The 99,266-nt window shown below is 51.3% G+C and carries 89 protein-coding genes and 6 tRNA genes; 36 read left to right on the top strand and 59 right to left on the bottom strand.

Annotated elements, in window-relative coordinates; translation table 11 throughout:
- Positions 1 to 204 precede the first annotated feature (204 nt).
- Positions 205 to 669 carry a hypothetical protein gene (locus BUA40_RS10160; RefSeq protein WP_143149767.1) on the top strand — a complete coding sequence of 155 codons (465 nt, stop codon included), beginning with the start codon at positions 205 to 207 and terminating at the stop codon, positions 667 to 669.
- A 23-nt stretch (positions 670 to 692) separates the two neighbouring features.
- On the opposite strand, the gene BUA40_RS10155 is transcribed toward BUA40_RS10160, so the two are convergent.
- Positions 693 to 3,125, bottom strand: coding sequence for a hypothetical protein (locus tag BUA40_RS10155; protein WP_072800529.1), 2,433 nt, complete (start codon positions 3,123 to 3,125; stop codon positions 693 to 695).
- Positions 3,126 to 3,303: 178 nt separating this feature from the next.
- On the opposite strand from BUA40_RS10155, the gene BUA40_RS10150 reads away from it, so the two are divergent.
- Positions 3,304 to 4,098 carry an Rpn family recombination-promoting nuclease/putative transposase gene (locus tag BUA40_RS10150; protein WP_178299603.1) on the top strand — a complete coding sequence of 265 codons (795 nt, stop codon included), beginning with the start codon at positions 3,304 to 3,306 and terminating at the stop codon, positions 4,096 to 4,098.
- 226 nt (positions 4,099 to 4,324) lie between these two features.
- On the opposite strand, the gene BUA40_RS10145 is transcribed toward BUA40_RS10150, so the two are convergent.
- Positions 4,325 to 4,397: transfer RNA gene (locus BUA40_RS10145), tRNA-Gly, on the bottom strand.
- Positions 4,398 to 4,491: 94 nt separating this feature from the next.
- Positions 4,492 to 5,511: a UDP-glucose 4-epimerase GalE gene (gene galE / locus BUA40_RS10140; protein ID WP_072800526.1), complete on the bottom strand. Its 1,020-nt coding sequence runs from the start codon at positions 5,509 to 5,511 to the stop codon at positions 4,492 to 4,494.
- A gap of 128 nt (positions 5,512 to 5,639) precedes the next feature.
- Between galE and BUA40_RS10135 the strand changes: the two genes are divergently transcribed.
- The gene (locus tag BUA40_RS10135) at positions 5,640 to 5,972 is read left to right on the top strand and encodes an ArsR/SmtB family transcription factor (RefSeq protein WP_072800525.1); all 333 of its coding nucleotides are present in this window, start codon (positions 5,640 to 5,642) and stop codon (positions 5,970 to 5,972) included.
- Complete coding sequence (locus BUA40_RS10130; protein ID WP_083585363.1) at positions 5,973 to 7,478, top strand: SO_0444 family Cu/Zn efflux transporter; 1,506 nt, start codon at positions 5,973 to 5,975, stop codon at positions 7,476 to 7,478.
- A 26-nt stretch (positions 7,479 to 7,504) separates the two neighbouring features.
- Here the strand turns inward: BUA40_RS10130 and ispD are convergent, their stop codons facing one another.
- Genes ispD through BUA40_RS10115 form a run of 3 tightly spaced genes read right to left on the bottom strand, consistent with a single transcriptional unit; the run spans position 7,505 to position 11,225 of the window.
- Complete coding sequence (ispD, locus tag BUA40_RS10125; RefSeq protein ID WP_072800524.1) at positions 7,505 to 8,209, bottom strand: 2-C-methyl-D-erythritol 4-phosphate cytidylyltransferase; 705 nt, start codon at positions 8,207 to 8,209, stop codon at positions 7,505 to 7,507.
- Positions 8,210 to 8,212: 3 nt separating this feature from the next.
- On the bottom strand, positions 8,213 to 9,763 hold the full coding sequence (locus BUA40_RS10120) for an FISUMP domain-containing protein (RefSeq protein WP_083585362.1): 1,551 nt from the start codon (positions 9,761 to 9,763) through the stop codon (positions 8,213 to 8,215).
- 22 nt (positions 9,764 to 9,785) lie between these two features.
- On the bottom strand, positions 9,786 to 11,225 hold the full coding sequence (locus BUA40_RS10115) for an alanine/glycine:cation symporter family protein (protein ID WP_072800521.1): 1,440 nt from the start codon (positions 11,223 to 11,225) through the stop codon (positions 9,786 to 9,788).
- Positions 11,226 to 11,383: 158 nt separating this feature from the next.
- Between BUA40_RS10115 and gltX the strand changes: the two genes are divergently transcribed.
- The 4 genes from gltX (at position 11,384) to queA (ending at position 16,234) form a co-directional block, all read left to right on the top strand.
- Positions 11,384 to 12,859 carry a glutamate--tRNA ligase gene (gene gltX / locus BUA40_RS10110; protein WP_072800520.1) on the top strand — a complete coding sequence of 492 codons (1,476 nt, stop codon included), beginning with the start codon at positions 11,384 to 11,386 and terminating at the stop codon, positions 12,857 to 12,859.
- A 200-nt stretch (positions 12,860 to 13,059) separates the two neighbouring features.
- Complete coding sequence (locus tag BUA40_RS10105) at positions 13,060 to 14,184, top strand: BON domain-containing protein (RefSeq protein WP_178299601.1); 1,125 nt, start codon at positions 13,060 to 13,062, stop codon at positions 14,182 to 14,184.
- 9 nt (positions 14,185 to 14,193) lie between these two features.
- Complete coding sequence (locus BUA40_RS10100) at positions 14,194 to 15,186, top strand: helix-turn-helix transcriptional regulator (protein ID WP_072800517.1); 993 nt, start codon at positions 14,194 to 14,196, stop codon at positions 15,184 to 15,186.
- Position 15,187: 1 nt separating this feature from the next.
- Positions 15,188 to 16,234, top strand: a complete 1,047-nt coding sequence (queA, locus tag BUA40_RS10095) for a tRNA preQ1(34) S-adenosylmethionine ribosyltransferase-isomerase QueA (protein WP_072800515.1) — start codon at positions 15,188 to 15,190, stop codon at positions 16,232 to 16,234.
- On the opposite strand, the gene BUA40_RS10090 is transcribed toward queA, so the two are convergent.
- The 4 genes from BUA40_RS10090 to BUA40_RS10080 all read right to left on the bottom strand — a co-directional run bounded on the left by BUA40_RS10090 (position 16,231) and on the right by BUA40_RS10080 (position 18,833).
- Entirely contained in the window at positions 16,231 to 17,346 is a 1,116-nt protein-coding gene (locus tag BUA40_RS10090) for a phosphotransferase (protein WP_072800551.1), read from the bottom strand. The genes queA and BUA40_RS10090 overlap by 4 nt on opposite strands.
- A 20-nt stretch (positions 17,347 to 17,366) precedes the next feature.
- Positions 17,367 to 17,717, bottom strand: coding sequence for a hypothetical protein (locus BUA40_RS10085; RefSeq protein WP_072800514.1), 351 nt, complete (start codon positions 17,715 to 17,717; stop codon positions 17,367 to 17,369).
- A gap of 17 nt (positions 17,718 to 17,734) precedes the next feature.
- Positions 17,735 to 17,866, bottom strand: coding sequence for a hypothetical protein (locus BUA40_RS14805; protein WP_255369282.1), 132 nt, complete (start codon positions 17,864 to 17,866; stop codon positions 17,735 to 17,737).
- Positions 17,867 to 18,044: 178 nt separating this feature from the next.
- Positions 18,045 to 18,833: a nitrilase-related carbon-nitrogen hydrolase gene (locus tag BUA40_RS10080; RefSeq protein WP_072800511.1), complete on the bottom strand. Its 789-nt coding sequence runs from the start codon at positions 18,831 to 18,833 to the stop codon at positions 18,045 to 18,047.
- A gap of 72 nt (positions 18,834 to 18,905) precedes the next feature.
- Here BUA40_RS10080 and BUA40_RS10075 point away from each other — a divergent pair, with 72 nt between their 5' ends.
- Genes BUA40_RS10075 through BUA40_RS10065 form a run of 3 tightly spaced genes read left to right on the top strand, consistent with a single transcriptional unit; the run spans position 18,906 to position 23,427 of the window.
- The gene (locus BUA40_RS10075; RefSeq protein ID WP_072800510.1) at positions 18,906 to 21,266 is read left to right on the top strand and encodes a peptidase associated/transthyretin-like domain-containing protein; all 2,361 of its coding nucleotides are present in this window, start codon (positions 18,906 to 18,908) and stop codon (positions 21,264 to 21,266) included.
- A 58-nt stretch (positions 21,267 to 21,324) separates the two neighbouring features.
- Positions 21,325 to 22,047, top strand: coding sequence for a M15 family metallopeptidase (locus tag BUA40_RS10070; protein WP_143149766.1), 723 nt, complete (start codon positions 21,325 to 21,327; stop codon positions 22,045 to 22,047).
- Between the two features lie 42 nt (positions 22,048 to 22,089).
- Positions 22,090 to 23,427, top strand: coding sequence for a hypothetical protein (locus BUA40_RS10065; protein ID WP_072800509.1), 1,338 nt, complete (start codon positions 22,090 to 22,092; stop codon positions 23,425 to 23,427).
- Positions 23,428 to 23,429: 2 nt separating this feature from the next.
- Here BUA40_RS10065 and priA read toward each other — a convergent pair whose 3' ends face one another.
- On the bottom strand, positions 23,430 to 25,493 hold the full coding sequence (gene priA, locus BUA40_RS10060) for a replication restart helicase PriA (RefSeq protein WP_072800508.1): 2,064 nt from the start codon (positions 25,491 to 25,493) through the stop codon (positions 23,430 to 23,432).
- A gap of 127 nt (positions 25,494 to 25,620) precedes the next feature.
- On the opposite strand from priA, the gene BUA40_RS10055 reads away from it, so the two are divergent.
- The gene (locus BUA40_RS10055; RefSeq protein ID WP_072800507.1) at positions 25,621 to 28,515 is read left to right on the top strand and encodes a DUF349 domain-containing protein; all 2,895 of its coding nucleotides are present in this window, start codon (positions 25,621 to 25,623) and stop codon (positions 28,513 to 28,515) included.
- Positions 28,516 to 28,578: 63 nt separating this feature from the next.
- The gene (locus BUA40_RS10050; protein WP_255369281.1) at positions 28,579 to 29,538 is read left to right on the top strand and encodes an L-threonylcarbamoyladenylate synthase; all 960 of its coding nucleotides are present in this window, start codon (positions 28,579 to 28,581) and stop codon (positions 29,536 to 29,538) included.
- On the opposite strand, the gene gmk is transcribed toward BUA40_RS10050, so the two are convergent.
- The 4 genes from gmk to BUA40_RS14580 all read right to left on the bottom strand — a co-directional run bounded on the left by gmk (position 29,535) and on the right by BUA40_RS14580 (position 34,842).
- Complete coding sequence (gene gmk, locus BUA40_RS10045; RefSeq protein WP_072800505.1) at positions 29,535 to 30,098, bottom strand: guanylate kinase; 564 nt, start codon at positions 30,096 to 30,098, stop codon at positions 29,535 to 29,537. The genes BUA40_RS10050 and gmk overlap by 4 nt on opposite strands.
- 143 nt (positions 30,099 to 30,241) lie before the next feature.
- Positions 30,242 to 31,156, bottom strand: coding sequence for a glycosyltransferase family 2 protein (locus tag BUA40_RS10040; protein WP_072800504.1), 915 nt, complete (start codon positions 31,154 to 31,156; stop codon positions 30,242 to 30,244).
- Positions 31,157 to 31,163: 7 nt separating this feature from the next.
- Positions 31,164 to 33,713, bottom strand: coding sequence for an NPCBM/NEW2 domain-containing protein (locus BUA40_RS10035; protein WP_072800547.1), 2,550 nt, complete (start codon positions 33,711 to 33,713; stop codon positions 31,164 to 31,166).
- A 79-nt stretch (positions 33,714 to 33,792) separates the two neighbouring features.
- Positions 33,793 to 34,842 carry a hypothetical protein gene (locus BUA40_RS14580; RefSeq protein WP_072800503.1) on the bottom strand — a complete coding sequence of 350 codons (1,050 nt, stop codon included), beginning with the start codon at positions 34,840 to 34,842 and terminating at the stop codon, positions 33,793 to 33,795.
- A 221-nt stretch (positions 34,843 to 35,063) separates the two neighbouring features.
- Here BUA40_RS14580 and BUA40_RS10025 point away from each other — a divergent pair, with 221 nt between their 5' ends.
- The 3 genes from BUA40_RS10025 to BUA40_RS10015 all read left to right on the top strand — a co-directional run bounded on the left by BUA40_RS10025 (position 35,064) and on the right by BUA40_RS10015 (position 38,696).
- Complete coding sequence (locus BUA40_RS10025; protein ID WP_072800502.1) at positions 35,064 to 37,136, top strand: transketolase family protein; 2,073 nt, start codon at positions 35,064 to 35,066, stop codon at positions 37,134 to 37,136.
- Between the two features lie 8 nt (positions 37,137 to 37,144).
- A complete protein-coding gene (nrdR, locus tag BUA40_RS10020; protein WP_072800501.1) occupies positions 37,145 to 37,588 on the top strand; it encodes a transcriptional regulator NrdR in 444 nt (147 codons plus the stop codon).
- Between the two features lie 154 nt (positions 37,589 to 37,742).
- Positions 37,743 to 38,696, top strand: coding sequence for a class I SAM-dependent rRNA methyltransferase (locus BUA40_RS10015; RefSeq protein ID WP_072800500.1), 954 nt, complete (start codon positions 37,743 to 37,745; stop codon positions 38,694 to 38,696).
- A gap of 16 nt (positions 38,697 to 38,712) precedes the next feature.
- Here the strand turns inward: BUA40_RS10015 and BUA40_RS10010 are convergent, their stop codons facing one another.
- The 7 genes from BUA40_RS10010 to BUA40_RS09980 form a co-directional block, all read right to left on the bottom strand.
- Complete coding sequence (locus BUA40_RS10010; protein ID WP_072800499.1) at positions 38,713 to 39,348, bottom strand: CatB-related O-acetyltransferase; 636 nt, start codon at positions 39,346 to 39,348, stop codon at positions 38,713 to 38,715.
- A gap of 7 nt (positions 39,349 to 39,355) precedes the next feature.
- Positions 39,356 to 40,306: a uracil-DNA glycosylase family protein gene (locus BUA40_RS10005; RefSeq protein ID WP_072800498.1), complete on the bottom strand. Its 951-nt coding sequence runs from the start codon at positions 40,304 to 40,306 to the stop codon at positions 39,356 to 39,358.
- Entirely contained in the window at positions 40,299 to 41,606 is a 1,308-nt protein-coding gene (locus tag BUA40_RS10000) for a bifunctional phosphopantothenoylcysteine decarboxylase/phosphopantothenate synthase (RefSeq protein ID WP_072800546.1), read from the bottom strand. The genes BUA40_RS10005 and BUA40_RS10000 overlap by 8 nt, the downstream gene beginning before the upstream one ends.
- A gap of 77 nt (positions 41,607 to 41,683) precedes the next feature.
- The gene (gene rpsA, locus BUA40_RS09995) at positions 41,684 to 43,450 is read right to left on the bottom strand and encodes a 30S ribosomal protein S1 (protein ID WP_072800497.1); all 1,767 of its coding nucleotides are present in this window, start codon (positions 43,448 to 43,450) and stop codon (positions 41,684 to 41,686) included.
- A 35-nt stretch (positions 43,451 to 43,485) separates the two neighbouring features.
- A complete protein-coding gene (gene cmk, locus BUA40_RS09990; RefSeq protein ID WP_072800496.1) occupies positions 43,486 to 44,154 on the bottom strand; it encodes a (d)CMP kinase in 669 nt (222 codons plus the stop codon).
- A 36-nt stretch (positions 44,155 to 44,190) separates the two neighbouring features.
- Positions 44,191 to 44,670, bottom strand: a complete 480-nt coding sequence (locus tag BUA40_RS09985) for a hypothetical protein (protein WP_143149765.1) — start codon at positions 44,668 to 44,670, stop codon at positions 44,191 to 44,193.
- Between the two features lie 8 nt (positions 44,671 to 44,678).
- Positions 44,679 to 45,290: a hypothetical protein gene (locus tag BUA40_RS09980; RefSeq protein WP_072800494.1), complete on the bottom strand. Its 612-nt coding sequence runs from the start codon at positions 45,288 to 45,290 to the stop codon at positions 44,679 to 44,681.
- Between the two features lie 88 nt (positions 45,291 to 45,378).
- Here BUA40_RS09980 and BUA40_RS09975 point away from each other — a divergent pair, with 88 nt between their 5' ends.
- Positions 45,379 to 46,578, top strand: coding sequence for a TraB/GumN family protein (locus BUA40_RS09975; RefSeq protein ID WP_255369280.1), 1,200 nt, complete (start codon positions 45,379 to 45,381; stop codon positions 46,576 to 46,578).
- Here BUA40_RS09975 and BUA40_RS09970 read toward each other — a convergent pair.
- The 8 genes from BUA40_RS09970 to BUA40_RS09935 form a co-directional block, all read right to left on the bottom strand.
- Positions 46,566 to 47,219, bottom strand: coding sequence for an HAD family hydrolase (locus BUA40_RS09970; RefSeq protein WP_072800493.1), 654 nt, complete (start codon positions 47,217 to 47,219; stop codon positions 46,566 to 46,568). The genes BUA40_RS09975 and BUA40_RS09970 overlap by 13 nt on opposite strands.
- Positions 47,220 to 47,300: 81 nt before the next feature.
- Positions 47,301 to 48,227: a cysteine synthase A gene (gene cysK / locus BUA40_RS09965; RefSeq protein WP_072800492.1), complete on the bottom strand. Its 927-nt coding sequence runs from the start codon at positions 48,225 to 48,227 to the stop codon at positions 47,301 to 47,303.
- A gap of 41 nt (positions 48,228 to 48,268) precedes the next feature.
- Positions 48,269 to 49,429 carry an iron-containing alcohol dehydrogenase gene (locus BUA40_RS09960; RefSeq protein WP_072800491.1) on the bottom strand — a complete coding sequence of 387 codons (1,161 nt, stop codon included), beginning with the start codon at positions 49,427 to 49,429 and terminating at the stop codon, positions 48,269 to 48,271.
- Between the two features lie 105 nt (positions 49,430 to 49,534).
- A complete protein-coding gene (locus BUA40_RS09955; protein ID WP_072800490.1) occupies positions 49,535 to 50,818 on the bottom strand; it encodes an O-acetylhomoserine aminocarboxypropyltransferase/cysteine synthase family protein in 1,284 nt (427 codons plus the stop codon).
- 347 nt (positions 50,819 to 51,165) lie between these two features.
- The gene (locus tag BUA40_RS09950; RefSeq protein ID WP_072800489.1) at positions 51,166 to 51,624 is read right to left on the bottom strand and encodes an RrF2 family transcriptional regulator; all 459 of its coding nucleotides are present in this window, start codon (positions 51,622 to 51,624) and stop codon (positions 51,166 to 51,168) included.
- A 44-nt stretch (positions 51,625 to 51,668) separates the two neighbouring features.
- A complete protein-coding gene (locus BUA40_RS09945; RefSeq protein WP_072800488.1) occupies positions 51,669 to 52,940 on the bottom strand; it encodes a M16 family metallopeptidase in 1,272 nt (423 codons plus the stop codon).
- A 142-nt stretch (positions 52,941 to 53,082) separates the two neighbouring features.
- Positions 53,083 to 53,949, bottom strand: a complete 867-nt coding sequence (locus BUA40_RS09940; RefSeq protein WP_072800487.1) for a nuclease-related domain-containing protein — start codon at positions 53,947 to 53,949, stop codon at positions 53,083 to 53,085.
- Positions 53,950 to 54,001: 52 nt separating this feature from the next.
- On the bottom strand, positions 54,002 to 56,341 hold the full coding sequence (locus BUA40_RS09935; RefSeq protein WP_072800486.1) for a DEAD/DEAH box helicase: 2,340 nt from the start codon (positions 56,339 to 56,341) through the stop codon (positions 54,002 to 54,004).
- 246 nt (positions 56,342 to 56,587) lie between these two features.
- Here BUA40_RS09935 and BUA40_RS09930 point away from each other — a divergent pair.
- A tRNA-Ser gene (locus BUA40_RS09930) sits at positions 56,588 to 56,672 on the top strand.
- A 275-nt stretch (positions 56,673 to 56,947) separates the two neighbouring features.
- Here the strand turns inward: BUA40_RS09930 and BUA40_RS09925 are convergent.
- The 3 genes from BUA40_RS09925 to BUA40_RS09915 form a co-directional block, all read right to left on the bottom strand.
- The gene (locus tag BUA40_RS09925) at positions 56,948 to 57,325 is read right to left on the bottom strand and encodes a hypothetical protein (RefSeq protein WP_143149764.1); all 378 of its coding nucleotides are present in this window, start codon (positions 57,323 to 57,325) and stop codon (positions 56,948 to 56,950) included.
- Positions 57,326 to 57,542: 217 nt separating this feature from the next.
- Positions 57,543 to 57,615, bottom strand: a tRNA-Glu gene (locus BUA40_RS09920).
- Between the two features lie 89 nt (positions 57,616 to 57,704).
- A tRNA-Glu gene (locus BUA40_RS09915) sits at positions 57,705 to 57,777 on the bottom strand.
- Positions 57,778 to 57,852: 75 nt separating this feature from the next.
- Here BUA40_RS09915 and BUA40_RS09910 point away from each other — a divergent pair.
- The 11 genes from BUA40_RS09910 (at position 57,853) to BUA40_RS09860 (ending at position 71,529) form a co-directional block, all read left to right on the top strand.
- Positions 57,853 to 59,424: an ATP-binding cassette domain-containing protein gene (locus BUA40_RS09910; protein WP_072800484.1), complete on the top strand. Its 1,572-nt coding sequence runs from the start codon at positions 57,853 to 57,855 to the stop codon at positions 59,422 to 59,424.
- An 11-nt stretch (positions 59,425 to 59,435) separates the two neighbouring features.
- Complete coding sequence (locus BUA40_RS09905; RefSeq protein ID WP_255369279.1) at positions 59,436 to 60,155, top strand: methyltransferase family protein; 720 nt, start codon at positions 59,436 to 59,438, stop codon at positions 60,153 to 60,155.
- On the top strand, positions 60,146 to 61,336 hold the full coding sequence (locus BUA40_RS09900) for a glycosyltransferase N-terminal domain-containing protein (protein WP_072800483.1): 1,191 nt from the start codon (positions 60,146 to 60,148) through the stop codon (positions 61,334 to 61,336). The genes BUA40_RS09905 and BUA40_RS09900 overlap by 10 nt, the downstream gene beginning before the upstream one ends.
- The gene (ispH, locus tag BUA40_RS09895; RefSeq protein ID WP_072800482.1) at positions 61,333 to 62,265 is read left to right on the top strand and encodes a 4-hydroxy-3-methylbut-2-enyl diphosphate reductase; all 933 of its coding nucleotides are present in this window, start codon (positions 61,333 to 61,335) and stop codon (positions 62,263 to 62,265) included. Before BUA40_RS09900 ends, ispH begins: the two co-directional genes overlap by 4 nt.
- A gap of 69 nt (positions 62,266 to 62,334) precedes the next feature.
- Positions 62,335 to 62,556 carry a 50S ribosomal protein L28 gene (gene rpmB / locus BUA40_RS09890; protein WP_014546602.1) on the top strand — a complete coding sequence of 74 codons (222 nt, stop codon included), beginning with the start codon at positions 62,335 to 62,337 and terminating at the stop codon, positions 62,554 to 62,556.
- A gap of 161 nt (positions 62,557 to 62,717) precedes the next feature.
- A complete protein-coding gene (locus BUA40_RS09885) occupies positions 62,718 to 64,157 on the top strand; it encodes a hypothetical protein (RefSeq protein WP_072800481.1) in 1,440 nt (479 codons plus the stop codon).
- Positions 64,157 to 64,867 (top strand): hypothetical protein, encoded by a 711-nt coding sequence (locus BUA40_RS09880; RefSeq protein ID WP_072800480.1) that lies wholly within the window; start codon positions 64,157 to 64,159, stop codon positions 64,865 to 64,867. Before BUA40_RS09885 ends, BUA40_RS09880 begins: the two co-directional genes overlap by 1 nt.
- A gap of 7 nt (positions 64,868 to 64,874) precedes the next feature.
- Positions 64,875 to 66,005 (top strand): SGNH/GDSL hydrolase family protein, encoded by a 1,131-nt coding sequence (locus tag BUA40_RS09875; protein WP_072800479.1) that lies wholly within the window; start codon positions 64,875 to 64,877, stop codon positions 66,003 to 66,005.
- Positions 66,006 to 66,092: 87 nt separating this feature from the next.
- Positions 66,093 to 67,169 carry an efflux RND transporter periplasmic adaptor subunit gene (locus BUA40_RS09870; RefSeq protein WP_255369277.1) on the top strand — a complete coding sequence of 359 codons (1,077 nt, stop codon included), beginning with the start codon at positions 66,093 to 66,095 and terminating at the stop codon, positions 67,167 to 67,169.
- A gap of 7 nt (positions 67,170 to 67,176) precedes the next feature.
- A complete protein-coding gene (locus tag BUA40_RS09865; RefSeq protein ID WP_072800477.1) occupies positions 67,177 to 70,242 on the top strand; it encodes an efflux RND transporter permease subunit in 3,066 nt (1,021 codons plus the stop codon).
- Positions 70,243 to 70,263: 21 nt separating this feature from the next.
- A complete protein-coding gene (locus BUA40_RS09860; protein WP_218588189.1) occupies positions 70,264 to 71,529 on the top strand; it encodes an AAA family ATPase in 1,266 nt (421 codons plus the stop codon).
- Positions 71,530 to 71,532: 3 nt separating this feature from the next.
- Here the strand turns inward: BUA40_RS09860 and BUA40_RS09855 are convergent, their stop codons facing one another.
- The gene (locus BUA40_RS09855) at positions 71,533 to 71,817 is read right to left on the bottom strand and encodes an FtsB family cell division protein (RefSeq protein ID WP_072800476.1); all 285 of its coding nucleotides are present in this window, start codon (positions 71,815 to 71,817) and stop codon (positions 71,533 to 71,535) included.
- A gap of 1 nt (position 71,818) precedes the next feature.
- A complete protein-coding gene (dprA, locus tag BUA40_RS09850; RefSeq protein ID WP_072800475.1) occupies positions 71,819 to 72,733 on the bottom strand; it encodes a DNA-processing protein DprA in 915 nt (304 codons plus the stop codon).
- On the opposite strand from dprA, the gene mazG reads away from it, so the two are divergent.
- Complete coding sequence (gene mazG, locus BUA40_RS09845) at positions 72,732 to 73,538, top strand: nucleoside triphosphate pyrophosphohydrolase (protein WP_072800474.1); 807 nt, start codon at positions 72,732 to 72,734, stop codon at positions 73,536 to 73,538. The genes dprA and mazG overlap by 2 nt on opposite strands.
- Positions 73,539 to 73,972: 434 nt before the next feature.
- Here mazG and fusA read toward each other — a convergent pair whose 3' ends face one another.
- A complete protein-coding gene (gene fusA / locus BUA40_RS09840) occupies positions 73,973 to 76,102 on the bottom strand; it encodes an elongation factor G (protein ID WP_072800473.1) in 2,130 nt (709 codons plus the stop codon).
- Between the two features lie 229 nt (positions 76,103 to 76,331).
- Between fusA and BUA40_RS09835 the strand changes: the two genes are divergently transcribed.
- Positions 76,332 to 76,646 carry a TRL domain-containing protein gene (locus BUA40_RS09835; protein WP_072800472.1) on the top strand — a complete coding sequence of 105 codons (315 nt, stop codon included), beginning with the start codon at positions 76,332 to 76,334 and terminating at the stop codon, positions 76,644 to 76,646.
- A gap of 48 nt (positions 76,647 to 76,694) precedes the next feature.
- Here the strand turns inward: BUA40_RS09835 and BUA40_RS09830 are convergent, their stop codons facing one another.
- The 9 genes from BUA40_RS09830 to purU all read right to left on the bottom strand — a co-directional run bounded on the left by BUA40_RS09830 (position 76,695) and on the right by purU (position 84,043).
- Entirely contained in the window at positions 76,695 to 77,297 is a 603-nt protein-coding gene (locus BUA40_RS09830) for an EcsC family protein (protein WP_072800471.1), read from the bottom strand.
- Between the two features lie 112 nt (positions 77,298 to 77,409).
- Entirely contained in the window at positions 77,410 to 77,745 is a 336-nt protein-coding gene (locus BUA40_RS09825; RefSeq protein ID WP_143149763.1) for a hypothetical protein, read from the bottom strand.
- A 42-nt stretch (positions 77,746 to 77,787) separates the two neighbouring features.
- Positions 77,788 to 78,549, bottom strand: a complete 762-nt coding sequence (map, locus tag BUA40_RS09820; protein ID WP_072800469.1) for a type I methionyl aminopeptidase — start codon at positions 78,547 to 78,549, stop codon at positions 77,788 to 77,790.
- Positions 78,550 to 78,561: 12 nt separating this feature from the next.
- On the bottom strand, positions 78,562 to 79,956 hold the full coding sequence (locus tag BUA40_RS09815; protein WP_072800468.1) for a DEAD/DEAH box helicase: 1,395 nt from the start codon (positions 79,954 to 79,956) through the stop codon (positions 78,562 to 78,564).
- A 23-nt stretch (positions 79,957 to 79,979) separates the two neighbouring features.
- Entirely contained in the window at positions 79,980 to 81,266 is a 1,287-nt protein-coding gene (locus BUA40_RS09810) for a hypothetical protein (protein ID WP_072800467.1), read from the bottom strand.
- Complete coding sequence (locus tag BUA40_RS09805) at positions 81,263 to 81,922, bottom strand: hypothetical protein (protein ID WP_255369276.1); 660 nt, start codon at positions 81,920 to 81,922, stop codon at positions 81,263 to 81,265. Before BUA40_RS09805 ends, BUA40_RS09810 begins: the two co-directional genes overlap by 4 nt.
- 43 nt (positions 81,923 to 81,965) lie before the next feature.
- Positions 81,966 to 82,637, bottom strand: a complete 672-nt coding sequence (pyrE, locus tag BUA40_RS09800) for an orotate phosphoribosyltransferase (RefSeq protein ID WP_072800465.1) — start codon at positions 82,635 to 82,637, stop codon at positions 81,966 to 81,968.
- A gap of 48 nt (positions 82,638 to 82,685) precedes the next feature.
- Positions 82,686 to 83,189 carry a hypothetical protein gene (locus BUA40_RS09795; protein ID WP_072800464.1) on the bottom strand — a complete coding sequence of 168 codons (504 nt, stop codon included), beginning with the start codon at positions 83,187 to 83,189 and terminating at the stop codon, positions 82,686 to 82,688.
- Between the two features lie 8 nt (positions 83,190 to 83,197).
- Positions 83,198 to 84,043 (bottom strand): formyltetrahydrofolate deformylase, encoded by an 846-nt coding sequence (gene purU / locus BUA40_RS09790; protein WP_072800463.1) that lies wholly within the window; start codon positions 84,041 to 84,043, stop codon positions 83,198 to 83,200.
- A 100-nt stretch (positions 84,044 to 84,143) separates the two neighbouring features.
- On the opposite strand from purU, the gene BUA40_RS09785 reads away from it, so the two are divergent.
- Positions 84,144 to 85,259 carry a fibrobacter succinogenes major paralogous domain-containing protein gene (locus BUA40_RS09785; RefSeq protein WP_072800462.1) on the top strand — a complete coding sequence of 372 codons (1,116 nt, stop codon included), beginning with the start codon at positions 84,144 to 84,146 and terminating at the stop codon, positions 85,257 to 85,259.
- Positions 85,260 to 85,417: 158 nt separating this feature from the next.
- Here the strand turns inward: BUA40_RS09785 and argS are convergent, their stop codons facing one another.
- The 12 genes from argS to BUA40_RS09730 all read right to left on the bottom strand — a co-directional run bounded on the left by argS (position 85,418) and on the right by BUA40_RS09730 (position 93,671).
- A complete protein-coding gene (argS, locus tag BUA40_RS09780; protein WP_072800461.1) occupies positions 85,418 to 87,130 on the bottom strand; it encodes an arginine--tRNA ligase in 1,713 nt (570 codons plus the stop codon).
- Positions 87,117 to 87,530, bottom strand: a complete 414-nt coding sequence (gene rsfS, locus BUA40_RS09775) for a ribosome silencing factor (RefSeq protein ID WP_072800460.1) — start codon at positions 87,528 to 87,530, stop codon at positions 87,117 to 87,119. Before rsfS ends, argS begins: the two co-directional genes overlap by 14 nt.
- Positions 87,517 to 87,900 carry a LytR C-terminal domain-containing protein gene (locus BUA40_RS09770; protein WP_255369275.1) on the bottom strand — a complete coding sequence of 128 codons (384 nt, stop codon included), beginning with the start codon at positions 87,898 to 87,900 and terminating at the stop codon, positions 87,517 to 87,519. The genes rsfS and BUA40_RS09770 overlap by 14 nt, the downstream gene beginning before the upstream one ends.
- A gap of 109 nt (positions 87,901 to 88,009) precedes the next feature.
- Entirely contained in the window at positions 88,010 to 88,576 is a 567-nt protein-coding gene (locus BUA40_RS09765) for a hypothetical protein (protein WP_072800537.1), read from the bottom strand.
- A 32-nt stretch (positions 88,577 to 88,608) separates the two neighbouring features.
- On the bottom strand, positions 88,609 to 88,956 hold the full coding sequence (gene panD / locus BUA40_RS09760) for an aspartate 1-decarboxylase (RefSeq protein WP_072800535.1): 348 nt from the start codon (positions 88,954 to 88,956) through the stop codon (positions 88,609 to 88,611).
- Positions 88,957 to 88,963: 7 nt separating this feature from the next.
- Positions 88,964 to 89,719, bottom strand: a complete 756-nt coding sequence (locus BUA40_RS09755; RefSeq protein ID WP_072800458.1) for a hypothetical protein — start codon at positions 89,717 to 89,719, stop codon at positions 88,964 to 88,966.
- Positions 89,720 to 89,741: 22 nt separating this feature from the next.
- A tRNA-Leu gene (locus BUA40_RS09750) sits at positions 89,742 to 89,825 on the bottom strand.
- 79 nt (positions 89,826 to 89,904) lie between these two features.
- Complete coding sequence (locus BUA40_RS09745) at positions 89,905 to 90,792, bottom strand: SPOR domain-containing protein (RefSeq protein WP_072800457.1); 888 nt, start codon at positions 90,790 to 90,792, stop codon at positions 89,905 to 89,907.
- Positions 90,793 to 90,839: 47 nt separating this feature from the next.
- Positions 90,840 to 92,162, bottom strand: coding sequence for a tRNA (N6-isopentenyl adenosine(37)-C2)-methylthiotransferase MiaB (gene miaB / locus BUA40_RS09740; RefSeq protein ID WP_072800456.1), 1,323 nt, complete (start codon positions 92,160 to 92,162; stop codon positions 90,840 to 90,842).
- A 195-nt stretch (positions 92,163 to 92,357) separates the two neighbouring features.
- Positions 92,358 to 93,068: a hypothetical protein gene (locus BUA40_RS09735; protein ID WP_072800455.1), complete on the bottom strand. Its 711-nt coding sequence runs from the start codon at positions 93,066 to 93,068 to the stop codon at positions 92,358 to 92,360.
- Between the two features lie 76 nt (positions 93,069 to 93,144).
- The gene (locus BUA40_RS14800; protein WP_255369274.1) at positions 93,145 to 93,276 is read right to left on the bottom strand and encodes a hypothetical protein; all 132 of its coding nucleotides are present in this window, start codon (positions 93,274 to 93,276) and stop codon (positions 93,145 to 93,147) included.
- A gap of 29 nt (positions 93,277 to 93,305) precedes the next feature.
- On the bottom strand, positions 93,306 to 93,671 hold the full coding sequence (locus BUA40_RS09730) for a type 1 periplasmic-binding domain-containing protein (protein ID WP_072800454.1): 366 nt from the start codon (positions 93,669 to 93,671) through the stop codon (positions 93,306 to 93,308).
- A gap of 92 nt (positions 93,672 to 93,763) precedes the next feature.
- Between BUA40_RS09730 and BUA40_RS09725 the strand changes: the two genes are divergently transcribed.
- The 4 genes from BUA40_RS09725 (at position 93,764) to BUA40_RS09710 (ending at position 95,562) form a co-directional block, all read left to right on the top strand.
- Positions 93,764 to 93,958 carry a hypothetical protein gene (locus BUA40_RS09725; protein WP_072800533.1) on the top strand — a complete coding sequence of 65 codons (195 nt, stop codon included), beginning with the start codon at positions 93,764 to 93,766 and terminating at the stop codon, positions 93,956 to 93,958.
- A gap of 21 nt (positions 93,959 to 93,979) precedes the next feature.
- Positions 93,980 to 94,660, top strand: coding sequence for an HAD family hydrolase (locus BUA40_RS09720; protein WP_143149762.1), 681 nt, complete (start codon positions 93,980 to 93,982; stop codon positions 94,658 to 94,660).
- A gap of 21 nt (positions 94,661 to 94,681) precedes the next feature.
- The gene (locus BUA40_RS09715; protein ID WP_072800452.1) at positions 94,682 to 95,413 is read left to right on the top strand and encodes a hypothetical protein; all 732 of its coding nucleotides are present in this window, start codon (positions 94,682 to 94,684) and stop codon (positions 95,411 to 95,413) included.
- 75 nt (positions 95,414 to 95,488) lie between these two features.
- Positions 95,489 to 95,562: transfer RNA gene (locus BUA40_RS09710), tRNA-Pro, on the top strand.
- A 69-nt stretch (positions 95,563 to 95,631) separates the two neighbouring features.
- Here BUA40_RS09710 and BUA40_RS09705 read toward each other — a convergent pair.
- Together BUA40_RS09705 and BUA40_RS09700 are read right to left on the bottom strand one after the other, a co-directional pair.
- Positions 95,632 to 97,518: a sensor domain-containing diguanylate cyclase gene (locus tag BUA40_RS09705; RefSeq protein WP_083585358.1), complete on the bottom strand. Its 1,887-nt coding sequence runs from the start codon at positions 97,516 to 97,518 to the stop codon at positions 95,632 to 95,634.
- A gap of 22 nt (positions 97,519 to 97,540) precedes the next feature.
- A complete protein-coding gene (locus BUA40_RS09700) occupies positions 97,541 to 99,055 on the bottom strand; it encodes an extracellular solute-binding protein (RefSeq protein ID WP_072800532.1) in 1,515 nt (504 codons plus the stop codon).
- Positions 99,056 to 99,266 lie beyond the last annotated feature (211 nt).

The following is a 99,266-nucleotide window of genomic DNA, read 5'->3' as shown; positions in this document are numbered from 1 at the left end:
AACTGCGTTTAAACGGAATGAGCCCGGTTCAATACCGGACCCATAACTCAATTTTATCCTAACTTTAACCTGTCCAACTTTTTGGGGTCGGTTCACTGCGGGGACACCCCGCAACGCCCCGGCAATTACCGATAAATTTTCAGTTTATTGTTAGATTTTGACAGTTGTTTGAATATATATTATGGGGAAAGTGAGGGTGAAATCATGAAAAAGGTCAAGGATGCCGAAATTAATTTGAGCGATGGCAAAGCTGCCCAAATGCCCTCAACGCGCAAGATTTATGTTCTTTGCACGGTCATACCTTTTCTTCTTTTTTGGGGCGGGATTCTGTCTCCCTTGTGGACGGATAATTTTATTTTATATGTGTTCGCTTTGGCTCCGTACTATTTTTACACTTTTTATTTAAGTAACGATTGGATAGAGGGAAAAAGTTTATTCATGACGAGTGAAGGTTTGTATGCCTCTAAAGTTTGGTGTATTTCAGTGGTAGTTTGTTCAGTGTGCTCGATAGCGTCAATCTTCCTGCTATTTGAATTGTGGAATACATTTTTTTTCAAACCATGTTTGATGCTTGTTTTGAATGCTCCTATGGCTATTGTATGGATTTTGTATTCTAATGTGGCGGATAGGTTTAGGTATGCGCGACCATCTCCGTATTTTATTGCTTAGGAAACCGCCTCTTCCGAAAGTTTTTATTTCAAAAATCCGTATTTATAGACACTCTGTTCAATTTTTTGAGCGAGAGCCTTTTGACGGGTGCGCAGAACCGAGATTAAATCCATGTAGGTGGAGTCTTCTGAACTGCTGTTCATGTGCCCCTTGGCATCGACACCTTGAAAATGCTTGCGGATGTCATAAAAGCTTGCGTCAGGTTTGGAATTCTTTTGTGTGTAGTAGTATTTCCACAGTTCAAGGCCTGCATCATAAACAGCTTGAGCTCCATCAGAAAGATTCAATGAATGCGATTCCATGAATTCTTTCAGGAACTTGTTCATGAAATTACTCTTGAAAGTGCTTTTGCAACCAACTTGTTCGCGAGTAAAAGGAATCCAGTGGTTTGTGGCTAGCGACTGTTTGTCGGTAGCTAGGACTTCGGACGAAATCCTGTTTTGCCCGTGGAAGAGCGTGTAGATCAGGCAGTCCGTCTGGAAGCCAAAATCTTCCTGCCAACCGTCATTCGGATAAAGGAACTGGTCTCTATCATTAAGCCATGTGGCTTCGATGGAGTGACGAACGGCAAGGTAAATTGAAATAGCCTTGAAATTATTTTTGGTTATTGCGGTAACACGCGATTCTCGAACATCACTTTCATTTGGTTTTAAAGTAATATACACGCCACTGTTGTTTTGAAAATCATTGGGAACAAAACATAGCCAACCAATTTTTTCGCCTTCACTATCAAAATTTTCATGCAGCCACTTGTTGATTATTTGTTTGTCAGAAACTGCACAGATTTTCTTTGTTCCTTGAGGAACGCCTGTGCTATCAAATACATCAGAAATAGTTTCGACGAAAGTCTCTTTTTTATCCGTATCCCAAATAAAGAATCCGATTGGAAATTTTCCCGTCACATTATCAAATGTATTTGCAGGAACAACAAAGGATTTTTCAAGTTTTGCTTGAAAGACCTCTCTGTACTTTGCAAAATTGGGAGCGCATAGTGCTTTCAATGTTGCAAATTGTCCCAATTTGCAACATTGTAATTCTTGATAAATTCTTATCAAGAACTGGGCGAAAAGTTCATTGATACTGCGTCCGACCAAATCTAGATATTTTTGACGAGTCCTGGTTTCTGAAAGTCCCTTCCTATTAGCCCCCGTTCCACTAGAAGTCCTTTTATTACTTGCTTCCGCATACGGTGGGTTGATATAAACAACCAGTTTCTTCCGTTTTTCGGGGTCATTGATGATTTGTCTTAATTCATCAGGGCACTTGTCGAATTCGTCATTCAGAAAATCAAACTGAAAGATGTGATTTTCGGGCATGGACCAACCGTTGTTCACACGGTCTGTCATCACATCTATATCCTGCTTGTCCAATGTCGATGCCCATACATTGTCGTAGTTGGTGAGTCCATTCAGCAGGTTGCCCGTTCCGGCGCAACAGTCCCATATACAATAGTCATCTTGCCAGGTTTCTCCGAGCACATCCGCTAAATACTGCTGCGATTTTTCCACCCATATCTGCGGAGTGAAAAAACTGCCCTTGCGTTCGCGGATATCCTGAGGAACCAACAAATCACGTCTTTCAATGATATAATCCCAATATTCCTCTTGTGGGGGTCTCTTATAGATACTCCAAAATTCCTTATACGCCTTTTGTTCGTCTTTGAATTCGACAGAAGAATAGGAAAGGAAACCGTTTTCGTCCAATTTTTTGGCTAGCTCGTACTTTTTTCTTTTCAAGACAACAAAAAGATTGTCCTTGATGGAGCGATTGTCTCTAGAAAGTAAATCCGCCAGGAAAAAATCAGCCGAAATGATTCCTGCCTTGTTGACCTTGGCCCAATCTACATTAATAGAGGGCTTAACCGCAGCTTCCCATTTCTGGAACACGAAGGTAAAATTGTTCTTGGTAACTGAAATTTTTTCGGAGATGTCCTTCGTAATTTTGAAATTGGTACGAATGAATCTTTTTAGCTCTGCAGAGTCGCTCTTGAAACGGAAAAGAATCGATTTCTCTTCAAGCAACTTTTGGCAAAGGTCGTGAAGCTGCTTAAATTCCTTTGTGTCGTGATTGCTCGGGGTTACATTCCAATTAAAATCATTCTGGTAGAAAATTTCCTGTATATCGTGATACTCGATAAACGCAAATTTTTCGGCATCAAAGGCTCCGATGTACTTGGGTGGCAGGTTATGCTCAAAGGAACGCTCCTTACCGATGGTGAGCATCAATTGCACAAAAGATTCGTATATGTCGTGGGTGTTACCCTGTTTCGCCTCTGCCCATAAGATGCTCTTGAGGTCCCCGATATCATCTTCAAAAAGATCGGTGCGCACGCCTTGAGTATTATGTTTCGCTACCACGAAGTCTATGTTTCCGAGTTGTGTGTATTTGTAATCGGCAAAGAAATCCTCACGCACGGCGGATTTCAACTGTTCTTCGCGGAGCTTCAAATAATTCATACTTAGAATATAAGAATTTTTTTTAAGAGATGGTGGAGAATGTTTTCACCTTGGTTTTGTAAAAAGAAATAAACTTTTCGAAAAATCGGCGTTGGAGCCCTGAAAAAAGCGTGTATATATAAAGATAGGGATGGTTCTCTATTCGCGAAAACCGACGCGTTTCGGTTGTAAAATCAAAATGGAAAATAAACGCACGCCGTTTGAACAACTCCCCATTACGGACAGGTTCATGTTTGCCATGGTGTTCAGTCACAAGGAAATCGCCAAGCCCTTTCTTGAAGCCGTTCTCGGCATCAAGATTCACGAACTCAGGGATCCCGAACCCGAAAAGACCGTCGAAGTAAGCCCATTCTACAAGGGAATCCGCTACGATGTCTTTGTAAAGGAATCGGGGCCGGACGGAGAGACTCTCCGCAGTTTCGATATCGAAATGCAAATGGAAGATACCAAGGAAATCCCCAAGCGAACCCGCTATTACCAAGCGATGTGTGATAGCGAAGCTCTGAACAAGGGCGAGGTGTACTACAACCTGAAGGAACTTTATATCGTGTTTTTGTGTCCTGAAGATATTTTCGAACATGGTCGTGCGGTGTACAGGTTCAAGAATCTCGAAATCGACAATCCGAAAATTGAATTGGGAGACCTCTGCTTCAAAAATTTTTATATATTCAGTAAGTACCGGGACATCGCCGAGAAATCAATCAGAGAATATATGGAGTACTTCGCCACAAGAAAGCCGAGTTCTCCAGAAACCGAAAATATAGATCGGTTGGTGAAGTGGTATCAGGCAGACAACGAAACGAGGAAACGCTATATGACTTGGCAACAGGAAATCGACATCGCTGTAGATCTTGAACGCCAGCGTGCTAACAAAGCTGAAGCTCGTGCTAATGAAGTTGAGCGCCTTGCTAAGGCTGAAAAAGCTCGTGCTGACAAGTACGAGAAAATGCTTCGCGAACTTGGTAAGCTGTAGTTTTGTATTTTAGCGGCCAAAGGGACTGTGGTTCGCCAGTCTCCGCTACGCGGCTGGCTTGCCGCCCTACGGGCTCAACACTCACTTCGTTCGCGTTAAGCTCCAAATTCTTTTCACGGGCTTCGCCCAAAAAAGAATTTGGTCGCACCCTCTTCGAGGGTGCCGGGTCCCTTCCCGTGTTATAAAACGAAAAAAGACACCATATAGGTGTCTTTTTTCGTTTTAGAGCGGGAAAAGGGACTCGGACCCTCGACCCCGACCTTGGCAAGGTCGTGCTCTACCAACTGAGCTATTCCCGCGGGGTTGCCCAATTATAGAATAATTGGGCGGAGGTGTCAAGGGGATAGTAATGCAAAAAATGAATTTTTTTGCGGAAAGCGGCTTTTGGGGTCGTTACCCCTTGCGGTAACCGTTGGGGTTGTTCTTTTGCCAGTTCCAGGCGTCGCGGCACATTTCTTCGATGCCGAACTGCGCCTTCCAGCCGAGTTCCTTGTAGGCTTTTTCGGGGTTGCAGTAGCAGGTGGCAATGTCGCCTGCGCGGCGGGGCTTAATGCTGTAGGGTACCTTGATGCCGTTCACCTTTTCGAAGGCGTGCACCACGTCGAGCACGGAGTAGCCGTGGCCTGTTCCCAGGTTGTAAATGGCGAGCCCGCACTTGTTTTCGATTGCCTTGAGGGCGCTCACGTGGCCCGAGGCGAGGTCGCAAACGTGAATGTAGTCGCGTACACCGGTTCCATCGGGGGTGTCGTAGTCGTTGCCGAACACGCCGAGTTCCTTGCGGATGCCCACGGCGGTCTGCGTGATGTAAGGCGTTAAGTTGTTTGGAATGCCGTTCGGGTCTTCGCCGATTTTGCCGCTCGGGTGTGCGCCAATCGGGTTAAAGTAGCGCAGTAGCACCACGTTCCATTCGGGGTCTGCCTTCTGCACGTCGATCAGCACCTGTTCCAGCATCGACTTTGTCTGGCCGTAAGGGTTGGTGATGGCGCCCTTCGGACATTTTTCGGTGATGGGAATTTCTGCGGGATCGCCGTACACGGTGGCCGACGACGAGAAGATGATGTTCTTGCAGCCGTTGTTGCGCATGGCGTTCAGCAGCACGAACGTAGCGTTCATGTTGTTTTCGTAATATTCCAGCGGCTTGGCGACGGATTCGCCTACGGCCTTGAGTCCGGCAAAGTGGATGCAGGCGTCAAAGTGGTTTTCTTTGAAAATCTTGTCCATGGCGGCGGCATCGCGGGCGTCGGCCTTGATAAAGGGAATTTCTTGCCCGACAATTTCGGCGACTCTGCGGAGTGATTCGTCGCAAGAGTTAACGAGGTTGTCGACGGCGACAACGGAATGACCTGCCTTATACAATTCAATAATCGTGTGGCTGCCGATATAACCTGCGCCACCAATAACTGCAATTTTCATTACAAATCCTCAATTTTTGAGCTAAAAATACAAAAATGGGGGCGTTTGGGCGAAATTTTTGAGAAAATGGGGGCGAATTTCGGGTTTTGACCTTGACGAAGTGCCGCAAAAAATGTATATATGAAAATATGAATAATTGTTCATATATTAAAAACGCGAAAAACGAAGTCTCGATGGATGTTCTTTTCGAGCTTTCGGAGTTCTTCAAGTTCTTTGGCGATACCACGCGTATCCGCATTATTCACTTGCTGCTTTCGGGCGAAGTTTCGGTGAATGACATTGCCGAAAAGTTGAACTTGGAACAGTCGGTAGTAAGTCACCAGTTGCGCATTCTGCGTACGGCGAACTTGGTGAAGCCGCGTCGCGACGGTCGCAAGATGTTCTATTCGCTCGACGATGAACATATCGGTTTGATTTTCAATACGGGTCTCACGCATATTCTGCACAAGAAGGGTAAGTAAATGCCTGCGGTTTTAGAAATTCTGGAAAAGTTTGTTTGGCAATTCTTTACGCTGTTTTCAGAGATGGCGCCGTTCCTGCTGCTCGGCTTTTTGCTCGCCGGCATTTTGCATGTGTGGGTGCCGAACCATTTGTATGTGCCGAAAATTTCCAAGCCTACTTTTAAGTCGGTACTTTGGTCGGCGCTGTTTGGCGTGCCACTCCCGATTTGCAGCTGCGGTGTGATTCCGACTTCAATTGCGCTCCGTAAAGAAGGCGCAAGCAAGGGCGCGAGTGTGAGCTTCTTGATTTCGACTCCTGCGACGGGTGTGGATTCAATTTTGGCGACGTACTCGTTGCTGGGCGGACCGTTTGCGATTTTGCGTCCGGTGGCCGCTTTTGTAACGGCGATACTTGGCGGTGTGTTTACGAATTTAGTTACGAAAAATGAGCCGGAAACAGGTGTTGCAGTCATTGGTGAATCGCATGAACATCACCATGAACATGACCACGAACATCATCATGAACACCACGAAGGTTGTGGTTGCGAAGACGATTGTTGTTCTTGCGGCCATGACGATCACGATGAACATGAAAAGAATTCTTTTGCACAGAAGGTGAAAGAAACTTTTGAATATGGCTTTGTGAACATGATTGGCGATGTGAGCAAGTGGCTGATTATCGGACTTTTGCTGGGCGCCTTGATTGCGGCCTTTGTTCCGGATGATTTCTTCTTGTTCTTGCACGAATACCCGCTGCTTTGCATGTTGGTGGTGCTGGTGCTTGCCATGCCCATGTACACTTGTGCGACGGGATCTATTCCGCTGGCTTTGGCTCTTGTTGAAAAGGGTGTTACGCCGGGTGCAGCCTTGGTGCTGTTGATGGCTGGCCCTGCAACGAGTATTGCTAGCATGCTGGTGGTGGGCAAGGCTTTTGGCAAGCGTACTCTCGCGGCATACCTTGTTTCGATTGCATTAGGTGCGATGTTCTTTGGCTTTATTGTCGACACGTTCCTGATGGATACGTTCCTAGCCTCGATGCTCCCGCATGGTTCTGCAGAATGCCACGGTCACGGAGCTCTCGGTGTGTTTGACTACGTTTGCGCAATTGTGTTTGCAGTGCTGATTATTTACGCGAAGTTTGCGCATAAGGGTTGCGGCTGCGGCGGACATTGCAACTGTGGTGAACATGAATGTTGTTGCGAAGATGAAGATCATTGCGAATGCGGAGAACATCATCACGAACATGAACACGGTGAAGGCGAATGCCATTGCCATGAACATGTTCATGAGCATCACCATCATGACGAGCATGTTGTGGAAACTTATCGCGTGAACGGCATGAACTGCAGTCATTGCAAGGTTTGCGTCGAGAAGGCCGTAATGGCTCTAGACGGCGTGATTTCGGCTGAAGCCGATGTCGCAAAAAAGGAACTCCGTGTGGAGTGGCATGACGAAGACGATATAAACGAAACCGCCCTCAAGAAGGCGGTTGACGAAGCCGGCTTTGAGTTCGGCGGGGAAGTATAAAGAATCCCGCGAAGCGGGGTGGCGGTCTATTTGACGCGACTTGCGAAAATCTCGAAGTCTTCGGGAGTCGTAAGCTTGTCGTTCAGGTTGTTGCCCTTGACGATGTAGACGCTTTCGCCGAAGTATTCGAGAATGCTGGCTTCGTCAGTGGGCGTGAAGTTTAAAGGCTCTGCGGCAATGCGCCCGTAGAGCTTTTTCAGTAACGCAATCGAGGCCGCCTGCGGGGTTTGCGCCATCCATACGGTATTGCGGTCGATGGTCTGCTGCACGCAACCGTCTTTTGCAATCTTGATGGTATCGACAGCGGGCTTTGCCACAAGACAACTGCCTTTTTCGACAAGAGTCTTGCAGACATCAAGGATGATTTCTTTACTGATGAAAGGGCGGGCTACATCGTGCACCAACACGAATTCGGCATTGCTGGTGAGTGCATTTACACCGTTTTCGACAGACTGCCAGCGCTCTGCACCACCCACGACAATTTTCATCTTGGTGCGGATGAGTTCGCTTGCGTTGTCGCTGAAAATCTCTTTCTCAAAGTGATCTTTCCAGTCGGCGGGTACGGCCATCACGACTTCGGCGATTTCATCCATCGAAAGGAATGTCTCGAGGCTGTAGCGGTAAACGGGCTTGCCGCCCAAAACCATAAGCTGCTTGGGAATGTTTCCGCCCATGCGCTTGCCGAGTCCCCCGGCGGGGAGCACTGCCGCGAATTTTCCTTTCATATTCATACTTTAGTTTCCTTCGTCTTCTTCACTTTGCTGCGGATAAACCCCGTAATTTCCTTTGCCTAAAACGCAACGTATGTTGGGGTAGTCGCGAGTGCTTGATGAAGCTTTGTAGTAATAGGGTTCAGATTCTTCTCTAGGGGGTTCTACATAGACGGTGGAATCTGAACGGTCTGCTATCATGAGCATCACGTTGGCTGCGGCACCGCCATAGGATTTTCCGCCAAGAATACCGGAACTATAGTAATGATACAAATAACCAGAGGGCATCAGATTGAATCCGAAGGTGTTGTAACCGGCTTGTTTTACGGAACCCCAGCTTTGGGTTGTCATGAGAGCCTTGGAAATAAAAAGACCGTTGGTTTGTTCAAGAATGTAGCTAAACAGGGTTTCCCATTCTTCAAAAGTGGGAATGTGCCAGTCCTTGGGACAAACTCCTTGAATAGGCCATTGCAAGGTGTCTTTAGAGGGGTACCCGGATTGCCCAATTGCCTGTTCCCATCTGTAGTAGCGACCGAGGTATTCGTTCCCGTCACAGGTTCTGTCGTAACACCAACTGCTGTCAATGGCGAATCGTAAATTTTCGGCCATCCAAGTTTGGGTGCCGATTTTTACGGTCTTGTAAATGTTTCCGTCGCGTTCATCAATGATTTCACCATATTCACCTGAATATTCTTTGGAGATGTCGACTATGGTGTACTCGGGGACAGTATAGGTTGATTGAACTTTTATGCTGTCGGGAATCTTCATTTTTTGCGGATAATAGCAATGAACGTATAGGGCGTCAGTGTACCAGTAATAACTGTCAAAATTGCAGTCGCTAGAGTCCTTGCAGAATTTTTTGTATTCTATGTTCTCGTCGCAGTTCTTGTCGACAACCATTGTAGACAGGGGATGTGTTCCCCAGTATAGTTGAACCTTGCCGACGCCTCTGTAATTTTCACCGTGTTCAAAATATCCGCCGTAATATCCTTTGGTGCCATCTGGCGAAATTGTCCATCCTTGAGGGCAGATTTTTTCGGTCGCGATGCAGCTAAAATTTTTAGTTTGGGTAACGTCAAGCCAGGTGTAAAGACGACCGTAGCGCTTGCAATTTTCAGGAAGATCATTGTAGCAGCGACTATCCGGAGTCTCGTAGTTGAGAGGCTGAATCATGTGCAATGTACTGTCGGACCTGAGTTCTATATCGTAGGTTTGCCAGTCACGCTTGTCTAAAAGCTTCATCGACATTAGATTCAAGTGCATTCCGCTGTTTTCGATGATGTACGAAAATTCAGACGTCGATGATGTCGTAGAGCTAGAGGATGTTGTCGAAGAGGATGAACCTGATGTTGATTTCCCGCTAGAGGAACTCTTGCCTTGTGAATCCGAAGAGTTGCCTTTTGAATTCTCCGAGGACGACGAGCCCTTATTTGAAGAACTGGACTTGTTGCCGGAAGAGGATGATGCCGTCTCAGAGGTCTCGTTTTCTGGAGACGAGGCGGTTCCTTCGCCACTACAGGCGAATAGTGCGATTGCAATGGTTGCAATGATTGGTTTAATCAGAAACTTCTTCATGATCTCCTCTAACCTCCCAAATTTAGTCGCCGACTTTACCGTTGTGGAGCTTGTCCAAGAAAATCCTGGTCTCTCGAGCGACAATGCCAGAAAGCAGAATCAGCGCGATCAAGTTCGGGAATGCCATGAGGCCGTTAAAGATGTCGGCGCTGGTCCACACGGCGCTCACCGTGAGGTACGGGCCAATAAAGACGGCGGCCACATACAGCCAACGGAAGGTGAGGATGGCGCCTTTCTTGCCGCGGCCCACGAGGTATTCCAGGCAGCGTTCAGAATAGTAGGCCCAGCCAAGAATCGTCGTGAAGGCAAAGAACACCAGAGCCGTGGTCAGAATGAAGGGGGCTACGCTTGCGCCTGCGGGCAGGTTTTCGAGACCGCGGGTGAAGGCTTCCATAGTAATGTTTACGCCCTGAAGACCGAGTTCCGGAGTCCATGCGCCCGTTACCACAATGGCAAGGCCCGTCATGGAGCAAATAATGATGGTGTCGATAAAGGTGCCGGTCATGCAAACGAGACCCTGGCGAACAGGTTCCTTGGTCTTTGCGGCTGCGGCGGCAATCGGGGCAGAACCGAGGCCTGCTTCGTTACTGAAAATGCCGCGGGCAATACCCTTCTGCATGGCAATGAAAATCGTACCAACCACACCGCCGGTTACAGCGCTCGGGTTGAACGCGGCGCGGATAATCATTTCGATGGCGCCCGAAATCTTGGAGAAGTTGAAACCGAGAATCAGCAAGCAGAATAGAATGTAGAAGATAGCCATGATCGGCACAATGTAGAGCGAAACCTTGGCGATGCGCTTAAGGCCGCCGATAATCACCATGGCGGTAAAGCCTGCGCAGAAAAGGCCTGCGATTGCGGTAGAGATAGAAACGGAGTTTCCGCCGATGTTGACGAATTCGCCAGAGGGGAACACGGTTGCAACTGCCGACGTAATGCCGTTGACCTGCGTGATGGTGCCGATGCCGAGAAGCCCGGCGAGCACACCAAAGACGGCGAACAGAACGGCGAGCCACTTAAAGTTGAGTCCGAAACGTTCATTGATGCCGGTTTCGATGTAGTAGAACGGACCGCCCAGCACTTTACCGTCGGTGTCTACCTTACGGTATTTGACGGCAAGAAGGCCTTCGGCGTATTTGGTGGCCATGCCGAAGAAAGCGGCGACTTCCATCCAGAAAAGAGCGCCCGGGCCGCCGGTGCCGATAGCGGTGGCAACACCTACGATGTTACCCGTGCCGACGGTTGCGGCAAGGGCGGTGCAAAGGGCTGCAAAGCTTGAAACTTCGCCTTCGCCGTGCTTTTCGTTGTGGAGCATGTAACGCAGGGCGTTACCGAGGTTTGTCACCTGAAGCACGCCGAGACGGCTGGTAAGCAGGATACCGACAAACAGGATGACTGCAATGAGCGGGATTCCCCACACGTAGCCGTCAATAGTATCTAAGATGGAATTTAGAGTTTCCATAATTTTCCCATGAAAAGGTGGCTGTTTCAATTAACGGCTTCAAAGATAGAAATATTCAACAGGGGTGCTCTTTAAATTGCTATTTTTTGACACGGAATGTAAAACAGGGTCCGTAACAAATTTCTGTTTGGACCGATTGAATCTATAAAGAGGAATCTATGTGCGAAAATTGCAACTCCGCTAAGTCTCCTGTCCGCGTGCGTTTTGCTCCGAGCCCGACGGGCTACCTGCATGTGGGCGGTGCTCGTACCGCTATCTACAATTACTTTTTTGCCAAACACATGGGCGGTACGTTCTACCTGCGTATCGAAGATACCGACCGTAAGCGTTACAACGAAACTGCATTGCACGACTTGATGCGCGACCTCAAGTGGTTGGGCCTGCAGTGGGACGAAGGTCCGGGCTGCGAAGGCGACTGCGGTCCGTATTTCCAGAGCGAACGCTTGGACATTTACCACCGCGAAATCAAGAAGCTCTTGGATGCTGGCTACGCATACTACTGCTTCTGCTCCGAAGAACGCCTGCAGGAAGTCCGTGCCGAACAGGAAAAGTCTCACGTGCCGGTGACCGGTTACGACCGTCATTGCCGTAACATCAGCCGCGAAGAAGCCGAAGCCCGCATTGCCGCCGGCGAAAAGGCCGTGATTCGCTTCAAGGTTCCGGAAACGGGCGTCACTGAATTCGATGACATGATCCGCGGACACATCAGTTACCAGAACGAACTTTTGGATGACCTGGTGCTCATCAAGCGCGACGGTTATCCGACCTACCACTTTGCAAGCGTCGTGGATGACCACTTGATGGGTACGACCCACGTGCTCCGCGGCGACGAATGGATTAGCTCCACGCCGAAGCACGAACTCTTGTACAAGGCTTTCGGCTGGCAGCCGCCCGTATGGTGCCACTTGCCGGTGATTCTCGACAAGAACGGCGGTAAGCTTTCCAAGCGCAAGGGTGCAGCTTCTGTGGGTGATTTCCGCGACCTCGGCTACCTGCCCGAAACGCTCGTGAACTACCTCGCTCTCCTCGGCTGGAACCCGGGCGACGACCGCGAAGTTATGACCATCAAGGAAATGGTGGACAGCTTCACTCTTGAACGCATCAACCCGAAGTCTGCCAGCTTCGACGAAAAGAAACTCCAGTGGATGAACGGCCAGCACATTCACCTGTGCGACGATGGCATGCTCAAGGGAATCATGAAGGAAGGCCTTGTTGCCAAGGGCATCGACCTTTCCAACGAACCGGAAGCTCGCCTCGATGAAATCGTGAAACAGCTCAAGCCGCGCGCCCACTTTGTGCAGGACTTGGCCGACATGGCCGTGTACTTCTTTGTGGCTCCGACGACCTATGACGAAAAGGGTGCCAAGAAGCACTTTGGTGAAGGTTCCAAGGAAGTGGCAACGCTCGTGCGCGACATGCTCGCCTCCATCGAAGACTTCAAGACTCCGGTCATCGAAAAGGGCTTCTACGACCTCGCCGAACGTTGTGGCCACAAGGTCGGTGAACTCGTCGGTGCTCCGCGTCTCGCCGTGTCTGGCGTTACCGCTGGCCCCGGCCTCTGGGAAATGTTTGAACTGATTGGCAAGGAAGAAGTGCTCCGCCGCATCGACGTGGCTCTCCCGCTCATGAAGTAGATCCATCGACTTCGCTCCTAAGAACCTAACTCAACTACAGAACTAAAGTTCTAAGTTTCGTATAGCTCAGGATGACACACTAGAAAATGCGTTCTCAGTTTCCTCATAGGTTGTATTCTCAAAGGCTCTTTTGCCGCCGTTGCCAAAAGGTGACGGGACACGGCATTTTTGCCCGAGAGGCCTATTCGACCTTTGGGGGAATGGATCCGCATATTCCTCTGCTTTGCTGCTGCGATGCCTGTGGCACCATGTTTGTGGCGTTCTCGAATGAATTTGTTTTTTGCAGTCGAGAATTCGTCAATCAGGATTACGCCAAGATTTATGGCTATAACCGCATAGCGGCGGGCAACTGGATTTTTTTCAAGGAAACCCCGAAACCGGGAATCGTCAAGAGCGTTTTTCAGTCGCCGGACAAGCAGATTTTTGTTGTCAATTATGATGGCGGCCCCGATCAAAGAATCGAACTTCCTAAAGTCGTCATTGATCATGAAGAATCTCCTGAAGGTTACCGCCTGTTGCCCATACAGAGCGCACAGACGCTTTTGGGCGATTATATCTATCACGCTATCCGCGACCAGTTTGGCGTTGCCGTAGGCTTTGTGAATGACGGCGAAAAAGATAAGCTGGTGGTGCTGCTGAAAGACAAGACTTTGGTCTTTATTACGCTTCCGCCCTTGGCTCAAAACGTGTCCAACGAAAAGTTGATGGCTGTTGTGCAGGGCAAGCTGGCCCAGGTTTTTCCGGATCAGTGCTCCAAGGTGACTGTCGAAGTGGCGCAGGGCATTGTTTACTTGAACGGCCTTGTCGATAATCTCTCGATCCAGCGGTCGATGGTGCGGTGCGTGAATGCGCTCCCTAAGGTGCGAGGCTGCGTCGACTTTACTCGCGTCCTGGTGTCGCCTTTTGTGACCGATGCACAGATTGAAAAGTCCGTGTATGAACAAATTGAAGCGCCGGGAACGTACCTGTTCGATTGTAAGCTTAGTGTTGTAGAGGGTAAGGTTCAGCTGGAAGCCTGCTGTTACGAGAATGAACGCCCCAAGGACTTGGAAAACCGTTTGTCAGAAATTCCCGGGGTTCGCGACTTGATTTTGCTGGTGACAGAAGTTTATGAACCCGTGAACGTGGAACTTTGCAAAAAGGTAGAAGCAGAAATTTCGACCAGCACTTTCTTGCGTGGCGCCAACATTAGGGTGTCTTGCAATAACCGTAGATTTTTGATGGAAGGCTCAGTCCAATCCATTTTGCAGAAAGAGCTGGCGTTTGCAACCGTTTTGAAAAATGTCAAGACGACATCTATTGAAAATAGATTAAGAATTGTATAGGAGGTGCCAATGGCTACCGGTTACGAAAAGATCAATGCGATTAAGGGCAAGTTGAAAGTCAAGCAGACGGTGAATGACTTGGCTCGCCTTATGAACTGCGGCCCCCGTACTATTTTCCGTCATTTGGAAGTGATTAACGAAGAAAATTGCGGTCTTCGTAAGTTTAAGGAAAATGGTGAAACCTATTACATTATCCAGACTGAAAAAGAAGCGAATTTCAACCAGGAAGTCGTAAAGCAGCTTGAAAAAATCAAGAAGAATCTGCCGACGAGTTCTGCTCCCGATATCAAGACGGTCAAGCTTCTGGATAAGGTCATCAAGACCATGCAGACCACGAATCCCGAAGATTTCAAGCCCGAGGCGATTTCGACGGACCCGGATTATGTCCTGGATTACGGTCCCTTCAGCGATGACAGGCTGCAGGATACCATGGTCAATCGCGTGCTCAAGGCCATTCATGATGGTTTTTCCATCAAGATTCATTACCGCCCCTCTGGCAAGGGCCATACGGATGCCGATGAGTTTATCAAGGAAGTGAATCCGGTCAAGGTGATTATGCGCGTAGACACGCTTTACCTGGTGGCTGGTGAAATCGATGAAAAGGGAAACCAAATTTTCAAAAATTATGTTTTTGAACGCATCGAAAGTGTGACAGAAACAAATCACGCCATTCCTAAGTTTAATTTTGATGCCAAGTTGCATTACAAGTATGCTTTTGGCAAGTATGCAAGCCAGAGTACACCCGAAGATGTTTCTTTGGAAATCAAGGCGTCTTCGAAGTGGTTGCAGACGCAGTTTGAACGTTCGCATTTCTTCCCTGAAATTTCAAAGCGCTATGACAAGAATAAGAATATGATTGTTGACATGAAGCTGCGCATTACGCCGGATTTTGAAACCTGGCTGATGGGTGTTGCGACTGATGTCCGCATTCTAAAACCTGCCTCGCTTAAGGAAAGCGTGAAGAAGTTACTGAAAAAGGCTCTCGCTGAGATGGATGCCTAAAATGGAATCGCATAATCTTTCTGACTATAATTTTGAATTTCCCAAGGAACTGATTGCCAGCCGCACGGCAGGCAAGGGGAAGACTCGTATTTTGCATTGCCCCAAGGATGGTGGTGAACGACACATTCTGAAGGCTCCTGAAATTGTCGACCTTTTTAAGCCGGGTGATTGCCTGGTCGTGAATAACACTAAGGTGATTCCGGCTCGATTGTACGGCCACACCATGCACGGCGGCGAAGTCGAAACGCTTCTGGTGCAGGCGCTGATTCCTGCCGAAGACGGCTCGGCACGATACGAGGCGCAGGTGCGTCCGGGCAAGGCTTTCAAGATTGGTCGCGAACTCGATATTGCCGGCGTCAAGACGGTTGTCGAAGATATCAAGGAAGACGGCGCTCGCGTGCTGCGCTTTGCTGTAACGCCTGTGGAACTCGAAGCGGTGATGAATCGCGAAGGCCATGTGCCGCTGCCGCCTTACATTGACCGCCCCGATGACGAGGACGACAAGAAGGCTTACCAGACGATTTTTGCGAAGTATTCGGGTGCGGTGGCTGCTCCGACGGCTAGCCTTCACTTTAGCGAAGAAATGCTCGAAGCCTTGAAGGCGAAGGGCGTTTACGTTGCCGAAGTCACGCTGCATGTGGGTCCGGGTACATTCCAGAATATTTCAGTGGAAGACTTTACGCAGCACAAGATGCACGGTGAACATTACGAGCTCACTGCTGAAAACGCCGATATCATCAACAAAGCAAAGCGCGACGGCGGTCGCATTGTAACGGTGGGTACCACGAGTACTCGCGTCATCGAAACGATTGCCGATGCGAACGGTTTCCTGAAACCGCAAAAGGGCGTGACCCATGCGTTCTTCTACCCCGGTTACCGCTACAAGATTGTGGATGGCTTGCTGACCAATTTCCATTGGCCCAAGAGCAGCCTCATCTTGCTGGTGTCCGCATTCTATGGCCGCGAAAACACTCTCGAAGCCTACAAGATGGCGGTCGAAAACAGGATGAAGCTCTTCAGTTACGGTGACGGAATGCTGATTCTTTAGAATCCGTTTTTTAACGCGCGCTCCGGAATCCAGAACCAGTCGGGTCGGAATTCCAGCTCGTAACAAGCTTCGTAGATGGCCTTGCCCAGTACATAGGGCGAGGCCTCTTCTTTTAATTGCGGTACGGAAATGCCGGATTCACGGCTGTAGCCTTGCAAAAAGGCTTCGGCCGTGACTTGCTCGAATTCCTTATCGCCGCGGACGGCGCTGGCATAGGCGAAGCTGCGGAGCATGCCGGCTATGTCGGCGGCGGGGGAGCGGAGCCTACGGCGGAATTCGAGGGTACGGGTCGGTTCGCCTTCAAAGTCCAGCACGATGAACTTGCCGTCCTTATAAAGCATCTGGCCCAGGTGATAATCTCCGTGAATGCGCTGCGGTACGAGGGCGCTCGCATTGTCATTCCGGACTTGCCGTGACCTGATGCTTTCTACGCGAGGAATCAGATTCTCTTTTCCATTCGCCTTCAAAAGTCCGATGAGTTTGTCGTAGGGAACTTCTTCGGCTTGCGGGGCGGTGCCTTCTAAATCCTTGAGCGCCTTGTGCATGGTGGTGGTGGTGCATCCGAGTTCAAATGCTGCTTTCTTGTAGAATTCCGCGTCGACATTCTGGGCGTCGGTGAAAATTTCCCAAGCGTTTGCTGCGTCGGGAATGTGTTCCTCGAGAATCCCGAGGGTGCGCATTTCGCCATCTTTAGTGTAGCTGAAATCACCGTAGAAATTCGGGGCGATTTTTGGGAATCCCGCTGCCTTTTTTTTGCTCAGGTGCTTGAGAATTTCAGCTTCGGGGTGTTCGCCGACTTGTAAACGGCGGTACAGCTTGAAGAAAAATTCTCCCTTGGAGTAGAAAGCCGAATTGCTTTGTTCGGCGTTTAGCGGCTTTGCGTGCAGCAATGTTTCTTTCGGAAATTTTTGACCGAAATATTCGGCGAGTACTGCGCCCATTTTGGACTCGTCTTCGATAACGGCGTAATAATCGCATTCGTCTTTTTCGAAACGGACTTCGACAATCGAAACTTTTGTGCCTCCGCTCGGGAAGGAATCGTATTCTTCGATAGAATGGACCTTGCGGCCTTTGCCCATGAACCAACGCTTGTCAGAAATGCATTCAATCATCGCACGTCTCACATTCCACATCATTTTGCTTTTAATGGCGGAAAATACCCTTGGCTTCTTAACGTAGCTAGAATTTTGAGTTGTGCTTCGAGGGGTTCCTTCAGGAATCCTTCTAGCACAAAGTCGGGAATCCTTTTTTGCGGCTTGAATTCTTTGGGAATATCCTTGTAGTCGCTGAGCTGCCAGTTGACAAGCAACTTAGGCAGAAACTGGTCCCAAGGAAACTTGTCCCCGGGCTTGAGGTAAAAACGCGCCGGCTTCTTGCCGTCTTTGGCTTCCATTAAAAGAGAGCCGTCGCGAAAGCAACTAAAAAGCACAGCCTGCCTTTCCTCGTTGGAGGTGGCTGGCTGTGCTGAAATGACTAACACCATTCGCAATTTGCGAATCCCTATGCAGCGAGTTCCCTTTGGATCTGGGAATACTGATAGCTCGAAATCGAAGTGATCTTGAGAATCAGCTCGCGAGTGATGCCGGCTTTGATAAGAGCCTTGGCGTATTGGAGTCTGCTTGTGTTCGACATATGTTACCTCACACGTTTAGACGTTTTAGTTTCTTACGATAAAGATACAATATATTTCTGACATTTCAATGTCAAAAATAATGCAAAAATTTTCGTATTTTCGGGTATATTGGGCCTAACTTGTTGATAGTTCGTGAATTAGGCTCATTTATAAATTTTGAAGGAAGTGTGATAAAAATTACACTAAAATACCCTTTAAAACGGGGAATTGGGTGCGGTACTCTTCTTGCGGGGCGGATTCGATTCTGGCAGAAACGATGCCTTCTTCTTGGCCTGCAATAGCCATAACATCGCCTTTCGGGTTGACTATCATAGAGTTACCGCCATTCAAGGCGTTGTCGGTGCAGTTGACGGCGGCAATATAAACCTGGTCTTCGATAGCGCGGGCCTGCAACAGGGTTTTCCAATGTGCAATTCTTGCGGCGGGCCAGGCGGCTTGAACGGTAATGAGTCTTGCTCCCGCCTTTACGGCGTCGCGGTAAAGTTCGGGGAATCGCAAGTCAAAGCAAATGGTGGCGGCTGTATTCCAGTTTGCGATTTTGAATAAATTAACTTTTGCGCCGGCGCTGAATTTCCCTTGCTCCATAAAGAATGGCTGACGCTTGTCGTAGCTGGCGTATTCTTGAGGGTTGCTGGGCAAATAGACGCTGCTGTGGTTCAACAGCTGTTTGCCGGGTTCGCTGTTCTTTGCGATACCTGCGCCCATGACGGTGCAGCCGGTGTTGCATGCGAGCTGGTATAAAAAGCTTGCGGTTTCGCCGGAGTCCTTGGTGGAAAAATCTTCGGCAGCGCTTTCGGGGTGCAGGGGCAAATACCCCGTGGCAAACATTTCCGGAAGAATGATTACGCCGGGAACGGGATCGTCCTGATTTTTATGAATCTGGACGGTCAATTCAAGAACCTTGGCAAAGTTTTTGGCTTTGTCGTTGGCGGCGACGTTCATCTGTACCAGGTAGATATCAAGCATACTATATATAAATATAGTTACTCGCTAATAGCCGTTTGATTTTTTACGGTTCATTTTTCTATTTTAAAAAACATGAGAATTCGTTCCCTGCTCCTTTTTGTCCTGTTCTTTGCGACGTTCCTATTTGCTGCGACCCCGACCTTGATTGTGGGTGTGGTGCTGGAATCTGAAACTGATTTGCCCGTCAAGAACGCGGCGATTACTTATGTGTCTGGCAAGAAGTTGGGCGAGACTGATTCCGATGGCCGCTTTGAACTGACGGTGGATTCTAGAAATGCCATCCTGTTGTTCAAGAAAGACGGCTTCGATAGCGTGCAGGTGGAACTGCAAGATTTTGCGGACCTTTACGACATGGTGGTTACCATGCAGACCACCTCCGATGTACGTAACTTGGGTACCAGCACCGTGATTGGTGGCGGTGGTGACAAGGTGCAGTGGAGCTTTGAACGTAAGGTGAATCTGGATAAGCTGGAAGATGCTGCCGGTATGCGTTTCGACGTGACGGAACATTTGAGCCAGATGCCGGGTGTTTCGGGCCAGAAAGATTTTAGCAGCGCTCTTTACTATGAAGGTTCTCGTGCCGGCGACGTGGCTTACCACTTGGGTCGGTTGCGTGTTCCGAACATGCGCCACCTGGATGTAGGCTTCCCCGGAAACCTCTCGGTGGTGAATCCGCATATCTTGAGTGGAATTGAAATTCACGACCATTACGGCGAAGGTCCGATCGGTCAGGGACTTGCGACTTCGGTGCAGTACATTCCCGAACAGACCAAGGGCGAATGGGGTGTCAGGGGGACGGCCGGCATTACGCTGCAAGAAGTCGTAGTCGATGCTCCGTGGCTTTTCTGGGATAGTTTCCGCTTTGCATTCCGCAGGCTTGACGATGAAATGCTCAAGAACCTGGGCGAAAAGTTCTTTACCGAATTCCGCAAGCGTGACGGTGACTGCGTCGACAATTGCAATGTGAAGTCTTCGGACCCCTTCGACTTGTCCGCTTATGATGTGTACGCCCAGTTCAACGGTTCCGACAGCAGCGGTAACACTTGGGCATTGCGTACCTTGTACAGCTCCGACGAATACAGCATTCACCAGGATACGTCTTCTGCGTACGATCAGGTGAACTCCATCGACATTATCGAAGGCAAGCAACAGTATTTGGTGGTGGGCGCCGAATATAACGCCCGCGACGGTATCTCGGGCCATGTAGGCGTGGTCCGCGAAGAACTGGGTGACACGCTCCGCGATACGACTGGTTTCCGCAGCACAGCTGACTCCAAGGATGCAGCGACATTTATCGATGCCTACGACATGACCCACACCACTTTGACGGCTGGCCTTGAAAAGAACCAGAAGGGACATATCTTGGGCGCCAAGTTGAGCAATGCCTTGCTCTATGAACATCACCTTGTAGAACGCAAGTACCAGGATTTCGGTGGTACCGAAAAGGGTGAAATCAATGCCGGTGTTTGGTCGGGCGTGAGCCGCATGAATTGGCAGAGTGATTTCGCTCAGAGGATTCTTTCTGTGGGTGCCATTGCTGACTTGGAAAACGGCAAGGCCGCTCCGACAGCTTCTCTCGACTTCGACCAGAATCTTTCTCGTATCGATACCGCCTACTGGAGACTCGTGGCCAATGCCGCCTACCGTAGCGACTGGAAACCTTATTACGACGATGGTGAACTGAAGGGTCGTCTGGAATCGGGCGTGTCCGGCAAGCTTGGCCTGGGTTACAACTCCAAGTACTTGGTAGCTCAGGGTTCCGGCTTTGGCCGTTACTATCCGGATCCGCTTTTGCCGATGCCCAAGGCTTATGCCCAGTACAACGACGTGACTCCCGTTGACTACGCTTGGGTGGCCGGTGTTTCGGGTACGGTTGAATTGAAGACTTCTCACCATTTCTCCATGGCATCGAACATCAGTTCCGTCTACGGTGAATACGAACTGGATGGCGGCAGCTCTCTGCCTTGGGAAGCCAACTCCCGCTTGGACATCTTGTCTCACTTCCGTTACTACCCGCGCAAGGACTCTATTATCTCGGTGATCGTGACTCACCATGCAGCCCTGCACCGTCCGCTGTACTACTACGAGATCATGCCTTCGGATATCAAGTACCATACCAATGGTTCTCGCCGCCTGAAGGACTTGAACGAGTTTACGGATATGTTCCGTACCGATGCCCGCGTGAACTTGGATTTGGTGGGCAAGAACGCCTTCTTTAGAAGTGCCCGTTTCTATGTGGAAGTGGACAATATCTTTGCAAACCTCGATGTAGATGCCCTGAAGTTCTTGGGTAGCGAAAACGGCCGTGAACGTTCCTGGGTGACTCAAGACAATAACGACGATTCCAACGACGGCTACGACTTAGTTCCCTTCATGGCTAAGGGTATGGGCTTGTACGTGCAATTCGGCGTCGAAGTGCAGCTGGGAATCTAATAGGCCGCTTCGCTTTGTGGTGTGAGCGCGGTCGCGTTGCTCCCTTTGGGCTTTGAAAATGAAAAATGTATTGGCAGCATTTTTTTTGTTGATTGTTTTCGGTTTCGCGCATGAGACTGATTCTCTGTTTGTGCCGCCGAAGCCTGAAAAGCCTCTGCGTTATTGCTCTTCGGTAAAGAAGTGGATTGAATTCGCCACGAACGATTCCAATATGGTTGAAATTACCCGCCTGAAGGGGGTGCGCATGGACTTGCGTTACGCGACCTTCGAGAACGTGACGGGGCATGATTTATACTGTGGCGTGCAGCGCGCCTTTGTGCATAAGGATGCTGCGGCGAAACTCCGCAAGGCCGTAAAGATGATGGAACGCGAAATGCCCGGCTCGACGCTTGTGATTTTTGATGCGTCGCGACCATTGTATGCGCAGGAGGCTTTGCGGAAGACGGTTCGTGGAACGCCCTATTCGGCTTACGTGTCTTCGCCGGCCACGGGCGGGCTCCATAACTTTGGCTTGGCGCTTGACTTAAGCATTACCGATGCCGATGGCAACTTGCTTGACATGGGCACGGACTTTGATTCTTTTGAACGCTGCGCGGGCGAAGTCGGCGAAGCGGAAGCTTTAAAGAGCGGTCGCTTGACGCAACAGCAAGTTGATAACCGCAATAAGCTCCGCAAGATTATGCGCGGGGCGGGCTGGGTCCCGCTCGGCAGCGAATGGTGGCATTTTAACGCCTACCCGAGCAAGTACGTGCGCGAAAACTATCCGAAGTTCCCGCTGTAATATTTACTTTGTTTATTATATTTGGCTTCAAAAGGAGAACAGATGAAGTTTCTTTTGAAGTTTGCCGTTTCCGTAGCCTTGTTTAGCACGATGGCTTTTGCTGCCGAAAAGATGGATGACGAGGCACTCAAGGCGCATGCCATTGAATGTATCGATAGCTTGAACGTGTTTTCGGCGCCCCAGTATGCGGTGCAGAAAATGCTCAAGCCGGTTTTGGGCAAGGATAGCCTTTTCCTGGAACTGGATTCGGTGCGTGTTGCCGAAGTGGATACGCTTTTTAAGCGTTGGGTAGACAAGTGCGGAGATCTTTTTGATCCAGATGTCTACACGCCGGGATTTTTTAAGGCGACTCCGCTCCGCCAGTATGTTGAAGAAGTGGCGCTAAAGCAACAACGTGAACGCACGCAGGCCATAGGAAATGATAGCCTGACGAAATTGCAAAAAGAAGTCGAAGAACGCTCTGCCCGCTATTTGTTTGAATTCTCGACCGGTCATTTGTATCGCTTGTTGATTATGCCGTTTAAAGGACATCGTTTCCAGTACAATGTAGATGGGACAAACCTGTTCTGGAGCGGTAATGGCTTGATTCATGAATTGCGCTATGAAAGTGGTTTTTTCGGGCAAAAGGATTCGTTGCATGTCAAGTCTGGTTACAAGACGATTGAATATAAGGGCCGCGCCGGTAGAAATAATAGAGGCGAAGAAGTTGTCAGAGTCAAAAAGATGAGCGTGCCGAGAAAGGACCTTAAAGATTTCGATGATGAAGACTTGGTTGATGGCGAGTTCACGAATTATGACAACTTGTACTCTCCCGTCTATGTAGGGAGTATTTCGAAAAATTGGGCAATCAAGTTGAGTGGTGGAGTTGGCTTGAATTTCTCTTACTATCCCGACCCCATTATTGACGATATGAATTGGTATAAGGATTCTTCGATGTATGTGGGTGGCTACGCTGGATTCGGAGGTCACTATGATGTGAACCTGGGTCTTGTTCATTGTAGCCCGACGAGTGCCAGGTGCTATGGCTTTGGTGCCGGTTATGGAGATTTGTTGTGGGCCGGAAAAGAGATAGATCGTTATCCTGGTTCAGATCGCCCCATAACCAATTACAGGGGTGATACCTCTTATACCGAGACGGTCAAACATGTCGAAGGCATAAACGTGTATGGAGAATACTATTTCCAAAAAGAAAGTGCGGTTGGCATGCGCGAAAAGGTCAAGATCCCGCTTGATATGGATATGAAGTATCTGGAATCGCGTACGTCGGTTTTCTATGAAAACTATATGGCTTTTGAACTAGGATTGGTGTGGTCGCCGGCCCTGTATGTCCCTGGCTTTTATTTTAGTATCGGCTATGCGTTTACGATAGGGCCGTTCTAGGCCTATTCAATTTCTACTTTGATTTCCACATTTTGCACCCAGGGCTTGGGTGCATTTATTATGGGGTGCAGAACTTTGCGCACGGGGGCGAGGTCTTGTGTCTTGATGTAGAGCTTTGCCCAATGTACGTTTTGCACGACGGGCACGAAGGCGTCCACAGGGCCGAGCACCATGAGATTCTTGTTCGCGCGGAGAAGGGCTTCGAGCCGTTCGACGGTGTGGCGCAACAAGTCTTCGTCGCGGCTACCGCAGCTGATTTCCACGAGCTTGCAGAAAGGCGGGTAGAAGGCGGCGCGCCGGTCTTCCATTTCTTTATTCGCGAAGCCGATGAAGTCATGGTTCACGGCAAACTGCATGATGGGCTCAGACGGTTTGAGCGTCTGAATAAGTACTTGGCCTTCGCCGCCGGCACGACCCGCGCGCCCTGCAGTCTGGCTGAGCAGTTGGAAAAGCCTTTCGGTGGAGCGGAAATCGGGAATGCCAAGCCCGCTATCGGCGCCAACGACCCCGACTAATTGCACACCCGGGAAGTCGTGGCCCTTGGCGACCATCTGCGTTCCAATCAGAATGTTGTATTCGCGGTTGCGGAACGCATCGAGAATCTTTTCAGTGGCACCCACATTTTGCGTTGTGTCGCGGTCCATGCGAATCACCTTTGCATTCGGAATCCATTCGGCGATTTCTTCTTCGAGCATTTCGATGGCGCCGCCCACAAACTCGTAAGTTTCGGCGCCGCAGGCGCTACACGGTGTGTTCACCGGGTAAAGGGCGGCGCAGTAGTGGCACATGAGCGAGCGGTATTGCTTGTGGTATACGAGTGGAATGTGGCAGTGCTTGCAGTAAAGTGTTTCGCCGCATTCAGTGCACACGCGCATCTTCGAAAAACCGCGGCGGTTCATGAGGATAATCGCCTGGTCGCCCTTCTCGATGCAATCGGTCAACGCTTCGCGCAGCGTGGGCGACAGGAGAATGCCCTTTTGCTGGCGCATCTTGCCCATGTCGATGATTTGCACCTTCGGGAGTGGCGCCTGCGTGGCACGTTCCTTGAGCGTGACGATCTTTAAATTTTTCGCCAGCGCATTATAGAATGTTTCGAGGCAAGGTGTGGCGCTTCCGAGAACCACAAGGGCACCGTACTTGTACGCCAAATGGAATGCCATTTCGCGGGTGTGGTAGCGCGGTGCCGGATCCTGCTGCTTGAAGGAAGTGTCGTGCTCTTCGTCGAGAATCACGAGGTCAAAATCAAACGGCGCAAGAATCGCGCTGCGGGTGCCGAGAACTACTTGTACGTCGCCCTTTAAAATCGAGACGTAGCCTTCGCGCTTCTTGGGGGCAGAAAGTGCCGAATGCAAAACCACAATCGGGACTTGCAGAAAATCTTCAAAGCGCTTGAGCGTTTGCGGGGTAAGCCCGATTTCGGGCACGAGGATTAAAACTTTCTTGTTTTGCTTGAGGGCTTCGCGGGCGAGTTCCTGGTAAACTCGGGTCTTGCCCGATCCGGTGACGCCGTGAAGCAATACGCCACGGAAACCGGTCTTGTTCAGTTCTTCGCAAAGCGTGTTGAACGCGTTAGTTTGTTCTAGCGTCAGTGTCGGAGCATTTATTTCGTCTCTCGTCTGTAGGCCCCTTTGGGCCGTTCTCTCGTCTTTCGTCTCTTGTCTACTGTCTACTGCAACTGCCGCGAGATACTTCTCGAAGTCGCTAGGCCAGAACACGAACAGCGCCTTCATGGGCGTACTTATATAATAGCGTGCCGTCCATTCAAGCATCTCCATATAGCGTTCGCTAAAACGATAGCCTGACTGGTGCGGGTAAGCGGGGCGCACGTCAAACTTGGGACGGTCCTGGTGGACTTTGGAAACCACGGCGAGGGCCGGCTTTTTACGGGTGGCAAACTGAACCCATACAATGTCTCCACGCACAAGGGTGACCCCTGCCGGCACGCCGTAGGTGTATACATCGGGGGCCATGGGAATGTACACTTCGCAAAAATCCGTTAACAATTCGGATTTGAGCTTCTGGTGTACCTCTTCGGGGGCAATAAGTTTTGGGATTCGTTTTGTCACGGGCTAAAAGATAGTTAATACCGCAAAAAGCGCCTATTTTACAATCTTTTTTGTTTCAAAAAACTTTTTTTGTTAGATTATAGTATGTAATTCCCCTTTGGGAGTTGCCATACTATTGGAGATCTCTATGAGCTTATTTGACGCCTTTAAACCGAAATGGCAAAATTCCAACCCCGAAAAGCGACTGGAAGCTATCGCTGAATTGGGTGCGGACAACCAGGATGTTCTGGATCGCATTGCCAGTTCCGATACCGATGCTTCTGTAAGGATTGCTGCCGTAAAGAAGTTGAACATCATTTCAACCTTGCGTAAGATTTCGGAAAGCGATTCCGACGAAGAAGTGAAGCGTACCGCTAAGACTCGTTATTTGGAAGAAGTGGTCAAAAAGCTTAAAAACGAGGCTCAACCGAGTGCCGAGGATCTCGCTTATCTGCAAGACGTTAAGGATACGCACTATGCCGAAGATTTGCTCAAGGGTGTGAACACCGCAGGTCTCGTTCGTGCAGAACTCGTAAAGATTTGTACCAAGCAGTCGATCTTGGCCCTTGCCGCTAACCGCGACTTGGACGAAGATATCGCGATGACGGCTGCACGCAAGGTGACCTCCGACTCCTTGCTCCAGGATATCGCAAAGAGCTCCAGACAGCCCGAAGTTCGCAAGGCTGCAAGTGAACGAATCCGCGCAAGAAAAGATGCTGAAGACAACGGTAAGAAGGCGGCCGAACTCTTGGCAAGCAAGCGCGAAGCTCTTGTACAGCAAGCTCATTTCTTGGCAGCGCAGAAGGAACCTCTCTCTGTCAAGTCTCAGTTTGAATCTTTGATGGAAGAAGCCGCTAAGCTTGGCATGGGCGACAAGCAGGCGACGATTGACGAAGTTTATGCAAGCTTCAAGAAGTTCTGCGATGAAGCGGATGCTGCTCGCATCGCTGCCGAAAAGGCCGAAGCCGAAAAGCAGGCGAAGATTGCCGCTTTGACCGCCGGTCTTGAAGAACTTGAATCTCTGATTTCTGAAAACAAGGTGGCCGACAACGCTGAACGCGTGGATGCCATTCTCGCTGAATGTGCCGAAAGCAAGTCCCTGATGGATGCCGCTTGGACCAAGCGCTACAACAATGCAACCTTCAAGGTGCAGGATTTGCGCAAGGTTAAAGAAGTCGTCGTGGACGTGCCCGAAGCGACCGACGAATCGGTGCGACCGGAACTGCTGGAACGCCTTAAGGCATTGGCTGATACCGACGCTAACGATATGACCAAGAAGCATTTGCACGCCATTGTCCGCGAATGGGAAAAGCTTCCGCTGTTGGAAGGCGAAGACCCGATGTTGCAGTCTTACAATGCGCTCCGCAATACGCTCTCTAACAAGATTTCTGCATACGAAGAAGATTCCCAGAAGCGCTTCGAAGAAAATTCCGCAAAGCTCAAGGCTATTATCGAAAAGGTAAAGGCTCTCGACGAAAACGAAGACTTCCGCGACTTGAACAAGAAGGTTCGCGAATTCTACCAGCAGTGGAAAGAAATCGTGGGCGAAAACAAGTTCAAGTACCATGACTTGTGGCAGGAATACAAGGCTGCTACTGCTCGCTTCCAGGAAATGCAGCAGTGGGAAAACTGGCATAACGAAAAGGACCGCGACGACTTGCTCCTTGAAATGGATGCATTGACCAAGGAAGAAGGTAGTCAGGCCGTTCTTGCCAAGCTCAAGGATATTACGAACCGCTGGAAAGAAATCGGACCTATCTCTGCCGCCAAGCTGCAGGAATACCGCGATCACTTCCAGAGCAACTACGAAAAGATCAAGGAAAACTGCGCCGCCTTCATTGAAGAGATGACTGCAGAACGCCAGAAGAACTTGGCCGCCAAGGAAGTCCTTTGTGCCAAGATCGAAGAACTTGTCAAGAACACGGAAATGTTCTGGAAGGACAAGTACAAGGCCATGCAGGAAATCCAGGAACAGTGGAAGGCCATTGGCATGGTGCCCAAGGAAAACGTGGCTGCCCTTACCGAACGTTTCAAGGCGGCAACGGCTGCCTACTATGCACAGCACAAGGAAAACCTGAAGGCCGAAGACAAAAACCGCGAAGCCAACTACGAAAAGAAGGTGGCGCTTTGCATGGAAGCCGAAGCCCTCAAGGAATCCAACGACTGGAACGCTACTCCGAACAAATTAAAACAACTCCAGGAATCTTGGAAGGCTGTGGGTCCTGTGCCCAAGAGCAAGTCCGACGAAATCTGGAACCGTTTCCGTACCGCTTGCGATAGCTTCTTCGAAAAGAAGCGAGCTCACTTCGAAGAAATGGATGCTTCGAAGCAGAAGAATCTGGATGCCAAGAACGCTCTGTGCGAAAAGCTGGAAGCCATGGAAGCTGCCGGTCAGGGTACGCTTGACGAACTCAAGGCAATGGAAGCTGAATGGAAGGCTATCGGCATGGTTCCGAAGGAAGCTATTGAAACCATCAGCAACCGCTACAACACGGTTTACAACAAGATTCTTGAACGCCTCGCTCACGCTGATTCGACCTTGGCTCAGGGCCTCGACGTGATTAAGGAAAAGAAGAACGCGATGATCGATAAGGTTCGCCAGTTTGCCGAAAGCGCTGGCTCTAACCAGCTTGCAGACGCTGTTCGCGAACTCCAGAAGGAATGGCGCGAACTTGGATTCTGCGGTATCGAAGATATGGACTTGTACAAGAAGTTCCGCGAAGCTTGCGATGACTTCTTTACTCGCCGCCGCGACCAGCTCGACATTCAGGAACAGGCTCGCCAGAACAACTTGCAGAAGAAGCTGTTGCTTTGCGAACAGGCCGAAGACTTGCTGACGGACTTGAACGAACAGACTGTCGGTGCCTCGATGAACAAGGTGAAGCACCTGCGTCGTTTGTGGAAGGAAGTGGGTGCCGTGCCTCGCGAACATTCCGAAAAGACCTGGCAGCGCTTCAACACTGCTTGCGACAAGGTGTTTGCCTTTGGTCGCAAGGACAAGGAAGAAGCCCCGGCTGCAGAAGCTGCTCCGGCAGAAGCTTAGCTTAAGGCAAAATGAAATTAAGGGATGGCGCTTGCGCCATCCTTTTTTTATTTTTGGTCTATCATGCAATTTCCTCCTTGGACAAGTATTGACGATGCCGCGCGCCTGCTCCACGATGGACAGGTGGTTGCGATTCCGACCGAGACTGTTTACGGCCTTGCGGGTAATGCTTATTTGCCGTCGGCCCTGGCGCAGATTTTTGCGATCAAGGAACGTCCGACTTTTGATCCGCTGATTGTTCACATTTGCGAAATTTCGCAGTTGGCTGACATTGCCGAAAATATTCCCGAGGCGGCGTATGCGTTGGCGAAGGCCTATTGGCCGGGCCCGATGACCATGATTCTACCCAAGAAGGAATGTATTCCGGATTTGTGCACGAGCGGGCTCCCGTCGGTAGCGGTGAGGTTCCCGTCGCACCCGGTGGCGCAAGAAATTATCTGGAAGGCGGGCGTGCCGCTCGCTGCCCCTAGCGCGAACTTGTTCAAGCATGTGAGCCCGACGACGGCCGAACATGTCGCGGCACAGCTGGCCGACCGTGGCTTGGCTGGCATTGTCGATGGCGGCCCCTGCAACGTGGGCGTAGAAAGTACGATTGTCTCTTTAGTGGGCGAGCCGACGGTGCTTCGACCGGGTGCGATTACGCCCGAGATGATTGCAAAAGTCATCGGTGACGTGAAGATTAAGGAATCTACCTCTAAGCCGGGGCAAGCTATGCTAGCGCCGGGGCAGTGCGATACGCACTACCGCCCGCAGGTTCCGCTGCTCTATGGTGAAATTCCTGCTGGCTTTACGCTTCCGGAACACTGCGTGCGGATTGCCTTCGGCAATCACCCCGGCGTGATTCCTGCGACGTTGAATCTGTCGGAATCGGGCAATATGCTAGAGGCGACAGCCAAGCTGTACGCCTACATGCACGACTTGGACGATCCCAAGTACGACTTGATTCTGGTAGACCCGATTCCGAATGTCGGCGTCGGCATGGCCTTGAATGATCGCCTCAAAAGAGCGAGCATCAAGGTTTAGTCTTTTTTCTTCAGGATGTTTCTGAGTTCTTCTGCGGCGCGCTGCAAGTCGTCGTTGATGATGACGTATTCGTACTTGCCCTTTGTCTTTGCAAATTCCATTTCTTTCTTGGCGTTTGCAAGGCGGAGCTGAATCACTTCTTCGCTGTCGGTACCGCGTCCGCGAAGACGCTTTTCAAGTTCTTCTTCGCTCGGCGGCAAAATCAGAATGCCCGTAGCGTCGGGGTAGACCTTGTCAAAATTCACTTTACCGAAAACGTCGAGGTCGAACAACACGCGGTTGCCTTCGGCGAGAGTATGCTCGACAAAGCTCTTGGGCGTACCGTAGTAATTGCCGTGGACTTCGTTCCATTCGATCAAGCCATCTTCCTTGATGAGCTTTTCGAATTCTTCTTTCGTCTTGAAGAAATAATGGACTCCGTCGACTTCGCCTTCGCGCGGTTTGCGGGTGGTTGCCGAAATAGAATACTTGATGTCCGGAAAATCCTTGATGACCAAATCCTTGAGGGTGGTCTTGCCTGCGCCGCTAGCGGCACTCATCACAAAAAGTTTGTTCTTCATATCGTAGCTTTGAGTTCGCTCGCGTGGCTCGCTTTGAGGTTTGAGTTCGCTCACGTTCGTTCGCTCTGAGGTTTAAGTTAGGCGGCCATACCGCATTTATTATTGCTCAAAGGGCCTTTGGGCCCGTGCTCGTTGCTCACTGCTCATTCCTTCTTGTCTTCTATGTAAAGCGGACGCTGTTTGACTTCGTCGTAAATGCGACCGATGTATTCACCCATAATGCCAATGGAAATCAGCTGCACGCCGCCGAAGAATACGATGGCGGTCATGAGCGATGCCCAGCCGGGAACCGTCGTGGCGGGGCTGAGGAATTTTTCCAGAATGGACCAAATGAGAACGGCCAGGCCGACAATCGTTGCAAACAAACCAGCGTAGAAACTAATCTTGAGCGGTGCGGAACTGAATCCGGTAATGCCGTCGAGGGCGAGACGCACCATCTTCTTGAGCGGATACTTGGAGGTACCTGCGGTACGTTCGTCGCGGTCGTACTTGACGCCAATCTTCTTGAAACCGACCCAGCAAACGAGCCCGCGCAAGAAGCGGCTACGTTCGGGCAGGTTCGTGAGCTGATTCACCACGCAGCGGTCCATGAGGCGGAAGTCGCCGGTGTCAGGCGGAATGTCGATGCTCGTGAGTTTGCCGATCAGGCGGTAGAAGCAGAAGGCGGTAAAGCGCTTGAAAATGGTCTCGCCTTTGCGCTTGTTACGCTGGGCGTAAACGACCTGGTAACCTTCGCGCCACTTTTCGAGCATTTCGTGAATCAGGCTCGGCGGGTCTTGCAAGTCGCCGTCGATGATCACCACGGCATCGCCGGTAGAGTGGTCGAGGCCTGCGCTGAAGGCGGCCTGGTGACCGAAATTGCGGCTGAAGTTGATAATCTTGTTGTTCGGGTTGCTGGGCAACAGCGATTCTACGATTTCGCGTGTTTTGTCCTTGGAACCGTCGTTCACAAAGATGAGTTCGTGTTCGATTTCCTTGAGTTCTTCTTCTAGAACGCGGTAGGTTTCGGCGACGATTTCTTCTTCGTTATAAACAGGAATGATTACAGATAACAGCATAATCTACCTAGGGAATAAGCGCGGGGTTGATGATATCGACGTGGTCGCAGTCCATGTCTTCAAGAGAATAGGTCTTGATGGTAAGGGTTTGCTTGTTTTCGACGCTGACTTCGGCAGTTTTCAACTTGCCGAGACTAAAGCGGCCACTGTCGAAAAGGACGGCATCGTCGGCAACGATTTGCAACTGGACTCCGTCGCTGCAGAGGGATTCTTCGTCGAGACCAAAACCCATTTTGAAAATCTTGAATTTGCCTTCGAGATTGAAGGTGGTTTCGGAAGAGGCGTGCGTACCGAAGCCTTCGCTGTAGAACCTGCCACCCACCTTGAAGGTGTTACCTTCGAGCGAGGTGTTCTTATGGAGCTTGCCCCAAGCCTGCTTGTGGCTTGCGTAGGGGAATTCCACCAGAGGAACGGCGCCTGTAGCCTTGTTGAAGTAGAACTTGGAAATGTCGGCCATAAGCTTGCCGTTTTCGCGGTTCTGTACGATGTATTGCACTTGGTTGTAGCCGGGCAGCAAGCGGTCTTCGGCGACGCTTCCGCTGAAACTCCCGTTGGCGTAGGGGGAGTGGGCCAAGGTGTCTCCGTTAAAGAGAATGGTGTAGTCCCACTGGTTTGCTACAGCGGCGGTTTCGTTCAAGTTGAATCGATAGAAGAGAGACTGCTTGGTGGAATCCTCCGAGAAACTCTGCAATTCGGGGTCGCTTATGGCGATGATGTTTTTCGGATTGAATTCCTTGCGGCCGTTGAACTTGGCGATTTGTACCCAGTAGTTGTTAGTTATCAGGATGTTCTTGACGCCTTCCAGATCCATGTCGCGTTCAAACACGTCGCAGGTGGTGGCGATGCGGTGTTCCACGGCCTTTTTGTGGTAGGTGTGGCTATCCCAGCAGTCGAGACCGCGAATGTAGTAGACTTCGCCTTGGTACTTGTCGACGAGTCCCTTGAGCTCGGCTGAACTCATTTGGCGGGCACGGTCGTAATGGATCGAAGAAATTCCGTAGCCGACAAAATGCCATGGGCGACCGTAAATGAACATCCTTTCCTTTTTAGGTTGTTCCTTGAGCCAACTCAGAATTTCGTATTCTTCGATGGTCAAGTGGTTACGGTTGTACATGATGTTCTTGTTGAAGTCTTCTTTGTAGTGGAAAGTCCAACCGGTAAAAATTAAAGCAACGGCCGTGACTACGGTTATGGCGGTCTGCTTGGAATTCTGTCCGCCTATGGATTCAATCAGCTTTTCTACCAGGTGGACCACGGGGAGCGATGCTACGAACGCCATGGAAGGCAACATCACCAGGCTGTAGCGCTGGTTAATCTGGATGCTGAAATCGCCAGAGACGTTTTCAAGAATCATGTAGGTCTGAATATGGTACAGAAGCAGGAAGGCGAGAACTTTGAGGTAGAAGAAATCCTTTTTCTTGGCGCCCCAAATGGCACGCACTAATAGGTAGAGGGCGCCAGCCGCAAATAGGTAGTTGAAATAGGTCAGGAAGGGATTTTCGAGTTCGCCGTTCTTGGTAAGCGGCTTGGTCATTTCTTGCCAGTTGCGGGCGAGGTCTTCAAAGAAGTGGCCGTGGGCTTCAAATTCACCGCCCTGGAAACCGAATCCTTGGAAGTAGCTGATGGTCAAAAGTGCGGGGACCGAAAACAGCGAAAGGGTGGCAAAGAAAACCGGAGTCTTGGCGCTCTTGCTGTCCAAAAGTTTGGGGAGCGCGAACAAGATGAAAGCGAACAGGCAGAAGGCGGTTTCTTGGCGGGTCTGCGCAAAGAATGCCAGCGAAAGTGCGAGAAGCGCCCAGTGCTTGACTGTGTTACGGTCGAATGCCCACTTGAAAATCAGGAGCGAAAGGGCGGAAAGGAAAATGTAGAGAGGTTCCACCGACATGGCGCGGAACTGGAAAAGCACCGTGGGTTGCAATGCCGTGAGCAACGCTGCAAAGAAAGCGAGGAGCGGCTGCCTAGTCCAGGCGACAATAGCAAGGAACATCAGGAGCATGGCCAGCGGGAGCATCAATAGCTCCATATGGAAAATCCAGTGCAGGTCATTGCCCAGGAGAGGCATGCCCAGCAAGTACAGGAACGCGAGCCCCTTGGTCTTGAAACTGTTGGAGGTCGCGACGCAGTTCAGCTTGCCGTCTTCGAAAAAGCCCTGGTTGCAAGTGCCCGTTTCATGGTTGTAGTACATGTTCTGGGCGACAGACATGAATACGCTTTCGTCGCTTTGCACGCGGTGGCGAGCTTCGATTTGGGTGGCCGCAAAAATAGTGATGATGACCGTGAAGATGAGCATCAAGAGGGAAATCTTCTTTTCGGGGAGAATTCCCTTGAGCCATTCCCTAAAATCTTTATTCAGTAGGCCAAAAAGGACGATGGCGGCGACCAGCTGCACCAAGAAAAGGGGCAGAGGCAAGTAGAGGTCTAAATTCTTGATGGTCTCTTTGTGGCCGATATTGGGGCCGAGATAAATAAGGAACGGAATAGCGAGGGCGACAACAAGGCCTACGATAGTTCCCGGATGCGCGAGGTTCTTCAAAAGACCGGTAATGAAAGCTTTCATTTTATAAATATAAATAATGAAGGCGCCCAAGGGCGCCTAGTTCGTTTGGAATTATTCCGATTTCATTTTTGTGTGAGCATTACTTCTTCTTTTTGCTCTTTTTGCTGGACTTCTTCGAAGATTTCTTGGAAGACTTCTTGGAGGCCTTCTTGCTGGACTTCTTGGAAGACTTCTTTGCTGCGGGCTTGGGTTCCGGTTCCGGGGCCGGTTCGGCTTCCGGTTCGGGTTCCGGTTCCGCAGCGGGTTCAGCTTCCGGTTCTGCAGCAGCTTCTTCGGCAGCGGGTTCTTCTGCTACAGGTTCCGTAGATTCGGTAGGTTCGCTGGCGGTGGTGTCTTCGGAAGGTGTTTCTTCGGAAGCGCCGTAACCGTAATCGGTTGTTTCGCTTGTGGTCGAAGAGTCGGATTCAGAGGAATCGTATGCGCCACCGGAATAGTCGAAGCTGGAGGTTTCCTGGGATGCTTCCTGCTTTTCTTCGGCGGGTTCGGTCGAGAAGGCGGATGCGTCGTAAGCGGGTTCTTCGGACTTCTTCTGATCGTTATCGTTGCCGCCGATATTGAAGCCCACGGAGAGCACCAGGGCTACGCGTCCGGAAGAGACGCGGTATTTGGTGTCGAGGCTCTTGAAGGATTTAAGGACGGAGGTGTAGTCGTAGACGACTTCAAAGCCGATATTGTAGGGGAAAATGGCGCCGATACCGCCGGCGACGTTAAAGTTAAGCGGCTTTTCCCACCAGTTGCCGTTGGTGGCCAGCGGCAACAAGGTACCTGCCCTTGCGACTACGTAAGGCGAAACGGGATATTTGCCCTTGAGGGGGTCGTAGGTAATAACGCCCCAAAGAGGGAGCATTGCCGGCGTGATGATGGTGTCGCCCTTCTGCTGGGCGGATTTAACGCCAATGCCAAAACCGTAGCGGATAGGAATTTCGGGGGTGAACAAAACTTCGGAACCGCCCATGAATTCGATGTCGGAATTCATCTTTTTGTCAGATGTTTTTCCGGCGCGATCTGTATTGATATTGACTTTAGTGGGGAAAAGCAATTCGTGGAAGGGGCGGATTTCAAGGGAGTTGGCCGTTCCAACGAGACCCGCCAAGGCGATGAAACAAGCTTTGTAAATATTTTTTAGCATTTTAAGATACCTTTGTTTTTCCTGTCCCAAAAATAGTTATTAAATAGCCTTTTATTCCTGGAGTTTTGGTAAAACATTTTTCACTCATTTCTGTTAATTATAAGGAGATTATAAGGTGTTTTCTGCCGGCCTGCCTTGTGAGGGTGGTAAAAAAAAACTAAATTTGGGTCGCTTATTTTATGGGCGGCTCATCGCCCTAATTATAAAGAGAGGTTAAAAAAGTGGAAGATAGGCTGGTTACGAAAGCGGCTGACAACGTTCGAATCCTTTCCGCTGCCATGGTGCAGAAGGCAAAGTCCGGTCACCCGGGTGGAGCCATGGGTGCCGCAGACGCAATTTCCCTTCTTTTCGCAGAATTTCTGCGATTCGACCCTGAAAATCCGTATTGGGAAGCCCGCGACCGCTTCTTTATGGACCCCGGTCATATGTCCGCTCTTCTTTATGGTGAACTTGCCCTGCTGGGTAAGCTCAACATGGATGACCTCAAGAATTTCCGCCAGCTGGGTTCCCGCACTCCGGGTCACCCCGAAGTCGAAGTCGCCCTCGGCATCGAAAACTCCTCGGGCCCGCTCGGTATCGGTCATGCCGTAGCTCTCGGTAACGCTATTGCCGAACGCTTCATGGTTGAACGCTTTGGCGATATTCTGCAGCACAAGGTGGTCTGCCTCGTGTCTGACGGCGGTCTCGAAGAAGAAATCGCCTACGGCGTGGGCCGCATTGCCGGTCACCTGAAGCTTTCTAACCTCATTTTCTTCTACGACGCCAACCAGGTGCAGCTCTCTTGCAAGGTTGAAGACGTGATGAGCCACGACTTCAAGAAGCAGTACGAATCCTGGGGCTTCCGCGTGATTGACGTGGCCGACGGTCACGACATCGCTGAACTCCGCAAGGCTTTCAAGGCCGCTTGGGCCGAAACTGAAAAGCCGACCATCATCATCGGTCACACCACCATGGCCAAGGGCGCCATCGCCGAAGACGGCAAGTCCTTCGAAGGTGCCGTTTCTACTCACGGCCAGCCGCTCAACGCAGCAGGCGCTTCTACCGATGCAACCGTGAAGAACCTCGGTGGCGATCCGGCCGATGCATTCAAGATTTTTGACGACGTGAAGGCTGGCTTCGAAGCCCGCAAGGAAGAACTCCGCAAGGAAGTCGCCGAATGGAAGAAGGCTAAGGCCGCTTGGGATGCCAAGAACCCGGAAAAGGCTGCTACCCTCAAGGAATGGCTCTCGGGCAAGGCTCCGAAGATCGACCTTTCCAAGCTCGAACTTAAGGAAGGCGTCGCTACCCGCGTGACCTCCGGTACCGTGCTCGGCTACCTCGCCGAAAACGTGAAGAACTGCATCTGCAGCTCCGCTGACCTTTCCAACTCCGACAACACCCAGGCCTTCCTCAACAAGACCGGCATCTTCCGCGCAGGTGACTTCAAGGGCGCCTTCGTCCAGGTGGGCGTTGCCGAACTCACCATGGGCGCCATCTGCTGCGGTATCGCACTGCACGGCGGCCTCTATCCGATTTGTGCTACATTCTTCGTGTTCAGCGACTTCATGAAGCCGGCGATCCGCATGGCTGCCCTCATGAAGCTCCCGGTCAAGTTCATGTACACGCATGACAGCTTCCGCGTGGGCGAAGACGGCCCGACGCACCAGCCGATCGAACACGAAACCCAGATCCGTTTGCTCGAAGGCCTCAAGCGCGAAGACGGCAAGTCCGAAATGCTGGTGCTCCGCCCGGCCGACGCCTTCGAAACCGTGACCGCCTGGGAAATGGCTTTTGAAAACAACGATCGCCCGACCGCGATTATCCTGACCCGCCAGAACGTGAAGACTCTCCCGGGTGACAAACGCTACGAAGCTTCCAAGGCTTGCCGCAAGGGCGCCTACATCGTGAGCGACAACTGCGGTTCCGCACGTCCGGACCTGACCTTCGTGTCTAACGGTTCCGACGTACTCCTGACTCACGACGCCGCCGAAATCCTCCGTGGCGAAGGCCTCAAGGTCCGCGTGGTCTCGATGATTAGCCCGGCCCTCTTCATGGCTCAGGACAAGGCTTACCGCGATTCCATCATCGTTCCTTGGACTCCGGTGTTTGCAAAGTCCAGCGGCCTTCCGCTCCTGTTCGCCCAGGTCGTGGGCGGATTCGGCAAGGTCTCCGGTCTCGAACGCTTTGGCGCCTCTGCTCCGGCTGGCGTGCTCGAAAAGGAATTCGGTTACACTCCGGAAGCTGTCGTGGCTGCCGCGAAGGAATACCTCGTCGAATTCAAGGCAAGCGTCGCTGAATTCAAGAAGTTCAACTAAGGTTTAAGATGATTTGCCCGTTCTGCAAGAAAGATAACGACAAGGTGGTAGACAGCCGCGTGAGCGGTTCGTCCATTCGTCGCCGTCGTGAATGTTGCGAATGTGGCCGTCGCTTTACGACTCGTGAGTACATCGAAGTGCAACCGTTGACCGTCATCAAGCGCAGCGGCGAGCATGAACCTTTCCAGCGCGAAAAGCTTTTGCGCGGAATCATGAACTCCTGCAAAAAGCGCCCTGTGTCGGTGGCTGAAATTGAACAGCTGGCGACCAATGTGGAAAACGCTTTGACTCTCACCGAAAATGCCGAAGTCAGTTACGAACAGATTGGCAACCTGGTGATGCAGGAACTCAAGAAACTCGATGCCGTCGCCTACGTGCGCTTTGCCTCGATTTACCGCGAATTCAAGGAAGTCGGCGAATTCGTGGACCAGATCAAGAGCATGGACAAATAGCGCTGCGCGCTATGAGTTTTGAGCGCGTTCGTAAACTCACTTTGAGGTCGGTGCTACGCACCATTGAGGATTCAGCTAGGAATAAAAATTTATCTTTCTACTAAAGCCTCGTTCCTCAGGGAGCTGAAGGCGACCGAGCTCATACCTCATACCTATGAAAGATTTAATCAATAATTTAGATGCTGCTTATAAAAAACGAGCTCCTTTGCTTGGGATTACCGAGGCTTTTCGCATTGTGAACGGGGCGCCGGACGGTTTCCCTGGCATGACGCTCGACAAGTTCGGCGACCGTTACCAGATTCAGTTTTTCGGCGATGAACTGCTCCGCGAAAAGCGTGCCGTTGCCGATGCGATTGCGCAGAAGTTTTCTCCCGTTTGCCTTGTGGTAAAGGAACGCCTTTCCCGTTCCGGCAAGTCGCTGGAAAATCCGCCGATGGAAGTGCTGGTGGGCCGCTCCGAAGATTCCACGGGCGTTGTCCGCGAAGGTTCTGCGATGTTCCACATCGATTTGCTCGATACGGTGAATCCGGGGCTGTTCCTGGACATGCGTGCGATTCGCTTGGAGATGGGGGAGCGTGCGGCCGACCGCCGTATGTTGAATCTGTTCAGCTACACCTGCGCCTTCTCGGTGCACGGCCGTCTAGGCGGTGCCGAGATTTCGACGAATGCCGACATCAGTGCAAAGATTCTGGATAAGGGCCGCGAAAACTACGCCCTCAACGGGCTCGAACCTAAGCAGGGTGAATTCTTCAGAGGCAATGCCGTTGAATACGTTCACTGGGCGCAAAAGAAAGGTCTCAAGTTCGATGCCATCGTGCTCGATCCGCCGAGCTTTGCCCGCTTCAAGGGCAAGAACTTCAATGTACGCGAACACCTGATGCCGCTCGTGGCTGATTGCGCTACGCTCTTGAACAAGGGCGGCCTCTTCATGGTGAGTTCCAACTACAGCGAATTCAATTTGTCCGCCTTCTCGCGGAATGCACTTGCAGCGGTTGCGTCCGTTCACCCGAAAGCGAAAACTCTTTGGAATAAGTCGCAGGATATCGACTTTGTCGGCTCCGGCCACACCAAAGATAGCTGCCTAGTGGCGACGCTGATTGAAGTGTAATGATTGAAGCTTCGTTTTAACGCTTCATTAGCCGACAGATTTCGGCTTTAACTTTATCAAGATTGCTATCCGTAAGAATTGGAATCAATTCGTTGATTTCTTCGATGGGTTTGTCCCACCACTTGAATTTGAGCAGAAGTTCCGTCAGGTCTTCATCGAATCGATAGCGGATTGCTTCGGCGGGGTTGCCGACGACAATCGTATAAGGCTCTACATCGCTACCGACGACGCTGTTCGCGCCGATGATGGCGCCGTCACCGATATGTACGCCCGGCAAGATGGTGGCGTTTTGGCCAATCCACACATCATTTCCGATGACTGTGTCGCCCTTGAACGGCATGTCGCTTTTGGCGGGCGGATTCATTTTCCAACCTTCTAGCGTATAGAATGGGAACGTCGAAACCGCATTCATCTGGTGATTGGCGCCGTTCATGACGAATTCCACGCCGGCGGCAATTTGGCAGAACTTTCCGATAATCAGCTTATCGCCGATAAAGTCGTAGTGGTGCGTCACATGGCTTTCGAATTCTGAATCCGCGATATAGGTGAAGTCCCCGACAATAATGTTCGGGTTCTTGATGGTAGGCTTGACGTAGATTTCCTTGTCGTAGCCTGCAATCGGATGCACCGTGTTCGGATTCGGAGTGTTCATGGGGCCTCTACTTGGCGGCGATGGTGAACATGCCGCTGCGCGGGATGTGAACCTTCCAGGTGAGCCATTTCATTTGCTTGTCGTTTACCATGAGGTAGGGGTCTACGAGGGCGACGCTCTTGGTGCCGGCGAAGTCCATGGCGGTGCCGGCGTTGTCGTCAAAATTCTTGCCCTTGCCGAACACCTGATAGAACAGCGGTTGTCCGAAGGTCACCATGATTTCGGGCTGAATGAAGCTGAGTTCCTTCGTGAGCATCTTGCGGAGCGCGGCTTCGAGAAGCGGCGCGAGCGGGCGTTCGGTCGACTTGAAGAAGTACGTGATGCCGATGTCTTTTTGATCGATGTTTAGGCTTGCGAACAGGCGCGAAAGCATCTGTCCGACAGCGGTGCCGAAGAAAACGTCGGTGCTTGTTGTCGAGATGTTTGCAGCTTCAGCCATTTTAATGGCGGGAAGCAGGAAAAGCAATTTCGGCTTGGCGGGACCTGTATAGCGGGCAAGTGCAGCTTCCCTGGCGTACATGGCTTCGCCCTTGATGGCGTCGTAGAATGCATCAAGAGAATCGACAGATTCGAAGGCGGAGGCGGTACGTTTGACGATGCGCTCGGTCGGCATGTTGGCGGCAGAAATCGTGGTTGCCTTGGCATCGACGGCGCCGAAGAGCGAAGGTGCGAATCCGGTGGTGTCCGGAATCGGGGCTTGTGGTGCATCGGCTGGTGCGGCTGCCGAGCTGTTCGGGAATTGTGGCGGCAGGTTGCGCGGCACTGGGCGAGCTGCGGTCGGAGTCGGCGGAACGGGATGCGGGGCAACAGGCGCAGCTGGGCGCGCTGTCGTTGCGGTCGAAATTGCGGGCTTGCGAGTCAACGTCCACGGTTCGTCTAGCAGGAGTTCCGCTTCGCCCAGGTCGATTTGTCCTGAAAGGTAGTTGCGCAGTTCGCTAAAGTCAAATTCGTCAGCCATTCAGGCGCTCCAGGCAAAAGTTCAAAATCGTCTCGGCCAAATCGACCTTCTCGCCCATGGCGAGCTGTGGAACGGGCTTGCCCGTTTCCACCAGGGCGAAGCGTACGCAGTCGCGGCCAAAGCCAGAGTCGGTGGCCACGGGTGCGTTCAAAAGTAAAGCGTCAGCGCCGCTCTTTGCAAGCTTTTCGGCGGCGTGTTCTTCAAAGTGATCGGTCTCAAGTGCGAAACCGACAATCACTTGATCGTCGCGCTTTTGGGCGACGCTGTCTCGCAAAATATTCGGGTTCGGTTCCAGCTCCAGAATCAGCTGGCTGCGGCTATCCTTAATCTTTTCGGTAGCGGCCACTTTCGGGCGGTAGTCGGCGACTGCAGCGCAGTGAACGAGCACGCTTGCATTCTTCATTCGTTCAAGGACGGCGTCATGCATATCGCGGGCACTTCTGATTTTAGTCACGCGAACGCCCTTCGGGAATTCGGCCTCCATCGGGCCTGCGACCACTTCGACTTCGAAGCCGTTGGCGTAGAATACCGAGGCTAGCGCCACGGCGGTCTTGCCGCTGCTGCGATTGCTAATATAGCGCACCGGATCGATCGCTTCTTCGGTGCGGCCTGCGGTCAAGAGAACCTTCTTGCCGAAGCCGGGAAGGCTTGCATCTTGTGTCGGCGGAATATCGACTGCGACAGAAATTGCGGGCGGTTCGCATTGAACCTTTTCGCCTTTTGTCTCTCGTCCCTTCGACAGGCTCAGGGCGGGCTTTTCGTCTCTCGTCTCTAAATACTTCGCAATCTCAGCCGGTTCCATCAGACGGCCCTGCCCCACCTCACCACAGGCGAGTTCACCCGCAGGCGATTCAAGCACGGTCGTGTTTTCGAAACCGCGCAAAATCTCGAGGTTGCGTTTTACCGCAGGGGAGTTGTACATCGCCACATTCATCGCCGGCGCAATCACGCGCGGGCACGTGCAGCTCATAAAGCAAAGGCTCACCGGATCGTCGGCGATACCGCAGGCGAATTTACCGATGACATTTGCTGTCGCGGGTACCACCAAATAAAGGTCTGCCCAACGCGGAAAATCGATATGCTGGAAGGGGCGCGCTTCGACAGCTCCGTTCTTTAGATACACGGGGCATTTGCTCAGGCTTGCAAAAGTCAGCGGAGCCACGAATTCGGTAGCCGCATCGGTCATGCATACGCGCACTTCGGCGCCCTTCTTCTGCAGCAGGCGCAACAGCTCGCAGCTCTTGTACACGGCAATGCCGCCCGAGACTCCGAGCAAGATTTTCTTTCCAGCGAGGTTCATGAAACGAAAAATAGAAAAAAGAAATCCCACGGTTACCCGCGGGATTCCTTAAAGCATTAAGCTTTTGAAGAAGCTAATTAAGCTTCGGCTTCAGCGTCAGCCTTCTTCTTGGTGGCCTTCTTCTTCGGAGCGGCGGCTTCACCAATGGTGGTGCCAGATTCGCCCGGCTTGTGAGAGTCCATCCAAGCCTTGAGCTCAGCGGATTCACGGTTCTTGAAGTAGTCAACCACAGAGAGGAAGATCTTACGGTTGTTCTGATCGATTTCGGTCACAACGGCCGGAACTTCGTCGCCAACCTTGAATGCATCGGCCGGAACCTTGATGTATTCAGCGGTGAGCTTGGAAACCGGGATGAAGCCTTCGATACCGTCAGCGAGTTCAACCACGACGCCGCGGTCGAGCATGCGAACGATCTTGCCCTTCACTTCGGAGTTCACCGGATAGGTGTTGTCGATGGTGTCCCACGGATCTTCGGTGAGGTGCTTCATGGACAGAGAAATGCGGCGCTTTTCCTTATCGACGGCGAGCACGACGCATTCAACCTTGTCACCCTTCTTGACCATTTCGTTCGGGTGAGTGATCTTCTTGGTCCAGGACATGTCGGAAACGTGGATGAGGCCATCAACACCTTCCTTGATTTCGACGAATGCGCCGAAGGAAGCGATGTTGCGGATTTCACCAACCACGCGGGCACCCGGCGGAAGTTCGGTTTCGATAGAATCCCACGGATCGGATTCGAGCTGCTTCATGCCGAGAGAGATACGTTCTGCATCTTCTTCAACCTTGAGCACGACAGCTTCGACTTCCTGACCAACGGTGAGGATCTTGGACGGGTGCTTGACATGCTGAGTCCAGGACATTTCGGAAACGTGGATGAGGCCTTCAACGCCGCTATCCAGTTCAACGAATGCACCGTAATCGGTAATGGAAACAACCTTACCCTTAACGATAGCGCCTTCCGGATAACGTTCGGCGATGTCCTTCCACGGATGCGGCTTAAGCTGCTTCATGCCGAGAGAGATACGTTCCTTCTTGTCGTTGAAGTCGAGAACCATAACTTCGACTTCCTGGCCGAGCTGGAGCAATTCGGTCGGGTGGTTGATGCGCTTGTAGCTCATGTCGGTGATGTGGAGGAGGCCGTCTACGCCGCCGAGGTCAATGAATGCACCGAAGTCGGTGATGTTCTTGACGATACCCTTGCGGACCTGACCCTTCTCGAGAGTTTCGAGCACGTCGCCACGCTGCTTGTTGCGTTCTTCTTCGAGAACGACACGGCGAGACACGACGATGTTGCGGCGAGCCTTGTTGACCTTGATAACCTTGAGGTCGTATTCCTGACCAATGAGGGCGTTGATGTCCGGGATCTGACGGAGGTCGATCTGGGAACCCGGGAGGAAGGCGTCGATGCCGAACAGGTCGACAACCACACCGCCCTTGATACGCTTCGTGAGCGTACCGCGCACGACTTCGTTGTTTTCGAATGCAGCGTGGATGCGATCCCACACGCGAACGAAGTCGGCCTTCTGCTTCGAAAGGATGAGACGGCCGTCTTCATCTTCGAGCTTTTCGACAAACACTTCGATTTCGGAACCGATTTCGAGGGAGTCCGTGTCCTTGAATTCACCACGGTCGATGACACCTTCGGACTTGTAGTTCACGTCGATCAAGACTTCCTGGTCGTTCACCTGGCTAATCTTACCGGTGACGAGCTTGCCCTGTTCGAGGCAATCCATGCCGGCATAAACGTCAGCGTTAGCCTTACGGAAGTCGGGGCTGCATTCGCCCTGAGCGGCGAGGATTTCAGCGAGATCTTCTGCGGTACCGAATTTGAGATTTTGAGACATATTGTTAATTGGGGTTGTGGAACAAAGGATTCAGGCTACGCCACTACACCTACGTAGTCGAGAATCTTTTGCACCTGTTGTTGGATTGAGATGTGTGTAGTGTCAATTTCAATAGCGTCGTCCGCTTTCTTGAGGGGGGCGTTTGCGCGGGAAGAATCCAGGCGGTCGCGTTCGACCAGGTTGTTGAGGACTTCTTCGAGCGTCACCTTTTCTCCCTTTTCAAGGAGTTCCTTGTAGCGGCGTTCGGCGCGGACCTTCACGTCCGTCACCATGAAAAACTTGTACTTCGCATCGGGGAACACGACCGTACCGATATCGCGGCCGTCCAGGATGCAACTCTGCTTCTTGCCGATTTCGCGCTGCTGCTTGGTCATGGCGGCGCGGACCGACGGGAGTGCGCAGTAAATGCTCACGTTGCTCGACACCTTCATGCCGCGGATTTCGCTTTCGCGAGAAACGCCATTGATGAGCACGTGGTTTTCGGAGTCGAACCCGAGTGTGAGGTTGGCGAGCAGTTCGTCCATGGCGGGACCTTCTTCGGCGGGCAAACCTTTTTCAAGGGCTGCAAGAGTCACGGCGCGGTACATGGCGCCTGTATCAAGATAGGTGATGCCGAGGGTCTTTGCCACGATCTTTGCGGTGGTACTCTTACCGGTACCCGAACCGCCATCGAGGGCGATAACAAAATTTTCTGAACTACTCATGAGTGGGGCAAAATTTAGAAACTTGAAGCCCCGTCGTCAATCTGGTAAGTACTTGAAATAGTAGGTAACGCGGTCTTCCATGTCTTCCCGGTACCAGTGTGCCATGGTTAGGCCATCTTTGTAGAGGGTCAGCTCGTCATCGCGTTGGTAGAGACCATAAAAGTTGTAGTAACCACCATAGACCATGTCGTAATCTTCAGAGTATTCCGATTCCAAAAGGTAGAAGGGGTCGCCGTCGACGTTTAGGGAGGCAAGCCCGTCACTGTCGATTCGGAGGCTGACGGTCATTGATGGACTTAGTACTTGGGGGACTTCGCAGTCATAGGCTCCAAAGGCGTCGGCGCGGCAGTCCTGTACGTAGTAGTAATGAAAACGCCTACTGAATCGTGCCCCGTCTGCATCGGGATCCGGGCCCAAGTCGCAGGCGGCAAGGCCCAGTAGCATTGCAAGCAATACTGCAAAAAACGACGCTTTTGGGAGCGCCGTTTTCGCAAAAGATTTAAGAGAGATTCTCATCTGCTCCATTACGGATTTTCGTAATCGCCGCCGTAGAGGGTTTCTTCGGCTTCCTGCGTGCTTTCGTCTTCGTAGGCTTCCGGAGCCTGCAGGTCGCGAGTGCTGCCGTACTTACGCTTTTCTTCGTCGGTCAGCTTGTTGGAGTAAACGATTTCTTCCTGTTCCTGGTTGGCTTCTTCCTCTTCTTCCTGGAGGATCTTCTGACCCTGTTCGATGCGACGCTTCACGCGTTCGTCTTCCATCTGCTTGAGGTTTGTGCCGACCTTGGCCTGTTCTTCGGACATCACGTAGCGGCTATTAGCTTCATCCATGGCGTCCTTGATGCCGACCAAGCGACCGCGACCGTCCACTTCGAGACCGGCCTTGCGGAGCGTCGAAAGCGGGAGACGGCGAGCTGCAGTCTTGTATTCGTCCTTGAATTCGTAACCATCAGAAGTGGCAATGGCGTCAGCTTCACTGGGAGTCACGTATTCAAGTGCTTCTTGCCAGCGGGCACCCTGCACGCAGGAGGTGAAACCCACGAGAGCGTTATCCAGAGCCTCGGGGTCGTTAGACCTAGAACCTGCACAGCCGGTCAGAACCAGCGCTGCCAAAGAAAAATAAGCCAAGAATTTTTTCATAGGATTAAACCTCCGAAAAATATAATTTCCATATAAATATAAACATTTTTTGATAAAGTTACAGAAATTGGCCAAAAATTTTCAATTTATGCGTCATTTCTTGCTATCATTTATGCCGATGAACGAAATTTCCGACATTTGCCGCATAAGAAAAGACGATAGAGAGTTTATTCTAATTGGTACTGCCCATATTTCCCAGGCCTCCAAGGACTTGGTGAGGGCGACTATTGAGGCAGAATCCCCCGATACGGTTTGTGTAGAGTTAGACGAAGGCCGCCTGAATTCCATCAAGGATCCGGACCGCTGGAAAAAGACCGACCTCAAGCAGGTCATCAAGAAAAAACAACTGGCTACATTGATTGCAAACCTGGTGCTTGGGTCTTACCAAAAGCGCATGGGTGCCCAGACGGGGGTCAAGCCGGGCTCCGAACTTAAAGAAGCTGTCGATGTCGCCGCCGAAAAGAATGCCGAACTGGTGCTCGCTGACCGCGACATCAAGATTACCTTGAGGCGTACTTGGGCTTGCACTCCCTGGTACCGCAAACTGAGCCTGCTGGGCGGACTCATTGCAAGCATCTTTGATAAAACCGAAGTCAGCGAAGAAGACTTGGCCAAGATCAAACAGCAAGATGCCTTGAGTGCCATGATGCAGGATTTCGGAAAATCTTTCCCCGAAGTCAAGCAGGTGCTTATCGACGAACGCGACCAGTTTCTCGCAAGCAAAATCAGAAACGCTCCGGGCAAAAAGATTGTGGCGGTCGTCGGTGCCGGTCATATGAACGGTATCGCAAAGATTATCGAAGAAAACCGCGAGCTCCCTAGCGAAGAATCTATCAGCGTCATTCCCAAGAGCGCTCCGATTTGGAAGATTATCGGCTGGGCAATTCCTGTTGCAATCATCGCGAGCATTATTGCCGTGGGCGTGCATACGGGAGCCGAAAAGGCGGGCGAACTCAGCTTGCAGTGGGCGATGCTTACTGGCGGTGGTGCCATGCTCGGTACGATTATCGCGGGCGGTCATCCGCTGACGGTTTTGGTGGCGCTTGTCGCGGCTCCGTTTACGGGACTTACGCCACTGATTGGTGTCGGGTTCTTTACGGCGCTGACGCAGGTCTACATGAGGCCGCCGCGCGTGTCCGAAATGGAAACTTTGACCGATGACATTTGGCAGGTCAAGCGCTGGTGGAAAAACCGCGTGACGCGCGTGATTCTCTGCTTCTTGTGCCCGGGAATCCCTGCGATTATCGGAAAGATCCTCGCTATCTTCAAGATTTATCAGGCGATGTAGTTTAGCGAATCGAAGTATTCGATCCAGTCTACATCGGGTGTGATTTGCACCGCTTGAATGCCGCAATTTTTTGCGGCATTTACGTTATCGATGTTGTCGTCGAGGAAGATTGTGTCCGAGGTTACGTCACCTGACACCTCTGTGCCGCGGACAGCGCCGATGGTCTTGATGACGTGTTCAAAGATTTCGGCGTGGGGCTTTTCGAGGTGCAGGTCCTGGCTTAAAAATACTTGATGAAAAAAATCTTCGCAGCGGTTGCCGCCTGCGTTGAACCAATGGTCCAGGCAGTATTGCCAATGAAGGTCGTTGGTGTTGCTCAGCAGATAAACGTTGGCTTTTTGCTTGAGTGCTTTGATGGCGTTCAGCTTTCGTTCGGGAATGCCGATGCAAATGCTGTTCCAGGCGAGTGCTACTTGTTCGGGAGTTGTGCCTGGATTGCATCTTGCGGCAACGAGTTTGCAGAATTCGTCGGTCGTAAATTGCCCGAGCTGGTAACGGTGCATCAAGTCAGCGGCTTCGCCTACATCAAAGCGGAGTTCGCTTTCGGGGAGCCCGAGTGCTGCAAAACCATTTAGGGCCTTTTGCATATTGATGTCGAGGATGACTCCGCCCAAGTCAAAGATGATGTTCTTGTATGCCATAGGTTACCGTGCGCCGCAAAAATAAAAAAATGGCTTCTAGATTTTTTCTAGAAGCCGTTTTCTATGAACAAAGATGAAATCTTATTCTGCGAAGAGGGCGGTAGAAAGGTAACGGTCGCCGGTATCCGGGAGGAGTGCGACAATCGTCTTGCCCTTGTTTTCGGGGCGCTTCGCGAGTTCCTTGGCAGCCCAGAGAGCGGCACCAGAAGAAATACCCACGAGCACGCCTTCCTTCTTGCCGATTTCGCGGCCGGCTTCGAATGCGGCTTCGTTTTCGACAGCGATCACTTCGTCGTAAACCTTGGTGTTCAAGGTTTCAGGAACGAAGCCTGCGCCGATGCCCTGGATCTTGTGGGCGCCTGCAGTACCCTTGGTAAGCACCGGAGAACTTGCCGGTTCAACAGCGACAACCTTCACGTTCGGATTCTTGGACTTGAGGTATTCACCCACGCCTGTCACCGTACCACCGGTACCGACACCGGCCACAAAAATATCAACTTTACCATCGGTGTCTTCCCAAATTTCAGGACCGGTGGTGGCCTTATGGGCTGCCGGGTTTGCCGGGTTCACGAACTGGCCCGGAATAAAGCTGTTCGGGATTTCCTTGGCGAGTTCATCGGCCTTTTCGATAGCGCCCTTCATGCCCTTGGCGCCTTCGGTCAGCACGAGTTCTGCGCCGTAAGCCTTCATAATCTGGCGGCGTTCCACGCTCATGGTTTCGGGCATCACGATGATGATGCGGTAGCCACGTGCTGCAGCGACAGATGCAAGACCGATACCGGTGTTGCCCGAAGTCGGTTCGATAATCACGGCACCCTTCTTGAGCTTACCGCTCTTTTCTGCTTCGTCAATCATCGCCTTTGCAATACGATCCTTCACGGAACCGGCGGGGTTGAAGTATTCGAGCTTTCCAAGAATCTTGGCTCCGAGGCCTTCTTCGATATGGGTGAGTTCGAGAAGCGGGGTGTGACCAATAAGCTGGTCGGCGGAGGTATAGATTTTAGACATGTTTTTAATCCTTATCTTTGAATTGTTTTTCCTGTTAAAATTTACAAAGCTAATGTCAAAATGTCCTTGATGGCGGTTGCATCCAAAGGCACATAATGCCCGACTTTGCCGTTTCTTACTGCTCTTGCGGCCATGGCGTCAAAATCCTTGTTGTCGATCTTGAGTTCTGTCAGAGTCGTTGCGAGGTGCAGTTTCTTGAAGAACTTCGTGAGTTCTTCAGACAAAATGTAAGCCCTTTCGGTTTCGCTGTAGTTGTAGGAGTCTGCTCCGAAAACTCGGCTTGCCAAAAGTGCGAGGCACCAGGGCTTCTGCTTGGCCATGTACTTTGTCCAAGCGACGGTGACAACGGCCATGCCTTCGCCATGCGTGATGTTGTACTGCGCCGAAAGTTCATGCTCGATTCGGTGAGAACCCCAGTCCGCGCGGCGACCTGCGTCCAGGAATCCGCCATGGGCAACGCTGGCGAGCCACTGGATTTCACCGCGGGCGTTAATGTCCTTGGGATCCTTGAGAAGCTTGTCTGCGTTCACGAGTAACGCGCGAATTGCGCCTTCAATCAGGTAATCTGTGGTATCGGAATTCTTTTCGTCCGAGAAATACCTTTCCAGAAGGTGGGACAACACGTCGGCAATGCCCACGAAAGTCTGGTATGCAGGCAGGCCCACGGTGTATTTCGGATTCATGATGGCAAATTTCGGAATGATTCGGTCGTCTTCAAAACCGAGTTTCCATTCGCCGCTAGAAAGAATTGCCGCATTGGATGTTTCGGAACCGCTCGAAGCCGTCGTGGCAATCACGCCAATGGGCAAAACCTGCTTGGGCGAGACGCCTTTTTCAAAGAAGTCCCATACATCGCCTTCATAAGGAATGCCTAGAGCCACGGCCTTTGCGGTGTCAATTGAACTTCCTCCACCGACAGCCAGAACGAAGTCTACTTGGCTTTCCTTGCCCTGCTTCACGAGTTCGCGAACCAGATTAATAGAGGGGTTCGGCACCACGTTCCCGTTTTCAGAAAAACGAATCCCGAGTTCCGCAACAGCCGTCTTGATCACATCGTAAATGCCGAGCGTCTTGATAAAGTCACCGCTGTATACAAGCTGAAGCGATTTCACGCCATACGCAGCCAAAAGCGATTTTAACTTCTGTTCACTATGTTCGCCAAATACAATTTTTGCTGGATTATAATATTCGAAGTCAATCATTTAATACTCTCCGTTACCGCCTTGGTGGCAATAAAAAGAATCCAGTCCGACGAACGTTTCCTAATGGTGAAAACGCGCTCGGAACTGGAAACTCAATGCAAACAATTAAATTGCGGCGAAACCGTTTTCGAGGTCAGCGATAATGTCTTCGTAGTGTTCCGTACCGATAGACACGCGGATTGTTGCCGGGGTAATTTCGGCTGCGGCCAATTCTTCCGGAGAAAGTTCGGCGTGCGTGGTGGTGTACGGGTGAATCACGAGACTCTTCACGTCGGCAACGTTAGCAAGCAGGCTGAAGATCTTCAGGTTGTCAATGAACTTGAAGGCTTCTTCCTGGCCACCCTTGATGTCGAAGGTGAAAATGGAACCGCCGCCATTCGGGAAGTACTTCTGATAAAGCTTGTGGTCCGGATGGTTCGAAAGACTCGGGTGGCTCACGTGCGTCACCTTCGGGTGCTTGGTGAGGAACTCAATCACCTTCTTGGTATTTTCCACATGGCGATCCAAGCGGAGAGAAAGCGTTTCGACACCCTGCAGCAGGAGGAATGCGTTGAACGGAGAAATTGCAGCACCTTCGTCGCGGAGGAGAATCGTGCGAACGTAGATTACGTAAGCAGCGGCGCCCGTTGCGGTGAAAGGAATACCGTAGCTCGGGTTCACTTCGGTGAACTGCGGGAACTTGCCGGATGCAGCCCAGTTGAACTTGCCGCCGTCCACGATGATACCGCCGAGAGTCGTGCCGTGGCCACCGATAAACTTGGTAGCGGAATGCACCACGATGTCAGCACCGTGTTCAATCGGGCGAATCAGATACGGAGTACCGAAGGTGTTGTCGATTACCAGCGGAATCTTGTTCTTGTGAGCGATTTCGGCGATAGCGTCGATATCCGGAATGTCGGAATGCGGGTTGCCGAGAGTTTCGATAAAGATAAGCTTCGTGTTGTCCTTCACGGCAGCTTCGACAGCCTTCAGATCGTGCGTGTCCACGAAAGTGGTTTCGATACCGAAGTCGCGGAGCGTGTGCTGCAGCAGGTTGAAAGTACCGCCGTAAACAGTGCGCTGGGCAACCACGTGATCACCCTTGCGAGCGAGAGCCGTGATGGCGTAAGTAATGGCAGCGGCACCAGAGGCGACGGCCAGAGCGGCAACGCCACCTTCGAGGGCAGCGATACGTTCTTCGAGCACGCCCTGAGTGGAGTTGTTGATACGGCCATAAACGTTACCGGCATCCTTCAGGGCAAAACGGTCAGCGGCATGCTGTGCGTTATGGAACACGTAGGAAGTGGTCTGGTAGATGGGAACTGCGCGAGAATCGGTTGTGGGATCTGCATGTTCCTGGCCAACGTGAATCTGAAGAGTTTCGAAATGGAGCTTGTTCTGTGTAGTCATTGTATAAATTCCTTTTTGATTGTTGTCCCCGGTGGGACGATTAAATGTTTTGTTTTTTATTTGTTATGCCTGGCTTTTCCAGGATTGTTCAGTTCTGTTACACATTCGACAACTCATAGGCTATCCTACCTTTGCGATTCTTCCTCGCGTGTCATTCCGGATTTGATTCGGAGTGATTTCTTTTTGTTAATGGCTTTGAACGGCTCATCCGTTCGACAGGTGGTAAATTAGAACTTTAATCCCACCGAATCAATAGGAATATGGCTGAGCATGCAAGAAATTTGCTTACATTTTTCTTACTAATAGTTTTAAGCTATAACTAGTATTCAAAAAAAGCGGTTTAAACGCTATAAACCGCAATTCCAGTTCTTTCCGCCAGGAATTTTGCCTTTGGCCTTGGGGCTGTTGCGCAAAAACTGGTCCAGCTTGACTCCGTCCAGGTAATCCTTGATCATGGAGTGTAGTTCTTTCCATACCGGGAGCGTAATACAGATATCGGCTCGTTCGCAGGAGTTTTCCTTTTCGTCTAGACAAGCGACGGGCGATACCGATGTCTCTACAACCGAAAGAATCTGCCATACGCTGCAGTTGGCAGGTTCGCAATTGAGCCTGTAACCGCCGGCCTTGCCGCGGGCGCCCGTAAGCAGTTTGCCGCGAACGAGCGAACCCAAAATACCTTCGAGGTATTTTTCAGAAATTTGCTGACGTTCGGCAAGTTCCTGTAACTTCACGTATTCGTCCTTGCTGTGCTGAGCAAGGTCAATCATGACGCGGAGTGCGTAGCGGCCTTTGGTAGAAATTCTCATAATGATTCAATTATAACAAATACTATGTGCTTAGACCACAGGCTCTAGAAAAAGTCTATATCAAGCGCCGTCTTTTTGCGTCCGGCGGGCTCAATGACGGCTGCCGAGAACTTGGCTGCTGCGAACAGGCGGTTCGTGATGTCGACAACTTCTTCTTCCGGCATGGACTTGATGATCTTTTCGGATTCTTCCATGGTGCGGTATTCGCCCAGGTGCAATACCTGTTCGGCCATGCGGACAACTCGCTTTTCGGGGCTGTCGGCACCCAGGTACATGCCTCCCAAGATGTTTGTCTTGGTGCGTTCGAATTCGCCCTTGTTGAAACCATGCTTCAAGAAGTTGCGAGTCTCGTTCAGCGAAAGGTCAAGCGCCGTTTTCAGCTGGTGCGGCTCGGTAGCAAGGGATACGCCCCAGTCGGTGCAGTCGCAGTAAATGTCGGCGGTAGAATAAACGGAGTAGGCGAGGCCCTTGTCTTCTCGAATCTTCTGGAACAAGCGGCTGGCCATGCCCGCACCCATCGCTACATTGAACAGCGAAAGCGCGCAACGGGTACGCTCGTCTACCAGGGAACGGTCAAAGCTTAAACCCCAGAAAAGGTTCGACTGGGCAATGTCTTGCTTCTGTACGACCTTTACGCTATTGTGGGCCTTGTAAATGTCGATGGGGGTTGTGCCATTTGATTTCTTTTGTGCAAATTTTTCGGCACAAATTTCCACAAGCTCTTCGTGGTTGACTTTGCCCGAGGCGCAAATCAGGAGCGGAATCTCGTTGATGACCTGCTCCTTGTACTTGAGCATTTGCTTGTGGGTAAGTGCCTTGACTTGCTTGATGTTTCCGGTAATGGAATGCGCGATGCCGCAACCCTTAAAGTGAATGGCGTTAAAGACGTCGCCCACGATTTCTTCGGGAATGTCGTCGTAGCTGTGGATTTCTTCGATAATCACACGGCGTTCTTTTTCCATTTCCTTCTTGTCCATGCGCGGGTGCATGAGCATGTCGGCAATCACGTCGATGGCGAGCGGCAAGTGGCTGCGTTCGATTTGAGCGTAGAATCCCGTTTCTTGGCGGGTGGTGTAGGCTTCCAGGTTTCCGCCCTTGTCTTCGATAGCGCGGGCAATTTCAAGGGCGCTGCGGTTTTCGGTTCCCTTGAATACCAAGTGCTCGTAAAAATGGCTCAGGCCAAATTCGTCTTTCGCTTCGTGACGCGATCCGCGCGGCACCCAGACGCCAACCGCAACCGAGTAGGCATGCGGCATGTAGTCCGTTAAAATAGTGATTCCGTTATCAAGAACTGTCTTTTTTACAATCTGTTTCATATAGGTCTCAGCTCGGTCGCCTAGGGCTCCCTTTGAGGGGTGAGGACGGGGCTTTGCCCCTTTGAGTTAAAAATAATCGCGCCTAGGGCGCCTAATGTTTTGCTCAAAGCGTAGCGCGCTCGAAGCGAGTTTACGAGCGACCTCATTGCTCACTCCGTTTACTAGCATATTCCCTGTGCTTCGCCTTCACTTCTTCGCTCACATTCATGCAACCTTGCAATTTATAATAAAAGTCTTCAAGCTGTTGCATAGTGTAAATGGTCTTGCGGCTCGTGATGCGCTTGAGTAGGGCGTCTTGCAGTTCGCTACAATGAACGATGCTCCAGAATTCGTTATCCTTGGGTACCTTTCGCAGTACGCAACGGTCGCTGAATACCACGAACGAAATAAAGTGCGCCTGTTCATGGCGGATTTTCAGAAAATGTTCTAGCGCCAAAATGTGCCCGATGTTTTGACGAATCGGGTTGTGGAATGTATGCTCGGTGCTTGCGTTCAAGTGCTGGTTCCATCGCTCGCTTTCAAGGTCGCCTGCGATTTCGCCCGAAAGGTTCTTGCTTTCGAGTACGTAGATGCCCGACTGGTGCAAAAGTAACGCGTCGATTTCGGTGAAGCCAGTGCGTGCGGGAATGTACAAGTTTCGCATCAGTACATATCGGCGCTTGTCGGTATCGCAGACGCGTGCGGTCAAAGCCATCATGGCCGCTTCGCCAAAAATGCCTCGCGGATCGTTTGCGATGCGCTCGTCGTTGAATTTCGGATCTGGCTTAAAGAAGTTCTCGCTGCGGGTTGGCGCATGCGTGATGCCGTAACCGCCCAATTCAAAAGGCTTGTCCAGTCCGCGAATTCCATCGCTCAGACCCTTGCGGCGTTCCTGCTCGAAATCGCGGAATGTCTTGCGGCGTCCATCGCCATGGTACATTTTCGGATTCTTTTTCGGCGATTTGCCCTTGATCTTAAAAAAGACAAGGGCTAGCAACAGAATGATGCCAATAAGAGTCGAAAAAGTCATGCCGCAAGTATAGTAAAAAAGAGGCTTGCCGGAGCAAACCTCTTGTCTTTACTTAAACTCTTCCGAAACGGCGAGTTTTGCGGAAGGGCTTGTCGCCAAAGCTGCGTTCGTCGTGGTCTTTGTGGAAGCGGTCTTCCTTTTTGCCGAACTTCTTGTCGCCGAACATTTTTTCGCGGCGGGCCTTGCGGTTTTCGAAAGGCTTGTCGTCGAACTTTTTGCTGCGACGGTCTCCATCGCGATGGAAACTACGGCGGTCTTCGCGGCTGGCACGCGGGCGAGTTCCGGGGGCAGGGCCGGTAGGCGGTTCGTCGGTCATCAGGCGGAATCTGGATTCGTTACCGCGAATCGTCATGTCGGCGAGAATGTCGAGAACTTCTTGCGGCATGGTTTCGGGAAGTTCTACGGTGCTGAACTTGTCGAACAGCTTGATGCGTCCGATGTTGGAACTGCTGATATTGCCTTCGCCGGCGATTGCGCCTACGATGTCTCGCGGCGTCACATGGTCGCGGCGGCCAACACCCAGGTAGTAGCGCAGGTAGCCTTCTTCGACGCCGTTTGCGCCTTCGTTGCGTTCCTTGCGGAGTCGGCTCTTTTCTTCGCGGTCAAGACCAAAATTGTCATTGCGTTCGCGGCGTTCGCGAGGAACGTCAAGCGGCTTGAGTTCCGGGAACAGCGGCTGCTTTTTCTGCCAAATCTTGATGACGGCGGCGGCGATGTCTGCGGCGGTCGGCGGTTCTGCACCTTCTGTAGCGCTTTCGGCAACCATGCTTTCCACGAGTTCCTTGAACTTGTCGAGTTCGCCGGTGGTAATGACACTCTTGATTTTGTCCTTGAAGGCGGCGACGCGCTTTGCGCTGATGATTTCGGCGGTGGGCAATTCCATCGTTTCGATCGGCTGGCGGGTTGCCTTTTCAATAATCTTGAGCATCTTCTTTTCACGTGGCGTGATAAAGAGGATGGCGTTTCCGCTGCGGCCTGCGCGGCCTGTACGGCCGATGCGGTGCACGTAAGATTCGGTGTCGTAGGGAATGTCGTAGTTCACCACGTGCGTGATGCGGTCCACGTCGATTCCACGGGCGGCCACGTCGGTGGCGACAACGATGTCGAGCTTGCCCATCTTGAGTCGGTTGATGGTGCGTTCGCGCATGGACTGGGCGAGGTCGCCGTTTAGCGGGGCCACGTTGAAGCCGCGGCTTTCCAGCTTTTCGGCGACTTCGGTCGTGTTCTGCTTGGTGCGCACGAAAATCAGCACGCCGTCAAAGTCTTCGCCTTCGAGCACGCGAGCGAGTGCCTCGATCTTGTGCTCGTTCTTTACGAGCAAGTAACGCTGGCGGATGTTTTCGACGGTTGTCGTCTTGCCTTCGATGCAGGCTTCTTCGTATTCGCCCAAGTGCTGTTCGATAATCTTCTTGACTTCTTTAGGCATGGTGGCGCTAAAGAGGGCGCGCTGAGCGCTTGCCGGGATTTCCTTGAGAATGGTTTCCACATCTTCCATGAATCCCATGTCGAGCATTTCGTCGGCTTCGTCGAGTACGATGGCCTTCACGCCCGAAAGCACGATGGAACCGCGCTTGATGTGGTCAATTAGGCGGCCCGGGGTAGCGACGACGATGTTCGCCTGGCGCTTGAGGGCGCGGAGCTGTACGGCGATGTCCTGACCGCCGTAAACCGGAACCACATGCACCTTGGGCATCTTGGCGGCGTACTGCTGGATGGCTTCGGCCACCTGGATTGCAAGTTCGCGGGTCGGCGTGAGTACCAGCATCGAGGTTTCGTGACCATTAAAGTCGAGCCTCGAAAGCAGCGGAAGCGAGATTGCGGCGGTCTTTCCGGTACCGGTCTGGGCCGTACCGAGTAAGTTTGCTCCCTGCAAAAGGGCGGGAATCGCCTTCGCCTGAATGGGAGAGGGCGTCTCGTAGCCCATGGCCTTGATAGCTTCAAGAACTTCGTCTGCAAGTCCGAGGTCTTCGAAAGTTACGAGGGCTTCGTCGCCCGGTTCCTCGTCAGAATCGTCATCGGATTCTTCCGTCGGTTCTTCCTCTGCGGAGTCCTTTACAGCGGGTTGTTCGTCTTCAACCGGTTCGGCACAGCTCTTTTTAGATTCGGCGTAATCTTCGGCGCTTTCATCTTCTTCGGGCTGTTCGACTTCGCCTTCTTCGAATTCGACCTTCGTGCCGACTTCAATGGCGGACTTTCGACCCTTCTTGAGCACGTCGCCTTCTTCGTCGACGACCACGCCGTTCGGGTTCAGTTCCAGGAACGCGGCTTCATCGGCCTCGTCTTCGTCGGCACCGCCTGCAATAGCGTTCAAAAACGCGTCTGCTTCGCGGGCAATCTTGGATTTAGGGTCAATAGCTTCTTCAGGAATACGTTCTTCAGTATTCTTTGTCATAATGCACCTTCAGGGACCCGTAAACTTCATCTGCGGCCCATGCCGCACTATCGATTGGTTCAGTCTTGAACCTTGAAAAGCCCCGAAGCGCACTCGCGCTTATAAACCTGAAGTTTTTTGGATCCGTTTTTGTTGGATTTGCGGCCAAATGTAGAAATATGGGGACTGATTTCAAAGGGTTGCAAGCTTTTCTTTAGAAATGGGTGTAGACAACCGAAAATTATTTTACTACATTGTGCGAACCTCGGAGAGATGCCAGAGTGGTCGATTGGGCCGGTCTCGAAATCCGGAGTCTGTCACAGGACCGAGGGTTCGAATCCCTCTCTCTCCTGAAATAAAAAGCGAAGCCGCAAGGTTTCGCTTTTTATTTTACTGAAAAAACGGGATGAGAACCCTCGAGAGGGTTCGATTAACTGCGCGAGAGCGAAGCGAACAAAGCGCAGTTAAGGATTACGGCCAACGGCCGTAACCCGAAGGGCTACAAGCGAAATGAGATGAGCTTGTAGTCCCATCCCTCTCTCTCCTGAGAGAGGGAAGACTAATAGGCCGACAAAAAAGCTGTTTGGAACGTCCGTTTCCCCTCGTTATGACAGTTATTTTAGATTTCTACATAGGCCAACCCTTGGTTTTTATTTCTTTCGTTTTGTAATCATATTGGTACCTTGGGCCCCTATTTGTGTGAATCAAAAAAATCATGTCACAGTTGTTATTGTCTTTTGACTTACAATAATGATGGTAAATTACTGTATCTTGAATTACATCCCGCGTAAAGGAACTATAACTGTATTCTATTCGATCAATCCAATAAGGGCCTGCACCCGTAGAATCTTCAGTTGGCTGGCTATTGCCAACAGTACCTTTAGCCCATTTTCCGTCAAAGACCTCAAGGATTTCCTTATAAATCAGGGTATCTATGCACATCGTTGCAATCTTTTGATTGTTCAGACCATCCCTGATACAGTAGTTAAAATAATCGTATTCCAAACAAAAGGCTCCCTCTGCTCGGATTTCGTTACAGAAAGCCTCCGTTCTCTTGTATGTGAGGCATGCGTTCGTTCTGCATTCACCTGTGGCACAGCCACAAAGAAAGCACGCGATTATTAAGTACAGCAGGAACTTCATCAATACCCCAGATTTACATAGTAATGAATGCCATAAATATAAACAAAAAAAGAACCCACCTTTCGGTAGGTTCCTTTTATACCCCCAAGCGGTTTCGAACCGCTGTTGCGGGAATGAAAATCCCGAGTCCTGGGCCACTAGACGATAGGGGCGATTTGTGCGACCAAATATAGGTAACTATTTTTGTTTGTCAAGGGCGGATAACAAAAAAAGGAACCTTTCTTTCGAAAGGTTCCTTTTATACCCCCAAGCGGTTTCGAACCGCTGTTGCGGGAATGAAAATCCCGAGTCCTGGGCCACTAGACGATAGGGGCGTTTAGTAGGGCCAAATATAGGTAACTATTTAATTTTAGTCAAGGGGGCAACAGGAAAAAAGTTAATTTTTCTGCGTGAATTTGCGAAAATGGCTGAAAAAATCCCTGAAAGGCGGTGTAATCCGCTTTTTGCCGCTGGCGCTTTTGGCAAGTGCTGCTGATGCGGCGGTGCTCTGGGGTATTCGCTCCTTTATCGATATCGTAGATGGCAAGGCTGATATTCCGCTTGCGGCCTGGGTCGGGGGAATGGTGGCGCTCGCCATGTTTCGTTTATTGTTCCTGTACGGCAAGTCCAAAGTTTCCGAAGGTTGGCTCTATAAGGTGTCGGCTCGGGTGCAGGCATGGTTCCTGCACAGGCTCCGTGATCTGGCTCCTAAGAATTTCCACACTCCCAAAGGCGAACGTATGGTCGAATCTGCTTACGAGGCCACGGTCGTGCTGCAGAATAACGGGGGAGTCTTCTTTCAGGCGGTGCAGGCGGTGCTTCAACTGCTGGTTTTCTTGCCGGTGCTTTTCTATATCTCTTGGCCGCTTACGACGTTTCTTTTCGTGGTGATTGTGCCACTGGTGGCGGTCCTTCAGCGCAAACTCCATAAGCTTGGCCCCGCCGAAGAATCCCTGTTGCGGTCCCGTTCCGATTTTCGCGGAAATCTGTCGCTGGCCCGTAGGCTTTTTAGGCAGTGGAGCGGCCGCGACGAACGCAAAGAAATCTCGGACGGCCTCTTGAGAGAAGTTCGCGGGCTCCGCGATAACGGATTGAATGCCGCGATCAAGAAGTCCGGCCTTTCGCTTTTGACTGAAACGGTTTCGGTGCTTGCGATGGTTTTTGTATTGGCGTTCTGCGCGCTCCTTATGAATCGCGGCTACATGGATGCGTCTGGCCTGGTGCTGTTTACCTCGGCGGTACTCCTCTGCTACAAGCCAGTCAAGGAATGTGCACGCGTTATGCCGCAGTTCCGCTCGGCGGTCTCGGCAATCAATGTCCTCGAAGAATTTGAACGGCTTGAATTGGCCGGAAAATCTGCTGGCAAGGATTTTGCCGCGGCACCAGATGCGACTTCCGATGCAACCTCCGACGCGGTTTCCATTCGCGGTGGTAAATTCACTTACGAAGGCTCCGAGATCCCTGTGTTTACGGATCTTGCGCTCAATTGGTCCCGCGAAAAGCCGGTTCTTGTCCGTGGCAAAAATGGCGTTGGCAAATCCACCTTGCTTCGCCTGCTTTCGGGACTTGAACGTTGGAATTCAGCCGATGTTTCTACTCCGAGCGACGTCTTCTTTGTGGCCCAGGACCTGGAACTTCCTTCCAAATGGATGCTTTCTCGACTTTTGGAAAAAGGGCGCGGTGCCGAGGCTGCGCAGACTCTCGAGACCTTTATGCGGGTTTCTGGGGCGGCCCCCCTCCTTCAGAAATCGGGCCTTTCGGGCGGTGAACGTGCCCGAGTGGCGCTCCTTTGGGCGCTCGCCTCGGATTGCCGTACCGTGCTTCTGGATGAGCCTTTTGCATCTGTGGCACTGGCGGATCGCGAACCCCTACTTAAAGCGTACCTAAAAACGGCTGAATCGCTTGGCAAATGGACAATTATTGTTAGCCACGATGTACTTTCTCCCGAAGTTGAATGTATATTTAATGTTGCAAAGCTTTAGCGGAGGCGATTATGGATGAACAAATGGAAAAAGAGCAAGAACAGGTGAATCCGATTGAAAATCCTGCTGAACAGAATGTGCCTGCTGATGTAACGGAGTCTAGTACGGTTTCTGCCGAATCGAATGAATCGGGTACGGCGTCACTTGCCGAAGAAGAACCGAAACGCGAGTTCCTGTACCGCTATCGCGGATGGGTCTTGGGAATCCTTTCATTGATCTTGCTGCTATTCGAACCGGCGGACCTTGAACTCATCATGTTCCTTATTTTTATCAATATATTCATCTTGGCTTTCTACCTGCGCGTCAAGGCGCGCCGCGTCATTGGCGAACATACGCGTGGTGACATCCAGGAGGCCGATGAGTTGGTGACCTGGGGAGCCTACGCCAGGTTGCGCCATCCGCTGTACGTGTCCAACGCTGCGTTTGGAATTTCGCTGATATTCTTGCACCTAGGCCTAAGCCTGCGTGTCATTCCGTTCATCGTGGTTCTTGTTGCGTTTGAAGCCTATCTGGGTAAACTCGATGACCGCTTCCTGGAGAAAAAGTTTGGTGACGAGTGGAAAATTTGGGCGCAGCAGACCCCGGCCTTTTTCCCGCGCGAATTCCACCGCTCTGGGCCGATGCGTTCTGCAAGGGAGGCGTTCCTTTCAGACCATTTTACATGGCTCTGGATGATCATGATCCTTTTGCTGATCGTTGTCCGTAAGATTGCGTTCATGCTATGGGCTTAAACATAAAGAACTTAGGACGCCTTGCAGTTGGGGCTGCCGTCAAGACGGTGGCGAAGGCTGCCAGCAAGTGGCCGGGAGTTGACCGGGAATATCACATAGAAGAACGTTTATCGGGACCGTGGCCTAGCGACGGTCCGTATCTGTGGCTTCATGGGGCCAGTCTCGGCGAATGCCGCATGCTCCGCGGTCTGGCTCATGCACTCAAGGAAGACCTGCCCGATTGTCCGAAAATCCTGATTACCTCGCAGAAGGTCGAGGTGGTTTCGTTCCTGAAGGATTCCTGCGCGGGCGTGGCCGATGTGGCTATGGCTCCGGCGGATATTCCGTCGGCGCTGCATTTGTTCGTGAGCACGGTGCAGCCCTTGGGACTTATCTTGGCCGAGAATGAGCTTTGGCCGGGCTACCTTTCCACCATGTCCAAGCTTTCGACTCGCCGAAACATAGCGCTTGTTTCGGGGCGCTACCGCAGGTCGTTCCCGTTCATTGATTTTTCGGGCATGGGCTATGCCTGCATGCAGACGGCGGCAGACCTGGGCCGTTTCACTTATGCCAGCAAGGGCTTTGTGCCTTGCACCATGGGCGGTGACTGGAAACTTTTGAACTGGGCTCGTGACGGTGGGCTGATTTGCGTTCCTGAAAATCCGGCCATCGATGTGGTGTTTGTCTCTTTCCATCAAGAAGAAGCCGAGGCCTTTGTCGCTATGGCGAAAGATGCTGTGGACAAGGGCGAGTCGGTGGTGCTGATGCCTCGCCGCCTTTCGGAGTTGAACCAGTTCCGCAAGATGTTGCAAGGGGCTGAACTGCCTGTGGTGGATTATCCTACGGTGCAAAAGGGTGCCGTTTCCTTGGTGTCCCGATTCGGTCTCTCCCGCGAAATTTTCTTGAATAGCCGCAGCGCCGTGGTGGGTGGTTCCTTTGACCGCCGGCTGGGGATCCATGATTTTTGGGAACCATTGCAGATGGGCGTTTCGACTTGCGTGGGCCCTTACGCCAAGGGTCACGAAGATGTGGTGGCTCGCCTTGTGGAATCGCATGTACTTGCGCGGATCAACACGCCTGCGGATTACTTGCGTCGTAGGATTCCCGCCGTCGACATGGTGCGGTCGTTCCTGATGGGCGAAAGAAGAAAGGTTTTGAATTCTTATAAGTTGTTGCTGAATTTTATAAAAGGGATTTTATGAAAAAGGTGATTCTTGCGACACCTCGTGGTTTCTGTGCGGGCGTAGACCGCGCCATTCACGTGGTTGAAAAAGCGATTGAAAAGTTTGGGACTCCTATTTATGTGCGCCATGAAATCGTGCATAACCAGTTCGTGGTCGATACGCTGAAGTCCGAGGGCGTTGTCTTTGTCGATGAACTGGACGAAGTCCCGTCGGGCTCGGTGGTGATTTTTTCTGCCCACGGAGTCGCCGAAGAAATTTATGCCGATGCTGAAAGGCGCGGACTGCAGGTGCTGGATGCCAGCTGCCCGCTGGTGCTCAAGGTTCATTATAGTGCCAAACGCCATTATGCTGCGGGTCGCCACATCATTCTGATTGGCCATGCGGGCCATGCCGAAGTGATTGGTACGCTGGGTCAGCTTCCGCCGGGAGCCATCACGCTCATCAAGAACGAAGAGGACGCCCGTACCGTAGAAGTGCCTGTCGACAAGGAACTGGCCTACATTACGCAGACCACTCTTTCTGTTGCCGAGACCCGCAAGATTATCGACGCCCTCAAGGAACGCTTCCCCAACATTATTGGCCCCGATGCGGGGGACCTCTGCTATGCAACGGGCAATCGTCAGGCGGCGGTCCTCGATCTCTGCTCCAAGGTGAACATGCTTTTGGTGGTGGGCGCCAAGAATTCCTCCAATTCCAGCCGTTTGATGGAACTTGGGCTTGAACAGGGCATTCCTAGCTATTTGATTGCCTCGGTAGAAGACTTGAAGCCGGAATGGTTCGAAAATATCGAATCGGTGGGTATTTCGAGCGGCGCAAGCGCTCCTGAAGTGCTTGTCCAGGGGGTGGTGGACTGGATAAAAGAGAAATTTGCCCCCGTAGAAATCGAAAATTTCGTAAAATTGGTCGAATCTACCAAATTTAACCTGCCAAAGACATTGCAAGATTGATAATTTAACCTTGACGAACGGACGCTTTTTTTCTAAAATTGCGTCCGTTATAAAACAACGGAGTTTATTATGAGCCGCATTTGTGAAGTTACCGGCAAGGCCGGCCTCGTGGGCAACATGGTTTCCCACTCTAACCGCAAGAAGTTGATGAAGCAGCTGCCGAACCTTCAGAAGAAGCGTTTCTACATTCCTGAAGAAGACCGCTGGGTGACCCTCCGCGTTAGCGCTGCTGGTCTCCGCACGATCAACAAGCTTGGTATCCAGGCTGTTGCTCAGGAACTCGGCATCTAATCTAGATCTCTAAGGTTTGCCAAGATTCGCCGCCTAACGGGGTAATCCCTCGCTAGGTGGTTCTTCGTATTTGTATAAAAGTGTTGGCTTGTTGCAGTTCCCTGACTTTGTCGGGGAATTTTATGCGCCTAAATGCCCGTATTTTGCTATTTTAGCGTTGTATGCGCAAATTTGCCTTTTCATTCATCGCCTGCGTGGCAAGTGTTTTTGTAGCCCAGTCTTTTGCCCAGCCCCGAGACCTTTTTGCGGAATTCGAGGCTGAAGCCGAAGCGGCTCAGTCTAGTGCGGCTGTGGCGCCGAGCAGTGCCTCGGTTCCTTCAAGTTCCAGTGTAGCGGCAAAGCCCGCCCCCGTCCCGGTTTCTAGCTCCAGCGTCGCTTCGAGTTCAAGTGTCGCCCCTGCTCCGGTATCCAGCTCGGTCGCTTCTTCTAGCAGCGTTGCCCCCGCTCCGGTATCAAGCTCGGTTGAAGTTTCGTCGAGCAGTGCTACGGTCGATTCCGCGGCGGTTGCCGAAGCACCGACTGCAGATTCCGCACTCGTTGATACTCTCGCCGGCGATTCCGTCAGGGAAATGACTCCTGAAGAAGCCTACGCCGCCGAAATGAAAAGGCACAACGAAGAAAACCGCATCCGCGATTCCCTTGCAATGCTTCCCAGTTCTTCTTCTGCCGCAGATGTTCCGTCCTCTAGCAGCATGAACCGCCGTGAATTGCTTGGCCCGGTAAAGGTGTCCAAGGTCAACGGCATCGACGAAATGAAGGGCCGCTACAAGAGCCCGCGTAAGGCCCTGTTCATGTCTCTCGTGATTCCGGGTTCCGGCCAGATGTATGTGGGCGGTTCCAGTTTTACTTATGCCCGCGGTGGCGTGTACCTCGCCTTGGAAGCCGCCTTGTGGGGCAGCTGGTATTATTTCTCTGTGCACAAGTACGATCAGCAGGTGAACAAGTACAAGAAATTCGCCAAGGAACACTATTCTATTGGCCGTTACGAACGCGGCATGCGTGATTTGTACAATGCCGATGCGGTGAGCTACGAGTCCGAGTTCCGCCGTCGCTACTTGGGTAGCCGCGAATCTTTCTGCGAAGGGATCTTTGGAACGGCGACTATCCATGGTTGCTATGACCGTGACAAGCTGTATAAAAACGATGTGGAATACGTGAACGATTTCGTGAACAACCCCAAGAGCCTGGGTGACGAAATGGACAAGATCAAGTTCAATTCCGCAGCCGATGTTTACCAGCTGATTTCTGACAATGCCTATGTGCTTGGTTGGGACGATGTGTCCGACGTTGCCGTTGCAACGGCTCTTGGACTGGAAGACCCTAATTCTGCAACCGAAAAGCTGGGTGCCTCTAGCAATCAAAAGAAGTATCGCAGCCTGCGCAGCAAGGCTAACGACTATGCCGATATGCAGGCTTGGTTCTTTGGCGGACTGATCCTGAACCATATCATTTCTGCTGTTGATGCCGCTATTTCTGCCAACTCGCACAACAAGTCCTTGTACGAAGAAGATCTTTCTTGGTACGACCATTTGCATTTCGATAGCGGTCTGTCTTTTGTAGACGGCTTTGGATTTAACGTGCAGGCTAGCTGGGGCTTTTAATGAAGTTGCTCTTGGTTTTGTTGCTCGCCGCTGCATCTGCCTTTTCGCAGGTGGTTGTGTCTGTTGACCAAAACGTGAGCAAGAACTCTGACAAGAACTGGCTGATTGCTATGGGTTCGTCGGCATTGTTGCCCGGTATGGGTGAACTGTACTTGGGTGAACGACAGTTCGTGCGGCCTTTCGTATGGACCGATATCGCGCTTTGGTTTACGGCTATCGGTTCTTACGCTATCGGCGAACGCTATGTTACCTCGGCACACAATTATGCGGTGCGTCATGCAGGTCTTAACTCTAAAAGCCGTAACATAGACATGCTGAATACGGTGGGCGATTACCGCAGCCGTAGCGGTGTAGCGGGGCAGAATTCTTCGCCTGATATGGACGAAGATTACAACCAGGCCATGCTGCGTTCCGGCAAGAAAATTGACGAAGACCTTGATGAGAGCATTCAGTGGGACTGGGGTTCCAGCGACAATCCTGAAACGACGGAGCATATTGACGAATACAAGAGCCGTTTGCGCCATTACCGCGTGAGCCGTATCGTATTCCAGGTATCTGTAGGTGCGTTGCTCTTGAATCGCGTGGTGTCGATGCTGAATACAATCCGTATTTATCGCGCGACCTCTTCTAAAGCCTTTACCGAACGCATGGAATTTGTACCTGAGTTCTATGAAGACGGCAGCGGCCTGATGTTGAATGTGAAATTCTAGGTGATCAATGCAGGGAACAGCGAAGGGAATACGTCTCTCCATTGTGCTGTTATTCTCCCTGCTTTTTGTTTTTTGCAGTGCAGACGATCCTAGTTCGGATGATGCCGAAAAGGAATGGACGTGGGTCCCTTACGATTCGGACCTTTTGCGAATTTCCGGTCGCGCCAATTTTGAAAAAGGCGACTTTGTGGTGCTATCTTGGTCGGCTTCTTCGATTACGGTTGCATTTGTCGGCACGGCGCTCGAGGTGAAAATTCGGACGAACAATGTCCTTTTCCTGGACGTCTTTGTGGATGGCGAAGAGAATCCTTCTTCTGCAATATCCATTGCTGCTAGCAAAAAAACTTCTATGGTTCCTGCGGTTTCCGGTTTGCCTTATGGCACGCATGTCGTGACCTTGTATAAACGGGTCAGCAGCAATTTTGGCGATTGGTACTTTTACGGATTGCGAGTGTTGGGACAAGTGGACAAGGAGCTTTTGCCTAAGGCTCCTGAACGGAAAATTGAATTTATCGGGAATTCGATTACATGTGGTAGCGATGTCCTGATTCCGGAACAGGGCCAGGAAACGGCCCCTGATTATGAAAGCTCGTATTACAGTTTCTCGGGGCAAACGGCGAAAGCTCTCGGCGCAGAAACGCATACCATTTGCAGTGTCGCTCATGGTCTCACGGTGAATTTTGACGGGAGCAAGTCGATGCTACTTCCCTTCGTTTACGACTGGACGGGAACGGATACGCTTTCTGCGGTCGCCTGGGACCATGCTAAATGGCACCCGGATGTTGTCGTGATGAATTTGGGAACAAATGATTTTGCGAGCGGTGTGGTTGATTCTGCCGAATTTGTGAACGTTGCGGTAGACTTTGTTCAGCGCATTCGGTCGTACCATCCGGAGGCGAAAATCGTATTGCTGGATGGCCCGATGCTGTTGGGAGATTACATGGTTAAATGCCGTGAATTCCTGGACGTGGTGAAGGCTCGTCTTGAAGGCATGGGGGAGTCGGGTTTGTTCCGTTTCTCGTTTGAACCGAGGAAAAAATCCCAGAATCGTCTAGACTATCATCCGGTTAAGGAAATGGCCGCCGAAGATGCGAAAAAGTTGAGTGCTTGGATGCGCTCCGAATTCGATTGGGATTAAGGAAGGGCATACTTTTTTTTCTAGATTTTGTAACCAATTGTACTTGAAAAACATCTAAGTAGCGTGAAAAAGATCTTTTTATTTATTTTGGCTTCGTTCTTCCTTGCCGCTTGTGGTGGCGGTGAATCGGCCCCTGGTGCAGGGGCTCCTGGAAAGGGCGCCGCAGGTAAGGGTGGCCCGGGTGGCAGACCCGCTCGCGAAATCGCCGTCGAAGGCTATATTGCCGAGGCCCACGAATCTGGCAAGACTTTTACTGCCATGGCAACGCTTGAACCGCTGAACAATGTACAGCTGACGGCAGCTGCTTCGGGCAGACTCACGAACCTTTATGCAAAAGACGGCGCCCAAGTTCAAAAGGGTGCGCTCCTCGCTAAAATTGACGATTCCGAACTCCGTGCACAGCTCAAGCAGGCAGAATCGAACCAACAGCTCGCTCAGCAAAAGTTTGATCGCATCAAGACACTTTTCGAAAAAGACGGTGCTACCAAGGCTGACATGGAAGCCGCCGAAGCTTCGCTCAAGTCTGCCGAAGCATCCGTAGAACTTATCAAGGCTCAAATTGCAAAGACTGAAGTCCGCGCTCCGTTTGCAGGTAAGCTCGGCTTTGTGAATGTGTCTGTGGGCGCCTGGCTTACGACTGGCACATCGATTGCCTCTTTGAGCGAAGTCAAGAAGCTGAAGGCGAAGTTTGCTCTTCCGCAGCGCTATGCCTCGACGCTTAAAGTGGGCAATGCGGTGGATGTCAAAGACGAAGAACGCAACGTTTCTAAGTCTGGCAAGGTGAAGGCATTAGAGGCTGCACTCTCTGAAAGCAGCCGCACGCGTCAGGTGCTTGTTGAAGTCGATAACGGCGGCAATGAACTTTTGGCTGGCTCTTATGCTAAGGTGAATGTTACGATGCAGGCGGGATTGGCAAAGAGCATTCCGATTCCGGCAGAAGCGTTTACGCTTGATAAAGATGGCGCCTACGTGTTTGTAGCTACTGGCGGCAAGGCCAAAATCAAGCATGTCGAAACAGGCCTTCGCACCCCGATTGCTGTTGATGTCACCGGTGGCCTCGATGAAGGTGATACGGTGATTACCTCTGGCTTGATTAGCCTTCGCGAAGGTGCTTCCGTTCGTATCCGCGAAATCCGTCATAATACCGATTACGAAGTGGAGTAGGTAAACGATGAGTGTCGCGAACCTGTCTGTACGTCGCCCGGTGCTCATGACCGTGATGGCGCTCGTGATTATTTTGCTTGGCGCCTTTGGTGCGTCTAATTTGGGCGTGCGCGAATACCCGAACGTAGACTATCCGCTTATTCAGGTGCGTACTTCTTACCCGGGCGCAAACGCAGCCGTGGTCGAAGCCGAAGTTACCGAAATCTTGGAAGCCTCCATCAACAGTGCATCAGGCATTAAGGCATTGACCTCTACGAGCCGCGATGGATTCTCCTTCATTAACATTGAATTTGAAACCGGCATGGACCTAGAAGCGGCTGCCAACGAAATCCGCGACCGCGTGAGTCGCGTACGCCGTCGTTTGCCGGATGATGTCGATGAACCGACGGTCTATAAATCCGACAGTGACAACGACCCGATTTTGATGGTGAGCCTTGTGAGCGATAAGCTCGATCCGATGGAAGTTTCGGAACTGGCCAACAACTTTGTCAAGGAACGCTTGCAGACCATCAATGGCGTTTCCGAAATCGCCATTTGGGGTGAAAAACGCCCCACGGTTCGTTTGTGGATTGATCCGGTGCGCTTGCAGGCGCTCGGAGTCTCCGGTGCCGAGATGTCGGCGGCACTCAAGAAGGGTAACCTGGAACTGCCTTCTGGCTCTATCGAAGGTAGCGAAACCACACTTTCAATTCGTACGCTTGGCCGTATTCTTGACCCGAAGGCTTTTGAAAACATCGCCATTAAGACCGCTGCTGACGGCACCGTGATTCGCATTTCCGATGTGGCTGACATTCACTATGAACCCAAGGATACGCGTACAGGCTTTAGGCGCAACGGCAAGAATTCCATTACGCTTGCGTTGATGGCGCAGCCTGGTTCGAATCACGTGGAAATAGCCGATGAATTCTACAAGCGTGTCGAAGACATTCGCCGCGAAATTCCCGAAGGCGTTGATGTCCTTTATGGTCGTGATACCTCTATCAATATCCGTGCATCTATTAAAGAAGTGGTGGAAACGATTTTCATAGCATTCCTGTTGGTGATTGCGATTATCTTTGCTTTCCTCCGCGAGGGTCGCACGACGCTGATTCCGATGGTGGTGGTACCGGTATCGGTGATCGGTAGCTTCTTTGTGCTTTACTTGTGCGGATTCTCGATCAACGTGCTGACTTTGCTTGCGATGGTCTTGGCGATTGGCCTTGTGGTGGATGATGCCATTGTGATTGTGGAAAACATTTATCATAAGATTGAACGCGGCATGACGCCTAAGCAGGCTGCTGTGGCGGGCACGAATGAAATCTTTTTTGCCGTGATTGCGACCTCTGTGGTGTTGATGGCTGTATTTGTACCGGTGCTTGCGCTGGGCGGTACCACGGGTCTCTTGTTCCGTGAATTTGTGGCGGTGATGATCGGGACGGTATTCCTTTCGACGCTTTGCGCCTTGACCCTTTCGCCGATGCTTTGCTCCAAGTTCTTGAAAAAGCAGAAGCAGGGTTGGTTCTTCCGAGTCACGGAACCGTTTTTCGACGGAATGAATCGAATCTATTCGGTGCTTCTCGGCGGATTCCTTAGGATGCGTTTGCTCTTGTTCCCGATTGTGGCGGGGCTTTTGATTGCGGCTTATTTCTGCTTCGACAATATGAGTAGCGAAATGGCTCCGACCGAAGACTCAAACGCGGTCATGGTGAACTTGAATATGCCCGAAGGTGTCACGCTTACGCGTACCAAGCGCATGGCTGATGCCTTTGCCGAAGAAGTGATTGGACTTTTAGACAGCAACGAATATACCGAATTCCAGGCGGGTGCATGGAATGCAGGCAATTCGAGAATGCGCTTGACGTTGAATGACAACAAAAAGGCGCGTCGCCCGCAGAGCGTGATTGCTCGTGAAATCCAGTTGCTGGGTAACGAATATCCTGACTTGCGCGTAATGGTGTTTGAACCGCAGAGCATTAGTACGCAGCGTGGAGGCCTTCCGGTGCAGTTTGTGTTGCAGGCCCCGAATATTGAAATCTTGCGTACGCTTGTTCCCAAGTTCGAAGAAGAAGCGAGCCATAGTCCTGTCTTCAGCGTGGTGAATACGAACCTGCGCTTTACCAAGCCTGAACTCCATATTGAAATTTTGCGCGACAAGGCGAACGAAGAAGGCGTGTCGGTAAATGATATTGCGCAGGCGGTGCAGCTTGCCATTAGCGACCAGAGCTACGGTGAATTCTATAAGGATGGTCGCCAGTACGATATCATCGGTGCGGTGGGGTATCAGTACCGCAGCATGCCCGAAAACATCTCTATGCTTACTGTCAAGAACGGGAAGGGCGAACTTGTAAGTCTTGACAATTTCGTTACGTTTAGCGAACAGTCTGCATCACCGTCGCTGCCGCGATTCAACCGTTTTAGTGCCGCGACGATTCAGGCGGGCCTTGTGCCCGGCAAGACGATTGGCGACGGCGTCGAAGAAATGCGCCGCATTGCAAAGCACTTGCTGAAGGATTACCCGAACGTGAGTACGGCATTGAGTGGCTCCTCCAAGGAATTCGAAGAAAGCTCCAGCGGTCTTTATATCGTGTTCCTTTTGGCGCTTGCGCTGGTGTTCTTGGTGCTTGCGGGGCAGTTCGAAAGTTTCCGCGCTCCGTTCGTGATCTTCTTTACTGTGCCGCTTGCACTCGCGGGTGCGCTCGCTTGCTTGTTCATTACGGGCCAGACGCTCAACATCTTTAGCGAGATTGCGCTGATTCTTTTGATTGCACTTGTGACGAAGAACGGTATCTTGATTGTGGAATTTGCAAACCAGATTGCCGCAAATACCGGCTGCAGCAAGCTGGAGGCGGCTCGGATGGCGGCGGAACGCCGCTTCCGCCCAATTCTGATGACTAGCCTTTCCACGGTATTGGGCGCCGTGCCCTTGATTCTCACGGGCACCCCGAGCCGTATCGCCATGGGCATCGCTATTGCAGGCGGTCTTACGTTTGCCACCTTTATGACCCTCTTCATCGTCCCTGCGGCCTACAGTTTCTTTGCGGGTAAGGTAAGTCTCGATGCGTTGAAGAGTACCGATGCCTCGAAGATGGCTTAATTTTTTCTTACATTTAAAGCGATGAGCTTTATTAAGAAAATTTTAGGCCTGATGGTGCTTTCAACTTTGGGCATTTTAATCAGCCTTGTGGGTGTAATTCCCTTTTATCCTGTATCTTGGGCTATGAGTATAGCCCTATTGGTTTTCGCCGTCGTCCAATTGGTTTATTTCCTGATGATCGAAAATGCCGATCTTGATTGTGCCTTGCGCAAATGGGAAATGATCGCTTTCTGTTCCGTGGCAATTCTTGTATCCGCCATCCTTGTTTCCAGGGATTTAGATTTCTCTTTGCCGATTGCGTTAATATCGGTTTCTAAGAATCTCTGCTTTTGGTTGTTGCCGGTTGAATTGCTTTTGTTTAAACGGTTGACTATGGCTGGCCCAGTAGTGGCAAATGTGGTATCTCCTAAAAAGGCGGGGGAGAAGAAAGAAGGTCTATCCGTCAAGGCTCTTGTCAAGAAAAATATAGGCAAGTTTTCGTTGTCCAAAGCGGATCGAGAATTGTATTCTTTAGTAGGCCTTGCCTCGGTAAAAAAAGAAATCCTGTCTTTGAAAAACATGATCGTGGCTCAAAACAAAAGGGCTTCGGCGGGTTTGCCTGCGATTCCCATGTCCTATCATTGCGTGTTTACGGGGAATCCCGGAACCGGTAAGACGACGGTAGCGAGGATTGTGGCTGAAATATACAAGGATCTGGGGATTCTTGAAAAAGGGCATTTGGTGGAATGTGACCGCTCCTCGCTTGTGGCGGGTTATGCTGGCCAAACTGCAATCAAGACTAACGAAGTCATTGACAAGGCTCTCGATGGAGTTCTCTTTATTGACGAGGCGTACACCCTTGCTCGTAATGATGGCCAAGACACTTTTGGTCAAGAAGCCATTGATACGCTTTTGAAGCGAATGGAAGATGACCGTAGCCGTTTGGTCGTAATTGTGGCCGGCTATACGGATGAGATGAAGGCTTTCATTGAGAGCAATCCGGGGTTGTCTTCCCGCTTTAACCGCTATATAGAATTCCCTGATTATAGCGAAGCTGAGTTGCTTGAAATTTTCAAGCGTCTTGCTGAAAAGCAAAAGTTGGAACTGTCTTCTGAATTCAAAAATGCTTTGAAGGCTTTGTTCTCCCGCGTTATCGCCAAAGGAGATTCTTCGTTCGGCAATGGCCGCGGAGTTCGCAATTTGTACGAAAAAACTCTTGTGAACCAGGCGAATCGCTTGGCTCAAAAGGATTATAGCGTTTCGGACTTAATGAAACTTTTGCCGGAAGATTTACCGGCAGACTACTAGGCCTTACTTCACCATCTGAAATACTCGTTCGCCCTTGCGGCTCATGCCGTAGCGGGTGCGCAACAAGTTTTCTTTGTACAGGGAATCTTTTTTAAGGCGTTCGATTTCCACATTGCAGGAGTCGATGGCGTGCTTCAGCGAGTCAATTTGCATCTCGTACATCTTGATGTCGTGGGTGACCTTTTGCTGCTGTTTGATGCTGTTCTTTCCGAACATCAACTGCGAAATGACAGCCGCTATCGTAAGGGCTACCACAAGCAGAATGACCCAGAAAAAACGCTTGTTCACGTCAAGTTGCTCCGTTAAAGTAGAATTGGAAGTTGTCCGGGGTTTCGACTAGCCCCGAGAGTTCTAGCTCCGTTAATATAGCTAAAATATTGGTGGACTTGAGGTTACATTCGTTCTGCAACTCCTGAAATGTCTTCTTGAAGCCATTAAATTGCTTAAATAGGGTGAGTGCTTCGCTCGAAAGGTTACACCCGATGGCTTCTATTTGGGAGAGGCTGGCTGCAGCAGGTGCTTCCGAATCCGTCTTGATTTGGGGTAAACCGGCAACGGTGCGCAGGCTTTCAGGGACAAAGACGGGCTTGGCTTTTCCTTGATCCAAATACTTGTTTGGCCCGGCGGCCGCTTCGCTATCGAAGTCTCCGGGAACGGCAATCAATAGCTTGTTTTCTTGCAGGCAATAGTCGGCGGTAATGAGTGCACCGCCTTTAGATTTACTTTGTACTAAAATTGTGGCGCGGCTGAGACCGCTGATAATCCTGTTGCGGGCAGGGAAGTTTCCTTTGAAAGAGGGAAAGTCTTCCTCGTATTCGGTCATGATGCATCCTCCGGCTTCGATAATGCGGCGTGCGAGCGTTGCGCGGTCTCCGGGAATAGGGACGCCCAGTCCCTGCGCAATAACGGCAATCGTCGGAATGCCGAAATCAAGCGCAGCTTCGTGGCAATAGTAATCGATGCCTTGTGCGAGCCCGGAAACAACGACGGCTTGAGTGCCTTGCAATGACTTCACCAGGCGCCGGCAAAGCTCGCGGGCGGAACTAGTGGGACGGCGCGTTCCCACCATGGCGATTCCGATGCAATCGCTTGCGGGCAAGTTGCCGCGATAGTACAGTAACGGCGGCGCTAATGGAGATTCCTTTAACGAAAGCGGGAATTGATTCGGTTCAAGTGTTTCGTACTTTCTATCTTTGTCTGTCATGAAATATTCCTTTGATGACTTGGTGAAAATTATGGCGACCCTCCGCTCCCCGGAAGGCTGCCCTTGGGATAAGCAACAGACGCATCAGTCGCTACTCCCGTATTTAGTCGAAGAATCCCACGAATATATTGATGCTGCCCAGGCAAACGACAAGGCTCATATGGCTGAGGAATTGGGCGATGTACTATTCCAGGTAGTATTCCATTCGCAAGTCGCCAAAGAAAACGGCGATTTTTCTATCGACGACGTGGTGCAGGGAATCTGCGAAAAAATGATCCGGCGCCATCCGCACGTTTTTGGCGATGCGAAGGTTGATGATTCGAAAGGCGTTGTACGCCAATGGGAACGCATCAAGGCGCAAGAAAAAAACAATCTAAAAATGCAGGGCAAGTCCGCTATGGACAAAGTAAGCAAAAGCTTGCCGACGCTTGCCCGTGCCCAAGAGCTTCAGCGTCGTGCCGCCAAAGTGAGCTTTGACTGGACCGAGGCCGAACCTGTCTTTAACAAGGCTGTGGAAGAATTTAGTGAATTCCGTGCCGAAATGCAAGCGGCTTCTCCTGAAAATCGCAACGTGGAACGTATGGAAGACGAATTTGGCGATATCATGTTCAGCTTGGTGAATGTGGCGCGCCATTGTGGCTTCAATGCGGCTCTCGCGCTGGAACGCGCGAACTCCAAGTTCGAACGCCGCTTCCGTGTAGTGGAGCAGATGGCTCGCGATCAGGGCAAAGAAATGAAGGACGTTGGCCTCGAAGGCCTGCAAGAAATGTGGAAACAAGCGAAGGCTGCATCCAAGTCGTTCTAATTTGGAGCATTCCATTTTGGAATACGAAAGTTGAAAAAATTTTTTCGCATTCCAAATCCCGATGGTATATTAAGTAATGTGCTTCCAGTCCATTCTGATTTAGCGAAGGGATGCTGGAGCAAATCACGGGGTAGAATAGACCGGAAGCACGCTTGTTTTCTTCTAATTCCACTGTCCCGCAGGGTCTCCCACCCTGCGGGATTTTTGTGTATAAAAGAATTCAACGCAAAACATTGAGCGGTATTCCGTGAACAACAAAGCCCCCGGGTGTTAACCGGGGGCTGTTGTGAGAGCGAGCGCTCAGGGTACGTACTTAGTACGATTGGGCGCGAGCGGTCTCCGTGAGCAAAAAGCGACCGGTATTAACCGGTCGCGATTGCGAGAGAACTGGCTTCAGAGTAAGGACTCTGTTGAATTTAGCCAGTTCGGTCTTATTAGGCGCGGGCCTTGGCCTTGTCGCCGTACTTCTTGATGAGTTCTTCCTGGATGTTCTTCGGAACCGGGAGGTACTTGCAGAATTCCATGGTGAATTCAGCCTTACCCTGGGTCATAGAACGCAGGTCAGTAGCGTAACCGAACATTTCGGACAGCGGGACTTCGGCGGTGATGGTGGTCATGCCGAGTTCTTCGTTCGTACCGGTGATGGTACCACGACGCTGGGAAACGTTACCAACAACAGAGCCCTGGAATTCGGTCGGAGTCTGGATTTCGACCTTCATGATCGGTTCGAGGATCTGGGCGCCAGCCTTTTCGAAAGCTTCGCGGAAGGCCATACGGGCAGCAACCTGGAACGCCATATCAGAAGAGTCGACCGGGTGGTATGCACCATCCTGGACTTCCATTTCGATACCCACAACCGGGAAGCCGATCAAGGAACCTGCTTCCATGCAGCTCTGGAAACCCTTGTCGCAAGACGGGATGTATTCCTTCGGAATACGGCCACCCACGACGGAGTTCACGAAGTTGTAAACCTTTTCCTGGTCGCCTTCGACAGCCATCGGACGCATTTCGCCGACAACCTTAGCGTACTGACCAGAACCACCGGTCTGCTTCTTGTGGGTGTAGTCGAACTTGGCCGGACGGGTAATGGTTTCGCGGTAAGCCACCTGCGGAGCACCGGTCGTCACGTCGCACTTGTATTCGCGGCGCATACGTTCGATGTAAACGTCGAGGTGAAGTTCGCCCATACCCTTGATGATGGTTTGGCCGGATTCCTTGTCGACTTCCACCTGGAACGTCGGGTCTTCCTTGGTGAAGCGGTTCAGAGCCTTGGACATGTTGTCCAGGTCGTCGCGGTTCTTGGCTTCGATCACGAGTTCGATCACCGGATTCGGCACGTGCATAGAAGTCATGTTGTAGTGGTTCTTGCCATCGGTAAAGGTCGTACCGGAGGCGCAGTCGATACCGAACAGAGCAACGATGTCGCCTGCACCGGCTTCGGTGATATCCACCATTTCGTCAGCGTGCATACGCACGAGACGGCCCACGGACACGTTCTTGCCGGTGGCCATGTTGGTGATCATGTCGCCCTTCTTGAGGGTACCCTGGTAAATACGGATGTAGGTGAGCTGGCCATAGCGGTCGTTCACGAGCTTGAATGCGTAGCAGACGAGCGGTGCGTTGTCTTCGGACTTCAGCACGACTTCGGCTTCGTTGTTGTCGAGGTCGAGGGCCTTGTTTTCAACTTCGGTCGGGTTCGGGAGGTAGTCGATAACGCCGTCGAGGAGCTTCTGGACACCAACGTTCTTGTGAGCGGAACCCATGAACACCGGGGTCACTTCGAGGCTGATGGTAGCCTTACGGATGGTGGCCTTGATGAGGTTCTTGTCGATTTCGTCGACGCCATACTGGCCTTCCATAGCCTTTTCCATGATTTCGTCGCTGTAGTCTGCGCAGCAGTCAATCAGCTTTTCACGGTATTCGTTAGCCTGGTCAACGAGTTCGGCCGGGATTTCCTTTTCGATCATGTCGTCGCCGTTAGCGCCTTCGAAGTAGTAGGCCTTCATTTCGACGAGGTCGACCACGCCCTTCAGTTGGTCTTCGAGACCGATAGGAATCTGCATGACGCAGGGCTTGTGGTTGAGCTTTTCCTTGAGCATGACAGCCACGCGGAGCGGGTTTGCACCGGAACGGTCGCACTTGTTCACGAACACGACGCGCGGAACATGGTAGCGCTTCATCTGGCGGTCAACGGTAATAGACTGGGACTGAACACCTTCCACGCCGGTAAGCACGAGGATAGCACCGTCGAGCACGCGGAGAGAACGTTCCACTTCGATCGTGAAGTCCACGTGCCCCGGGGTATCGATGATGTTGATGGAGTCGGCTTCGCCAGACTTGGTGTGGGTCCAGTTTGCAAACGTAGCAGCGGACTGAATCGTGATGCCGCGTTCGCGTTCAAGTTCCATGGAGTCCATCGTGGCACCGACGCCGTCTTTACCACGAACTTCGTGGATAGCGTGGATACGCTTTGTGAAGTAGAGGATACGTTCGGTAAGGGTGGTCTTACCGGAGTCGATGTGGGCAGAAATACCAATATTTCTGTGCTTTTCAATGTTTTTCATATTTTATTCCACAAATGGAGTTGATGTTTGTTTGAGTTGCGCCCAAATGTAGAAAAAAAGGGGGCAACGTTCAAGCCCCACCCCCCGGAAAAGGGTTTTTAGGCCAAAAATGAAAAATTTAGGGGAAAAATAAGAAAAATTGCCTTTTTTTTGACGAAATTCCCTTTTTTGTTAATTTGTTACTAATTTTGACGCACTCACTTAACAAAAAGGAAAAAGGAGTTCTAATATGAAAAAAGCAATCCTTCTCGCCGCTGCTGTTGCAGCTGCTTCTCTCACTGGCTGCGCCACTGTCGCTACCCCGGTTTCCGGCGTTCTCTATAGCGACGTGAACTACCCGATCACCGCTACTTCTAGCGAAGTTGGCTCCAAGACCGGTGAAGCAACCGCTACCTCTATCCTCGGTATCTTCGCTTCTGGCGACGCTAGCGTTGCCGCTGCTGCCAAGGCCGGTGGTATCACCAAGATCAAGACTGTTGATGTCAAGGCATCCAACATCTTGACCCTCTATGCCAAGTACACCGTCGTTGTGACTGGTGAGTAATTCCTAGGTTAGGGAAAAATTTGACGGCCGCTGAAAAGCGGCCGTTTTTTAATTTTCTTCTGGATTATCAGCTAATGCCTTAAAGTAGGCGGCGGCAGTTTTCCCGACTTCGGTGGTGTCGTAGAAGGAATAGGCGCCGTTTCCAATGGCCCCGATGGCCGGAATGGCACGGAGGGCGGCCCTGCCTAGGAATTTGGTAGAGACTTTGAGGCCGATTTTCTTGAGGAGCGTCTCCAAGACGGCAAAAGAGACCTTCTGGACCACGATGCGGCTGCCGGTGCGTACGGCAATGTCGCGGACCAACTGGGCGGCACTGTGGCGGAACAGGCACCAGACCATGGCTTCGCGGCTCAATTGGGCGAATTTGCCATAAGTTGCAGCGATATCGGACACGAGTTGCGCCTGGATGCGCCAAATGGCGGCAATGTCGGGGATAGAAGTCAAAACGCCCGTAACACCGGCGGGTACCGAAAGGGTCGCGCTGACCAGGGAGGCCTTGACTGCAGCCTGACGAATCAGTTTGTTGATTTTTTCGTCAGAATTTTCTGTAGGGGCGTGAAGAGATTCCGGAATGTCGGTAATCAGCTCAAACAACAGGGCGCTCAGCTTTTCCTTGATTTTTTCCATCTTTTCGTCGGTACAATCGCTCATAAGAGTCTCCTTACGAGACTAATATATAATATTTAGTGATTAGTGGTTAGTAGGCAGTAGGAAGTAGGCAGTAGGAAGTGACACGAACGTGTCTTCCTGAGCTATACGAAACCTAGAATATAATCTTCGCGAGGCCGCCGGCGAGTCCGGGGAGGTTGTAGCGGAGGGTCTTGCCTTCGAGCCAATACGAAAGCGCCTGGTCAATCCACTGGCGCTCGCAGGTGATTTTGCGGACCACGATATCGGTACCTGTATCGGTATCGTCAAAATAATAATAGCCGCGGAACTTGATCGGGAAAATCTCGCCGTGCAAAAGAACACTCACGTCGGCGGTGCCGTTGTCCGAATCAATAGAAACCGACTGGACATCGCCAAAGCGCTTGACCAGTTCGTGATTCTTGACAAAGGCTTCTACCGCCTTGTTGCGGAGATTTCCCAATAGTGACATCTCTCGTCTCTCGTCTGTAGGACAGAATGTCCGTTCTCTTGGCTAACGCGGGAGCGTCAGAATTTCAATGCCGTTCTTGGTGCGAGCCACGGTGTGTTCCCACTGGGCACTCAAAGAGCCGTCGCGGGTCACTGCAGTCCAACCGTCGCTGAGCGTCTTGGTGCCCGGGCGACCCACGTTGATCATGGGTTCAATCGTGAACACGTGACCGACTTCGATAAACTGCTTCAGAACGTTGTTGCGGAAGTGGTACAGGGTCGGTTCTTCGTGGAATCCACGACCGATGCCGTGACCGCAGTAGTCTTCTACCACGCTAAAGTCGTGTTCTTCGGCGACATCCTGAATGATGTTTCCGATATCGTAGTAACGGGCGCCGTCTTCACCGGCAACGCGAATGCCTTCTTCCATGCAGAACTTGGCGGTGTCCACGAGTTCCTGGGCGAGGTTGCTCACGCGACCCACGCAGAACATGGCGGAAGTGTCGCCGTGGTAGCCCGAAAGAATCGTCGTGATGTCGATGTTCACGATGTCGCCGTCTTTCAGGATTGTGTTTGCGCTCGGAATGCCGTGGCAAACGACTTCGTTAATGCTAATGCAGGCGTAACGCGGGTAACCGTGGTAGCCCATGCAAGCGGAAATCCCCTTGTTCTTGCGGGTATAGTCACCGATGAATTCATCGATTTCGAGGGTGGAAACACCCGGCTTGCACATTTCGCCTGCGCGAATCAGCGTTTCGGCGGCAAGGGCGCCGGCATCGCGGATCAGTTCAATTTCTTTTGCGGATTTGATTTTAATCTTAGCCATTGTTACGTTGTCCTATTTCTTCCATGCGTAGCGGTCAACGAGGTAGGCGAGAAGCATCTGGTCTTCTTCGGTGCCGTTTGCGAGTTCCTTTACCAGCGGAATGACGCGGCTGATGCGTTCGCGGGCCTTTTGGCCACCAAAGTGGTTGCGTTCCTGTTCAAGTTTGGCACGCACGCGTTCGCTGACCTTCTTCGCAATTTCTTCGTTAGAGGGAACTTCCATCTTGATGAAGTTGATGCCGAAGTCAGCGGCGGTCTGCTTCATGTCGATTTCTTCGACCGGCGTAATCAGCGAAATGCAAAGACCGCTGCGGCCCGCACGGGCGGTACGTCCGCTACGGTGCACATACACTTCGTGGTCATCGGGATGATCGTACACAATCACATGCGTCACGTGGTCCACGTCAATGCCGCGGGCAGCCACGTCGGTGCAAATCAAAATGCGGAGCTTCTTGTCACGGAAGGCGTTCAGCGTTTTTTCGCGCATGTTCTGGGCGACATCGCCACTCAAGGCGCCCACGTTGAAGCCGTAACCCGAAAGCACCTGTTCCAGGTAGCTCACGTCGCTCTTCTTGTTGCAGAAAATCATGCAGCTTTCAGGATTGTAGTATTCCAGCACCTTGATGGTCATGGAATCCTTGTCCATCACGTCGCAAGGATACCAGCGGTGTTCCAGGTTGTTGGCAATCACCTTGTCGTAGCTGAGCGAAAGGAATTCGGCACTCGGACGTTGGAATTCGCGGGCGAGGCTCTTCACCGTCTGCGGAATCGTGGCGCTGAACATGGTGCAAGCGATTTGCTTCGGCAAGTACTTGCGGATCTTCTGCATATCGGGGTAGAATCCCATCGAAAGCATTTCATCGGCTTCGTCCAGAATCAAGTCGCGGATATCGAGGAAATCCACATTGCCGCGTTGCACATGGTCCATCAGGCGGCCCGGAGTTGCTACGATAATGTGCACGCCGTTCTTCAGCGCCTTCAGCTGCGGTTCATAGCTCACGCCGCCAAAAATCGCAACAGAGCGGATGCCCGTACCGGCAGAAAGCTTTTCGATTTCGTCTTGAACCTGCAAGCAGAGTTCACGCGTCGGCACCAAAATGAGTGCTTGCGGGAAAACGTGGTCGCGAACAATCACCTGCAAAAGCGGGAGAACGTAGGCGCCGGTCTTTCCCGAACCGGTCTTGGACTGCACCAGCATATCGCGGGCGGCGAGCATGTAAGGAATCGTCTTGCGCTGCACCGGCATCAGGTCGGTCCAGCCGTGCTGAGCGAGAACGGCCTTCTGTTCTTCGGGCAGCATGTCAAAAGTGTAGTCGGGGAGCTTGTGTTCGGGCTCGATAATCTTAACGGGAGTCAGAAACGGATTTACTTTTTCTTCTTTCTTTTCTTCTTTAACTTCTTCGCTCATAGTGCGAGCAAATTTAGAAAATTCTACTTGAATGGCGTCCAGTGATATTCCAATCCGACGCTGATAAACCAGTCAACGGTGGAGGCGCCGATGGTGGTAGGCTCGGCGGCGGCATCGGGCGAGGGCTCGGTGTAAATGTCCTTGCCGCGGCTAGAGATGCCTGTGCGAACGCTCAAACCGTAGTGCTGCAGAAACACGCATTGTGTGCCGAATCCAAAGAGGGCGCCCTTGTAGGGGTCTTCGGTCTTGAATCGGGTATTGTATTCTCTAGAGGGCTTTTTCTTGGAATCCTTGAGTTCGATATCTTCGGAGTAGAAACTGTATTGGAATCCGAGGAATGCAAAGAGGTGCAAATCAAGCCATTTGAATGGTTCATAGGTTCTTGCAAACATCACGTTCAGGCCGATTTCGTGTTGGGCGAAATCCCAGTGGTCCAGTTCTTCGTAGACGGAATCGCGGTCGTCCGTTTTTACGGCGTGATCAGAATAGCGGTAGAATATTTCGCCGCCGATAAAGCCAAACCAGATTCCGCCTGCATACAAAGTAAATAGCGGCGTGGAATCGTCCATAAAGTTCCATAGGCTTACGGAGTCGCGGGTCGCGCGGTAATTCGAAACGCGACTTTTGACTTTACGCTTGTACCAGTTGTGCGGCGTAAAAGGAATCTGGGCCTGTGCGTACCCTGCCGAAATACCAGCCCATGAGCGGAATGTCGGAGTTTCCTTGTAAAGGTCGTCGGGTTCCGTTTCCATTTTGAGCCGTTCTTCTTTGGTTAAACGGCGCTTGGTATGGCGACCAAAAAAGGCGTTAGCGATTTCGTCGCCTTGTGCGATTTTATCTGCGGTTTTGGTGACGGTTCCGGCGGCTTTAGGCTCGCTGGAGGTTTCGTCAAAAATGGCGATAGTTAAATTCGATCCTTTATCGGCAATGTAGAGGACAATCTTGTCTTCGAGTTCCTGGAACTTCGCCATCATGGCGGGGTGGCGCGCCTTAAGGTGGTGCGCATCAAGTCCCGGCTCGATGTTGCTAGATAGCCAGGTGGCATAACGCATAGCAACGGTATCGCGTTCCCATTCGCCGAACAATCTGCACTTGGGATCGCCGATTCCCGAATTGTAGCGGCGCAGCGAAAGGCAGAATTCCTTCATGTCAACGGCGGGCTCTTTATCGGGAGTCCAGATGAGAATGTCTGCATTTTGCCACAGGGTCCACTTGGAATCAAAGTAAATGTCCTTGGCGTTGGCCTCGTTAGCGAACAAAGCGTGCAAGGCGACAACAAATGCGAAAATGACTAGGGAGAAATGTTTCATTTTACCCCCTGGTACATGTTCTTGCGAATCTGTTGCACGGTCTGGCGCATCAGCTGCTCAAGGTCGGTCAAGGTCAACTTGAATGTCAAGGGGTGCTGGATTTCGTCGACGGCGCTAAAGAGAGAACGCTGCTTGATGTTGTCCCAAAGCGTGTACGAGACAATGGCGCTGATGCTCTTGACATCTCGGCGTTCTTCGGTTTCGTTATGAATGAGTGCGTAGTCGAAGAAGTTTTCGCGCTTAAGGTCTGTGCCCACAATGACTTCATGAATCAAGAGAATTTGTGGTGGTACGCTTCCGTCGGGTGCGGTAATCGTTACACCCTGCTCGGGGAGTCTCCCTTTCATAAAGATGCGAGCGTCAAGCTTCTGGCTTTCTTCAGGAGCATTGTCCAAAACGGAATCTGGGAGCACGAGAAGCTTGGTGTAGCCGCCATGGAATTCTTTTTCCATAGCCTTGGCGCAGAATTCTGTAGCCTTAACCTGCGTGCTGTCGCCGAAGTCAAGCCGGTTGGCAAACCACTTGGTGCGGGTAAGTACAAACGCCTTTTGCAGCCCCGTGACAGCAAGTTCGCCATAAGGGGCTCGCTTGTACGCCGGGTGGCTTTGGGACCATTGGTAAGAATCGGCGCAACCCGTGAAGAGTAGCGCCGCCATTACAAACAATGTTCCCCAAAGGCGTGCCATTAATCCTTGCGGGTTATTGTGCGCCCCACTTTTCGCGGTAGGCGTACACCTTGTCGAGGATTCCTTCGGGAGCGTTGATCTTCTTGCGATTGTCTTCGCTTTCGAGGAATGCGATGATATCGTTGATGTTCACGATGGAGTGAGCTTCGATGCCGTATTCATCTTGCACGGTCTGGAGTGCAGACTTGCCGTTTTCAAGCTTTTCCTTGCGGTCCACCGAAATCAACAGACCGACAACATTTGCGTTTTCGATCTGCGACAGGGCCTGCATGGTTTCGTTCACGCTGGTGCCTGCAGTAATCACGTCTTCGATAATGACCACGTTGGTCTTTTCGGCATACTTGTAACCCACGAGGGAACCGCCTTCGCCGTGGTCCTTGACTTCTTTACGGTTGTAGGTAAAGGTCAGGTTCTGGGCGTAGACGTCGCTGAGCTTCATGGCCGTAGCGGCGCAAAGGGGGATGCCCTTGTAGGCCGGACCGTAAAGGTTCTGGGCCTTGCCATCAAAGTACTTCATGAATGCGGCGGCATAAAATTCAGCCAGCTTCGAAAGGGTGGCGCCCGTGCGGAATTCTCCGGTGTTAATGAAATACGGTGTATTACGGCCGCTCTTGGTCACGAAATCACCGAACTTGAGTGCGCCGGCTTCAACGAGAAAATGAACAAATTGGTCTTTGTTATTCATAATATTAGTTTGAAGTTAGAAGTAGACAGTAGGAAGGTTCCCTAGTTGCTATGCACCTGCTCCGCAGAGAAGGCTGAAGATCTTAGCGAATACGTTCGTCTCTTCGGTGAGGATTTCAATAGCAATCAGGAGGATTGTCACGAAAACGCACAGACCGATGTAGAAGTAGAACGACTTCTTGATGCCCTTGATTTTCAGCTTGAAAATTGCCCAGGCGATGACGCTGAAGATAGCGCTGAACGTCCATGCGGCAACGGCGCCGAGCGAAATGCCCGGAATCAGGCTGATGGCAAACGTGAGTGCGATGCCCGGAATAAAGTAGAACGCAATGCAGAGAACGCACAGAAGAGCGAAACCTACATAATGGGCGAAACCCCTTTCGCGCTGCACAATCACTTGCGGTTGGGGAGCTGCTGCCTGAGGTGCCGGTTCTTCGGCCGGTTCCACCGGTTCTGCCGGGACTTCGACCGGGGCAGAGGTTTCAGGCGTTGCAATAACCGGGGCTTCGGCCTCGGGTTCCACGTTGTTCTGGTTATTCAGTTCTTCGGACATATCGTCTCCTATAGAATAAATGTTCTGCCGGCGTAAACGAATACGCGGTGTTCCAGCCAAAGCTTGAGGGCTGCCGAAAGCGTGCGCTTTTCGATGTCCTTACCCAGTTCCACGAGCTCGTCGATGCTGGCGGTTTCGGGCACGCGCTGGATGTCCTGGCAAATAATGGGGCCCTGATCCAAGTCTTCGGTGGCGAAGTGGGCGGTAGCACCGATAATCTTCACACCCTTGTGCCATGCCTGGTGGTAGGGCTTTGCACCCTTGAAGGCCGGCAAGAATCCGTGGTGGATGTTGATGATGCGGTACTTGAATTCTTCGGTAAAGGCTTCGCTCAAAATCTGCATGTAGCGGGCGAGAACGACCGTATCGGTCTTGGTTTCGGCGATAATTTCGCGGAAACGGTTTTCAGGAATGCTCTTGTCCGGGTTCGACGGCACGTAGTAGAAGGGAACGCCGAAGGTTCCGCCTACAGGGCCCAGGTCGGGGTGGTTACCCACAATGCAACTGAACTCGCAGGGGAGGTCGCCATCGCGGTGTTTGAGCAAAAGGTCGTAAAGGCAGTGGTCCGTCTTCGAAACGAAGATAGCGACACGTTCAATTTTGGTGGTATCGAACAACTTCCAGTTTAAATGGAGGTGGCCTTCCAGGGTCTCCAGGTGCTTGCGGACTTCTTCGATATTTTCGGATTCCGCTTCAAAAACGGCACGTAAAAAGAATGTTTCGATGTCTTTTGCCGTATGTTGCTGTAAATCAACAATGTTTGCACCTGCTTTGGCAAGCACTTGTGTGGTACCGGCAATAAGGCCCTTTTGGTCAGGGCAATGAATCTGCAAAATGTAACGTGTAATAGCCATAGCCCAAAATTATAAAATCGCAAGGATTCAGTCTTTGTTCTCCTTCCGAAAATCTAAAATATTCTAACTTTAAACCGAAAACTTTATACGAGAAGGAAAAATGAGTCGTAAATTCTCTTTCAAGTCTATGATGGCCGTCGTATTCGGTATGGCTGTTGTTCAGGCGGTTGCTGTTCCGCAGAAGTCGTGGGACGCAATCTATAATGCCGAAGGTGAAGGTGATTATTCCGCAGCTAAGATCGAAGGAAAGCTCCGCTTTGGTAAGTACACTCACTACAAGGAAGTGCAGCCGGTATCTTTCAAGGTTGCCGATAGCCTGTTCGCATTCTCTGTGGCTGGTAACATGACCGTTCCTGCCGACAAGATCGAAAAGGAACATTTCTACGAAAAGTGCAACGAAACCATGGAAGCATGGATTTCGTACTTCAACAAGCCTCGCGATTTCGGTGGCGAACAGCTTGTCATCAACATCGCTGGCGTTGACCTGGCTTGTGGCGACGAACTCTTTGCTGTGGGCGATTTGAGAATCAAGTTCACGAACCCCAAGGCTCAAGAAGCTTGGGCAACCAACTTGGAAGGTCGTGAAAAGTACAAGCGCGAAAAGGTGGTGGAGTACCGCCGTGCCGAACAGGAACACCGCGCTTCTTTGCGTGATGTCTCTGGCATGGTCAAGGACCCGCGCGATGGTCAAGTGTACCGCACCATCAAGGTGGAAGGCCGCGAATGGTTTGCTCAGAACGTGAACTACAATGTGGAAGGTCACTCCTGGTGCTACGAAGACAAGGAAAACTACTGCGCCCGCGGTGGTCGTCTGTATGACTTGGAAGGTGCCCGTAAGGCTTGCCCCGAAGGCTGGCACCTGCCGCGTGACCGCGAATGGATGGACTTGCTCGTTGGCCTGACTCACTGCTACGATGGCGTGGACAAGTGCGAAAAGTTTGCTAACAAGATGAAGGCTACCACCGGTTGGCAGGGCGGTGGTGGTACCGACGAATACGGCTTCTCCGTTTTCTCTTCGGGCTACCGCAAGATGGTGGGCAAGTCCATTGTCCGCTACGAAGACATGGGGGAATACGCCGGTTTCTGGTCTGCACAGAACGGCCGTAACGAAACGATTTGGATTTGGGCAATGGGCCGCATGAGTGATCAGATGGTCCGCCAGCTCGTGCCGAGCAAGACCAACGCCTACTCCGTCCGCTGCATCAACGGTAACTAGTAGACAGTAGGAAGTAGTCGGTAGGAAGTTTTTAACGAAAACCGAACGAAGTTCCGCTAATTTTTAAGAAAAGAAAAACGAGAGCTTGAAAGCTCTCGTTTTTTACTGTCTACTTCTAACTGTTTACTGCCTACTGCCGCGAGCCAAGGGCTCGTCGGCTACATCTGCCTGATCGGGAAGAGGCCGAGCAAATCGAGCACGTTCTCGAGCACGATCTGTGTGGCCTGAACCAGGAACAGACGGGACTTTTCTTCGGCAGAACCGAGCACGCGGTCTTCGTGGATGAACTTGTGTGCGGCTTCTGCGATTTCCAAGGCGTACTGGGCGAGAACGCTCGGTTCGTCACCGGCGACAGCGTCCAGAATCTTCTTGCCCTTCTTCGACAAAATGTTGATGAGGCTGTAGGCGGCATCGTCGCTGAGCTGGGCCATATCCACATCGGCAATATTCACCGTGTAGCCGGCCTTGCGCATAATGCTGCAAAGACGCACGTGGGCATTCTGCACATACGGACCGGTATCACCTTCGAAGCTCATGACGGCATCCCAATCGAAACGCACGTCCTTCAGACGGCTGTTCTTGAGGTCGTTGAAGGTGAGCGCGGAAATACCGATCTGGCGAGCAATAAGCTCCTTGTTTTCAAGTTCCGGATTCTTTGCATCGATGAATTCGAGAATCTTCTTCTGGGCAGCTTCAATCACGTCGCGGAGCAGGCTTGCGGTACCCGTACGTGTCTTACCCTTTTCCCATTTGCCGTCGACCAGCTGCAGGATCACGCCGAACGGAATGTGGTACATGTCCTTGTACCATTCGCGGCCCATCTTCTTGAGCACGTGGAAAACCTGCTTGAAGTGGAGCGCCTGTCCGAGGTCCACCACATAAAGGCACTTGTCAAAGTTGTATTCCTTCTTGCGGTAGCAGGCAGCGGCGAGGTCGCGGGTTGCGTACAACGTAGAACCGTCACTCTTGCGAATCAGGCAGGGGTTCAAGTCAAATTCATCGAGCATCACCACGTCCAGATCCTGGCTCTTCACCATCAAATTCTTTTCGCGGAGTTCGTCGAGAATCGCGGGAATCTTGTCTTCAAAGAAGGATTCGCCGGTGTAGTGGTCAAAGCCAACGCCCATCATGTCATAGATGCGCATGAGTTCCTTGAGTGTAGCCGCACGGAAGGCGGTCCAAAGCTTGCGGTAGAACTCGTCGCCCTGTTCGAGCTTGGTGAATGCGGCGCGTGCTTCATCTTCGAGGCCGGGTTCTTCTTTGCTGGCTTTGGAGAAGGCGGCGTAAAGGATGTTGAGTTCCTTCACGGTCAGGCTGTCGAGCGTAGCATCGTCGGTGGGGCGCTTTTCGCGGAGGTACATCACGATGAGCTTGCCGAATGCGGTACCCCAGTCGCCGAGGTGGTTAATGCGTTCCACCTTGTAGCCCGCGGCCTTGTAGATGCGGGAAAGCGAGTTTCCGATCATCGTTGAACGCAGGTGGTGGAAGGCGAGTTCCTTGCCGATGTTCGGGGAACTGAAGTCTATGCAGACCACCTTGCCGTTCGATGCGGCGTGGCCGTATTCGAGGCCCTTCGCGGCGATTTCTTCGAGCGTAGACTTTGCGAGGAAACTACGGTCGATAAAGAAGTTTAGGTAACCGTTCACGGCTTCGACCTTCGAAAGACCTGCCGGAAGCTTCACCTGTGCGGCCAAGTCTTCGGCAATCATCTTCGGGGCCTTGCGCATCACCTTGGCGAGCGAGAAGCACGGAATGGTGAAGTTGCCGTGCGTGGTATCAGGCGGCACGGAGATAAGCTTGAGGGCGGCTTCCTTTTCGAAGGAACCGGTAGCGGCGAGCGCTTCTGCGATTTCTTGCTCAAACGAGTTCATTGTCGTCGGCCTTCTTGTCGGTGGTCTTTACAAAGTCATTTTCGTCGAGTTCCACGATCTTGCCGTCGGCGTACAGACGGTCGAGCGAAATCTCGTTACGCTTTTCTTCTTCGAACAGGTGAACCATCAGGTCGAGGCCCGCGTCGAACACAGCCCAACGCACGCCTTCCTTGTATTCCACGCCCACGGAGGGGAGCTTGTTCGCCTTGAATTCCTTGCGGAGTTCGTTCAGAATGGCCTGCATCTGGGCTTCGCTTTCGCAGGTTGCCACGAGGAAATAATCCGTGACATCCTTGATGCCGCGCAGATCGATGAGCTGCACGTTCTGGGCGCGAAGCTCAAACAAAATGCTTGCGCCGATTTGGACGGACTGGGGAAGTTCTTGATTATTCGTTGTCATCTGTTTCTCCCTGTTCGGGTTCTATTATTTGTTCAAAGTCTTTGCCGATGTAAACGGCTGCATCTACGACGGCACGGCTGCTGTGGACCACCAGCACGTTGTCGGTCTTAAGTGCTTTGGCGAGCGCCTTGGCTCCTTCCCATTCGGGGTTTCTAAGCACCAGCACCGTTTCGTCGTAGTTCTGTAATCTATCGTTTCTAGAACTGACAATGTCAAAGCCGTTTTCGCGCAGGTAAGAGCGCATCTTGGCGGCTGCACCCTGCATCCCGCAGCTGTTCAGCACTTCCACGTCGCCCTTGTAGGTGCGCTTGACCTTTACGACGGGGGCCTTTTTCTGTTCCTCTTCGCAGCTCGTTAAAAGCAACGCCATAAAAATGGCCATAGCGGCAAAGAGAAGTTGAAATGTTTTGGAACGGCAGTTGTACATCTTCTAGTGCAAATTTAGAAAAATGTGAAGTGCTGTCATATTTTTATTTATCTTACCTGCAGTAATACGGCGTTCTCCACGGGCAGCCGCCATACAAGTAGCGGTGCGGGCCGTATGCCTTGAAGGCGTCGCTTTCGTTCACGAACATCACCCTAAAGCTCATGTTGTCGTTAGGCTTGTATTCCAGCGCGATGTCCGGAATGACGACATCGACATTACCCTGTCGTACATCTTCTTTGGCAATCGGCGTGCCGAAACGGAAATTGGAATACAGCGGCATCCAGAGTCCCACGTTTGCATACAAATGAAGTTCCGGCGTGAATTCGTAGGCGAGGTGTGCCATATAGCTTTGCTGGGCGAAACTTCCGAAGGTGCCGCCCATGAAGCTTACCGAGTAGGTGTAGGCGACTTTCAAGGCGGGGTCAAACGTTTCGTGGCGTACTAAACGGTCTGGGTCAAAATGCTCACGATTCCAGGGAATGCCGTCGTCGGGAACCTCGTAGACCGTGTCAACAATAGTGTCTTTCTTGGCGGTGGAAACAATAGCGGAGTCCGCTTTTACGGGATTGCCCGCAAAAACTGTAGTTGCAAACGCTATGGCCAACAACCAGATTCGCATGTAATGAATATAGAAAAAGAGCGGCATTGCCGCTATACGATTTCGTTTTTAGCGTTCACGTGGATCACGGTGGGTTTCCACGTTTTGGCTTCGTCTTCGCTCATGGTAGCGTAGGCGACGATAATCACCAGGTCGCCAGGTTGAACCAGGCGGGCGGCGGCACCATTCAGGCAAATAACGCCAGAACCGGCAGGACCTTCGATGACATAGGTGTCCAGGCGGTTGCCGTTGTTCACGTCAAGAACGCCCACCTTTTCGAAGGGGAGGATGTTTGCTGCATCCATCAGGTCGCGGGCAATAGTAATCGAACCCTCGTAATTGAGGTTTGCGTCGGTTACAGTTGCGCGATGAATTTTGCTTTTGAGTAATTCCAGCTGCATGATGCGCTTAGAACTTGACATTGAAGAATCCCGCAACACCCTTTTCCGGGGTCGGGAGAATGCCGTAGCTGAAGCGGTTTGCGTCCGGGTTGCTGTCCCATTGGGTGCTGAAGAAAGCGTCAGCAAAGGACCAAATGTGTGCGCCAGCCACAAAAATCAGACCATACCACCAAGCGGTATTGCCGTCGACTGCAAGGTAAACCGTTGCGCCGACACTTACACCCCAAAGGGCGTCAATCCAAATAGCCTTCATGGATTCGTTCTTGTGCCACTGATACAGGGACGGAACGAGCAGAGAAAGATATGCATAACCCTGGTCACCAGAGCGGTTGCGGTAAGAACGGTCAATGTCGGCATCTTCAAGTCCGCCAGAACGCTGGGCGAGCCAGTCTTCTTCGGAAACGCCGAGCTTTTCCCAGGGCTTCTGCAAGTATTCAGACGGACGGACACCCATTTCGACGAGGCTCGTCAGCTTGGCTCTAGAAACGCCTTCTTGCTTTGCTTGCTGGAATTCCCACTGGGTAAGACCCATTTCTTCGTAATTGAAACCCTGCCATTCATCAGCAGAAGCGGTGGCTTCTCCGACCTTGGTTTCTTCTTCGGCGGGTTCTTCGCTGCTGTTGTCGTCAGCAAAGCCGTCGTCAGTTTCTTCGGTGGATGCCCCGTAAGAATAGGAATCTTCGGAAGATTCGTCGTCAAACTGTGCGAACGCAATGGAGCCGCACAAAAGCACCGTTGTGAGAATCTTGCACCAATTCGCCATCAATTTCTTCCTTCAATAATAGTGCCGGGGGAGGGAATCGAACCCTCACACTCTCGCGAGTACCGGATTTTGAGTCCGGCGCGTCTACCAATTTCACCACCCCGGCTCGGGGTTTGTTCAAATATAGAACAATTTCGCTTTTTTTGCAGGGGGAATCTGCGAAAAAAGCGTTTTTTGATGAAAAATTACCTTTTCAAAAGGGGCTGAAATTCGATTTTTAGGGGGGCAAGCTTGTTTGCCGCGAAATCGACCGCCTGATCCTTTGTTTCAAATCGTCCAGTTTGAACAAGGTAAAGGGTTCTTTCGCCCCTGGGCTGTTCAATGACGGTACAGGTGATTTTTTGCTTTTTTAGGTTGGTGACCAGCAAGTCGGCGTTGGTTTTGGTCCCGAAGGCACCCAGCTGCAGGGTCCAATATTCTGCGGTCGGGGCTGCTGCAGGGGCGGCTGTTGCCGGAGCAACTGCAGCTGTCGCTGTTGCGGCCGGAGCGGGTGCAGGGGCAGGAACGGCCTTGGGCTGTTCCCTAGGTTGTTCGACTGCAGGTGCCGGTTCGGTGGCAGGAGCGACCTTTGCGGCCTGAATGGCCTTCAGGGAATCGGGCTTGCTCAACAGATTGCAGCGATCGTTAAGGTCTTCGGACTTGACCTTTGCCTTGACTGCCTGGCATACCTTCTGGAGAACGACGGCCTGGTGGGGGTGCGAAGTTTCGATAGCCTGAATCAAATCTTCTGCAGCCTTTTCATTCTTGCCCAAGTACAGTTTGAACTGTGCGCTGGTCATCATGAGGTCTGCATAAATAGCCTTCTGCGGATTGGTAGTCTGAATTAGACTGTCCAGTCGCTTGCCAGCGGTCTTGAACAGTTGGGCGTTTCCGGTTTGCGAAAGAGCCAGGACGTTCCACAAATAGCATTCGGCTTTTGAAGAGTCCGGTTCCTTGGGACAGGCGGCTTCGTAGGCGTCTGCGGCTTCTTTCCAGTTACCGGCCACATAAGCCTTCTGCGCATCAGCCATCGTCTGTGCGAATGCGGCTGTTGCAAAAAATGCGAGTATAATAGAAATTGACTTTGCTTTCATATCAAAAACCTCATACCTCAAAGTGCCGTAGGCACGACCTCATTCCTCTAAACCAACTTTCCTCGAATCGTCCATCCGCGAATGTCGTCGAGCTTCACCTTCACGTAGTCGCCGGGCTTTACGACGCGGCCTTCTTCGGGCTTGAACACCACCTTCTTGAAGTTGTCGGTACGGCCGCGCAGTTCCGTCTCGTCGCGTGCAGAATTCTTTTCGACCAGAAGTTCCTCGGTGCGTCCGAGCATCATCTGGTTGCGCTTGAGCGTGATAGCGTTCTGCAGTTCCACGAGGCGCGTGTGGCGTTCCTGCTTTTCCTGTTCGGTGAGTGTCTCTGCTTCTTTGTATGATTCCGTGCCCTTGCGCGGGCTGTAGATGAACATGAAGGCGCTGTCGAACTGGCACTGTTCAAATGCCTTGAGGGTAGCTTCAAAATCTTCTTCGGTTTCGCCCACGAATCCGCAAATCACGTCCGTCGAAATGCCGTAGAACGGGTCCTTGCTGCGCAACTGCTCGATAATCGAGAGGTACTGCTCCATGTTGTGCTGACGGCGCATCTTCTTGAGCATGGCGTCGGAGCCACTCTGGATAGGAATGTGCGCGTAGTGACAGACCTTCGGGTTGTTCAGCAACACGTCGATGAGCTCGTTCGTGTAATGCCTCGGGTGCGGGCTCGTAAAGCGGATGCGGCGGATGCCGTCGATTTCAGAAACCTTCGTAAGGAGGTCGGCAAAGTTGCCGCCTTCCGTTTTGTAGGCATTCACCGTCTGGCCCAGCAGCGTCACCTCGGTAATGCCCTTGTCTGCGGCCTTGCGGACTTCGGCGAGCACGTCATTCATGTCGCGGTACTTTTCCGGTCCGCGGAGATACGGCACAATGCAGTAGCTGCAGCGCTTGTTACACCCGCGCTGAATCGCGACGAAGGTGGTAAAGTCGTTCTGGAGCTTCGCGTATTCGCCCAAGTAGTTTTCACTCAGGTCCTCGTCGATGAACATCTTGTGGTGCGTCAGGTGCAGCGGGCTGTGGGCATCGCCAAGCAGCAGTTCCGGAATTTTCTTGTACTGGTCCGGACCCACGATATAGCTCACGTTCGGGAGGCGCTTCAAAAGTTCCGGCCCGCGATTTTTAGCCATGCAGCCGCACACGACAACCTTCACGTCGGGGTTCTTCTTGTTCAGGTACTTGAGCTTGCTGATGTTCGCGATGGCGGTTTCCTCGGCCTTTTCACGTACACTGCAGGTATTCACGATGATGAAGTCGGCATCTTCCTGGTTGCTCGTTTCGATGCAACCGCACATGTCGAGTTCCTGGGCAATCATCGCCGAGTCATACTCGTTCATCTGGCAGCCGTATGTGGCCAAGTGGTATTTTTTCATGCGGGCAAATTTAGTAAAATATAAGATAAGAGGGGAACGCCTTCCCCTGATTACAGCCCCGGCTCCCACCCACATTGTCTTTCTCGCCCTGAATCAAGTTCAGGGAACCAGAAATCTCCCTAACCCCGCCCTTGCCGGGTCTTCCATCACCCCTTCTAACGGGGACACCCCGCAACGCCCCAAATGTATTTTAGGCTAATCGCATTTTAAATCGCGAAGAGTTTTTCCGGTTTCTTCTTCAATGACCATATCGTTAATGGTGTTTACATACCCTAAAACTGCATCTAGAGCCAAAGCAAGGCAACTAACATGTAAGTCTGATGCTACAACATTGCCTGGCATTAATCCTTTAGACTGAATAAATTGATTGTGTTTAGAATTTGTTCGAGCCATTTTTATAGTATTACCGGCTTTAATTGTTGCTGTTTTGTCTGCATGTAGGATGAACTTTGCGCTTGGATTACTTTTTGCAACCAGATTAATGTCATGGTCAAATTTCCAGTTGCGGAAAAAATCGCCGTCCTTTTTTCTGGCTACGATTTCGCTGACATCAATTGACGCCCCTTTGCTAGGGGCTATCCAATCATCTGTAGCGCATTCTTGCATGAGAGCATGTACTTTGTTGTGGTCCTCAGCACTGAGATATACCACGTTCCAGGATTCATTACAATAGTGACTGTCGCTATTACGAATGGCTCGGCTTATTTCTGATTCGCCGATTCCGCCAAGATAGGGGTTCTCTAAGCTAGCAATAGCTTTTTGAGCGAAGAAGGTTACTGGAACAATATGATGCAATTCTTTGCCTTCGCCGTCTATATCGAACTCCGCAGCACGAATGATATCCCACATTTTCTTGAATGCAACGCACTCAATGTCGAAAGCCTCTCTAACAAAATCATTAATCATATTAGTGTTTCCTTTTGGGTCCCGGTTTAATTATAGCAAAAAGAGATTATTACCTGTTTAAAATATATTGCTTTGTTTATTTCTTCATCAATTCTTTTAGGAACTTTTCTGCATTGGCGCATTTTTCGCCCCGTTCAAGTTCTGAAGCGACTTCGGCAAGTTTGAGATATAGTTCTTTTTGCGTTTTTGGTTTGTTTTTTAGGAACATAGTAAGGAAGTGAAATTATGTATTGTTTGTTAGGGGATTAACAACGCCTTTCCTGTTAGGGAATGTTCAGATGATGCTGTATAGGAATCTGGGAAATAAACAGTTTCTTTCCCAATAGTTTCAATCACAACGGCGTTTGCTCCGATTTTAGCGGCTTGCTTTTTTAGTTCTTCTTTAGCGTATTCATAATCCCCTGTAGCGTCCCATCCAGAACCACTCGATGCTGTAACAATTCCGATAATTTCATATTTAGTTGGGTATTCTGCAAGGACTTGAACTTTTTCAGGGTCTATAGGTGGTCTTGTTTTTCCCGTAACGATAACAGCACCTGTGGCACAACTACATAGGGCTATTAAGGAAAATGCTAAGCAAATAAGTACTCTTATTTTTTTCATGACATTACGTAAAGATAAATGATTTGATTTATTAATAAATATAATCAAATGAAATAATAAAAATGGACATGTTTTTCTATTTTTCGCTTTACATGTCCCTACTTCTCGCAGTCATATTCCTTGCCCTGTTTATCAGCGCCATTGTCCGTGGAAAGTTTTCTTACGGCAAGGCGGATTACGATTTCCATGAGCATCCGGTGCAGTTTGTTATCGTTGTCGTATTTATTCTGGGAGTGTCGGCGCTTTGCTTTTACCGATTCCTGGTTGAGATGGAATTCATTCGGTAAATTTCTACATTTGGGCGCGCTATGCTCAAAAAGAAATCCCTCATTGTTTTTGACTTGGACGGGACTCTGTTCAATACGCTTGGAGACCTTGCCGTGGCAGTGAATTTTGCGCTGCGCCATTTCGGGCTCCCGGAACACGACGAACAGCGCGTGCGAACCTTTATCGGGAACGGCTCCATGAAGCTTATCGAGCGTAGCATGGGGGAGGCTGCGCTTCCTGAAAATATGGCACGTACGGGTGTAACCATTGAAATGGTTCATAAGGTCTATTCGGATTTTTATTGGGAGCATTGCACCGAACGTACGCTCCCGAATCCGGGAATTGTTGATTTCTTGAATAATTCCAAAGCCCGAGTGGCGATGCTTACGAACAAGCCGCTTCTCCCCAGCGAAAAAATCCTCAATCACTTTGGACTCCGCGACCGTTTTGAATTTATTCTTTGCGGCGATACCACGCCCGAACGCAAGCCGAGCCCCGCTGGCTTGCTCAAGATTCTTGAAATGGCGGGCGTTTCTCGCGAAGAGGCGGTAATGGTGGGCGATGACCAGCCGGATATTTTGGCGGCCCGTAACGCCGGGGTCGATTGCATTACGCTCCTTTGCGGCTTTGGAAAACCGGTGAACTTGCTCCCGTTAAAGCCCGAAAATACGGTCGAAAGCTATGCTGAAATGTGTCAGTTGCTTGCCCGAATCTCTGACTAGTATTTTTTCTATATTCATATCATGACTTTCAAAATGATTCCTACTGTTTTGGCTGCAGCATTTGCACTTTCTACAGCAGCTTTTGCCGACGAGGCCATCCGCTTTGTTCCCGAAAATTACCCGATTGGCGTCTTGAACCAGGGCGATACCAAGCATATCGTTTTGCAGGGAGCCAATCTGACGGATAAAGAAATCGTTCTCGAAAATGTGTTCGGCCAAGGCAACGGCATGTCGAACTTCAAGTACCCGAACAAGATTCCTGCCAAGGGGACGGTCAAAATCGAATTTGACTTTAACTCTGCCGAAATGGAAGGCCAAATCAAACCGGTTGTGGTGTTGGTGGATACCACTGGCAAACCCTATCTTGCCAATATGGATGGCATCGTGAAGGTACCGTTCTTCTTCGGCGAAAAACTCTTTGACGCCGGTTACTATGCCAAGGGCGAAAAGCGTGAATGGACTTTCTATGTATGGGGCACCGACAAGAAGGAACGTCCGGACTTGACTCTCGCGCCCGAGTCCGCCAAGCAGTTCTCCATGTCTGCCAAACCCGTAATGCTGAACGTGGACAAGTTTGACCAGATCAAGGAAGGTGGCAAGGTCCCCGGCCTGAAAATCACCCTTTCGACCAAGGGGCTCTCCCGCGAAGGCTGGGAACTCAAGCAACAGAGTATCCGGAAGATCGTTTCGTTCAAGAGCAAAAAGTACCCGAAGGCTACGCCTGACGTGCTGATTGTTGGTTTCTGGAAGTAAAAAAACGGCTTTTTTGGGGCTTTAGCCTTGCAAAAAAGCCCACTTTTATCTAATTTTGACCCACCAATGAACCAACGGGATGTAGCTCAGCCTGGTAGAGCGCTTGAATGGGGTTCAAGAGGTCGCTGATTCGAATTCAGTCATCCCGATAAAAAACACCGCTTTTAAAAGCGGTGTTTTTGTTTTAGAAGCTTGTATCGGTTTTATGCCGGAGCGTTTTAACTCTGCTTTTCTTCCTCTTCAGGCGAATTTTCGTCATCGCGTTCATCTTCGCCCTTTTCTTGTTCCGCAGATTCTGCGGCCATTTTGAGCGGGTGGTCTTCGATATAGTCAAGGCTTACCTGGAAATTTTCGCCCTTGGGCTTTTCGGCATCCTTCTTCAAGGCGGCGAGTTCGATAGCGGCAGCCTCGTAGTCGGCTTCGGTCACCCATTCGGGCTTCCACACGATCACGCGGTTACGGCCGCCTTCCTTACCTTGGTAAAGGGCCTTGTCTGCCATCTGGATGCTTCGGTCTGCACCGAGGCGTTCGTCGAACTTGGCGACACCGAGCGTAATGGTAATCTTGATGGTGAAGTCCGCGTAGCGAACGGTCATCTTTTCGATCTGTCTGCGGAAACGTTCGGCGACAACTCTTGCGCCTTCGAGGTCCGTTTCGGGCAACAGGGTCAAGAATTCTTCGCCACCGTAGCGGGCAAAGACATCGTACTTGCGCAACAGACCGCGAATGGTCTGGGCCACCGACTTCAGGATGATATCGCCGCAGGCGTGGCCGTAGGTGTCGTTGATATTCTTGAAGTGGTCAATGTCAATAAAGATAAAGCAGAAGGGCTTGTGGGTTCGGGCTGAACGACCCATTTCGTTTGCGACGGTTTCGTTCATTTCGCGGCGGTTCGGGAGTCCCGTCAGTTCGTCGGTCTTCGAAATCAGTTCCAGCTTCTTGTTGGCCAGTTCCAAATCCTTGGTTCGTTCCTTGACTTCCTGTTCCAAGATTTCTCTATGGGCGTTCAGTTCCTTAATCTGACGTTTAATGGTATCGTGCATCGAGTTGAAGGCGTTGCCCAACTGGCCCAGTTCGTCTTTACGGCTACCCACGTCAATGTTTTCGATATCAAGGTCTCCGTCAGTGATTCTACGGATGTGCTTGGTAATGCGGTTCAGCGGAACGCCCAGCATGTAGAACATCCATGCTGCGACAAGGAAGATTATCAGAATTGAAATCACGAGAATGGCGAGGCTTGCCTGCGTTGCCGAAGAAATTAGGTCGTCAATTTCGCGTTTCGGCTGGAAAGCAAAGAGACCAAAATCGGTGTTAGAATCAAAGTAGTAGTTAACAAGATACTGCTCGTTGTCGTAAAGCTTCTGGAACTGAGCTTTCTTGACATCATAGTTGCGAGGATCAATTTCTGTAAATCCAAGTTCGTTGATCTTGTGTGTATCTGTAAGCCAACGCTTTAAGTCGGGGTGGTACAGAATTTCTCCTTGACCGTTAATGGCGACCAGGAATCCGTTTTTACCAATTTTATAGTTAGGGAAGTTCGTCCAAAGTCTGCGAAGTGAGAATTCTGCAAGCAGGTATCCGCTGGAACTAGACTTGTTTGTAATGCTAATGCCGAACAGACGCTTCGGGGGTGCATCCTTTGCTTCCCTAAACCAGGGCGTCAAGTAAGGGCGGTGCGGAGTAATGCGCGAAAAATCAATGGGGTAGGGGCTTTCTGTTGGAATGCCGACCATGGAATTGTCGCAAATAAACGAGTTTTCTCTGTCGTACAAAGTAACTGTTTCGCCCGAAATGAACAGCGACGAAATGCTATAGCTCTTGAGGTAGCTTGCTGCGGTATTGGGGTCTAGGCTCTGGATTTCAGAAGTCTTGGAAAGAAGCGTCAGGCGGTCGCCGAACTGCTTCATTTCGCTAGACGCCATGTAGCCAATCTGAGAAAGCGTTGATTCGTTGTTGTTGAAGCTCCACTCCAACATCAGGTTGGTCTGTTTTGACGTGAATATAAGGATACTCCCCGTGACCACGAGGGTCATGGAGAAAATCAAAACGATAAGCATCTTGAAGACGATGCTTCGCGAGAAACCTGATATCGTAGTGGTAGACATAGGCGAAATCTTCTAAAGTCGGTTATTTCTTGCGCTTGCGGAGGAAGGCGAACAGGAATCCGAGGACCAGCATGACAACGAATACAAACGGAGCTTTTTTCATATTGCTGTCAACGGCTTCGTTTGTGGAGTCCTTGGCGACTTCAACCTTCGGCTGGCTTTCTTCGTTGATCTTGTTCCAGGCGGCCTTGAATTCGGCTGCCGTCATAATATTGGTTGTCGGGTAGTTCAACTTTTTGTCGATTTCGACCGTGAGGTCCTTGAAAATCTCGTACAGCTTGTCTTCGGAATAGAGCGACGGAATTTCCATCTGTTCCCAAATGGCGCTGAATAGTGTGTTGAGTTGCTGTTCCAGTTCGCCCCATTCCGGAATGGCCACGTAGGCGCGACCGGTTTCAAGGGCGCGGACCAGCACTCGGTATTCTTCGTCTTCGGCCCAAGTCTGCAAAACCTTTCTAGAGGGCGGCAATAGGCCAATCTGCTTTGTGTAGGCGTCCAGGTTTTCGTCGTCGGTCAAGAAGAGCAAAAGGTCAAGAGCTTCTTTGCGTTTGTTGCTTGCCGGAATGGCGAGGTTTGAACCGCCGATAAAGCTGACGCTTCCGACCTTGCCCTTAGGAATGGGAACTACCATGACGCTGTCGGAACCGATTCGGGCGTTAGAAAGGCCTCCCATGTTTCCGTGGAAACGGGTCTGCATGATGATTTCGGAAGTGCTCACGATAAAGGCGAGCTCGCCATTGTTGAATTGCTGGGCAATCTGTGCCGTATTGGTCTGCAGGGCTTCGGGCGCTACGAGCGTATCCATGATAAAGTGGAGGTAGCTTGCGATACCGAGGAGCGTTTCTTCAGAAAGAATGTTGGCGTGCCACTTGCCGTCTGTGTCTTTCTTGATGAACGAACCGCCGTTACTCCAGATCCAGGGGGCAAAGTTGTGAGGAAGGTTCCAGTCGCTCCTGCCGGGGAATGCGTAACCGCGTACGTGGGCACCGTCTTCAAGAACTTCGTCTTTTTGGTTGACTTTGCGAATTGCGTTCTTGAATCCTTCGTAGGTTCTAATGGAATCTTTAGTGATGCCGTGTTCAGCAAGGATTCTCTTGTTGGCAAGAACAGCTCGAATATCGATAAACCAAGGCACGGAATAGATTGTCGAGTCTCCGTCGATATGGGTCGTGTTCCAGCTGACGGGGACAAAACGTTCCGGTTGAATTGCCGAAAGTTCTTCGTTGAGCGGCTTGATTTCCTTGCGGGATGCAAAGTACGGAATCCAGGTGGTGCCAAGCTGCAAAACGTCGGGAGCTTGCTGTGTTCCAGAGAGTGCGGCAGTAATGCGGTTCCAGGCTTCACCCCAGTCAAGCACTTCGACCTTGGTCGGAATGCCGGTCTTCTTGGTGTAAAGTTCAAGACGTTTTTCGAGGGTTTCTTGCGGAGATGCGCCATTGGGCATAATCCAAACTGTGAGCGGTTGCTTTTTAGGGGCGGCCATAACTGCAGTCGAGGCTATAGCAATCGCTAGAATTGAATGCATAATTCTATTCATCTTTATACCCATGAACAACTCTCCTTTCTTAATCGCATCGTCATGTTTATACGAACATTAAAATAACAAAAAAAAGAGAAAAGTGAAAAAAATCACAAGAATGATAACCTTGATAGATAGTTGACCCTTAAAAAGTCACTTCGCGAGCGCAGGATAAGGAGGTTCGCCGTTTTTATTCACCCCTTCCCGGCAAAGGAAGCAACAGTATAGC

Origin of the sequence: Fibrobacter sp. UWT2 (assembly GCF_900142545.1) — a bacterium.
Lineage (GTDB): Bacteria > Fibrobacterota > Fibrobacteria > Fibrobacterales > Fibrobacteraceae > Fibrobacter.
Note: the sequence above shows the minus strand (reverse complement) of the source record. Positions and strands in the feature narration are given on the sequence as shown.

Excerpts from the sequence above, each read along its gene's own strand:
- BUA40_RS09835 (WP_072800472.1), top strand. The coding sequence starts at position 76,332 with ATGAAAAAAGCAATCCTTCTCGCCGCTGCTGTTGCAGCTGCTTCTCTC.
- BUA40_RS09700 (WP_072800532.1), bottom strand. The coding sequence starts at position 99,055 with ATGAATAGAATTATGCATTCAATTCTAGCGATTGCTATAGCCTCGACT.
- galE (WP_072800526.1), bottom strand. The coding sequence starts at position 5,511 with ATGAAAATTGCAGTTATTGGTGGCGCAGGTTATATCGGCAGCCACACG.
- BUA40_RS10080 (WP_072800511.1), bottom strand. The coding sequence starts at position 18,833 with ATGCTTGATATCTACCTGGTACAGATGAACGTCGCCGCCAACGACAAA.
- BUA40_RS09735 (WP_072800455.1), bottom strand. The coding sequence starts at position 93,068 with ATGATTAATGATTTTGTTAGAGAGGCTTTCGACATTGAGTGCGTTGCA.
- BUA40_RS09980 (WP_072800494.1), bottom strand. The coding sequence starts at position 45,290 with ATGAAAAAATTCTTGGCTTATTTTTCTTTGGCAGCGCTGGTTCTGACC.
- rpsA (WP_072800497.1), bottom strand. The coding sequence starts at position 43,450 with ATGTCTCAAAATCTCAAATTCGGTACCGCAGAAGATCTCGCTGAAATC.
- BUA40_RS09860 (WP_218588189.1), top strand. The coding sequence starts at position 70,264 with ATGAGCTTTATTAAGAAAATTTTAGGCCTGATGGTGCTTTCAACTTTG.
- BUA40_RS09940 (WP_072800487.1), bottom strand. The coding sequence starts at position 53,949 with ATGACTTTTTCGACTCTTATTGGCATCATTCTGTTGCTAGCCCTTGTC.
- BUA40_RS09970 (WP_072800493.1), bottom strand. The coding sequence starts at position 47,219 with ATGGCATACAAGAACATCATCTTTGACTTGGGCGGAGTCATCCTCGAC.
- BUA40_RS09935 (WP_072800486.1), bottom strand. The coding sequence starts at position 56,341 with ATGACAAAGAATACTGAAGAACGTATTCCTGAAGAAGCTATTGACCCT.
- BUA40_RS09755 (WP_072800458.1), bottom strand. The coding sequence starts at position 89,719 with ATGGCGAATTGGTGCAAGATTCTCACAACGGTGCTTTTGTGCGGCTCC.
- BUA40_RS09880 (WP_072800480.1), top strand. The coding sequence starts at position 64,157 with ATGAAGTTGCTCTTGGTTTTGTTGCTCGCCGCTGCATCTGCCTTTTCG.
- BUA40_RS09715 (WP_072800452.1), top strand. The coding sequence starts at position 94,682 with ATGACTTTCAAAATGATTCCTACTGTTTTGGCTGCAGCATTTGCACTT.
- BUA40_RS10005 (WP_072800498.1), bottom strand. The coding sequence starts at position 40,306 with ATGGCTGACGAATTTGACTTTAGCGAACTGCGCAACTACCTTTCAGGA.
- cysK (WP_072800492.1), bottom strand. The coding sequence starts at position 48,227 with ATGTCTAAAATCTATACCTCCGCCGACCAGCTTATTGGTCACACCCCG.
- BUA40_RS10150 (WP_178299603.1), top strand. The coding sequence starts at position 3,304 with ATGGAAAATAAACGCACGCCGTTTGAACAACTCCCCATTACGGACAGG.
- BUA40_RS10075 (WP_072800510.1), top strand. The coding sequence starts at position 18,906 with ATGAGAATTCGTTCCCTGCTCCTTTTTGTCCTGTTCTTTGCGACGTTC.
- ispD (WP_072800524.1), bottom strand. The coding sequence starts at position 8,209 with ATGAATATGAAAGGAAAATTCGCGGCAGTGCTCCCCGCCGGGGGACTC.
- gltX (WP_072800520.1), top strand. The coding sequence starts at position 11,384 with ATGTGCGAAAATTGCAACTCCGCTAAGTCTCCTGTCCGCGTGCGTTTT.
- BUA40_RS09865 (WP_072800477.1), top strand. The coding sequence starts at position 67,177 with ATGAGTGTCGCGAACCTGTCTGTACGTCGCCCGGTGCTCATGACCGTG.
- BUA40_RS09810 (WP_072800467.1), bottom strand. The coding sequence starts at position 81,266 with ATGAAACATTTCTCCCTAGTCATTTTCGCATTTGTTGTCGCCTTGCAC.
- BUA40_RS10015 (WP_072800500.1), top strand. The coding sequence starts at position 37,743 with ATGAAAGATTTAATCAATAATTTAGATGCTGCTTATAAAAAACGAGCT.
- BUA40_RS10160 (WP_143149767.1), top strand. The coding sequence starts at position 205 with ATGAAAAAGGTCAAGGATGCCGAAATTAATTTGAGCGATGGCAAAGCT.
- gmk (WP_072800505.1), bottom strand. The coding sequence starts at position 30,098 with ATGAAGAACAAACTTTTTGTGATGAGTGCCGCTAGCGGCGCAGGCAAG.
- dprA (WP_072800475.1), bottom strand. The coding sequence starts at position 72,733 with ATGACAGACAAAGATAGAAAGTACGAAACACTTGAACCGAATCAATTC.
- BUA40_RS09730 (WP_072800454.1), bottom strand. The coding sequence starts at position 93,671 with ATGAAAAAAATAAGAGTACTTATTTGCTTAGCATTTTCCTTAATAGCC.
- BUA40_RS09985 (WP_143149765.1), bottom strand. The coding sequence starts at position 44,670 with ATGAGAATCTCTCTTAAATCTTTTGCGAAAACGGCGCTCCCAAAAGCG.
- argS (WP_072800461.1), bottom strand. The coding sequence starts at position 87,130 with ATGAACTCGTTTGAGCAAGAAATCGCAGAAGCGCTCGCCGCTACCGGT.
- mazG (WP_072800474.1), top strand. The coding sequence starts at position 72,732 with ATGAAATATTCCTTTGATGACTTGGTGAAAATTATGGCGACCCTCCGC.
- BUA40_RS10035 (WP_072800547.1), bottom strand. The coding sequence starts at position 33,713 with ATGAAAGCTTTCATTACCGGTCTTTTGAAGAACCTCGCGCATCCGGGA.
- BUA40_RS10065 (WP_072800509.1), top strand. The coding sequence starts at position 22,090 with ATGAAGTTTCTTTTGAAGTTTGCCGTTTCCGTAGCCTTGTTTAGCACG.
- BUA40_RS09830 (WP_072800471.1), bottom strand. The coding sequence starts at position 77,297 with ATGAGCGATTGTACCGACGAAAAGATGGAAAAAATCAAGGAAAAGCTG.
- fusA (WP_072800473.1), bottom strand. The coding sequence starts at position 76,102 with ATGAAAAACATTGAAAAGCACAGAAATATTGGTATTTCTGCCCACATC.
- BUA40_RS09770 (WP_255369275.1), bottom strand. The coding sequence starts at position 87,900 with ATGGCGTTGCTTTTAACGAGCTGCGAAGAGGAACAGAAAAAGGCCCCC.
- BUA40_RS09725 (WP_072800533.1), top strand. The coding sequence starts at position 93,764 with ATGTCCCTACTTCTCGCAGTCATATTCCTTGCCCTGTTTATCAGCGCC.
- BUA40_RS10055 (WP_072800507.1), top strand. The coding sequence starts at position 25,621 with ATGAGCTTATTTGACGCCTTTAAACCGAAATGGCAAAATTCCAACCCC.
- BUA40_RS09765 (WP_072800537.1), bottom strand. The coding sequence starts at position 88,576 with ATGCGAATCTGGTTGTTGGCCATAGCGTTTGCAACTACAGTTTTTGCG.
- BUA40_RS10130 (WP_083585363.1), top strand. The coding sequence starts at position 5,973 with ATGCCTGCGGTTTTAGAAATTCTGGAAAAGTTTGTTTGGCAATTCTTT.
- BUA40_RS14800 (WP_255369274.1), bottom strand. The coding sequence starts at position 93,276 with ATGTTCCTAAAAAACAAACCAAAAACGCAAAAAGAACTATATCTCAAA.
- BUA40_RS09905 (WP_255369279.1), top strand. The coding sequence starts at position 59,436 with ATGGATGAACAAATGGAAAAAGAGCAAGAACAGGTGAATCCGATTGAA.
- BUA40_RS10115 (WP_072800521.1), bottom strand. The coding sequence starts at position 11,225 with ATGGAAACTCTAAATTCCATCTTAGATACTATTGACGGCTACGTGTGG.
- panD (WP_072800535.1), bottom strand. The coding sequence starts at position 88,956 with ATGCAGCTGGAATTACTCAAAAGCAAAATTCATCGCGCAACTGTAACC.
- rsfS (WP_072800460.1), bottom strand. The coding sequence starts at position 87,530 with ATGACAACGAATAATCAAGAACTTCCCCAGTCCGTCCAAATCGGCGCA.
- BUA40_RS10000 (WP_072800546.1), bottom strand. The coding sequence starts at position 41,606 with ATGAACCTCGCTGGAAAGAAAATCTTGCTCGGAGTCTCGGGCGGCATT.
- BUA40_RS10120 (WP_083585362.1), bottom strand. The coding sequence starts at position 9,763 with ATGAAGAAGTTTCTGATTAAACCAATCATTGCAACCATTGCAATCGCA.
- nrdR (WP_072800501.1), top strand. The coding sequence starts at position 37,145 with ATGATTTGCCCGTTCTGCAAGAAAGATAACGACAAGGTGGTAGACAGC.
- BUA40_RS09795 (WP_072800464.1), bottom strand. The coding sequence starts at position 83,189 with ATGTCCGAAGAACTGAATAACCAGAACAACGTGGAACCCGAGGCCGAA.
- BUA40_RS09720 (WP_143149762.1), top strand. The coding sequence starts at position 93,980 with ATGCTCAAAAAGAAATCCCTCATTGTTTTTGACTTGGACGGGACTCTG.
- BUA40_RS09900 (WP_072800483.1), top strand. The coding sequence starts at position 60,146 with ATGGGCTTAAACATAAAGAACTTAGGACGCCTTGCAGTTGGGGCTGCC.
- pyrE (WP_072800465.1), bottom strand. The coding sequence starts at position 82,637 with ATGAATAACAAAGACCAATTTGTTCATTTTCTCGTTGAAGCCGGCGCA.
- BUA40_RS09960 (WP_072800491.1), bottom strand. The coding sequence starts at position 49,429 with ATGATTGACTTCGAATATTATAATCCAGCAAAAATTGTATTTGGCGAA.
- BUA40_RS09875 (WP_072800479.1), top strand. The coding sequence starts at position 64,875 with ATGCAGGGAACAGCGAAGGGAATACGTCTCTCCATTGTGCTGTTATTC.
- BUA40_RS10085 (WP_072800514.1), bottom strand. The coding sequence starts at position 17,717 with ATGGTGTTAGTCATTTCAGCACAGCCAGCCACCTCCAACGAGGAAAGG.
- BUA40_RS09805 (WP_255369276.1), bottom strand. The coding sequence starts at position 81,922 with ATGGCGGCGCTACTCTTCACGGGTTGCGCCGATTCTTACCAATGGTCC.
- BUA40_RS10050 (WP_255369281.1), top strand. The coding sequence starts at position 28,579 with ATGCAATTTCCTCCTTGGACAAGTATTGACGATGCCGCGCGCCTGCTC.
- BUA40_RS09975 (WP_255369280.1), top strand. The coding sequence starts at position 45,379 with ATGCGTCATTTCTTGCTATCATTTATGCCGATGAACGAAATTTCCGAC.
- BUA40_RS09955 (WP_072800490.1), bottom strand. The coding sequence starts at position 50,818 with ATGACTACACAGAACAAGCTCCATTTCGAAACTCTTCAGATTCACGTT.
- BUA40_RS10070 (WP_143149766.1), top strand. The coding sequence starts at position 21,325 with ATGAAAAATGTATTGGCAGCATTTTTTTTGTTGATTGTTTTCGGTTTC.
- BUA40_RS09705 (WP_083585358.1), bottom strand. The coding sequence starts at position 97,518 with ATGTCTACCACTACGATATCAGGTTTCTCGCGAAGCATCGTCTTCAAG.
- map (WP_072800469.1), bottom strand. The coding sequence starts at position 78,549 with ATGGCTAAGATTAAAATCAAATCCGCAAAAGAAATTGAACTGATCCGC.
- BUA40_RS10135 (WP_072800525.1), top strand. The coding sequence starts at position 5,640 with ATGAATAATTGTTCATATATTAAAAACGCGAAAAACGAAGTCTCGATG.
- queA (WP_072800515.1), top strand. The coding sequence starts at position 15,188 with ATGGAATCGCATAATCTTTCTGACTATAATTTTGAATTTCCCAAGGAA.
- BUA40_RS09825 (WP_143149763.1), bottom strand. The coding sequence starts at position 77,745 with ATGTCACTATTGGGAAATCTCCGCAACAAGGCGGTAGAAGCCTTTGTC.
- BUA40_RS10155 (WP_072800529.1), bottom strand. The coding sequence starts at position 3,125 with ATGAATTATTTGAAGCTCCGCGAAGAACAGTTGAAATCCGCCGTGCGT.
- BUA40_RS10100 (WP_072800517.1), top strand. The coding sequence starts at position 14,194 with ATGGCTACCGGTTACGAAAAGATCAATGCGATTAAGGGCAAGTTGAAA.
- cmk (WP_072800496.1), bottom strand. The coding sequence starts at position 44,154 with ATGAGTAGTTCAGAAAATTTTGTTATCGCCCTCGATGGCGGTTCGGGT.
- BUA40_RS09785 (WP_072800462.1), top strand. The coding sequence starts at position 84,144 with ATGAGTCGTAAATTCTCTTTCAAGTCTATGATGGCCGTCGTATTCGGT.
- BUA40_RS14805 (WP_255369282.1), bottom strand. The coding sequence starts at position 17,866 with ATGTCGAACACAAGCAGACTCCAATACGCCAAGGCTCTTATCAAAGCC.
- miaB (WP_072800456.1), bottom strand. The coding sequence starts at position 92,162 with ATGAAAAAATACCACTTGGCCACATACGGCTGCCAGATGAACGAGTAT.
- BUA40_RS14580 (WP_072800503.1), bottom strand. The coding sequence starts at position 34,842 with ATGCTAAAAAATATTTACAAAGCTTGTTTCATCGCCTTGGCGGGTCTC.
- BUA40_RS09950 (WP_072800489.1), bottom strand. The coding sequence starts at position 51,624 with ATGAGAATTTCTACCAAAGGCCGCTACGCACTCCGCGTCATGATTGAC.
- BUA40_RS10105 (WP_178299601.1), top strand. The coding sequence starts at position 13,060 with ATGGATCCGCATATTCCTCTGCTTTGCTGCTGCGATGCCTGTGGCACC.
- rpmB (WP_014546602.1), top strand. The coding sequence starts at position 62,335 with ATGAGCCGCATTTGTGAAGTTACCGGCAAGGCCGGCCTCGTGGGCAAC.
- BUA40_RS10010 (WP_072800499.1), bottom strand. The coding sequence starts at position 39,348 with ATGAACACTCCGAATCCGAACACGGTGCATCCGATTGCAGGCTACGAC.
- BUA40_RS09885 (WP_072800481.1), top strand. The coding sequence starts at position 62,718 with ATGCGCAAATTTGCCTTTTCATTCATCGCCTGCGTGGCAAGTGTTTTT.
- BUA40_RS09945 (WP_072800488.1), bottom strand. The coding sequence starts at position 52,940 with ATGAAACAGATTGTAAAAAAGACAGTTCTTGATAACGGAATCACTATT.
- BUA40_RS10090 (WP_072800551.1), bottom strand. The coding sequence starts at position 17,346 with ATGATTGAATGCATTTCTGACAAGCGTTGGTTCATGGGCAAAGGCCGC.
- ispH (WP_072800482.1), top strand. The coding sequence starts at position 61,333 with ATGAAAAAGGTGATTCTTGCGACACCTCGTGGTTTCTGTGCGGGCGTA.
- BUA40_RS09815 (WP_072800468.1), bottom strand. The coding sequence starts at position 79,956 with ATGAGCGAAGAAGTTAAAGAAGAAAAGAAAGAAGAAAAAGTAAATCCG.
- BUA40_RS10040 (WP_072800504.1), bottom strand. The coding sequence starts at position 31,156 with ATGCTGTTATCTGTAATCATTCCTGTTTATAACGAAGAAGAAATCGTC.
- BUA40_RS09745 (WP_072800457.1), bottom strand. The coding sequence starts at position 90,792 with ATGAAAGCAAAGTCAATTTCTATTATACTCGCATTTTTTGCAACAGCC.
- purU (WP_072800463.1), bottom strand. The coding sequence starts at position 84,043 with ATGGCTATTACACGTTACATTTTGCAGATTCATTGCCCTGACCAAAAG.